The sequence below is a fragment of the Phenylobacterium sp. genome, from assembly GCF_037189685.1.
Classification (GTDB): Bacteria; Pseudomonadota; Alphaproteobacteria; order Caulobacterales; family Caulobacteraceae; genus Phenylobacterium.
Genome location: NZ_JBBCIT010000006.1, coordinates 1 through 85,955, shown reverse-complemented (window position 1 = coordinate 85,955; position 85,955 = coordinate 1). Strand labels below are relative to the sequence as shown.

84 protein-coding genes are annotated in these 85,955 nt (G+C 69.0%); 38 read left to right on the top strand and 46 right to left on the bottom strand.

What is annotated here, in order from left to right; all coding sequences use genetic code 11:
- Positions 1 to 93: 93 nt before the first annotated feature.
- From WG212_RS03480 to WG212_RS03465, 4 genes are all read right to left on the bottom strand, one after another.
- On the bottom strand, positions 94 to 1,299 hold the full coding sequence (locus tag WG212_RS03480; protein ID WP_337185675.1) for an acyl-CoA dehydrogenase family protein: 1,206 nt from the start codon (positions 1,297 to 1,299) through the stop codon (positions 94 to 96).
- Positions 1,300 to 1,431: 132 nt separating this feature from the next.
- Entirely contained in the window at positions 1,432 to 1,827 is a 396-nt protein-coding gene (locus tag WG212_RS03475; RefSeq protein ID WP_337185674.1) for a TonB family protein, read from the bottom strand.
- 79 nt (positions 1,828 to 1,906) lie between these two features.
- A complete protein-coding gene (locus WG212_RS03470; protein ID WP_337185673.1) occupies positions 1,907 to 2,593 on the bottom strand; it encodes a TonB family protein in 687 nt (228 codons plus the stop codon).
- Positions 2,594 to 2,718: 125 nt separating this feature from the next.
- Positions 2,719 to 3,369, bottom strand: a complete 651-nt coding sequence (locus WG212_RS03465; protein WP_337185672.1) for a hypothetical protein — start codon at positions 3,367 to 3,369, stop codon at positions 2,719 to 2,721.
- Positions 3,370 to 3,510: 141 nt separating this feature from the next.
- Between WG212_RS03465 and WG212_RS03460 the strand changes: the two genes are divergently transcribed.
- Positions 3,511 to 4,206: a hypothetical protein gene (locus WG212_RS03460; RefSeq protein ID WP_337185671.1), complete on the top strand. Its 696-nt coding sequence runs from the start codon at positions 3,511 to 3,513 to the stop codon at positions 4,204 to 4,206.
- A 211-nt stretch (positions 4,207 to 4,417) separates the two neighbouring features.
- Positions 4,418 to 5,149, top strand: coding sequence for an endonuclease/exonuclease/phosphatase family protein (locus WG212_RS03455; protein WP_337185670.1), 732 nt, complete (start codon positions 4,418 to 4,420; stop codon positions 5,147 to 5,149).
- Here WG212_RS03455 and WG212_RS03450 read toward each other — a convergent pair.
- Together WG212_RS03450 and WG212_RS03445 are read right to left on the bottom strand one after the other, a co-directional pair.
- A complete protein-coding gene (locus WG212_RS03450) occupies positions 5,113 to 6,591 on the bottom strand; it encodes a phospholipase D-like domain-containing protein (RefSeq protein WP_337185669.1) in 1,479 nt (492 codons plus the stop codon). The two genes, WG212_RS03455 and WG212_RS03450, sit on opposite strands and share 37 nt — an antisense overlap.
- A 147-nt stretch (positions 6,592 to 6,738) precedes the next feature.
- Entirely contained in the window at positions 6,739 to 7,086 is a 348-nt protein-coding gene (locus WG212_RS03445) for a hypothetical protein (protein WP_337185668.1), read from the bottom strand.
- Between the two features lie 171 nt (positions 7,087 to 7,257).
- Between WG212_RS03445 and WG212_RS03440 the strand changes: the two genes are divergently transcribed.
- From WG212_RS03440 to WG212_RS03430, 3 genes are all read left to right on the top strand, one after another.
- Positions 7,258 to 7,686, top strand: a complete 429-nt coding sequence (locus WG212_RS03440; RefSeq protein ID WP_337185667.1) for a PaaI family thioesterase — start codon at positions 7,258 to 7,260, stop codon at positions 7,684 to 7,686.
- Positions 7,683 to 7,889 carry a DUF1289 domain-containing protein gene (locus WG212_RS03435; RefSeq protein ID WP_337185666.1) on the top strand — a complete coding sequence of 69 codons (207 nt, stop codon included), beginning with the start codon at positions 7,683 to 7,685 and terminating at the stop codon, positions 7,887 to 7,889. The genes WG212_RS03440 and WG212_RS03435 overlap by 4 nt, the downstream gene beginning before the upstream one ends.
- Before the next feature lie 129 nt (positions 7,890 to 8,018).
- Positions 8,019 to 8,564, top strand: a complete 546-nt coding sequence (locus WG212_RS03430; protein WP_337185665.1) for a TIGR02281 family clan AA aspartic protease — start codon at positions 8,019 to 8,021, stop codon at positions 8,562 to 8,564.
- On the opposite strand, the gene dusA is transcribed toward WG212_RS03430, so the two are convergent.
- The 5 genes from dusA to WG212_RS03405 form a co-directional block, all read right to left on the bottom strand.
- A complete protein-coding gene (gene dusA / locus WG212_RS03425) occupies positions 8,508 to 9,542 on the bottom strand; it encodes a tRNA dihydrouridine(20/20a) synthase DusA (protein WP_337185664.1) in 1,035 nt (344 codons plus the stop codon). The genes WG212_RS03430 and dusA overlap by 57 nt on opposite strands.
- 426 nt (positions 9,543 to 9,968) lie before the next feature.
- On the bottom strand, positions 9,969 to 10,310 hold the full coding sequence (gene fdxA, locus WG212_RS03420; RefSeq protein ID WP_337185663.1) for a ferredoxin FdxA: 342 nt from the start codon (positions 10,308 to 10,310) through the stop codon (positions 9,969 to 9,971).
- 282 nt (positions 10,311 to 10,592) lie between these two features.
- A complete protein-coding gene (locus WG212_RS03415; protein WP_337185662.1) occupies positions 10,593 to 11,429 on the bottom strand; it encodes a ferredoxin--NADP reductase in 837 nt (278 codons plus the stop codon).
- A gap of 37 nt (positions 11,430 to 11,466) precedes the next feature.
- Entirely contained in the window at positions 11,467 to 11,958 is a 492-nt protein-coding gene (locus WG212_RS03410) for a nitrate reductase associated protein (RefSeq protein WP_337185661.1), read from the bottom strand.
- Positions 11,958 to 14,072, bottom strand: a complete 2,115-nt coding sequence (locus WG212_RS03405; RefSeq protein WP_337185660.1) for a molybdopterin-dependent oxidoreductase — start codon at positions 14,070 to 14,072, stop codon at positions 11,958 to 11,960. Before WG212_RS03405 ends, WG212_RS03410 begins: the two co-directional genes overlap by 1 nt.
- Before the next feature lie 163 nt (positions 14,073 to 14,235).
- On the opposite strand from WG212_RS03405, the gene WG212_RS03400 reads away from it, so the two are divergent.
- The gene (locus WG212_RS03400) at positions 14,236 to 15,327 is read left to right on the top strand and encodes a CaiB/BaiF CoA-transferase family protein (RefSeq protein ID WP_337185659.1); all 1,092 of its coding nucleotides are present in this window, start codon (positions 14,236 to 14,238) and stop codon (positions 15,325 to 15,327) included.
- Here the strand turns inward: WG212_RS03400 and WG212_RS03395 are convergent, their stop codons facing one another.
- The 3 genes from WG212_RS03395 to WG212_RS03385 all read right to left on the bottom strand — a co-directional run bounded on the left by WG212_RS03395 (position 15,328) and on the right by WG212_RS03385 (position 18,783).
- On the bottom strand, positions 15,328 to 16,698 hold the full coding sequence (locus tag WG212_RS03395; protein WP_337185658.1) for an alpha/beta fold hydrolase: 1,371 nt from the start codon (positions 16,696 to 16,698) through the stop codon (positions 15,328 to 15,330).
- A gap of 115 nt (positions 16,699 to 16,813) precedes the next feature.
- Positions 16,814 to 17,986: an acyl-CoA dehydrogenase family protein gene (locus WG212_RS03390; RefSeq protein WP_337185657.1), complete on the bottom strand. Its 1,173-nt coding sequence runs from the start codon at positions 17,984 to 17,986 to the stop codon at positions 16,814 to 16,816.
- Between the two features lie 5 nt (positions 17,987 to 17,991).
- On the bottom strand, positions 17,992 to 18,783 hold the full coding sequence (locus WG212_RS03385; RefSeq protein WP_337185656.1) for an enoyl-CoA hydratase-related protein: 792 nt from the start codon (positions 18,781 to 18,783) through the stop codon (positions 17,992 to 17,994).
- A gap of 139 nt (positions 18,784 to 18,922) precedes the next feature.
- On the opposite strand from WG212_RS03385, the gene WG212_RS03380 reads away from it, so the two are divergent.
- Together WG212_RS03380 and WG212_RS03375 are read left to right on the top strand one after the other, a co-directional pair.
- Positions 18,923 to 19,678, top strand: coding sequence for a nitroreductase (locus WG212_RS03380; protein WP_337185655.1), 756 nt, complete (start codon positions 18,923 to 18,925; stop codon positions 19,676 to 19,678).
- A gap of 32 nt (positions 19,679 to 19,710) precedes the next feature.
- Positions 19,711 to 20,811 (top strand): NADH:flavin oxidoreductase, encoded by a 1,101-nt coding sequence (locus WG212_RS03375; RefSeq protein WP_337185654.1) that lies wholly within the window; start codon positions 19,711 to 19,713, stop codon positions 20,809 to 20,811.
- Between the two features lie 342 nt (positions 20,812 to 21,153).
- Here the strand turns inward: WG212_RS03375 and WG212_RS03370 are convergent, their stop codons facing one another.
- Together WG212_RS03370 and WG212_RS03365 are read right to left on the bottom strand one after the other, a co-directional pair.
- Complete coding sequence (locus WG212_RS03370; protein ID WP_337185653.1) at positions 21,154 to 22,296, bottom strand: thiolase family protein; 1,143 nt, start codon at positions 22,294 to 22,296, stop codon at positions 21,154 to 21,156.
- Complete coding sequence (locus tag WG212_RS03365; protein WP_337185652.1) at positions 22,293 to 22,733, bottom strand: OB-fold domain-containing protein; 441 nt, start codon at positions 22,731 to 22,733, stop codon at positions 22,293 to 22,295. The genes WG212_RS03370 and WG212_RS03365 overlap by 4 nt, the downstream gene beginning before the upstream one ends.
- 178 nt (positions 22,734 to 22,911) lie before the next feature.
- Between WG212_RS03365 and WG212_RS03360 the strand changes: the two genes are divergently transcribed.
- The gene (locus tag WG212_RS03360) at positions 22,912 to 23,688 is read left to right on the top strand and encodes an enoyl-CoA hydratase/isomerase family protein (RefSeq protein WP_337185651.1); all 777 of its coding nucleotides are present in this window, start codon (positions 22,912 to 22,914) and stop codon (positions 23,686 to 23,688) included.
- 122 nt (positions 23,689 to 23,810) lie between these two features.
- On the opposite strand, the gene WG212_RS03355 is transcribed toward WG212_RS03360, so the two are convergent.
- From WG212_RS03355 to WG212_RS03325, 7 genes are all read right to left on the bottom strand, one after another.
- Complete coding sequence (locus tag WG212_RS03355) at positions 23,811 to 25,088, bottom strand: amidohydrolase family protein (RefSeq protein WP_337185650.1); 1,278 nt, start codon at positions 25,086 to 25,088, stop codon at positions 23,811 to 23,813.
- Between the two features lie 146 nt (positions 25,089 to 25,234).
- On the bottom strand, positions 25,235 to 25,855 hold the full coding sequence (locus WG212_RS03350) for a hypothetical protein (RefSeq protein WP_337185649.1): 621 nt from the start codon (positions 25,853 to 25,855) through the stop codon (positions 25,235 to 25,237).
- 90 nt (positions 25,856 to 25,945) lie between these two features.
- A complete protein-coding gene (locus WG212_RS03345) occupies positions 25,946 to 26,581 on the bottom strand; it encodes a TetR/AcrR family transcriptional regulator (protein ID WP_337185648.1) in 636 nt (211 codons plus the stop codon).
- 40 nt (positions 26,582 to 26,621) lie between these two features.
- Positions 26,622 to 28,127 carry an MFS transporter gene (locus WG212_RS03340; RefSeq protein WP_337185647.1) on the bottom strand — a complete coding sequence of 502 codons (1,506 nt, stop codon included), beginning with the start codon at positions 28,125 to 28,127 and terminating at the stop codon, positions 26,622 to 26,624.
- A complete protein-coding gene (locus tag WG212_RS03335) occupies positions 28,111 to 28,407 on the bottom strand; it encodes a putative quinol monooxygenase (RefSeq protein WP_337185646.1) in 297 nt (98 codons plus the stop codon). The genes WG212_RS03340 and WG212_RS03335 overlap by 17 nt, the downstream gene beginning before the upstream one ends.
- A gap of 35 nt (positions 28,408 to 28,442) precedes the next feature.
- Positions 28,443 to 29,990, bottom strand: a complete 1,548-nt coding sequence (locus tag WG212_RS03330; protein WP_337185645.1) for an AMP-binding protein — start codon at positions 29,988 to 29,990, stop codon at positions 28,443 to 28,445.
- 28 nt (positions 29,991 to 30,018) lie between these two features.
- Positions 30,019 to 30,852: an SDR family oxidoreductase gene (locus tag WG212_RS03325; protein WP_337185644.1), complete on the bottom strand. Its 834-nt coding sequence runs from the start codon at positions 30,850 to 30,852 to the stop codon at positions 30,019 to 30,021.
- Positions 30,853 to 31,200: 348 nt separating this feature from the next.
- On the opposite strand from WG212_RS03325, the gene WG212_RS03320 reads away from it, so the two are divergent.
- Complete coding sequence (locus WG212_RS03320; RefSeq protein ID WP_337185643.1) at positions 31,201 to 32,409, top strand: amidohydrolase family protein; 1,209 nt, start codon at positions 31,201 to 31,203, stop codon at positions 32,407 to 32,409.
- Between the two features lie 111 nt (positions 32,410 to 32,520).
- On the opposite strand, the gene WG212_RS03315 is transcribed toward WG212_RS03320, so the two are convergent.
- On the bottom strand, positions 32,521 to 34,185 hold the full coding sequence (locus WG212_RS03315; protein ID WP_337185642.1) for a choline dehydrogenase: 1,665 nt from the start codon (positions 34,183 to 34,185) through the stop codon (positions 32,521 to 32,523).
- Between the two features lie 428 nt (positions 34,186 to 34,613).
- Here WG212_RS03315 and WG212_RS03310 point away from each other — a divergent pair, with 428 nt between their 5' ends.
- On the top strand, positions 34,614 to 36,164 hold the full coding sequence (locus WG212_RS03310) for an AMP-binding protein (RefSeq protein ID WP_337185641.1): 1,551 nt from the start codon (positions 34,614 to 34,616) through the stop codon (positions 36,162 to 36,164).
- 46 nt (positions 36,165 to 36,210) lie between these two features.
- Here the strand turns inward: WG212_RS03310 and WG212_RS03305 are convergent, their stop codons facing one another.
- Positions 36,211 to 37,440, bottom strand: coding sequence for a cytochrome P450 (locus WG212_RS03305; RefSeq protein ID WP_337185640.1), 1,230 nt, complete (start codon positions 37,438 to 37,440; stop codon positions 36,211 to 36,213).
- A gap of 131 nt (positions 37,441 to 37,571) precedes the next feature.
- Between WG212_RS03305 and WG212_RS03300 the strand changes: the two genes are divergently transcribed.
- Complete coding sequence (locus tag WG212_RS03300; RefSeq protein ID WP_337185639.1) at positions 37,572 to 39,017, top strand: aldehyde dehydrogenase family protein; 1,446 nt, start codon at positions 37,572 to 37,574, stop codon at positions 39,015 to 39,017.
- Here WG212_RS03300 and WG212_RS03295 read toward each other — a convergent pair.
- Positions 38,993 to 40,228 (bottom strand): MFS transporter, encoded by a 1,236-nt coding sequence (locus tag WG212_RS03295; protein ID WP_337185638.1) that lies wholly within the window; start codon positions 40,226 to 40,228, stop codon positions 38,993 to 38,995. The genes WG212_RS03300 and WG212_RS03295 overlap by 25 nt on opposite strands.
- A gap of 210 nt (positions 40,229 to 40,438) precedes the next feature.
- Between WG212_RS03295 and WG212_RS03290 the strand changes: the two genes are divergently transcribed.
- Positions 40,439 to 42,793, top strand: coding sequence for a TonB-dependent receptor (locus WG212_RS03290; RefSeq protein WP_337185637.1), 2,355 nt, complete (start codon positions 40,439 to 40,441; stop codon positions 42,791 to 42,793).
- Positions 42,794 to 42,921: 128 nt separating this feature from the next.
- Positions 42,922 to 43,842, top strand: coding sequence for a DUF2889 domain-containing protein (locus WG212_RS03285; RefSeq protein ID WP_337185636.1), 921 nt, complete (start codon positions 42,922 to 42,924; stop codon positions 43,840 to 43,842).
- Here the strand turns inward: WG212_RS03285 and WG212_RS03280 are convergent.
- Positions 43,832 to 44,833, bottom strand: coding sequence for an NAD(P)-dependent alcohol dehydrogenase (locus WG212_RS03280; RefSeq protein WP_337185635.1), 1,002 nt, complete (start codon positions 44,831 to 44,833; stop codon positions 43,832 to 43,834). The two genes, WG212_RS03285 and WG212_RS03280, sit on opposite strands and share 11 nt — an antisense overlap.
- Before the next feature lie 44 nt (positions 44,834 to 44,877).
- The gene (locus WG212_RS03275) at positions 44,878 to 46,428 is read right to left on the bottom strand and encodes an AMP-binding protein (protein ID WP_337185634.1); all 1,551 of its coding nucleotides are present in this window, start codon (positions 46,426 to 46,428) and stop codon (positions 44,878 to 44,880) included.
- A gap of 264 nt (positions 46,429 to 46,692) precedes the next feature.
- On the opposite strand from WG212_RS03275, the gene WG212_RS03270 reads away from it, so the two are divergent.
- The 3 genes from WG212_RS03270 to WG212_RS03260 all read left to right on the top strand — a co-directional run bounded on the left by WG212_RS03270 (position 46,693) and on the right by WG212_RS03260 (position 50,461).
- Positions 46,693 to 49,059, top strand: a complete 2,367-nt coding sequence (locus tag WG212_RS03270) for a TonB-dependent receptor (RefSeq protein ID WP_337185633.1) — start codon at positions 46,693 to 46,695, stop codon at positions 49,057 to 49,059.
- A 75-nt stretch (positions 49,060 to 49,134) separates the two neighbouring features.
- Positions 49,135 to 49,908 carry an SDR family NAD(P)-dependent oxidoreductase gene (locus WG212_RS03265; RefSeq protein ID WP_337185632.1) on the top strand — a complete coding sequence of 258 codons (774 nt, stop codon included), beginning with the start codon at positions 49,135 to 49,137 and terminating at the stop codon, positions 49,906 to 49,908.
- 262 nt (positions 49,909 to 50,170) lie between these two features.
- Positions 50,171 to 50,461 (top strand): DUF2218 domain-containing protein, encoded by a 291-nt coding sequence (locus tag WG212_RS03260; RefSeq protein WP_337185631.1) that lies wholly within the window; start codon positions 50,171 to 50,173, stop codon positions 50,459 to 50,461.
- A 30-nt stretch (positions 50,462 to 50,491) separates the two neighbouring features.
- Here the strand turns inward: WG212_RS03260 and WG212_RS03255 are convergent, their stop codons facing one another.
- Complete coding sequence (locus WG212_RS03255) at positions 50,492 to 51,310, bottom strand: ABC transporter ATP-binding protein (protein ID WP_337185630.1); 819 nt, start codon at positions 51,308 to 51,310, stop codon at positions 50,492 to 50,494.
- Positions 51,307 to 52,383, bottom strand: coding sequence for an iron ABC transporter permease (locus tag WG212_RS03250; RefSeq protein WP_337185629.1), 1,077 nt, complete (start codon positions 52,381 to 52,383; stop codon positions 51,307 to 51,309). Before WG212_RS03250 ends, WG212_RS03255 begins: the two co-directional genes overlap by 4 nt.
- Positions 52,384 to 52,467: 84 nt before the next feature.
- Here WG212_RS03250 and WG212_RS03245 point away from each other — a divergent pair, with 84 nt between their 5' ends.
- The 8 genes from WG212_RS03245 to WG212_RS03210 all read left to right on the top strand — a co-directional run bounded on the left by WG212_RS03245 (position 52,468) and on the right by WG212_RS03210 (position 60,660).
- Positions 52,468 to 53,271 carry an alpha/beta hydrolase-fold protein gene (locus tag WG212_RS03245; protein WP_337185628.1) on the top strand — a complete coding sequence of 268 codons (804 nt, stop codon included), beginning with the start codon at positions 52,468 to 52,470 and terminating at the stop codon, positions 53,269 to 53,271.
- Positions 53,272 to 53,364: 93 nt separating this feature from the next.
- Complete coding sequence (locus tag WG212_RS03240) at positions 53,365 to 54,531, top strand: ABC transporter substrate-binding protein (protein ID WP_337185627.1); 1,167 nt, start codon at positions 53,365 to 53,367, stop codon at positions 54,529 to 54,531.
- A gap of 25 nt (positions 54,532 to 54,556) precedes the next feature.
- Positions 54,557 to 55,615: a YncE family protein gene (locus WG212_RS03235; protein ID WP_337185626.1), complete on the top strand. Its 1,059-nt coding sequence runs from the start codon at positions 54,557 to 54,559 to the stop codon at positions 55,613 to 55,615.
- A 287-nt stretch (positions 55,616 to 55,902) separates the two neighbouring features.
- Positions 55,903 to 58,071 carry a TonB-dependent siderophore receptor gene (locus tag WG212_RS03230; protein ID WP_337185625.1) on the top strand — a complete coding sequence of 723 codons (2,169 nt, stop codon included), beginning with the start codon at positions 55,903 to 55,905 and terminating at the stop codon, positions 58,069 to 58,071.
- A gap of 43 nt (positions 58,072 to 58,114) precedes the next feature.
- Positions 58,115 to 58,384 (top strand): hypothetical protein, encoded by a 270-nt coding sequence (locus WG212_RS03225; RefSeq protein WP_337185624.1) that lies wholly within the window; start codon positions 58,115 to 58,117, stop codon positions 58,382 to 58,384.
- Positions 58,381 to 58,674 (top strand): hypothetical protein, encoded by a 294-nt coding sequence (locus WG212_RS03220; RefSeq protein WP_337185623.1) that lies wholly within the window; start codon positions 58,381 to 58,383, stop codon positions 58,672 to 58,674. Before WG212_RS03225 ends, WG212_RS03220 begins: the two co-directional genes overlap by 4 nt.
- A complete protein-coding gene (locus WG212_RS03215) occupies positions 58,671 to 60,251 on the top strand; it encodes a PepSY-associated TM helix domain-containing protein (protein WP_337185622.1) in 1,581 nt (526 codons plus the stop codon). The genes WG212_RS03220 and WG212_RS03215 overlap by 4 nt, the downstream gene beginning before the upstream one ends.
- Positions 60,252 to 60,264: 13 nt before the next feature.
- The gene (locus WG212_RS03210; protein ID WP_337185621.1) at positions 60,265 to 60,660 is read left to right on the top strand and encodes a hypothetical protein; all 396 of its coding nucleotides are present in this window, start codon (positions 60,265 to 60,267) and stop codon (positions 60,658 to 60,660) included.
- Positions 60,661 to 60,671: 11 nt separating this feature from the next.
- Here WG212_RS03210 and WG212_RS03205 read toward each other — a convergent pair whose 3' ends face one another.
- Positions 60,672 to 62,006: an FAD-dependent oxidoreductase gene (locus WG212_RS03205; RefSeq protein ID WP_337185620.1), complete on the bottom strand. Its 1,335-nt coding sequence runs from the start codon at positions 62,004 to 62,006 to the stop codon at positions 60,672 to 60,674.
- A 102-nt stretch (positions 62,007 to 62,108) separates the two neighbouring features.
- Positions 62,109 to 62,474 carry a cupin domain-containing protein gene (locus WG212_RS03200; protein ID WP_337185619.1) on the bottom strand — a complete coding sequence of 122 codons (366 nt, stop codon included), beginning with the start codon at positions 62,472 to 62,474 and terminating at the stop codon, positions 62,109 to 62,111.
- Between the two features lie 100 nt (positions 62,475 to 62,574).
- Here WG212_RS03200 and WG212_RS03195 point away from each other — a divergent pair, with 100 nt between their 5' ends.
- The 8 genes from WG212_RS03195 (at position 62,575) to WG212_RS03160 (ending at position 68,934) form a co-directional block, all read left to right on the top strand.
- On the top strand, positions 62,575 to 63,261 hold the full coding sequence (locus WG212_RS03195; RefSeq protein WP_337185618.1) for a TetR/AcrR family transcriptional regulator C-terminal domain-containing protein: 687 nt from the start codon (positions 62,575 to 62,577) through the stop codon (positions 63,259 to 63,261).
- Between the two features lie 165 nt (positions 63,262 to 63,426).
- The gene (locus tag WG212_RS03190) at positions 63,427 to 64,080 is read left to right on the top strand and encodes a helix-turn-helix domain-containing protein (RefSeq protein ID WP_293373776.1); all 654 of its coding nucleotides are present in this window, start codon (positions 63,427 to 63,429) and stop codon (positions 64,078 to 64,080) included.
- A 68-nt stretch (positions 64,081 to 64,148) separates the two neighbouring features.
- Entirely contained in the window at positions 64,149 to 65,018 is an 870-nt protein-coding gene (locus tag WG212_RS03185; RefSeq protein ID WP_337185617.1) for a universal stress protein, read from the top strand.
- A 17-nt stretch (positions 65,019 to 65,035) separates the two neighbouring features.
- The gene (locus tag WG212_RS03180; protein ID WP_337185616.1) at positions 65,036 to 65,395 is read left to right on the top strand and encodes a c-type cytochrome; all 360 of its coding nucleotides are present in this window, start codon (positions 65,036 to 65,038) and stop codon (positions 65,393 to 65,395) included.
- A 21-nt stretch (positions 65,396 to 65,416) separates the two neighbouring features.
- The gene (locus WG212_RS03175; RefSeq protein ID WP_337185615.1) at positions 65,417 to 66,265 is read left to right on the top strand and encodes a universal stress protein; all 849 of its coding nucleotides are present in this window, start codon (positions 65,417 to 65,419) and stop codon (positions 66,263 to 66,265) included.
- Positions 66,266 to 66,393: 128 nt separating this feature from the next.
- Positions 66,394 to 67,839: a PAS domain S-box protein gene (locus WG212_RS03170; RefSeq protein WP_337185614.1), complete on the top strand. Its 1,446-nt coding sequence runs from the start codon at positions 66,394 to 66,396 to the stop codon at positions 67,837 to 67,839.
- Complete coding sequence (fixJ, locus tag WG212_RS03165) at positions 67,832 to 68,440, top strand: response regulator FixJ (protein ID WP_337185613.1); 609 nt, start codon at positions 67,832 to 67,834, stop codon at positions 68,438 to 68,440. The genes WG212_RS03170 and fixJ overlap by 8 nt, the downstream gene beginning before the upstream one ends.
- Positions 68,441 to 68,520: 80 nt before the next feature.
- Entirely contained in the window at positions 68,521 to 68,934 is a 414-nt protein-coding gene (locus WG212_RS03160; protein ID WP_337185612.1) for a response regulator, read from the top strand.
- A gap of 237 nt (positions 68,935 to 69,171) precedes the next feature.
- Here WG212_RS03160 and hemN read toward each other — a convergent pair whose 3' ends face one another.
- From hemN to ccoN, 9 genes are read right to left on the bottom strand one after another with little or no spacing between them, the layout of a single operon-like run.
- Positions 69,172 to 70,557 (bottom strand): oxygen-independent coproporphyrinogen III oxidase, encoded by a 1,386-nt coding sequence (hemN, locus tag WG212_RS03155; protein ID WP_337185611.1) that lies wholly within the window; start codon positions 70,555 to 70,557, stop codon positions 69,172 to 69,174.
- A 53-nt stretch (positions 70,558 to 70,610) separates the two neighbouring features.
- On the bottom strand, positions 70,611 to 70,769 hold the full coding sequence (gene ccoS, locus WG212_RS03150; protein ID WP_337185610.1) for a cbb3-type cytochrome oxidase assembly protein CcoS: 159 nt from the start codon (positions 70,767 to 70,769) through the stop codon (positions 70,611 to 70,613).
- Complete coding sequence (locus WG212_RS03145; protein ID WP_337185609.1) at positions 70,757 to 72,934, bottom strand: heavy metal translocating P-type ATPase; 2,178 nt, start codon at positions 72,932 to 72,934, stop codon at positions 70,757 to 70,759. Before WG212_RS03145 ends, ccoS begins: the two co-directional genes overlap by 13 nt.
- Positions 72,925 to 73,416, bottom strand: a complete 492-nt coding sequence (locus tag WG212_RS03140; protein ID WP_337185608.1) for a FixH family protein — start codon at positions 73,414 to 73,416, stop codon at positions 72,925 to 72,927. The genes WG212_RS03145 and WG212_RS03140 overlap by 10 nt, the downstream gene beginning before the upstream one ends.
- Positions 73,413 to 74,909 carry a cytochrome c oxidase accessory protein CcoG gene (gene ccoG, locus WG212_RS03135; protein WP_337185607.1) on the bottom strand — a complete coding sequence of 499 codons (1,497 nt, stop codon included), beginning with the start codon at positions 74,907 to 74,909 and terminating at the stop codon, positions 73,413 to 73,415. Before ccoG ends, WG212_RS03140 begins: the two co-directional genes overlap by 4 nt.
- Positions 74,906 to 75,838 carry a cytochrome-c oxidase, cbb3-type subunit III gene (gene ccoP, locus WG212_RS03130; protein WP_337185606.1) on the bottom strand — a complete coding sequence of 311 codons (933 nt, stop codon included), beginning with the start codon at positions 75,836 to 75,838 and terminating at the stop codon, positions 74,906 to 74,908. Before ccoP ends, ccoG begins: the two co-directional genes overlap by 4 nt.
- Positions 75,831 to 75,998, bottom strand: a complete 168-nt coding sequence (locus WG212_RS03125) for a cbb3-type cytochrome c oxidase subunit 3 (RefSeq protein WP_337185605.1) — start codon at positions 75,996 to 75,998, stop codon at positions 75,831 to 75,833. The genes ccoP and WG212_RS03125 overlap by 8 nt, the downstream gene beginning before the upstream one ends.
- Entirely contained in the window at positions 75,995 to 76,732 is a 738-nt protein-coding gene (gene ccoO / locus WG212_RS03120) for a cytochrome-c oxidase, cbb3-type subunit II (protein ID WP_337185604.1), read from the bottom strand. The genes WG212_RS03125 and ccoO overlap by 4 nt, the downstream gene beginning before the upstream one ends.
- A 10-nt stretch (positions 76,733 to 76,742) precedes the next feature.
- Positions 76,743 to 78,266 carry a cytochrome-c oxidase, cbb3-type subunit I gene (ccoN, locus tag WG212_RS03115; RefSeq protein WP_337185677.1) on the bottom strand — a complete coding sequence of 508 codons (1,524 nt, stop codon included), beginning with the start codon at positions 78,264 to 78,266 and terminating at the stop codon, positions 76,743 to 76,745.
- 267 nt (positions 78,267 to 78,533) lie between these two features.
- Here ccoN and WG212_RS03110 point away from each other — a divergent pair, with 267 nt between their 5' ends.
- Entirely contained in the window at positions 78,534 to 78,797 is a 264-nt protein-coding gene (locus WG212_RS03110) for a hypothetical protein (protein ID WP_337185603.1), read from the top strand.
- 64 nt (positions 78,798 to 78,861) lie between these two features.
- Complete coding sequence (locus WG212_RS03105) at positions 78,862 to 79,290, top strand: hypothetical protein (protein WP_337185602.1); 429 nt, start codon at positions 78,862 to 78,864, stop codon at positions 79,288 to 79,290.
- Here the strand turns inward: WG212_RS03105 and WG212_RS03100 are convergent.
- The 3 genes from WG212_RS03100 to WG212_RS03090 all read right to left on the bottom strand — a co-directional run bounded on the left by WG212_RS03100 (position 79,257) and on the right by WG212_RS03090 (position 81,065).
- Positions 79,257 to 79,820 carry an NTP transferase domain-containing protein gene (locus tag WG212_RS03100; protein ID WP_337185601.1) on the bottom strand — a complete coding sequence of 188 codons (564 nt, stop codon included), beginning with the start codon at positions 79,818 to 79,820 and terminating at the stop codon, positions 79,257 to 79,259. The genes WG212_RS03105 and WG212_RS03100 overlap by 34 nt on opposite strands.
- A 55-nt stretch (positions 79,821 to 79,875) precedes the next feature.
- A complete protein-coding gene (locus tag WG212_RS03095; RefSeq protein ID WP_337185600.1) occupies positions 79,876 to 80,049 on the bottom strand; it encodes a hypothetical protein in 174 nt (57 codons plus the stop codon).
- A 236-nt stretch (positions 80,050 to 80,285) separates the two neighbouring features.
- Positions 80,286 to 81,065, bottom strand: coding sequence for an ion channel (locus WG212_RS03090; protein WP_337185676.1), 780 nt, complete (start codon positions 81,063 to 81,065; stop codon positions 80,286 to 80,288).
- 118 nt (positions 81,066 to 81,183) lie between these two features.
- Between WG212_RS03090 and WG212_RS03085 the strand changes: the two genes are divergently transcribed.
- Both WG212_RS03085 and WG212_RS03080 read left to right on the top strand, forming a co-directional pair.
- Positions 81,184 to 81,366, top strand: coding sequence for a DUF3008 family protein (locus WG212_RS03085; RefSeq protein ID WP_337185599.1), 183 nt, complete (start codon positions 81,184 to 81,186; stop codon positions 81,364 to 81,366).
- A 77-nt stretch (positions 81,367 to 81,443) separates the two neighbouring features.
- Entirely contained in the window at positions 81,444 to 82,937 is a 1,494-nt protein-coding gene (locus tag WG212_RS03080) for an amidase (protein WP_337185598.1), read from the top strand.
- Here WG212_RS03080 and WG212_RS03075 read toward each other — a convergent pair.
- A complete protein-coding gene (locus WG212_RS03075) occupies positions 82,934 to 84,079 on the bottom strand; it encodes a serine hydrolase domain-containing protein (protein WP_337185597.1) in 1,146 nt (381 codons plus the stop codon). The two genes, WG212_RS03080 and WG212_RS03075, sit on opposite strands and share 4 nt — an antisense overlap.
- 120 nt (positions 84,080 to 84,199) lie before the next feature.
- Here WG212_RS03075 and WG212_RS03070 point away from each other — a divergent pair, with 120 nt between their 5' ends.
- A complete protein-coding gene (locus tag WG212_RS03070) occupies positions 84,200 to 85,549 on the top strand; it encodes a sorbosone dehydrogenase family protein (protein WP_337185596.1) in 1,350 nt (449 codons plus the stop codon).
- A gap of 123 nt (positions 85,550 to 85,672) precedes the next feature.
- Here the strand turns inward: WG212_RS03070 and WG212_RS03065 are convergent.
- Positions 85,673 to 85,955 (bottom strand): hypothetical protein (locus WG212_RS03065; RefSeq protein ID WP_337185595.1); only part of this gene is annotated, 283 nt, incomplete at its 5' end.

The window sequence follows — 85,955 nt, the reverse complement described above, 5'->3', positions numbered from 1 at the left end:
GCGGGACCCATCGATACGCTTGTGGGGCGTTCGGCATGGGTCCCGCGGACAAGCCGCGGGATGACGGCGTAGGATGCGCAGCCCAAATTTGCTCTAAAGCCCCAGCACGGCCTTGGCGATGATGTTGCGCTGGATTTCGTTCGATCCGCCGTAGATCGAGGTCTTGCGGCCGTTGAACATCTCCCCGGCCAGGCCCTCGGCGTAGTCCGGGCCCACGGTGACGTTCGAGCCCTTCAGGTCGCGCAGGAACGGCGCGCCGTAGTGGCTGACCGCCTCCAGCGCCAGCTCCTGGAGCCGCTGCTGGATCTCGGTGCCCTTGATCTTGAGGATCGAGCTTTCCGGCCCGGGCCCCTTGCCGCTCGACTCACCGGCCAGCGTCCGCAGCTCGGTGAACTCCAGCGCCGAAAGGTCAATCTCCAGCTCGGCCACCTTGCGGCGGAAGAACGCGTCCGCCAGGAGCGCCGATCCGGTGTCCGACCGCTCGGTGCCGGCGATCTCGCGCACCTTCTCAAGGTTGCGCTTGGAGCGCGCCACGCCGGCGATGCCGCTGCGCTCGTGCGCCAGCAGCGCCTTGGCGCAGGTCCAGCCCTGGTTCTCGTGGAAGATGCGGTTCTCGACCGGCACCTTGACGTTGTCGAGAAAGACGTCGTTGACCTCGTGCCCGCCCTCCAGGGTGATGATCGGGCGCACGGTGATGCCCGGCGTCTTCATGTCGATCAGCAGGAACGAGATGCCCGCCTGCGGCTTGGAATCGGGGTCGGTGCGGACGAGGAAGAAGCCCCAGTCGGCGTGCTGGCCCAGCGTCGTCCACGTCTTCTGGCCGTTGACGATGTAGTATTCCTTGCCGTCGTCGCCCTTCACCCGCTCGGCGCGGGTCTTCAGCGAGGCGAGGTCCGAACCGGCGCCCGGCTCGGAGTAGCCCTGGCACCACCAGACGTCGCCGTTGTAGATGCCGGGCAGGAACGTCTTCTTCTGCTCGTCCGTGCCGAAGGTGTAGATCACCGGCGCCAGCATCGACAGGCCGAACGGCAGCAGGCCCAGGCAGTCGGCCCGCGCCGTCTCTTCCGACCAGATGTACTTCTGCGTGGGCGTCCAGTCCGTGCCGCCCAGTTCCTTCGGCCAGCTCGGCGCCACCCAGCCCTTCTTGGCCAGCACCTTGTGCCACAGGAGGTATTCCTCCTTGGTCAGCGCCCGGCCCTCGTCCTGCGCCTTGCGCAGTTCGGCGGGGTAGTTGTCCTTGATGAACGTCCGGACCTCTTCGCGGAAGGCGTTCTCTTCGGGGGTGAAGTCGAGGTTCATCGGATCCTCCGGAAGCGTGGGCGGCTTACGCCGTATCGGTTTCGCCGACCCTATACGCACGGACGCGCAGGGAAGAAAAGATGACGCTGACGTCAGCGTCAACAAAATCGGAATCATGACTCCGATTTTTGATCACTTCGGCAGATCGAAGCGGATGGGCAGGGTGACGATCCCGCCCTCCGACGGCGCGCCCGAAGCGGTCAGCGGCTTTACCCGGAACATGACCGACATCCGGATCGCGGCCTCGCCGAATCCCTCGCCAGGGGGCGTCTCCTGGGCCACGACGCAATCTCGCAGGGCGCCCGTCGCCTCGACGATGCAACGGAGGATCGCCCGGCCCTCGACTCCGCGCTTCATGGCGGCCTTGGGATAGAAGCGCAGCGGATTCCCAGGCTTCACCAGAGGCCCCCAGACCGGGTCCGGAATCTCCCGGGCGCTCTCGGAGGTCGGTTGGACGGCGCCCGCCGAACCCGCATCGGCCGGGGACGCCCCGACCTGGAGCACCGCGCTGGCCAGGACTGCGATCATGCGAACCTCCTTCCTGGAGCTTGGGCGACGCGCCGCCGGCGCTCAGTTCGTGTTCACGCGATAGCGCGACGGAGCTTGCTCAGCGCACGGGGATCCTGCCCATGACGTCGAACACCGACCCGAGGCCAGCCGCAATGTTGGACGGCAGCATGCCCTCGCAGGCCGCGCGGGCGCCGGCCGTCGGCGGTTCGGCGCCGGACGACAGCGACCGGAGGCGGGCGTCGATCTGCGACGGCGAGAGCTTCTCGGATAGCAACCTCATTTCGAGGATCATGCGCCACACGAAGAACGGCGTTTGCAGGGCCTGTTCGGTGGGAGATCTCTCCAGATCTCCAGCGACGACGCGGTAGCATCGCGTTATGGCCTCGACATTCGGCGGCCCCCCCGCGGGTGGACCTTTCGGCAGCATGAACCGGATCGGGATAAGCACAGTCCCGCCGGCCACCGGCTGTCCATCTCGTGTCTGGGGACGCATCCGGAACATGGCGCTCAGGCCCATGGCGGCAGCCCCGAAGTCGTGACCGACGGGCTCCTCGGCGACGACGGTGCAACCGACCAGCGTCCCCTCCCCGGAGACACTGCAGGAAAGGGTCGCCCGCCCCTCCACCTCTTTCCGCGCGGCCCTTTCCGGGTACAAACGGGCCATGTCCTGGCCCGAGGGCCGCTGGAGCCAGTCCACGTTGGCGGTGGCGATGGGCTGAGACGCGGCGCTGGCGGCCGGCGCCGCCCCCGCCTGAAGAAGCGCGGCGGCCAGGACTGCGATCATGCTGGTTCTCCCCAAGCTGAAGCTTAGGGCTGAACGGCCCAGGTGCTCAATCTCCGAGGGTGATCGGATGGGGCCGGATCGGGAAAGGGGATGCGCCGTTCAGCCGGATTCGGGAACGCCCCGCCTCACGGCGGCGGAGCGCGGAACGAAAGGGTCATCCGCAGCGCCGTCCCGCCGCCGGCCGCGGGCGGCTTGACCAGGATACGCTTCTGAAGCGCCAGCGCCGCCGCGCCGAACCCGTGTCCCGCCGGCGTTTCGGCTTCGACCGAACAGTAGACGCGCCGTGCGCCCTTCTTCCCGTTGCAAGCCACGGTGGCCTCGCCCGAGACGCCCGCCGCCAGCGCGGCCTTGGGATACGCGTCGTCCCAGGCGTACGGGTCCTGCAAGATCTCCCAGCCGCCCTCGGCCCGCGCGAAGACGATCGGAGGGTGCATGCGCATGCGGAAGTGGAGGGGGCGGCCGGCGACCGGGCGACCGGACCGGTCCGCAGGCTTCAGGCGATAGAGGCGAAGGATCTGCAACAGCGCCTCGCCGCCGCCGAGCCCGGGGCGGCTGTCCTCCACGATGCGGCAGTCGTTCAGCGTCCCGTTCGGGCCGGCGACGCAGACGGCCTGGAGAATCGCGCCACCGCCCTCCTGGGCCAGCGCCTTGGGATAATAGCGGGACGCCACAGCCGGCGGCGGGCGCTTGTCCCAGTCGGGTTCGGTGATCCGGTTCGGGTCTTCGGGTGTCCAGGAGGGCGCAACCGCCTGCACCAGCATAGCCGCCAGCCACATCCGCTTCCGCCCCCTACCCGCAGCAAACCCGACCGCAGCTTACGGTTGGACGATGGCCCCCCTCAATCCCCGGCCATCCGCCGTGGCGGCCAGAGGGGCTGCGGCTTGACAGTCGCGGCAGATGTTCTATATTTGTTCCCGATGACCGTCATCGACGACATGCAGGGCCTGTCCGACCTCGGCGCGTGCGCCTACGCCCTCGGCATGGTGTTCGGCCGCGAGGCCAAGGCGGCGACGGACCAGGAGCGGATGCTCCGGTACTTCGACCTCTTCCAGCGCTGTTTCCACGGCTACCGCGTGTCGGTCGCGCTGAAGCTGCGGCTGTCCGCAGCCGCCCGGCGCGGGGCGACGGTCGCGGCCGACGGCGCGGAAGAGCTGCGCGGCCGGCCCGACCCCACCGAGTCCGACCCGACCGAGCGTGAGCCCATCGAGCGTGAACACCCCGAGCGCGAGCGGATCGATGGCGACCGCGACCGCGAGACCGCCAGCCTCCCGCTCCTGCTGAAGACCCTGAATGGCGTGGTCGCCGGGGCCGAGGCCCTGCCCGGCCCCCAGCCGGCCGAGCTCCCCACCCTGCGCGAACTCCTGGCCCGGATGGGCGCCCGATCCCCGACCGCGCGTCCGTCCGCCCCCTTGGCGACGCCGCCCCGACCGACGACGGGGCCAGCGATTGGACCCGCGGCGGGCGCAAAGCCGGCCGGCGTCGCCGTGCTCGCCCGGCCTCCCGTCGCCGCGCCCGGCGCGCGTACGCGATGGCTGCGGGGCGCAGGCCTCGCCAGCCTCGCCGGGCCCCGCGACACCCTGCGCCCGGCCACAGGCCCGCCCCGGAGCGGTTAGCGACCCTCCTGCCGGCTGGGCCTTCGTTTCCTCACACCCTCCCCTGCCCCTGCCCCCGCACTGTGGGGCCCAAGGGTCAGGGCCGCACGCCTGTCCGCGAAGATGCGCAGGGCGTCCCCGCCGGCAACCCGACGCGCGCCTTGGGTGTTGCCTGCCTTGCCACCGCGGCGGCGAGCCGCCAAACCTCCGGCCTCCGGAAGCCCAGGCCCGCATGCCCCGTATCGTCACCTACAACGTCCACCGCTGCGTCGGGACCGACCGGCGCCTCGACGTGGCCCGCATCGCCGAGGCGCTGGGTCGCCTCGCGCCCGATATCGTGGCGTTGCAGGAACTGGACGTCGGCCGGCGTCGCACGAACCACGTGGACCAGGCCCACGAGATCGCCGAGCGGCTGGAGATGGCTCACCACTTCCACCCCGCCTTCCGCGTCGAGGAGGAACTGTACGGCGACGCCATCCTGACGGCCTGCCCCGAGCGGCTGGTGAAGGCCGCCGCGCTCCCGGGCCTCCCGCGCATGCCGGGACTCGAGCCACGCGGCGCCGTCTGGGTCGAGGTGACGGTCGGGGGCCGCACGCTCCAGGTCATCAACACCCACCTGGGCCTCGTCCCGCGCGAGCAGCAGATCCAGGCGGTCGAGCTGGCAGGGCCGGCATGGCTCCAGCATCCGGACTGCCGCGCCCCGACGATCCTCCTGGGCGACTTCAACGCCACCGCCAGCTCGATCGTCTACCGTACCCTGACCCGCCGGCTTCAGCCCGCCCGCCGGCTGGCGCCCGTCCGCCAGCCCAGTTCGACCTTCCCCTCGGCCTTGCCGGTCCTGCGCATCGACCACCTGTTCGTGAGCGACGGCGTCGCCGTGCGCGACGTGTTCGCGCCCTATGATCCGATCTTCCGCGCCGCCTCGGATCACCTGCCGCTGGTGATGGACTTCGACCTGCTCTGAACCCGTGCGGGCAGCGCCGGCCGGTACAGGCATTCCCGACGCCGCCAGGGCCGCCAGGCGTCCTCGGGCGACGCGGGGTCGCCCAGGTGGTAGGCCGCCGTGAACGCGCCGAACGCCGAACGCCGCGTCAGTTCGATGGGCCGCAGGCGACCCTCGCGGTTCAGGGCGTCGATCGCCGGGATCAGGCCGCCGCGCTCGGCCCTCGCCTTGGCGACCGCATCGCCTGTGTACCCCAGGAAGTGCGCCACCAGCCGGTCGCGGAAGGCCGCCACCACGCGCCGCGCGCCCTCGCTCTCGGCCTCCAGCGCCACCTCGATCTCGGTGTCGAACCCGAACGAGCGGTTGTTGAGGTTCGCCGAGCCGATCCGCGCCAGCCGGTCGTCGAAGACGCTGACCTTCGAGTGGACGATGATCTTCGAGCCGGCCGACGTGACCGGATAGAAGGCCCGGAAGCGCCCGAAGACGTCGGCGGCGCGCAGGCGCCAGACGGTCGTGGCCCGGGCGTTGTCCATCGTCAGCTTGTCGAACCAGCTCGGCGAACGGCCGGTCGAGATCAGCACCACCTCGGGGCCCTCGGGTTCGCCCAGCCGGCTCGCCAGGGCTTCGGCGATCAGGGGCGAGGTGAAATACTGGTTCTCGAGGTAGATGGTCTCGCGCGCCGCCGCGATGCTGGCCAGCGCCAGGTCGCGGATCTCGTGGACGTCCGGCTGGTCCTGCCAGGGCGGCGCGGTGCGGGCGATGCCGACGCGGGTTCCGGTGACGTGCGGCGGCACGTGGTCGGGCCAGGGATCGCCCCCCGCCTCGGGCGGCGGCGGCAGGGTCTCGCCGGTGGCGCAGCGCCAGCGCTCGCGGAAATGGTCGCCGAAGGCGCGCGCCGCCGCGCCGTCCGCCATCACCATCACCTCGTGCCGCGGGTCGTGGCAGTCCTGGTCGGGCATGATCCTGCGCAGGTCGTGCTCCAGGTGGCCGGGGGTGTCCCAGCGGTCGACCCCGATGTCGCCGCCGCCGCAGAAGGCCAGCCGGTCGTCGATCACCACCGCCTTCTGGTGATGGCACGCGCCCAGGGGCACCTTGTCGTCCAGATGGAAGCGGACCCGGCTGTCGCGGAACCACGACCGGGCCTTGTGGGGGAAGAATTCCTGGGTGGCGGCGATGGGCAGCGCCGACTTCCAGATCAGCAGCCGGATGTCGAGGTCGGGCCGCTCCCGGGCCAGGTCCAGCAGGACGTGGCCCACCTCGTCCGGATCGTTCGGACCGTCGTGCCCGTCGGGAAACAGGCGGGTGCGGGGATCGAAGGCCCACCCCAGGATCAGGATCGAGCGGCGCGCCTTGCGGAACGCCTCGTAGAGCGCCGTGAAATAGGCCTCGTTGTCGATGAGGAACGCCACCCGGTCAGCGGGCGCGATGCGCCAGCAGGTGTCTCCCGGGACCAGCAAACTCATCGACGCCCTCGCTGCACCGCCGCCACTGGGTTCAAATCCTACGGCGAAGCCAGGGTTCCGGGCAAAAAAAGCGGGTTCCGGGCAAAAAGAAGGTGCGCCGGCTTTCGCCGCCGCACCTGGCTGGGAGGCCGGAGTTGGGCTTGGGATCTATTGCCGCGCGACGGCGGCCGGGCTGGCCAGGAACGCCTGGCATTCCCCGTTGAGTTCGGCGGTCAGGCGCGCCCGGCGATCCTCGCTGCGGGCTTCGCGCCGGGCCTTGTCGAACTCCTGCTCGCCGCGGTCGACGATGTACGCGGCGCGGGTCTTGCGCTCCGACTTCACGAACGCGTCGAGAGCGGCGGGATCGACCACGCCCGGGATGCTGGCGGCCAGGCCCTTGCAACGGTTGGCCTTCAGGAAGTCGATGTCGGTGACCCGGTCGGCCGCGCTGGCGGCGCCCGCGCCGAAGCTGGCGGCGAAACCGGCGGCGACGAGTGCGATGGTGGCGGACTTCATTGAGGCGTCTCCCTTGAACATGAGCAAATGCTGCAGACAGGAGCACCACAACTCAAATGAACAAGCCGCAATGTTGAGTATTGTCGGATTAATATTCAGTCATGATACATCGATGTTACGCTTCAAGATAAACGGCTTGTAATGTTACAGGTGTCCGGGCCAGAAGGGCGCATGGCCAAGCCTGAACCGAAGCTGGACGCCGAAGGCGTCAACGCCCTCCTCCGCCGCGCCTTCCCACAGGCGCCCGAGCAGGGTTTCCCCCGGGTGCTGGCCGTGGAGCCCGGCCGGGTGCGGCTGGCGTCGTCCTACCGGCCCGACATGCTGCGCCCCGGCGGCGTGATCGCCGGCCCGACACTCATGTCCCTCGCCGACACCGCAGCCTACGCCCTGGTCCTGGCCCATATCGGCGATCGGCTGATGACGGTGACGTCCCAGCTCAACATGAGCTTCCTGCGCGGCGCCCGGCCGGGCGAACTCCAGGCCGAGGCCGAGATGCTGCGCCTCGGCCGCCGCCTGGCCGTCTGCGACGTACGGATCTGGACCGAATCCCCCGAGCGGCTGGCGGCGCAGGCCAACGTCACCTACGCTCTGCCCGAATGAACGGCCCGCCGCCCCCTATCAAGACGCCTTGCATCAAGGTCTGCGTCGTCGATGGCGAGAGCGGCCTGTGCATGGGCTGCTACCGTCGACTGCACGAAGTGGCCGGCTGGTCGCGCCTCACCGACGCCGAGCGCGACGCGATCCTGGCCGAACTGCCGGATCGCCGCGCCCTGATCCGCCCCGAGAAGCTGGCGATGTTCTGACCGGGCGACCGCCTGGCCGCCATCGTGTTCAAGCCTCGTAAACCCTGGGCGTTCATCGGATCAAAAGGCTGTCTGCCCAGGATCGGCCCAACGAGACAGGCCAGAAGGCCGCAGTCCGGGGTGATACGGGTGTCTTCATTCGCCAAGCTGGCCGTCGTGGCGGCTGCCTCCGCGGCGCTCAGCGCCGGCGCGGTCCAGGCCTTCCAGGCCGAGCCGCTGCGGCTCGCGCGGCTCGACGCGCAGGGATTCGCCACCGGCCCGCTGAAGCCCGGGGGCGGCGCCGTGGCCAAGGCGGCCGATGGCCACTTCTGGGCCGAGGCCGAGGTCGCCGCCCAGGGCGCCCAGGGCGCCCCCAGCCCGCGGCCCGCCGACGCCAAGGTCCGCTTCCTGGTCGACACCGGCGCGACCGCCGTCGCCCTCACGCCCCAGGACGCCGCGCGCCTGGGCTTCCGCCCCCAGGACCTGAAGTACGCCCACAACGTCACCACCGCCGGCGGCTCGGCCCGCGCGGCCGCCGTGACCCTGGCCTCGGTGTCGATCGACGGCGCCCGGCTGGAGAACGTGCAGGCGCTGGTCGTGTCCGACGGCCTTGACGTCTCGCTGCTGGGGATGAGCTACCTAGGCCGCCTCACCCGCTTCGAGGCCACCCGCGAGACCTTGCGCCTCGAGCCCTGACCTCGCCGCCGGAGTCACCGCCTCCAGCGCCCGGTCGATCACCTCCAGGCCGGCGCCGGGCTTGACCCCCTCGACCGTCAGGATGCGCCGCCACGCCCGCGCGCCGGGCGCGCCGTGGAACAGGCCCAGCATGTGCCGCGTCATCGCCGCCAGATGCGTCCCCCGCGCGAGTTCCGACGCCACATAGTCCCGATAGGCGGCCACGGCCGCCGCCGGGCCTACGGACGCCGCCTCGCCGAACAGGCGCCGATCGACATCCCCGAGCAGGCCCGGCGTATGATAGGCGGCCCGCCCCAGCATCACGCCATCGACATGCGCCAGGTGCGCCTCGGCGTCGTCCAGCGAACCGATCCCGCCGTTGATGACGATGGTCAGCTCCGGCCGCTCGCGCTTCAACCGCCACACCAGCGGGTAGTCCAGCGGCGGAATGTCCCGGTTCTCCTTGGGCGAGAGCCCCTTCAGCCAGGCCTTGCGGGCATGGACGACGAAGTGCGACACGCCCGCCTTCGCGCAAAGGTCCACCAGGCCGAACAGGCTCGCTTCCGGGTCCTGGTCGTCGACGCCGATCCGGCACTTCACCGTCACCGGAACCGTCACGGCGGCGCCCATGGCCGCCATGCAGTCGGCCACCCGTTCGGGCTCGCGCATCAGACAGGCGCCGAAGCGGCCCGACTGCACCCGATCGGAGGGACAGCCGACGTTGAGGTTGATCTCGTCATAACCCAGGTCGGCGCCGATCCGCGCGGCGGCGGCCAGGTCCGCCGGTTCGGACCCGCCGAGTTGCAGCGCCACCGGATGCTCCACCGGGGAATAGGCCAGAAGCCGCGCCCGGTCCCCATGCAGCACCGCCCCCGTCGTCAGCATCTCGGTATAGAGAAGCGCCCGCGCAGACAGCATCCGATGCAGGACCCGGCAATGCCGGTCCGTCCAGTCCATCATGGGGGCGACGGACAATCTATGCGTTTGAAATTTTGTCACTTTTCAAGTACAAATTGAAGGATTTGGCGCTGACCCGCACCCGCCTTCCTACGCCATTTTTCGACCGTTTTCGCCCCGTTTCGATATCTCACTGCACCTGAATTGCAGCCCAAACGGCATCGACCCGAAGACAAGAAGCCGGAACCTGCCGGGTCCAGGTACGCCGCAAAGGCCGGTCCTTCAGCGAGACGTTCGTGCGCTACGACAACGCCAGAAAGTGGGGCGTCGACGCAGAGCGGCAGATCGACCGCGGCGAAACCCCGACTCTCCCCAAGGTCGGGAAGCGACAGAGTTCAGCACCCTGATCGATCTGCACATCGCTGACATGACGGACGCCGGCCAGCCGCCTGTGCCGCACGGCGGCAGCGGTCACGCCTCTGACGGGGACCGGGCTCGCCGGCCGCGAGCGACGCGGCCACCATCGGCTCAGGAGCCGCGGCCGGGCTTCTCGGAGAAGTGCTTCTCGAACTTGCCGGTCTCACGTTCGAAAGCTTCCGCCTCCGCGTTCGGGACGCCCTTGACCGTGATGTTGGGCCACACGCGCGAGTATTCGGTGTTCACCTTCAGCCATTTGCCGTCCGGATCGTCTTCGGTGTCGGGCTTGATGGCGTCCACGGGACACTCGGGCTCACAGACACCGCAGTCGATGCACTCGTCCGGATTGATCGCGAGGAAGTTCTCGCCTTCGTAGAAGCAGTCGACCGGGCACACCTCCACGCAATCCATGAACTTACATTTGATGCAGGGATCGGTGACGATGTAGGTCATCTGAAGGTGTCCAGTTCCATTTTGGGACTGAGGCGCGGTCCTTTGAGCCCGCACACACGTTTGGCGGTCTGCCCCGGCGGAGAACCCAAGCCTGGACAGCCTCAACTCACGCGGCATGCGTGGTCCGGAACGCCGATGCCCCCACTGCAAACGAGCCGTCAGACGAGGCCCACGCGCCCGTCCGCCGATTGAGGCAAGGGCTGGGCGAACCTGGGCCGAGGCGGCGAGCGCCCTCCTGTGCTGCGGCGCCCCAACCGGGCTCCGCATTGGCCGCAGCGGAGGCTAGCCGACGAACGCGCGCTCGAGCACATATTCGCCGGGTTCCGAATTGGAGCCCTCTCTAAGACCCTGGCGCGTGAGGACCTCAGCTACCTCCTTGATCATCGCCATTGACCCGCACAGCATCACCCGATCGCTGCCTGGATCGAACGCGTCTTGCGGACGATCAAGGCTGGCAAACAGTCGCCCGTCACGGATGAGATCCGTGATCCGCCCTTGTCGGGAGTATGGCTCGCGGGTCACCGTCGGGACGTAACGCAGCTTCTGCATCACGAGATCACCCAGGAATTCGTCGCTGGGAAGGCCCTGCTTGAAGAGTTCCCGGTAAGCGAGATCGCGTACAGCTCGAACGCAGTGACAAACCACCACTTGGTCGAAGCTGTCGTACACCGCCGGATCCCTCGCGATGGAGAGCCATGGCGCCAGGCCCGTGCCGGTTCCCAGAAGAAACAGTCGCTGTCCAGGCAGGAGCGCATCCAGCACGAGCGTCCCTGTCGGTTTGCGCGACATGAGCACCTCGTCGCCGGGTCGGATCGCCTGCAGACGTGAAGTCAAAGGTCCATTCGGAACCTTGATCGAAAAGAACTCCAGTTCCTCGGCATACGCGGGACTCGCGATCGAGTACGCTCTCAAGATCGGCTTGGCGACGCCCTCCGCCGGCAGGCCAATCATGACGAATTCTCCCGATCGAAACCGGAAGCTTCGCGGACGTTCCAAACCAAAGCTGAAGTACTGATCAGTCCAGTGCTTTACCCACAGGACTTGAGCGCTGTGGTGAGGCGAGTTCTGCTGACGAGGCGCAGCCTCCGCTCGCTGTTGGTCGATTGTTGGTTCATCCATACCCCATAGTCCTCATCGACGTCCCGAGACGGCGCACTCAGATCAGTCCCAACTCCCGCAAGGCGGGTTCGAAGTTGGCGTTTTCGTGCTTGTCCCGCGTCAGCTTGACCACCGCATAGCGCGACAGCCCATCGAGCGCCGCCCAGGCCTGGGGATCCGGCGCCCGCACCCCTCGCGCCGCGGCAAACTCGGCCACCGTGTCGGGCACCACTTGGGACGTCCAACTCGCTGGCGGCTGGGGCGGAAGGGTTGCTGCCGTGTCGCCCCCCCGGGCGACGAGCTCGACCACGTGAGCCCTATATGCGGTGATCTCGGCAGGCGCCTCACAGGGCGATCGCCGCAAGCGATCACGTTCCTCAAGCGTGAAGCGACTCCACTGGCGCAGCGAGAGCTTGATCTCGATGGTGTCGAGCTTGAAGCGCACACACATCGGGATGCAGCGCAGCGTCTGTACGAAATCGGCTTCGAACCGGAAGAGGCGCATGTGGTCGGCCTCAGCCGCACTGGCCGCCTGCCCCACCGTGGCCATCAGGCGTCCGCCGGGGTCAGCGGCGTCACGGTAACCTCTATGCCGTCGAGGAAACTTGATCCGGAGACCACCTCGGCGGCGGCGGGATCGGCGAGCACGTTCACATTGTGGCCACCGGTGGCGTTGGCGCGCTGCCATCCACCGTCGTGCTCCCAGCCGTGTGGATAGCAGACCGAGCCGGCGGTCACCGCGTCGGTGATCGAGACGTCCACCTCCATCGATCCCGCCTTGCTGCGGACGACCGCACGGCTCCCGTGGCCGATTCCGTGGCGCGCCGCATCGTCCGGATGCATCTGCAGCACAGGCGACTGCTGCCGCACCAGTCGATCGACGTTGTGCATCCACGAGTTCATCGAGCGCAATTCGCGCCGCCCGAACAGGCGCAGTCCCTCTGCGTCCGCGGGCGGACTGGACCACAGGCGATCGAATTCGCCGGCGATCAGGTCATCCCAGAGGCGGATCCGCCCGTCCTCATGCCGCATCTGCTTCTCCCAACCGGAAACGTCGATGTTGTCCGCCAGCGCGACGCCGTGCGGGGCGGCCTTCAGGCGCTCGATCGACAATCCGTCCTGACCCCAGCGCCCGGTGCGAAGCAAACCATCGAGGGCTGCGAGCGGATCGAACGGCGCGATGTCGAGCGGACGATCCGTGAGGGCGCCGAGGCGTGCGACAAGATCGCTGAGGATGATGTGCTCGGACCGCGCCTCGCCGACGGGTGGAATCACAGGCGCAGCGTACTGCGCGAACGGACGGACCATGTTCGGGAACCCCAGGACCGGCAGGTCCTCGCGCTCGAAGAAGGTGGTGGTCGGGAGGATGTAGTCGGCGAAGCGGTTCGTCTCGGTGAGATAGATGTCGAACGACACCATCAGCTCGAGGCTTTCGAAAGCGGCCTGCAGCCGCTCTGGACCGGGCGCCGAGAGGACCGGGTTGCCGGAGGTCACGAAGAACGCCCGCACCTGCCCGTCGCCGGACGTGAGGATCTCCTCCGCCAGGGCGTTGAACGGCGCATAGCCGATTACGATCGGCATGGGCCCAAGACGGGAGGGACGGAGGGTGTAGCCGCCTGGGCGGCCCTCCGCGTTGAGGGGGGAGTTGCCGAACACCCAGCCCCCCGGCACGGCGAATTTACCCGCGATGATGTTCACGCAATCGACGAGGACGTTGGCAAGGGTGGAGAACGGGCCCCTGCAGATACCGACCCGGCTGTACAAGGCGGCGCGCGGGGCGGCGGCGAAGTCGCGCGCCAGGGCCGCGATCGTCTCGGGCTCGACGCCGCACTCCTGGCGAACTCGCTCCGCCGTAACCTGGCCCAGCGCCGAACGCAGCTCCCGCGCTCCGACGGTATGCCGCTCCAGGAACGCCAGGTCCTCGAGGCCCTCATCGAACAGCGTCTTGACCATGTAGGCGAGCATCCAGACATCGCCCGCCGGCCGCACCGCGATGTGCTCGAACCGCTCGGCCGTCTCGGTGAGCCGCGGATCGACGACGACGACGCGTCCGCGCTGCGCGATCGCGTCGAGGTCCTCGCGGATCCGGGGCGCGGTAAGCACCGAGCCGTGCGAAACGAGCGGGTTGGCGCCGACGATGATCAGGAAATCGCAGCGCGGCAGGTCCGGCAGCGGACGGCGGATCGAGGAGCCGTAGAGGGCATAGCTGGCGACGGCGCGCGAGGTCGTGTCCTGCGACGCCGACGAGTACTGCTTCCATACGCCCAGCCGGTCGAGGAACGGCTTGAACGAGAACTGGCCGCTGATGTTGTAGGCGCCCGGATTGCCGTGGAAGCTGGCGATCGCTTCAGGTCCATGGTCATCATAGATCGTGGCGAGCCGGCTCGCGATATCGGTCAGCGCCTCATCCCAAGACACAGGTTCGAAATTTCCCGGCGCACCCACGCGGCGCAACGGCTGGGTGACGCGATCGGGATCATAGGTCACCGCCAGCATGGACGGGCCCTTGATGCAGATGTGTCCTTGCGAATGCGGATTGTCGCGGTCCGGTCCGACCTTGACGATCCGGCCGTCCTGCACGTCGGCGGTCAGCCCGCAGAAGGCGTCGCAGATCCGGCAGAACGTGACATGGCGTCCATCCTGCCCCGGTCGAAGACGCTCCATCGGCTTTTCCTCCGATCCGACAAACGCCGTGACGCTGACCCTACATACCCGTAGAGTCAACTATCTAGTTGTATGAATTTTCCTGTGGCGCTAGGCCTGCGTTTGAAAATTGCCATCCAATTGGTTGGCGCTCTGAGGCGATTTCTCCGACTGGGGGTGAGCAATGGGACAGGGGCCCCTGAAAGACCTGAAGGTCGTCGAGTTCGCAGGCATCGGGCCGGGTCCCTTCTGCGGCATGCTGTTGTCGGATCTGGGCGCCGATGTCCTGCGCATCACCCGCCCCGACCAGCCGCCGCCCACGCGGTTCGAACCGTCCCTGCGCGGCCGACGCTCGGTCGCCCTGGATCTGAAGAGCCCCCAGGGCGTCGAGACCGCGCTCCGCTTCGTGGACCAGGCCGAGGCGCTGTTCGAAGGCTTCCGGCCGGGGGTCATGGAGCGCCTGGGCCTGGGACCCGACGTCGTCACCGCCCGCAAGCCCCGCATAGTGTACGGGCGGATGACCGGCTGGGGCCAGTACGGCCCCCGCGCCCACACCGCCGGACACGACATCAACTACATCTCGCTGGGTGGCGCGCTGCATGCCATCGGTCCCGCGGAACGCCCGATTCCGCCGTTGAACCTGGTCGGCGACTACGGTGGGGGCGCGCTCTACCTGGCGTTCGGCATGGTCTCGGCGGTCCTCAGCGCTCGCGCAACCGGCGTGGGACAGGTTGTGGACTGCGCCATGAGCGACTGCGCCGCCAACCTGCTCGCACCCTTCTACGGGATGTTCGCCTCGGGCGCCTGGGTGAACGCCCGCGCCAGCAACCGGCTCGATGGCGGGGCGCCGTACTACGGCTGCTACGCGTGCGCCGATGGCAAGTGGATCAGCGTCGGCAGCCTGGAAAAGCCCTTCTACGAGCTGCTGCTCGCCCGTCTGGGCCTCTCTCCGACGGACTATCCGCATCCGCTTCCGCACGCGCGCTGGCCCGCGCTCAACACAGCGCTCGGAACTATCTTCGCCTCGCAGCCACGCGACCACTGGTGTGCGCTGCTCGACGAAACCGACGCCTGCTTTGCGCCGGTCCTCGACGTCACCGAGGCGCCGCAGCATCCCCACAATCTGGCCCGAAACACCTTCATCGAGCTGGACGGCGTGCTTCAGCCCGCGCCGGCGCCACGGTTCTCGGCCACCCCGGCCGCCGTCGCCTGGCCGTCGGCGGCCAGCGGGGAGGCCGAGGGCGTTTATCAGGACTGGGGCGTCACCCCCGCCTGATCAGTTGAAGTGCAGGCGGCGGTACTTGCCCCGGAAGAACAGCAGCGGATCCCGGCGCGGCTCGAACTTCGCCGCCTTCACGCGGCCGATCAGAACCACATGGTCGCCAGCCTCCTGCATTGAGAAGGTCTCACATTCGAAGCTGGCCAGCGAATCATCGAGAGTAGGGGCGCCGTGCCGCCCGACCCTCCAGGGGACCGAGGAGAACCGGCTCTCCTGGGGCCCGGCGAACGCCTTCGACGCGGGTTGCTGGCCGATATGCAGCATGTTGATCGCAAAGCCACCCGCCGTCTGGAAGGTCGGCAGGCTGCTCGATCTCGCCCCGAGGCACACCAGGATCAAAGGAGGGTCCAGCGAGACGGCAGTGAACGAGTTCGCCGTGACCCCGACGGGGCCGTCATCGCCCATGGCCGTCACCACGGTCACCCCGGTGGCGAAGCAGCCCAAGGCGTCGCGCAGCGTCCGCGAATCTGAACCCTCATGATATTCCGAGGGCGTCAGCGGCGCGCGCCGCTCCAGGAACGCCAGCAGGGCGGCGTCGAATTCGTCGGCGCGATCCGACGCCACCAGATGGCCCGCGCCAGGGATCTCCACCGCCTCGGCGTCATGAAACAGCGCCTGCAACCGTTCGACGGCTTCGGCCGTCACCATGTTGCTCTCGCCGCCGCGCATCAGCAGGACGGCGATCCGGATGTTGCGGGCGGCGGCCTCCAGCCGCTCCGCGACGGCGACGGCCTGGAAGCCCGACACCGACCGCTCGTCCCATTTCCAGCGCAGACGACCGCCATCGTCGCTGCGCAGTTGATGAGCCAGCCCGTCGGCCCCGCCGCCGCGGCTGCGATGGGGCGACAGGGCGCGAGCCGCCTCCAGCGCCTCGCCGACATCGCTGAAACCGGACGCATAGCGCTGGATAAGGGCCCGTACGCGGGTGGCCTCCTCGCCCTGGATGCCCGGCGCGGCGTCCACCAGCACCAGGCCGCTGGCCAGTTCGACCTCGCTCTCGCCCACCGCCGCCAGCGCGGCCATGCCCCCCAGTGAGGCGCCCACCACCACCGGTCGCGCCCCGACTTGGCGCAGGATCGCCACCACATCCTTGCTCAGCGCGTCCAGGTCGTATCGCGCATCCGTGGGCCAATCGCTTTCGCCATGCCCGCGGAGGTCCACGCAGATCGCACGTCGGCCTGCGTCGGCCAGGGCCCGGGCGGCATGGCGATAGGCGCTCTTCGACTGACCGCCGCCGGGCAGCAGCAGGACCGTCGGCGCATCCCGATCCCCCCAGCTCTCCCCGACCAACCGCACGCCGCCGAAGCCCTCGAAGCTGATGGCCTCGCCCGCCGCAGACGGACGCTCGATGAATGATGCTCCGTTCATGGTGCGCCTCTCCGCTGGGAGCCCGGCGAAACCGCCGGGCGCGTCACACCAGCCGTGACGTCATGAGAGCACCAAACCACCGCGGAGTTGTCAACCAACTAGTTGGTTGTATTAACTACGCCGCACGCGCCTTCGACACGAACTTGAAGATGTTGTTCTTCTGCACGGCCGACGATCCGCCGATGATCGGAAGCAGCAGGGCGTCCCGCACGTAGCGCTCCACGTCGAAGCCTTTGACATAGCCATAGGCGCCCAGGATCGTCTGGCATTCCAGCGCGACCGCCTTGGCGACTTCCGTGCAGAACAGCTTTGCCATCGAGGTCTCGCGTCCGCACGGAACGTGGGCGTCGGCCAACTCCGCCGCGTGGTACAGGACCAGCCGCGCCGCATGCACCTGGGTGGCCATCTCCGACAGCTTGTGACGGATCGACTGGTACTCCGCGATCGGCTTGCCGAACTGCACGCGCTGATCGGCGTATTCCAGGGCGTCGTCCAGCGCCGCCTGCGCCACACCCACCCCGATGGCGGCGACCTCCAGCTTCTCGACGTCGAGGCCCGAACCGGTGATGAAAGACCAGCCGCGGTTCCACCCCGCTTCACCGCCCAGCAATCCCTCCAGCGGGACCTCGACATTGTCGAAATGCACGTCGGTGGTGGCCGCGCCTTTCATGCCCAAGGCGTCGATCGGTGTGATCGACACACCAGTCGCGTCTGCAGGAACGAGCACCACCGACAGATTGCCATAGCGCTCCGAAGAGGGGCCGCTGCGGGCCAGAGTGAATATGTAGTCCGAGATCGCCGCCCCCGAGCAGAAGCGCTTCTGCCCGTTGACGATCATCCGATCGCCGGCGCGCTCGACCGTGGTCTTGACGCTGGCGAGGTCGGCGCCGACGTCCGGCTCGGTCCAGCCGTAGGCGAACAGAAGGCTGCCATCGACGACCTTGGGAAGCAGTTCCCGCTTCTGATCCTCCGACCCGCACTCCACGAGGTTCATGCCGGCGTAGCAGGCGGCCATGATGTAGGGCACCGACACCGCCAGGCTGCGGCGCGACAGTTCCTCGATCACCACCATCGTAGCCACGATGTCCCGCCCCATGCCGCCGTATGCCTCGGGCACCGTCAGGCCCAGCACGCCCAGTTCCGCCAGCCCCTGGTGCACCTCGCGCGGGAAGTGGTTGGCCTTGTCCCAGTCGGCCGCCTGGGCACGCGTCATATGGCGCTCGACGAAGCGTCGCAGCAGAGCGCGCAGTTCCTCGAGGTCGGTCCGCTCCGACCGTTCGGCGTTCATGGCGTTCACTGGCCGACGAACCGCGGCTGGCGCTTTTCGCGGAAGGCCGAGACCGCCTCCTGGTGATCCTTGGTCATGTTGGACAGCGCCTCGTAGGCCAAAGACGCGTTCATCATGCTCTCGGCCATCTGCCGCAGCGGGATGTTCACCGACATCTTGGTCCAGCGGATCGCCTTGATGGCGCCGCCCGCGAGCCGCTCGGCGAAGGCCTGCACCGTCTGGTCCAGCGCCTCGGCCGGCACCGCGTGATTGATCAGCCCGATCTGAGCGGCCTGGGTCGCCGTCATCAGATCGCCGGTCAGCAGGAACTCCTTCGCCCGGGCATAGCCGATCAGTTGCGGCCAGATCAGCGCGCCGCCGTCGCCAGCCACGAAGCCCACGCTGACGTGAGGGTCGCCGATCTTGGCGGTCTCGCTGGCGAAGATCACATCGCAGAGCAGCGCGATCGTCGCCCCCAGCCCCGTGGCGTGGCCGTTCAGCTTCGCGATCACCGGCTTCTCGCAGTCCAGCAAGGACAGCACCAGTTGCTTGCCTTCGCGCGCGGTCTTCTCGAAGGCCGAGGGGTCGTCGATCATCGACTGCATCCAGCCGATGTCACCGCCTGCGCTGAAGGCGCGCCCCGCCCCGGTCAGCACGACCACGTCGGAATCCGGATCGTTCGACACGTCGAAGAACAGTCGCGCGAGCTCCTCGTGCATCAGCGCATCCGTGGCGTTCAGCTTGTCGGGCCGGTTCAGCGTGACCTCCAGAATCCGGCCGGAACGCTGAAACGTGATGGTCTGGTAGCTCTCGAACATCTCCACCCCTGCGCAGAAATAATCTCAACTGGTTGGTTGATTTCATACGCAGACTGCCCTTTTAGGTCAACCATGTGGCGGACTTGACTCTCACTATCTCGCTGCAATTATCGACTAAGTAGTTGACGAGAACGCGCACATGTCGGCGACAGCCAGCCACCGGAGCCGCGAGACCGAAGAGCGCGCGACAACGCGGCGCCCCGGGGAGGTCGTCGGCGTCAGCGAAGCCATCCTCGGCCGGACATCGATACGCGCCTTCACCAGCCAGCCGCTGGAAGCCGGGCTGCTGCGTCAGATCCTGGACGTGGCGCGTTACGCCCCCTCGGGCAGCAATATGCAGCCTTGGCGGATGATCGCCGTCGCCGGCGAAGCCAGGGACCGGGTCGTCGACGCCGTGCGGGACCGCCAGGCCGGTGAAGATGCGGGAGACGAAGCCGGCGACCACCCCATCCGCCCCAGTCCGATCTGGGAGCCGTACCGGACCCGCCGCTTCAAGGTCGCCGAAGACATGTATGGGAAGCTCGGCATCCCGCGCTCGGATAAACCGGCCCGGCTGCGGTTCCTGGCAGGCAACGCCGAATTCTTCGGCGCGCCGGTCGGCCTGTTCTTCGTGATCGACCGCAACCTCGGCCACAGCCAGTGGGCCCACCTGGGCATGCTGATGCAGACCGTCGCCCTGGCCGCCTACGAACGTGGCGTCGCCTCTTGCATGCAGGAGTTCTGGGCCTCGACCCGCCAGACCCTCGCCCGGCACTTCGACCTGCCGCCGCACGAGATGATCTATTGCGGCATGGCGCTGGGGTTCGCCGATGAGACGGCCCCTGTGAACACCCTCCGCTCAGACCGGGCGTCGCTGGACGAGATCTGCGAGTTTCGCGGGTTCATCCCCGAATGACGTCCGCACCGCCGATGACATTGGAGACGGCCTTGCCGCTGGATGACCTCTACACTCCCCTACCTCTTTCCCGCGGCGCGCCGATGCGGAACCGGTTCGCGCTGGCGGCCCTCACCAACCTCCAGAGCCACGACGATGGAACCCTGTCTGATGACGAGTACCGGTGGCTGACGCTTCGCGCGAAGGGCGGCTATGGCCTCGTCCTCACCTGCGCCTCGCACGTGCAGCGCAGCGGCCAAGCCTACAATGGCCAGCTCGGCGTCTTCGCGGATCAACATATCGAGGGCCTGACTCGCCTCGCCGCGGGCCTGCGCGCCGGTGGCAGCCTGTCCGCCGTCCAGCTCTACCACGCCGGCCGGCGCGCCAGGACCGAACTGACGGGAGACCCCACAGTGACGGCTTCGGATGACCCCGAGACCGGCGCACGAGGCCTGACGATCGCCGAGGTCGAATCCCTGATCGAGTCCTTCGTCGAAGCGGCCGTACGCGCCGACAGGGCGGGCTTCGACGGTGTCGAGGTCCACGGCGCCCACGGTTTCATCCTGGCCCAGTTCCTCGACCCGGCCACCAACCGGCGCGACGACCGCTACGGCGGCACGCTGGAGAACCGGGCGCGGGTGACGTTCGAGGTGCTGCAAGGCATCCGCCGACGCTGCCGGCCCGACTTCCAACTCGGCTTGCGGCTGTCACCGGATCGCTTCGGCCTCGGTATCGCCGAAGCCCGCGACCTGGCCGCCCAGCTCATGTCGGACGGCGACATCGACTACCTCGACCTGTCCCTGTGGGATGTCCGGAAGGCGCCCGACGATCCGGCGTTCAAGGATCGGACGATGATGGATTGCTTCCTGGACCTTCCACGGGGCGGCGTCAGGGTCGGCCTCGCCGGGATGATCCGCACCGTAGCGGACGCCCTGCTCGTACGCGAGAGCGGGGCGGACTTCGTGCTGCTGGGCCGCGCGGGCATCCTGCACCACGACCTGCCCAGACGCCTCAGGGCCGAACCCGGCTTCGACGTCGCCGCCCTGCCGGTCTCCGAGGAGCATCTACGGGCGGAAGGCCTGGGCGAGCGCTTCGTCGACTACATGCGCACCTGGCCCGGCTTCGTCGCCGAGAAGACACCCCAGACGGCTTAGGCGCCGTTCCAGGGAAGACGGTTCACCTTTGCCATGCCAGCAGCAGAACCGCCGGCGTCGCAGTTGCTCGCTCTCAGCGACCGCGAGAGCGTCACTTTGCGCGTTGTGCTGAGCGCCAGAAGCCTCGGCCGCGGCTGTGCTGTCCACCCCTGCGACACACGCCCGCCAGCGACCCTTCACCCGCCGGCGTCAGCGGGGGTTCATGCCCGTTCATCCGAGGTCCCCGATTGGACGTCGGAGCTTCGCAACCCCACGCTCCCAACCTGTTCCCGGGCGAACAACTTTCATGGCTTCGCCGCCTGGGCCCAGGGACGGCCGCGCGAAACGGCCGCCCTTTCCCGGTCAGACCTTCTCGAGCACGTGAACGGCGCAGGCCGTGCCCAGGCCCACCACGTGCGAGAGACCGATCCGCGCGCCTTCCACCTGGCGCGCGCCGGCCTCGCCCCGCAGGTGCGTGGACAGTTCGTAGATGTTGGCGATGCCGGTCGCACCCAATGGATGGCCCTTGGACAGCAGCCCACCGGAAACGTTCACCGGGATGCGGCCGCCCAGTTCGGTCTCGCCGCTGTCAATCAGCCGGCCCGCCTCGCCGTCGGCGCAAAGCCCCAGGTTTTCGTAGTGGACGATCTCGGCCGTCGCAAAACAGTCGTGCAGCTCGACGAGATCCAGATCCTCGGCGCCCAGGCCCGCCTGCCGGAAGGCTTCGGCCGCCGCCAGACGAGTCGCCGCATTGAAGTCCGGCGTCGTCAAATTGCGCTCCGAGAACGGATCGCTGACCAGCGCCGAGGCGCGCACCCGAACGGCCCGCGACATCAGACCCAGCCGCTTGGCCGCCGACTCGGAGGCCAACACCGCCGCCGCCGCCCCGTCGACGTTCACCGAGCACATCAGCTTGGTGTTCGGATAGGAGATCATCTCGGCCGCCATCACCTGCTCGAGCGGAGTCTCTATGCGGTACATGGCTTTCGGATTCAGCGTCGAATGGTGGTGGTTCTTCACCGACACCTTCGCGAACTGTTCGAAGGTGGTGCCGTACTTGCGGCTGTGCTCCATCCCCACGTGAGCAAAGACGGAAGGCGTGGTGATCGACCCCAGGACGCCTTCGGGCGACAGACCATCCTCGACCTCGGCGCTACCCAGCAGCCCCTTCCCCATCTGCTCGACGCCGACGCAGAGCACCAGGTCGTACATGCCCGCCTTGATGGCCATCCAACCTTCGCGGAAGGCCGTGGCGCCCGTGGCGCAGGCGTTGGCGCAGTTGACCACCGGAATTCCGGTCTGGCCGATCTCACGCAGCACCTGCTGGCCGACCATGCGGTTCGCCAGGATGTTGTTGCCGCAATAGAGGGCCTGCATGTCCTTGATGGTAAGGCCGGCGTCATCCAGGGCCAGCAAGGCGGCCTCACCACCCAGGCTCCCAACGGTCCGGTCCGGGAACCGGCCGAATTTGATCATGTCGGTTCCGACGACATAGACGTCAGTCATGCCCGTTCCTCGGCGAGGGGTTGAAAGAAGTAGGTGAGGTAGCGGCGTCCCTGGCGGTCGGCGCGACCGGCGTCGCCGAAGGCGACCTCGACCGGCATGTCGAACGCCAGCTTGTCGGGATCGGGCTCGACGCCCAGCAGGTTGCCCTTCAGCGAACCGCCGCCCTCCAGGTCCACTATGGCCGACACGAACGGAGTCGCGATGCCGGGATAGCTCCGGTGCACGATCGTGAAATTGTAGAGCTTGCCGCGAGTAGACAACTCGACCGGGATCATCGCGCCCCGCGCCGCGCAGCGCGCACAGGTCGAACGCTCACCCGTGAACACCTCGCCGCACTCGCCACACTTCGACCCCATCAGCAGTGGCCGGCCATCCGCCGCACGCTTGAGAAAAGGCACCATCGGCCGCAGATCGGCCTCCGCCGCGTCGTCCGTCATATGATCCTCCCGAGACCGGCGCGACGCTAACCCATCGGCGCATCATCCTCAACTAACAAGTTGACCATTCTCGCAGCCAGAACATCTCGCAATGGACAACTCTTTCGCCTTCCAACCATAGACTGTATAACTAGTTGGTTGATTTTACTCTAGCGGCATGGACGACAGGAGGACGGCGATGGAGATGAAGCCCGTGGGAGAGGTCTTCGTAGGACGCGAAGGCATGGTGGCGCTGGTGGAGTTCCGGCGCGGGCCGGAGAACTTCTTCGACCTGGGGCTGATCTCATCCCTGGCCGAAGTGTACGACGACCTGGGCGCCGACCCCACGTGCCGCGCGATCGTGCTGGCCTCGGAAGGCAAGGCGTTCTGCGCGGGCGCCAGCTACGCAGCCCTCCAGGGCGAGGTGAATCCCCAGGATCTCTACGACCTCTACGGCGCGGCCGCCCGACTGTTCGCCTGCCCCAAGCCGGTCGTCGCGGCGATCCAGGGTTCGGCGGTGGGCGGCGGCCTCGGCCTGGCGCTGTCGGCCGACTTCCGGATCGCTTCGCCGGAAGCCCGCTTCTCGGCCAACTTCGTCAAGATCGGCATCCATCCCGGCTTTGGCGTGTCGCTTACGCTGCCCAGCCTGATCGGAATGCAGAAGGCCGCCCTGATGATCATGACCGGCCGGCGCGTGCGCGCCGAGGAAGCCCTGGCCTGGGGCATGGTCGAGGATGTCGTTCCCGCCGCCGAGCTTCGCCCCGCGGCCCTGGCGCTGGCGCAAGAGATCGCCGAATCGGCGCCCCTTGCGCTGACCGCCTCCCGCGGCACGCTGCGCGCCGGCCTGGCCGAGGCTGTCTCCAAAAGGGCCGAAGCCGAGGCCGCGGAACAGCTACGCCTCTACAAGACCAAGGACTTCCTGGAGGGCGTGAAGTCCGTCCAGGAGCGGCGCGTGGGCAACTTCGTCGGAGCCTGACGATCCGATATCGATGGCGCGCCCGCTCCGGGCGCCCCATCGACGAGGCCGCGAAGGAGGCAAAGCAAAAGCGCCGGCCCTTTCGGACCGACGCCTTGTTGTTCGGCAAGCCGCAGTCAACCTCAGAGCGCGCGGGCGACCTTCGGGTCGATGTTGAAGAACTTGATGGCGTTTTCGCCCAGCAGCTTGGCCCGCTGCCTGTCCGTCAGGTCGCCCATCATCCGCTCGATCGATTGCGACGAGAAGGGGAAAGACCCTTCATGGTGCGGATAGTCCGAAGACCACAGGATATTGTCCTCGAGGCCAAAGTTGATGGCGTGCTCCAGGCCCGCCGGCTCTTCCATGAGCGTCGAGGCGCAGTTCGAGCGATAGTAGGTGCTGGGCGTTTCGGGGATCACCGGGCGCACCCACATGTGGTGGGCCTTGTACGCGTGGTCCATCATCTCCAGCAGCCAGGGGATGATGCCGACGCCCGCTTCCACTGTGACGAAACGAAGCCGTGGATTGCGTTCGATGACGCCCGAGGTGATCACCTTCACCAGCGGATCCCACGGGGTCAGCATCGAGTGCGTGACGTAGTTGATGATGGCGCCGCCATGCCCGTCGGCCGTCCGCGGGTCTTCGCCGCTCGACACGTGGAACGTCGCCGTCAGGCCCGTATCGGCCAGCGCGCCCCATAGAGGTTCGAACACTGGATTGTTGTAGGCGAGCTCGCCCTTGATGGTCGGGCCGTAGACGGGCTTGTTCGGCAACTGCACCGCCTTGAAGCCATTCTTCGCCGCCCACTCCACTTCCTTCACCGCCTCGTCGACGAGTTGGGCCGTGATCAGCGCCACCGGATTCACACGCCCGAACTTCGAGCCGAAGTAGTCCAGGATGAAGCGGTTGTAGGCCTGGGTCATCGCCAGCGAGAACTCGGCGTCGCGCGTCGCAAAGCCCATGCCGCCCTTGCCGGGAAACACGATCTCGGCGTCGATGCCGTCCATCTTCGCATCTTTCAGGCGCTGCTCCAGACCGCGCCCCGACGCCGTCTTCATCTCCTCGAGCTGCTCCATCCGCTTGGTGTAGGGCACCATCACCTCCCAGCTCTCGTACTTCTCCTGAGGCTGGAGATGGTCGGTCTTGTTCTTCGCCGGCTTCACCAGGTTGGGCGAGCGGCCGTCCGTATGCAGCCACTCGTTGCCCTCCTCGTCCCTCACGATCCTCGGAAGACGATGATTGAACTTCTCGGGAATACGCCCCTCGAAGAAGTTGAAGGGCTCGTTCACGTGGTTGTCGCAGCTCACGATGAAGTACTTGTTCGGATCGGACGGCCGCGCCGTCCGCGTCCATCCCTCGACACCCGGAGTCTCCAGACGCCACTCGTTCTTCGGGCCGATCTTCAGGTCTGCAAAATCCATGTGCCGTTCCTTTCACCGCTACGGGCGCGCGCCGCGCCCAATAGCTTGCGAATATCCTTTCAACTAGTTGGTTGATCTATCTGACGCGAGAGCCCCTCTGTCAAGGCGCATCTCGCGGAACAGCTAGTGGGTTTGGACGATGGTGATCAGGCGGGCGAGCCGTTGTCGATGGGGGCCCAGGGCGCCGCAGGATCGTCCGGAAGGTTGGGCACGCCCATGGAGTTGATCATGCTCATGGTCATCAGATAGTAGCCAATGAGCATTACCAGATCGTACATCTGGGTTTCGTTCAGGCTTTCTTGAAGAATCGACCAGGTAGAGCTGGAAATACCACCTTGTTCCCACGACTCGTGAACCGCAGCCAGGAGCGCGGATTCATGTCTGCTCCAGGCGCCAATCGGAGATTCCCGCGCCAGAACCTCGATCTCTTCCTGCGACAGATGATCCTGAGGCTTCGTATGCAGATCCGGCAGATAGACTGACGGGTCCTTCTCGGCCTGGCGCTGGGTCCAGGCGTAGGCACACCTCATCACCCGCGCCAGTCGCATCACGACCAGCATCTTCTCGCGGTTCGAGAGCGCGTTGCGCAGCACGACCGTACCGGCCATGCGCGCCCAGCGTTCCAGAAAGTAGGGGTTGTGGATGAAGGTGGCGTAGTGGCGCTGCATGCGCCCATCCCGACCGACCTTGGTGATCTTCTCGGCGGCCTGCATCGCGCCGGTGAACTCCGACGGATCGAGCTGCGAAATCCTCTGAACGGCGACCATCGTCCCTGCCCTCCGATGTTGAAGCCTCAACGTCCGAGAACAGCGGCCATATGTCAACCGACTGGTTGTATAACTTAAGAATGATTATCGCTATGTTTTCAAGCCATCCATGAGCAGTTGCTTGATCTGGGTGGAGATCGCAGCCGGCCCCATCGTCGACAGCCGCCAACTCGCGGAATTGAACAGCATCGTCGAGATCGCGCGACCCACGACGCGGACATCGCAGTTCTTGAACACGCCACTGTCGACGCCCGCCTGGATCACCCCATACAGTTTGCGCATGTAGGCCCGGTGACCGCTGCGCGCGCTCTCGATCTTGTCTTCAGGCAGGGTGTCCTCGAAGTAGTCCTGCTCCTTGGACAAGATGATCGCGTGCTCCTTGTTCTGGCTGATCCAGTCCACCATGCCGTCTATGAAGCTGGAAAGCGCGACGGCGGGCGAACTGGCGCCCGCCACGGCGTCCAGACAGGCATGACTGGCTTCATGCGTCGCGCGCACGATCTCATAGAGGATGTCGGACTTCGCCGCGTAGTAGTAATACAGCGTTCCCTTGTTCAGACCGGTGCGATCCGACAGATCGTCCATCGTCGCAGCCGAGTATCCGACCCTCGAGAACAGCTCCGCAGCGTGCTTGATGATATATCGACGCTTGTCGGCTTGTTGCGGCGTCGCGCCGGCCTTGCGACGAACTTGGCCGCTCTTACGCCCCGGTGTCCCGCTCGACATAGCTAGTGACGCCCCGTTCCACCTATCAGCCAGAACCCACTCAGGACCCTTCTATCCGAGGATCCGCGTACTGGGTTGAATTGGCCGCTCTAGGTTCCTTGAATTTTCGCGTCGAGGAATCACTGATCGCAGCCGCCTGAATGCTAGGCGGCATGAACCACGCTATCAATACGATCAGCCCGCACGTCACGGCGACGTATGTAAACACGTAGCTGTACGCCATCTGGCTTGGCGCGCCGCCGGACTCCGCGGCTGAAGACGTCGCCAGAAGCACGGCGACGAACTGCGTGCCCACCGCGACCATCGCGGCGCGGAAGACGCTGCCCAATCCTGCCGCTTCGCCCACCCTGTCGTTCGGCGCGGCCTGGAGGATCGCCGACGACGCCGCGACGTAGATGACGATATGCGCGGTCCCTTCCAACATCATGCCGACCATGATCATCGGCAACGAATGCTGGAAGGCCGCGATGATCAGCCATCCGATCCCGGTCAGGCCCGCGCCCAGCATCAGTACGGTCCGGGCGCCGAGCTTCTGCACGAGGCTTCCGCCGAACGGACTGGCCACCGCCCCACCGATCCGCACCGGAACCAGAGCGTAACCCGCCAGCGTCGCCGACAGGCCCAGACCCGCGCCGGTCGCCAGCGGTTGCTGCAGAAACATCGACAGCACCAGAGTGTGCTGCATGGCGCCGAGGCCCAGCAGACATATGCAGAGATACGGCAGGGCCATGGAGCGCCGCCTCAACAGCCGCAGGTCGATCAGCGGGTGCTCCTCGCGCAACTGATGCCGCGCCCACAGGACGAAGATGAGGATCGCCCCCAAGCCGGGGGCCAGCACGCGCGGGTCGGCCAATCCCCATTCCCGCAGCTTTGTGATCGCGAACAACAACATCGCGATGGCGGGGGCGAAGAGAACGCCCCGCAGCATGGCGGTGTGCTGGGCGCCGACCGCGGCGTCACTGCGCACGCCGACGACGGTCGCCACCGCCAAGATCGCGGTCGCCGCGAACGACCCGCTGACGATGTAGATGCTGTGCCAGCCGATCGCATCGACGAGATATCCGCCAATCACGAGACCGGCGACGGCGCCGACCATCGAACCGCTCAGCAGTATGCCGACGAACAGCGGCACGCGTTCGGTGCTGAACCGCTCGCGCACGATGGCCAGCGCCAGCGGCAGGATCGCGCCGGCCGACCCCTGCAGCGCGGTGCCGACGATCAGTTGCGGCAGCCCCGTCGCCAGCGCGGCGATAAAGGAGCCCACGCAGGAGATTCCCATGACGATCAGCAGGATGCGCGACCGCCCATAGATGTCGCCCAATCGACCACACAACGCGCAGGCCGTGGCCGAGACCAACAGTCCCGCTGTCACCAGCCACACGACGTCCGACGCATGATCGAACGCGCGGCTGATCGTGGGCATGGCCGTGTAGACCATCGTGAGCTCAAACGTACTCAGGATGTCGGCCATCAGCAGCGCCGACAGCACCGCCAGATCGCGGACCGTCAGCCGGCGGGGGGCGGGGCGATCAGCGGCCGATCGCATCGAAGATCTCGAATTCCGTCGGCGCCGCGAGCAACGGCTTCACCTTTGGACGGCCGGCTTGATGGTGCACGCTCGACACGTGCGTCTGCAGCGCCGCTTCGTCGGCGTAGATCTCCATCACCACATAGGTGTCGGCCTCGCCGCGCGATCGGAACAGTCGATAGAGCTCGCACCCGGGCTCGGCCGCCGCAACCGCCGCCGCCTGGCCCGCGAAATAGGCCTCGAAGTCGTCGGTGCGGCCCGGCGCCACCCGAACCTTCGCTACGATCCCAATGCTCACTGCTTCCTCCGCCCCATGGACGCCGGCCGGTCTCTTCAGCCGACCTGCCGCGTCTCGCCGTCCCAGAACCGGCTGCGCAGCGCTTTCTTGTCGATCTTGTTGAGGGCGGTCATCGGAAGCTCGGCCACGAAGTTTACCGCCTTGGGCGCGTAGATCGGCCCCTTCTTCAGCTTCACGAGCGCCGTCAGTTCGGCGCCGCTGGCCGAGCGATCTTCGTGCAGTACGACGAACGCGGTGACCGCCTCGCCCCACTTGGGGTCGGGAACACCGATGACCGCACAGGCCGCTACCGCCTCATGCTGGCTCACGACATCTTCCACCTCGCGCGGATAGACGTTGAACCCGCCGGTTACGATCATGTCTTTGGCGCGGCCGACGATGTAGTAGTAGCCATCCTCGTCCTGGGTTGCGAGGTCGCCGGTATGGTGCCACCCCCCGCGGAACGCCTCGGCCGTATCCTCGGGCCGCTTCCAGTAGCCCTCCATCACGTTCGGGCCACGCACGCAGATCTCGCCGACCTCGCCGGGCGCGACTTCGACGCCGTCGGGGTCGAGCAGCACGACGTCCTGGCCGATGATCGGCAAGCCGCACGATTCGCGACGACGCGCGTTCGCCACATGATCGGCCTTCGACAGGTAGGTGATGCTGCCGCACTCGGTCTGGGCGTAGAGCTGGCAGAAGATCGGACCGAAGGCCTCGATCGCCTGGTCCAGCCGGCTGGGGGAGATCGGCGAGCCGCCGTACACCAGCATCTGCAGCGACGAGAGGTCGAACTCCTTCAGCCGCGGATGATCCAGCAGGTTGTACAGCGCGGTCGGGACCAGCAGCGTCGCGTTGATCCGCTCACGCTCGATCGCCGCCATGAACTCCACGGCGTTGAAACTCTTCTGCAGAACCAGCACGCCGCCGCGCAACTGGGTGGGCGCGATGTTGCCCGAACCGGCATGCGAAATGGGCGTCGAGACCAGGAAGCGCGGTGGATGCGGATACTCCCGCTCGGACAACAGCAGCTTCATGTTGTTGAGCCACTGCCCGTGCCGCTGGACCACGCCCTTGGGCCGGCCCGTGGTTCCGCCGGTGTACAGGATGTGCGCGATGTCCTCGGGGCGCGACTCGATCGTCAGCGGCTGCGGCTTGAATTTCGGCAAGAGGTCCTCGGCCCGCACGCCGAACGTAGCGTTGCCGAAGGTGATGACCGCCTGCAGCGACGGCACGGCGCGCTCACGCGCCGGATAGGCGTCGGCGTCGACAACCAGCGCCGAGATCTCGGCGTCTTCAAGAACGAACAGATGGTCCTCGATGGAACCCAGCGGGTGCAGCGGGGTGTAGCGGATGCCGATGAAATGGCAGGCCGCCATCACTGCGATCACTTCGGGCCGGTTGCCCGACAACATGGCCAGGCCCTGCCCCCGGCCCAGGCCGAAGGACTTGAAGAGCTGGATGAACTGGCTGACCTGCTCGCCGAACTCGCGATAGGTCAAACGGGTGTCGCCGAACACGATCGCCTCGCGATCCGCGAACCGCTTTATGGCGCGATCGTACAGGCTGGCGATCGTCGAGCCGAGATGGATCTGGTCAGTCATTAGGTCGTCTCGCCTGCGAACGATGGCGTCAGTCCAGCGCGCCCAGCACGGTTCCACCGTCGACCAGGAGCTCCGAGCCCACCATGAAGCTCGATGCGCCTGACGCCAGCAGCAGCGCCACGCCTTGCATCTCTTCGATCTCGCCCATCCGATGCAACGGCACCAGCTTGGCCGACAGCGCCTTGTTCTTGGGATCTCGGAAGTAGCCGTTTCCGCTGTTGGTCGCGAAGCCACCCGGCGCGATGGCGTTGACGTGGATGCCGTACTCGCACAGCTCCAGCGCCGCGGTGCGCACCAGGTGGGCCGCGGCGGCCTTGGCCACCATGTAGGCTTGGCCGCAGTGGGCGATGATGCGGCTGGAGGCCACCGACGTCGTCACGATGATCCGGCCGTAGCCCTGGGGCTTCATGTTGCGCGCAGCCGCCTTCAGGCCGGTGAACACCGAGGTCACCGCCATCGACATGATCCTGTCCCACTGCGCGTCGTCATAGTTCTCGAGCGCCCGCTCGACCGGCCGCTCCCGGGGCGCGCCCGTGCCGCCGCGGGTGATGAACCCCGCCCCGGAATTGATTCCCGCATTCAGGAAGGCGACGTCCAGCTTTCCATAGAAGGCCGTGGTTTCGTCGAAGGCCTTGTGGACCGCTGGCCGGTCCGACACGTCCACGACCACGCCCCGCACGTCGCCACCGTTGGCATTCAGGCGATCCACCGTCGCCTGCAGCCCTGCGGCGTCCAGATCCATGATCGTCACTCGCGCGCCGTTGTCAGCCAGCGCCTCGGCATAGGCCATCCCGATCCCGTGCGCGCCGCCGGTTACGATCACCGTCCGGCCGCGCACGTCGAAGATGTCAGCCGCCTTCATCAGATACCCTCCCATCGCCTCGTCTTGTGGAGGCGCGCCGCAATGGTTCGCACGCGCCTCGAACAACGTCAACCCGTTAGTTGATGCAAACCCAAACGCCTGTCGACGGGCGCGGGACTCCGTTCAAAATCAGCCCATACTAGTTGTTTATTATACACTTTTATCGCCCCTCCGGCATACCTCGACATAGCTTCTGACCCGACACGCCAACCCCATTGATCAACTAGGAGGTTGACTCAACTGACCAAGGCGCACACGATATCTACGCGGCAGAGAGGATCGCGCAGCGTCGCCCCGGGCGACGGTGCGATGGCTCATTTCCACCGCTAGGGAAGGAATAGGAAACTGATGCCGACCACCGTCCATGCCATTCCGGAAGTCACGCTTCCGTTCGCGGGCCAGATCCTCGACGTGGACTCCCACGAGCACACGCCCGCCAATCACTGGGTCGAACAATTCGGCTCGGTTGCCCAGTTGATGACAGACGTCATCCAGCAGTCGAGCTACGACGCCAACGAGGCGGCCGACGCCGACGACGCCGAGATCACGCCGGACAACGTCTGGAAGCTGAAGCGTTGCGAAGCGCCGAGTTCGTTCGACCTGAGCCGGCGGGCCGAGGTCCTGGACCTCGTCGGCGTGCACAAGCAGATGCTGTTCCCCGGCCCCTTCGGCATCAAGGCGGCGCGCCTGCTCGTGCAGGCCGACGAACCCCAGATCTGCATGCCGCAGATCACCGAGAACCGGCGCGGCTATGCCCGCCAGTGCCTGGCGGCTCACAATGACTGGGCGGTGCGCGTCCTGGACGAGAACGACAACTACCGGCCGGTGGCGTTCATCATCGGCGACACCGTCGAAGAACTCATGTCCGAGACGCGCGCGCTGCTGGATCGCGGCATCCGCGTTCTTTGGCTCCGCGCCTCGCAACTGCCCGGCGGCGTTTCGCCGGCCCACTCGTCGCTCGACCCGTTCTACAGCCTGCTGGAAGCCGAGAAGGCGACCCTGTCGATGCACGTCGGCGCCGACTGGGCGTTCCTGGCGTCGTCCGGCTGGCGCGACGCCGAGGCGTTCACGGGTTTCAAGAATGGTCTCGAGTTCTCGCTCGATCCCTGGTCGCTGGTGAACATGTCCCGCGCGCCCGAGTGCTTCCTGTCGACCATGGTCCTGGGCGGCGTCTTTGAACGGCATCCCGAGCTGCGCGTCCTGATGGCCGAACTCAGCGCGGAATGGATCGGCCCGATGATGCGCCGCATGGACATGTGGATCGACAACTCCGGCGCCTTCAACCGACGCAACGCCAACTGGCCGATGAATGGCCGGCCCTCGGACTACATCCGCCGCAACGTGCGGGTCTCGGCCTTCGATTTCGAGGACGTGGGCACATACATCGACCAGTACGGCCTCGAGGACGTACTCTGTTACGCCAGCGACTTCCCCCACATCGAGGGCGGCAAGGAGCCGATGGACCGTCTGGTCCAGAGCCTCACCGACGCCGGCCACGGCGAGGAGGTCATGCGGAAGTTCTTCGTCGACAACGCCAAGTGGGTGCTGCCCGACTGACGCTTCCCGCGACACCGAAACGCAAGAGGGCCGGGGCGCCGCCGCGGCCCTTTCCGTTTGAGGCTCCCCGGAGACGGCCGGCGGGCGACGACCGGCGGCGCCGCCTCCAGCCTAGGCCGCGCGCAGTTCCCTCCGGCCACGGCGCGCGCCATCCGCCGCTTCGTCGGGGGGCAGCGACTGGCCCAGGATCAAGTCCGCGCCCTTCTCTCCGATCATGATCGACGGCGCGTTGGTATTGCCGCCCACCAGGGTCGGCATGACCGAGGCATCGATCACGCGCAGGCCTGACAGGCCCTGGACCCGCAACTGCCCGTCGACCACCGCCGAGGGATCACCTGTCGGCCCCATCCGGCACGTGCCGACCGGGTGGAACTGCGACCCGCAGGTCGCACGGATCCAGGCGTCGATCTCGGCGTCCGACTGAACGGCCGGCCCGGGATGCAATTCGCCCGTGCAGATGGACTTGAGCGCCGGCTGAGCGGCGACCTCGCGGACCATCCGCACCGCGTCCAGCATCGTCTGGCGGTCTCGGGGCGCGGTCAGATAGTTCCCGCGAATGACCGGATCCTCGAACGGGTCGTTCGAGCGCAAGGTGATCTCGCCGCGGCTTTCCGGACGCAACGGGCACAGGCTGATCGTGAAACCGCCGCGGTCGTTGCTCTCGCCCACGGTCTGCACCACGGCGAGCGCGTTGTGGAGCTGCACGTCGGGCCGATCAAGTTCGGGCCGGGTGCGGATGAAGGCCCCGGTCTCCAGGAAGTTCTGCCGCCCCGGCCCCTGCTTGCGCAGCAGATAGTCCAGGCCGGTCATCAGCTTCGCCAGACCTTTGGAGTAGGTGTAGGCGGTCGGAATGCCGGGCACCTCCCAGTTGAGGCGCACAGCGATGTGGTCCTGCAGGTTCTTGCCCACGCCGGGCAGGTCGTGGACCACGGGCACGCCCGCCGCACGCACCTCTTCGGCCGGGCCAATGCCCGAGAGCAGCAGCAATTGCGGCGACTGCACTGCGCCGGTGCTGAGCACCACCTCGGCGTCCGCATAGGCGGTGCGGCGCTCGGTCGACCGGCCGACCACGTATTCGACGCCGACCGCCCTGCCCCCCTCGACAAGAATGCGCGTCGCTCGGGCTCGCGACTGGATGGTCAGGTTCGGGCGCACGCCGGCGATCGGCCGCAGATAGGCCCGCGAAGCGCTCCAGCGCTCGCCGTCCCGGATGGTCAGGTGATAGCGGCCAAAGCCTTCCTGATCGCTGCCGTTGAAGTCGGCGTTCACGGGGTGGCCAGCCTGCTCGCCTGCCTGGACGAACGACTCGTAGACCGTGTTGCGCGTCTTGGCCTGGGAGACGGAGAGCGGGCCCGACCGGCCGTGGAACAGGTCCTCCCCTGGCCCGATCAGGCCCTCGGCGCGCTTGAAGTACGGCAGGACGTCAGCATAGGACCAACCCGCGAGACCCATCTGGCGCCATTGGTCGTAGTCGCCCGCGTTGCCGCGTATGTAGATCATCCCGTTGATCAGCGACGAACCGCCCAGGCCCTTGCCGCGCGGGAAAAAGATCCTCCGCCCCCCGAGTTCGGGCTCGGGCTCGCTCCAGAAACCCCAGTTGTAGCGGCCCTTCGTCGCCAGGCTGAACGTGCCGGCCGGCATCTTCACGAAAATCGATCCGTCACGCCCGCCGGCCTCGAGCAGCAGGACCCGGCGCTGACCATCGGCCGACAACCGGTTGGCCAGCACACTGCCCGCCGACCCCGCACCGACGATGATGATGTCGTACCGATCCATGACGTCTCCTACCGAACACGCGCGCGGCGCGCGCCGGACAAGGGCCGCCGGAGGCCGGGCCTCCGGCGCAGTTGAACCTGGGCCACGGGGAGTTGGCGCGCCCTAGGGTCGGAGCCCTTCGAGATCGGGCTCCTCACAGCCTCGGCGCGACCAGCGTCAGGGAGGACGCGCGGCGCCGAGACTGTGGGCCGGAGGCTCGGCCGCTTGGGGAGAAGTCAGCCTGCAACCTACCAGTTGGTTGACTCTATGATCAGCCCCGTCGACGCGTCAAGAAGACTATGCCGTTCCCGCGAAAGCCGGCTCTCGACCGCCGCCAATCGAGGACGATCCCTTCCGATTTCGACTAACAAGTTGACACGCCTATCCCCCATAATCACCATCGCCGCTCGCCGCGTCCGCGCGGCTGCAGAAAAGGCAAGGGGAGGACCATGACCGAGGCGGCGCTTTACCAGGGTGCGACGGTCGCAACGCTCTACGACCGCGCCATACGACGCTACGCCGACCACGAGGCGATCGTGCAGGGCGACGTGCGCATCACCTATCGCCAGTTCGGCGAACAGGTCAGCCGCTTCATCCAGCTCTTCAAGTCCTACGGCCTGGGTCGAGGCCAGGGACTTGCCGTACTGTCTGGCAACCGGCCTGAGGTGATCGCGGTCATGGCCGCCTGCCAGTATCTGGGCATGCGCTATACGCCCCTGCATCCGATGGGGTCGATCGACGATCACCGGTTCGTGCTGGAGGACTCGGAGGCGGCGGCGCTGGTCGTCGATGCCGACCGCTATCCCGAGACGGAACGACTGCTGCCTTCGCTTCAGCTGGTGCTCACGTTCGGCGTCGCCGACTTCGGGGTCAGCGCCGCAGAGCTCCTGCCCAAGTTCGCGCCGGCCCCGCTGATCATCGAGGCGCGCAGCGAAGACGTCTCTCAGGTGCTCTACACCGGAGGCACCACAGGGCGGCCGAAGGGCGTCGTGGTCTCGCACCGCATGTGGATCAACAACATGAAGCAGATCGCCGCCGAGCGGGAGTATCCGCTCCACCCCCGCGTGCTGGCGGCCACGCCGATCTCCCACGCCAGCGGCGGCAACATCGCGCCGGTTCAGCTCAAGGGCGGCGTCATCTTCCTGCAGGACGGATTCACGCCCGTCAGCTTCATGGAGATCGTCCAGAAGGAACGGATCAATTCCGTCACCCTGGTGCCCACCGCCATCTACGCCCTGCTCGACCATCCCCGGCTTCGGGATTACGACCTCTCCTCACTCGAGCTGATCGCCTACACGGGCGCGCCGATTTCACCCACGCGGATCCAGCAGGCCCTGGACCATTTCGGCCCGATCTTCTGCCAGGGCTATGGTCAGACCGAGTGCCAGAACATCACCTATCTCTCGAAGAGCGACCACCTGGGCGACCCGCGCAAGCTGGAGTCGTGCGGCCTGCCCATCATGGGCTTTGACGTGGCGGTGCTGAACGAAGCCCTGGAGGAAGTCGGCCCCGGCGAGGTCGGCGAGGTCTGCGTGCGTGGCCCCAATGTGATGGACGGCTACTGGAAGCGGCCGGAAGAGACGGCCGAGGTCTTCCGCGGCGACTGGCTCCACACCGGCGACCTGGCGACCCGCGACGCCGACGGCTATCTCTTTCTCGTCGGACGGGCCAAGGACATGATCATATCGGGCGGCTTCAACGTCTATCCGCGCGAAGTGGAGGACGTGCTCGAGGCCCATCCCGCCGTCGCCATGTGCGCCGTGATCGGCGTGCCGGACGAGAAGTGGGGCGAGGCGGTGACCGCCTTCGTCGTCTCCAAGGATGGCGCCGCGGTGGACGTCTCCGAACTGAAGGCGCTGGTGAGGAGCAGGAAGGGACCGGTCTACGCCCCAAAGACCGTGCATAAGGTCAGCGCCCTGCCGATGACGGCCTACAACAAGATCGACAAGAAGGCGCTGCGCGACCGCTTCTGGGACCGGGACGCGCGCCAGATCGGATGATGGGCTCGCCGCGGCGCCACCGGCAGCGCCGCGGCGACAGCTCCCTCTACTCGTAGCGGATACGCACCGGCATGGTCTCGAAGCCGTGGCCGGCCAGGGTCGCCGGCCGGACCGGGTCCCCGACGATCTCCACCACCATGTTCCGCTTGATCATCTCCTCCAGCAGGATGCGGACCTGCAACTCGGCCAGCCGCGCGCCCAGGCAGCGATGGATCCCGAAGCCGAACGAGCGATGGTCCCGCGCGTTCGGCCGGTCCACGATGTAGCGATCGGCCTCGGGGAAGACGGTCTCGTCCCGGTTCGCCGAGATGTACCACATGACCACCTTGTCGCCCTTGCGGATCTGCTGCCCGCCGAGTTCGGTGTCGGCCACGCACGTCCGACGCATGGCCAGGATCGGCGTCTGCCAGCGGATGATCTCGACCACGGCGTTGTCGATCAGTTCGGGATCCGCCCGCAGCTTGGCCCACTGGTCGGGGAATTCGTTGAACGCCAGGATCATGCCGCTCATCGAATTCCGCGTGGTGTCGTTCCCGCCGACGATCAGCAGCGCCAACGTACCCAGTTTCTCGTCCCAGGTCAGGTCGCCCATCACGTCCGAGTGCGCCATGCGCGAGATCAGGTCGGAGCCCGGATCGAGCTGACGCTTGCGGCTCCATTCACCGCTGAAATAGGCCGTCATCTCGGCCAGCTTGGCGTCGCGGATCGGCGCCAGTTCCGGGTCGGACACCGCTTCGACGTGACGCGACCAATGCGACCATTCGGTGAGCTGACGCCGGTTCTCCCACGGGAAGTCGAACAGGATCGCCAGCATCTGGGTCGTCAGTTCGATCGAGACACGATCCACCCAGTCGAAGGTCTCGCCCACCGGCAGGCTGTCGATCACCGTGGTCGAGCGCTGGCGGATCGCCTCACCCATGCGCGCCAACTCGCCGGGCGCGAACATCGGCTGGATCACCTTGCGGTGCTCGGTATGCCGCGGACGGTCCATGGCGATGAAGTTCTGGAACGGCAGGTCGACGATCGAGATGCCGCCGTACTTTGAATCCGACGAGAACAGTTCGGGGTGTGTCTCCACATACGTGCACAGATCGTGGGTCGTCACGGCCCAGAAGGGTGAGTATGGGCTGACGGTAACCTTGTGGACCGGCGCCTCCTCGCGGAAGCGGGCGAAGACCGGCCGCCAGGTATCTTGGGCATAGAGCTGGATGTCGCTGGGATCGAGGCTCTCCAGGGGCGCCTTGCCCACCGCCACAAGGTCGACCATCGTGGACATCTTACGCTCCCTATGGCGGCCTGGCGCCGCGCACGGGCGCCGCTCGCGATTTTTCGTAGTTGCTCATCCCACGCCCTGACGATTAATGTCAACTATCTAGTTGGTTGTCAATTTCGCGGGATCTGAGCCTGATGCGTGAACTCTCGAATTTCTACGTCGACGGCGCATGGATCAGCCCTTCCGGCCAGGCGATCTTCGACATCGTCAATCCGGCCACGGAGGCCACGTCCGGTCACCTCGTCCTGGGCGACGTGCGCGATGTGGAGACCGCCGTCGACGCCGCGAGGCGCGCCTTCCGCACATACCGCCGGACCACACGCGAAGACCGCATCGCTCTCCTCGAACGGCTGGTGGCCGCCCTGGCGCGCCGAACCGATGAAATGGCCGCGGCCGTGACCGAGGAGATGGGCTCGCCCGCATGGTTCAGTCGCGACGTTCAGGCGCCTGCGGGCCAACTGCATACCCAGATCGCGCTCGACACGCTGCGGACGTATCCGTTCGAGCAGGTCGTGGGGCGTACGCTCGTCTGCCAGGAGCCGATCGGCGTCTGCGCCCTGGTGACGCCGTGGAACTTCCCGGCCGGCACGATCATGACCAAGCTCGCACCGGCCCTGGCGACGGGTTGCACCGTGGTCCTCAAACCCTCTGAGTATGCGCCCTACTCTGCGCGCCTGATCGCCGAGGCCGTCGACGAAGCCGGCTTCCCGCCCGGCGTGTTCAACATGATCTTCGGCGACGGCCCCACCGTCGGCGCGGCGCTGAGCTCGCATCCCGACGTGGCGATGGTCTCGATCACCGGCTCTACGCGCGCCGGCGTCGACGTGGGCCGCCGCGCCGCCGAGACCGTGAAGCGCGTCCACCAGGAACTGGGCGGCAAAAGCCCCAACATCGTGCTGGAAAGCGCCGATTTCGCCACTTCGATTCCGCATGCGGTGCAGTCGGCGATGATGAACTCGGGCCAGGGCTGCGTCGCACCGACCCGCCTGCTGGTTCCGGCCAGCCGGCGCGCTGAGGCCGAGCGACTCGCCGCGGAAGCCGCCGCCGCCATCACAGTGGGACCACCAGCATCCGGCGCGTTGCTGGGCCCGCTGGTGAACGCAGCCCAGTGGCGGCGAGTTCAGGACATGATCCAGTCGGGACTGGATGACGGCGCGCGCCTGGTGGCCGGCGGCCCCGGTCTGCCCGAGGGGCTCGATCGCGGTTACTTCGCCAGGCCGACGATCTTCACCGATACCCGTCCCGACATGACCGTCGTGCGCGAGGAAATCTTCGGCCCGGTCCTGGTGATCCAGGAGTTCACCGACGTCGAAGACGCCATCGAGAAGGCGAACGACACGCCCTATGGCCTGGCGGCTTACCTCCACGGCGCCGACCTTGAAGAGCTCCGCGATATCGCAAGCCAGTTGTTCGCCGGACAGGTGCATCTGAACGGCGCCGGCCGTCAGATCGCGGACCCGGCGGCGCCCTTCGGCGGCGTGAAGCAGTCGGGCAACGGCCGGGAGCGTGGCCCCGCCGCCTTCGAGGCCTATACCGAGATGAAGTCCTACCTGGGCTATCCCACCACGGCGGTCGCGTGAGCGCGCGGCCCGCGAAGCGTGAGTGAAAGGAACGCGAGCGCGCCCAGCACGCACAGGCCGGCGGCGGTCATCAGGCCCACGTCGTAGTCACCGAACGCCTCGTAGACCCAGCCGGCCATGATCGGTCCAAGCGCGAAGCCGAACGTCGCGAACGAATAAAGCCAGCCATAGGCCTCGCTGTAGGCCTTGAGGCCGAAGTAGCGGCTGACGATGTAGGCCATCATGTCGCTCTCGGCGCTCAGGCCGATACCCAACGCCACGCCGACCACCACGGCGAACTCGGGCCCCGACCGGCCGGCCAGGGCCAGGGTGATGGCCGGCGCCATGAGGGCCGTAGCGGCGACCAGCGGCGCGGGGAAGCGGTCCAGCGCCAAGCCGATCAGCGGCCGTGCGATCATCATCGAAATGCCGAAGGCCGACACCGCGGCCTGAATCTGAAGCGGCGTCGCCCCCATGTCGGTATAGGCCGGCGCGAGATGGATGGTGACGCCGGCGAACACGGGCGAGATGCAGAGAATGGCGAACGCCAGTGTCCAGAAGGCCGGCGTGCGACGGATCTCGCGCATCGTCATGCCCTCGGCAGGCCGTACGTCCTGGGTGGCGACGGTCCGCTCACGCAGCAGAGGCACAACCGCGACGAGCGCGACCAAGACCGCCAGCGCCAGCAGAAGGTATCCAGATCGCCAGCCGTAGGCGGCGATGATCGGCGGCAGCAGGAACGGCATCACGGCCGTCGAGATCCCCGTGCCCGCGATCATGATCCCCAGCGCCAGGCCCCTGGAGCGCACGAACCAGGAGTTCACCGCGCGCGAGTAGACGACGAAGCTGGTTCCTGCGCCCCCGACCGCCAGCGCGGCATAGGCGGCGTAGAGGCTCCACAGCGAGGTGATGGCCTGCGACGCCGCCGCAAGGGTCAGCGCGGCGATCACGATCGACCCCAACGCCACGCGGCGCGCACCCCAGCGATCCGCAAACCGGCCCGCGAGGGGCATGAGCACCAGTAACCCCATGAGGAACGCGCTGGCGGCCGCGCCGATGGCGCTCCGATCCCAGCCATACTCGGCCTGCAGCCGAGGCATGAAGAAGCCCAGCGTGAACGAGGCGAACGAAGAGGCGCTCAAAGCCGCCCCCACCGTGGCGGCCAGCAGCACGGTCCAGCCCTGTCGGAACTCGTTCCACCATGCGCCGGAAACGCTGTCCCCTGCGTGCATGCCCGCCTCCTTGAAAACCAGGTCGCACAACGCGCCCCTTCGGCGCCCTGACCAGTTGGTTGACAATGCCTGGGCGACGAGAACGCCGTCAACCTGGCCCGGCATTCCCCCTGTTTCTCCGCGCTTGACGACGCCCTCATTCTCGCCCACTAGTCAACCAACTAGTCAGCATAAAAATGCTGGCAGACTCATTGGAGGGGGAGGACTCACTTGCGCAGCCACTACAGGACGATGCTCTTCGCGGGCGCCGCGATCACTGTCGGACTGACCCCTGCCGCCCACGCCGCTGAAGCGGCGTCCAGCGCAGAGGCCGTCGGGATCGAAGAGGTCATCGTCACCGCCCGCAAGCGCTCCGAAACCGATATCTCGGTCCCAGCCGTCGTGACCGCCCTGTCCGGCGAGATGCTGGCGGCGAAGGGGGTCTCCGACGTCTACGGCATCGCCCAGCTGACGCCCCAGCTTTCGATCAACAACAACGTGGGCCCGATCGGGGGCCAGATCGCTTTGCGCGGGGTCGCCAGCGGCAACACCGTGGGCGTCGACCAGACGGTTTCGCTCAACATCGACGGCGTCGCCGTCTCCAACGCGGGAGCCACCCGCATCGGCCAGTTCGACCTGCGCCAGGTCGAGATCCTGAAAGGGCCGCAGACCCTGTTCTTCGGCAAGAACAGCCCGGGCGGCGTGATCTCGTTCCTCTCCCAGGACCCGACCGCCACCTGGAACGGCTACGGCCGCGCCAGCTACGAATTCGAAGCCCGGGAGTGGCGGGCCGAGGCCGCGATCTCCGGACCGCTCACCGATGCCCTGTCGATGCGACTGGCGGGCTATGTGAACTCGATCGACGGCTATCTGCGCAACCCGCTGCCAACCAACTTCGCGCCGGGCGTGGTTGGCCCCAGCGAGACGAGATCGCCGCACCAGGATGAGATCGGCGGACGCCTAACCGTACTCTTCGAGCCGAGCGACAAGCTGAGGGCCACGTTCAAGACCGCCTACGTGAAAGCCAAGGGCGCCAGCAGCTTCCTGGCGAGCCAGTTGGTCTATTGCCCGACCGGCGCGCCCCAGGCGCCGCAGGCCATCTTCGGCCCGCCCGCCGACAACTGCCGGCTGGACAAGTACGGCGCCGCCATCAGCGACGCGCCGGCTTCGATCACCGCACTCATCCCCGAATTCGGCGACGGCACACCCCGCGAGTCGAATTCGCAGCTCATCAGCAGCCTGAACCTGTCCTACGACCTGACACCCGAACTGAACCTGACCTCCGTCACGGGCTATCATCGCTACAAGCTGGACGGCTTCTCCACCCAGGTCGGTCCACGCGTCGGCATCGGACTGTCGCAGGACCAGCTCAAGGAGGACTACTCCCAGGAACTGCGCCTCGCCTCCGACTTCGGCGGCGCATTCGATTTCATGGTGGGCGCCTACTACCAGCGCTCGGGCTTCGACGAGGAACCCCGGCTCTACCTCCTCACGGCGCCTTACAATGTGGCGAATACCTATCAGCGTGGGCGCGCAGGGTCGGTGTTCGGTCAGCTCACGTGGCGGTTCGCGGAGAACTGGGAACTGGCCGGCGGCGGCCGGTACACCGAGGAAACCAAGCGCGTCGTCATCACCCGGCAACTCCAGGGCGACGTGACCGGCAACCTCGCCAAGGACAAGGTGAAGGCCAGCGACTTGTCTCCGGAAGTCACGCTCACCTATCGCCCCTCCACGCGGCTCACCGTCTTCGCGGCCTACAAGGAAGGCTTCAAGTCGGGCGGGTTCAATCCCTCGGTCACCGCCACCGTCCCGGTCGGCTACGACCCTTCCTTCGGCCCCGAGCGCGTCGCAGGCATGGAAGCTGGCGTGAAGGCGCTGCTCCTCGACCGCTCACTGCGCGTGAACGGCGCGATCTACAACTACAAATACTCAGACCTGCAGGTCAGCATCTACGACGGCCAACAGCTCTCGACCCAGGTCCGCAACGCCGCCTCGGCGCGGGTCCAGGGCGCCGAGATCGACTTCCGCTACCAGCCGCCGGCGGTCTCCGGCCTCTCGATCGACGGCGCGGTCGCCTACAACCGCGCGCGCTACAAGGACTTCATCGGCACCTGCTACGTGGGCCAGACCGTGGCGCAGGGCTGCAACCTCGTCCCGGCAGGCGGGCGATTCACGTCCCAGGACTATTCGGGCGAACAACTGCCCAACGCTCCGATCTGGTCGGCCAACCTCGGCGCCGCCTACGTCTTCCCGATAAACGGCGACCTCAGTTTCGAGCTGAACGGGGGCGTCCGCTACAAGAGCAGCTACAATCCCGCGGGCGACCTGGCGCCGGGCGGCCGGCAGAAGGAGGTCGCCTTCGTCGACCTCGGAGCGCGCGTGTTCGCCGAGGACGGCAGTTGGGATCTGGCTCTCATCGGCCGAAACATCACGGACAAGCTGCGCGCCCACAGCATTACCAACCAGTCGGTGTCGGGCACCACAGCCGGCCTCGCGGCCGGAACGCCGGCGGACCTCCTGGGCTTCGTCAACCGGCCCCTCGAGGTGCGCCTCCAGCTCACGATCCGCCCAGAACTCTGGCGCTGAGCGGATCGTTGGACGGGCCCGCGGCGACACCTCCCGAAGCCCCCAGGCGGTCCGCAGGGCCGCCGCCGGACCGGCGTCGCCGCTCGGTCCGGCGCACATCTTCCGTCCAGACGTCGTGGCCGGACGGCATGACCGGTTCGGCCCTGATGCGAGGCGCCGCGCGCGATCTCTATACCGGTGACGATCCGGCCAGCCCTGAAGTCATCGCGGAAGACCGGCTCGAAGTCCTGATGTCGCCCCGCCGCGTGATCGAACGGATCGAGGGGGCGCGACGGAGCGCCGAGCTCGCCACTCTCGTCGGCGCTGGTCCGCCAGGGCCGATGCGCAAGGCGGTTCTCCAAGCTATGCCCGATGAGGTCGCCGACGCCACCCTGCTACATCGCCTTCTCGACGACACCGCCAGCGCCGCGTTCGTGTCGACGCATGGCTGGGCGGCCTGGACGTCCGACTGGCGCGAACGCCATCGGGCCGCCGGCCTCGCCGACCGCATCGACCGTGACGTGACGGGTGTCTGCATGGCGTTCCGACCTGGTTCCGCCGCGGTCCGGCCGGACGGTCGCTCGAACGTCGAGCGTCAGAGCCACGCCATCGCGCCGCTCCCGCTTCGGGCCGACGATCCCTACGCTTGGCATCGCTTCGAGGATGCCGACGGGCCGAACCAGAGGCGCTCGCGGCGGATCGACCTGTGGGCCGAGGATGGACTTCTGCGCCTCGACGCCGAATTCCAGGACAGCGCGGCGTTGCCCGGCGTCCGCGAACTTCGGAACATCTTCCATGAGTACCGCGTCCAGGCGACCGTCGAACCCGACAGCCTCATCCTGCGTTCGATCGCGGTGACCCCCGCCGTTCTGCCCTATGGCGAGTGCATAGGGGCGGCCCTGAGCGCGCAGCGGATGGTCGGCTCCTCCATCGAAGGCTTCGGGCGGGGGGTGGCCGCGGCCCTGCCCGGCACGTTGGGCTGCACTCACCTGAACAGCCTTCTGGCGGCCCTGCGCGATGTCGTTGCGCTGAGCCGCCATCTGGAACACCGGGCCGCCCTCAACGCGTGAAGTCGATCACCACCTTGCCGAACCGGTCTCCGCCCGTCATGGCGTCGTAGGCGGCGCGCACCTCCGACAGGGGGAACACCCGGTCCACGACAGGCTCGAGCCTGTTGGCGATCAGCATCCGACACATGTCCTCGAACATCTCACGCGAGCCGACTGTCACACCCTGCATCCGGATCAGGTTGCCCATCAGCGTGGGGATCGGGACGGCCTCCTGCGGACCCGTCAGCACGCCGATCACGGCGACCGTCCCGCCGATGGCGGTGGCCTTGAGGCTCTCTTGCAGCGTGCCGGCGCCGCCCACCTCCAGCACGGCCTGGGCGCCCCTGCCGTCAGTCAGCCGCCGCACCTCCTTCGACCACTCGGCGTGATGGCGGTAGTTGATCGTGTGCGTCGCGCCGAGCGCGCGGGCGCGGGTCAGCTTCTCGTCGGACGAGGACGTGATGATGGTGTCGAAGCCCGCAGCGGCGGCGAACTGCAGCGCGAAGATCGAGACGCCGCCTGTGCCTTGCAGCACGACGGTGTCGCCCGGCAGCGGACGCGCAGCCACCATGAGCCCGTGCCACGCCGTCAGCGCCGCGCAGGCCAGGGTCGCCACCTGGTGATCGGACAGATACTCAGGCGCCTTGATCACCGCAGTCTCGGGCAGCACCACACGCTCGGCGTTGGCTCCCTTCGCGCCCCCAAGGGCGAAGGTCCGCTTCTCCGGCGTGAGCCGTCCCGACAGCCAGTTCGGAAAGAACAGGGTCGAAACCCGGTCTCCCGGCGCCACCTGCGTGACGTCCGGCCCGACCGCCTCCACGACCGCGCAGGCGTCCGACAACGGCGCCACCGTCGTCGCAGCGGGCCTCCGCGCCATGCCCAGGTCGCGCGCGTTCAGCGACGCCGCCAGCAACCTCAGCAGCACCTCCCCGCGTCCCGGCGTCGGCTCCGGCAGGTCGACAAGACGGAGATTCTCCAATCCCCCGGGCGCGCCGATTTCAATACCTCTCAAGGCCAGTCTCCCTGCCAATTGTCATTGTCGATGCGGCGCCGCGACTAGCCCACCTGCCGGTCCTGCTCGGCCCAGAACGGCGTCCGCAGCGCGACCTTGTCGACCTTCTTGTAGCCGGTGAGCGGCAGCTCCTCGACGAAGTGGACCGCCTTCGGAGTCTGCACGGCGCCGCAGGTCTTACGCACGCGCACCATGAGCTCTTCGGCGCTGGCGGCCTGCCCCGGACGGAGCACGACGAACGCCGTGACGGCCTCGCCCCACTTGGGGTGCGGCACGCCGATGACGGCGCTCAGGGCCACGGCCGGATGCCGGTCCAGGGCATCCTCGATTTCCTTCGGATAGACGTTGAATCCGCCGGTGATGATCATGTCCTTGGCGCGGCCGACGATGTAGAGGAACCCCTCCTCGTCCCGCCGCGCCAGGTCACCCGTGTGCAGCCAGCCGCCGGCAAAGGCCTTCGCCGTCTCCTCGGGCCGCTTCCAATAGCCGTCGGTCACGCCAGGACCCCGGGCGCAGATTTCGCCCACCTCGCCGACCCCCACCTCGTTCATGTCGGCATCCAGCACGCGGATGTCCTTGCCGGCGACCGGCAGCCCGCACGACTGCAGGCGCTGCGGCTTGGAAAGGTCATGGTCGGCCACGGCCAGGTACGAAATGGTCCCGCACTCGGACTGGCCGAGGAACTGCGAGAAGATCGGTCCGAACCGCCGCATCGCCTCCTCGAGCCGCTGCGGCGAGATCGGCGAGCCGCCGATCGTGATGAGCTTCAGCGACGAGAGGTCGAACTCGTCCAGCCTGGGATGGTCCAGGATCGCGTACAGCATCGTGGGCACCAAGAGCGCCACCGATATGCGCTCGCGTTCGACCACGTCGAAGAAACCCAGTACGTCGAAGCGCGGGACGATCACCACCGTCCCGCCCTTCATCATCACCGGGCCCGAGTTGAACGCGCCCATGTGCGAGATCGGCGACGCCATGAGCAGCCGCGGCTGGTCCGGCCACTCGCGGACCGCGGCGATGGTCATCATGTTGGTGACGGCCATCCGATGGCTCATCAGCACGCCTTTCGGACGTCCCGTCGTTCCGCCGGTGTAGTAGATCCACGGCAGTTCGCCGCCGTCGGCCTCGATCGCCAGGGGCTGGGGCGAAGCGGGCAGGCCGGACAGGATGTCCTCGCAGGCGGCGTGCGGGTCCAGGCTGAAGATCCGCAGGCCGGGTTCGACGATCCGGGCCTGCTCCGGATAGTGGTCTGCGTCCACGACCAGAACGTCGCTCTCGGCGTCGTCGAGGATGAACCGATGCTCCTCGATCCCGACCAGGGGGTGCAGCGCGGTGTAGCGGACGCCCATGAATTGACAGGCCAGCGTGACGAACATCGCCTCCACGCGGTTCTGCGACAGAAGCGACAACCCCTGACCGCGCGTCACGCCGCGAGACTTGAAGAACTGGACGTATCGGCTGACCTCTTCGCCGACCTGACGGTAGGTGTAGCGGCGATCGCCATCGACCATACATTCCCGCTCAGGGTAGCGGCGGATCGCGGTATCGAAGAGCCCGGCGATGGGACCAACACTATGCAGCGGATCGTGCGACATGGCTCGCGACTCGCCCCTCCCAGATCAAATCAACTAACCAACCGGTTGTATTTTTGCCCCACCCCCGCAAAGGCAGTGGAAGCGCGGAATCTCAGTTCGATCCTTTGTATTTTCGTTTGAATCGAACCTCCGCCCCCGCCGACCCAATCAGCGAGGCCTCCTGCAAACGCATTGACAACATACCTCCCTCAGCTAAATGTCAACTAACTGGTCAGCACAAAGCATGCGCTTTGAGACACGACCGATAAACCCTAGGGGGGAAGCATGAATTCGCGTCACCGGATCCTGCTGGCGAGCGCCAGCGCCCTGAGCCTCGCCTGCATGGGAGCATGGTCCCCAGCGGTGGCGGCCGAAGCGGGGGCCGACGCCGGCGGCCAAGCCGTCGAAGAGGTCATCGTCACGGCCCGGAAACGCGCCGAAAGCGACATCGCCGTCCCCGCGGTCATCACCGCCTACAGCCCCGAGAAGCTGACCCGGGCCGGCGCCAACGACATGTACTCCTTGGCGCGGATGACTCCCCAGCTCATCATCGCGAACAATGCGGCGACCTTCGGCGGCAGCATCTCCCTGCGCGGCGTGGGAAGCAGCGCCGTGAACGGCATTGACCAGACCGTGGCCGTCAACATCGACGGCGTCGCCGTCTCGAACGCAGCCGCAGCGCGGATCGGCTACTTCGATCTGCGCCAGGTGGAGATCCTGAAGGGTCCGCAGGCCCTTTTCTTCGGGAAGAACGCGACAGGCGGGATCATTTCCTTCCGCTCCGAGGACCCCGGCTCGACACGGTCAGGCTACTTGCGCGGATCCTATGAACTGAACGCGGACGAGTATCGCCTTGAAGGCGCCGTGGGCGGACCCGTCACGGATTGGCTGAAGGCCCGCGTGGCGGCCTACGTCGGCCAGACGAAGGGCTACTTCAAGAATCCGCTGCCCAAGGACTTTCCGGACCCGCTCGTCGTGCCCACCAGCTACGACCGCGTGCCCTACAGGAACGAGTTCGGCTATCGCGCGACTCTGCTTGCGACACCGACCGACAAGCTGACCGCAAACTTCAAGGCCACGTTCATCCACTCCAGCGGATCGTCGGCCCATGCTGAAGCCCAGTTGGGGTCGTGTCCGCTGGGGACGTCGCAAGCGTCCGTCGCACTCTACGGCGTTTATGCGGGCGATTGCACCTTCGACAAAACCACCCAGCCGCTCGGCGACGCCTCTGCGGCCGGGGCAGCCGGCCTGCGCCTGCCGCAGAAGCCAGCAGAGCACAACCAGCAGTTCGTCAGCTCTCTGAACATCGACTATGAGCTTACGCCGGAACTCACCCTGACGTCCGTAACCGGATACTATAATTATCTGTTGCGCGGCATGGTCATACAGGTAGGCCCGCGAGGTGACGTCTTGCTGGCGTCGAACTCAGAGCAACGCGACGCCTCGCAGGAACTTCGACTGACGTCAGACTTCGGCGGGCGCTTCGACTTCATGGTCGGCGGCTTCTTCCAGCGATCCGTATACCATACCGACAGCGACCGCTACGTGGCGGGTCCGATCCTCGTGGGGAACTACAAGGTCCCCGGCTTCACATATTCGGCTTTCGCTCAGGGCACTTTTCGCGTCAGCGACACCCTCGAGCTGGCCGGCGGCGCCCGCTACACCGAACTCAAGAAACGCATTACGGCGATCGAGCGGCGCGTCCTGGTCGTGAACGACGTGACCTCGCGGATCCCGGTAACAGAATTCACGACCACGGACGTCTCGCCCGAAGTGACTCTGACCTACAGGCCGACGTCGGATCTCACGCTCTTCGCCGCCTACAAGGAAGGCTTCAAGGGCGGCGGCTTCAATCCCTCCGTCGTCGGGGTGACCCCGGGCGCCCGGGTGGACTACGGGCCGGAGTATGCGCGCGGCTTCGAAGGCGGTGTGAAGGCCCGTCTCTTCGACCGGCAGATGCGCGTGGACATCTCGATCTACAACTACACCTATGACGACCTGCAGGTGAGCGCCTTCGACGCCACATTGTCCCGGACGCTCGTGCAGAATGCGGCCTCGGCCAAGGTCAAGGGCGTCGACTTCAACATGAACTACCAGCCCGCAGCCGTACGCGGGCTGAGCTTCGAAGTCGGCGTCGGCTACAATCACGCCCGCTTCGACGAGTTCAAGGGCGCCTGCTACACCGGCCAGACCATCGCGCTCGGCTGTAATCTCGACAGCCTGAACGGGCGGTTCCAATCGCAGGACCTGAGCGGCCGGCCGCTGCCGAGCGCCCCCGACTGGAGCGGGAACGTCGCCGTCTCCTATGACTTCGAGGTCGCCAAGAACATCCGCCTCGATCTGGGCGTCGGGCTCAGGTTCGTGGACTCGTATAACCCCGCCGGGGATTTCACCCCGTTCGCGGCGCAGAAGGCCGCCCACTATTGGGACGCCCGCGCCCGCCTCTACAGCGAAGACGACCGCTGGGATCTGGCGCTGATCGGCCGGAACCTGACCGACGAAATGCGCGCGGTCTCGGTCTTTGCGGCCACAGGTGGCGGCACGGCGGCCGGTCTTCCGACCGGCACCCGGGCCGACCTGCTCTTCATAAGCAACCGCCCCTGGGAAGTGCGCATGCAGCTCACCCTGCGGCCGGCCTTCCTCAATCCCTAATCCAAGGCGACGCGCACCCCGGCGGAGTGATCCGCCGGGGTGTGGTCGTTTGGCCCCTCGGCAGGATCAAGACAGATGCGGTTCGATGGAAAGGTTGCGGTGATCACCGGCGGCGGCTCGGGCATCGGCCTGGCGACGGCGTTGGGGTATGCCGAGCGAGGCGGCTTCGTCGCCATACTGGACTTCAACGGTGAAGCCGCCGAGACCGCCGCGGCTAAGGTCCGCGACTTCGGCGGGCGCGGCCTCGCCATCCGCGTCGACGTCGGCGACCAGGCTGCGCTGGAGGCGGCCATAGGCCGGGCAGCGACCGAACTCGGCCGGATCGACTTCCTGCACAACAACGCCTACGCCCACCCGGCCGGCTTCGCCCGGGTCCCGACCGCCGAAATCCCGCTGGAACATTGGCAGCACGCGGTGACGGTCGGCCTGAATGCCGTCTTCTGGGGCACGCGCGCCGCCCTGCCTGTCATGGCGGCTCAAGGCGGCGGCGCGATCGTCAACACCTCGTCCATCGGTGGCGTCGGGGCCGCGCCGAACGGCGCCGCCTACGGCACGATGAAGGCCGGCCTGATCAATTTCACGCGCATCGTCGCGATCGAGTACGCCCAGGCCAACATCCGTTGCAACGTCATCGCTCCCGGCCTGGTCGAGACGCCACTCACCGCCAGCGGCGACGAGGCGCGACGGCGCGAGATGCTGCGCGCCGTGCCGCTGGGCCGCGCGGCGCGGCCCGAAGAGCTGGCCAATGCAATCCTCTTCCTGGCGTCCGATCTGGCGTCCTTCATCACCGGCGCCGTGCTGCTGGCCGACGGCGGGCAAACCGTTCAACTCCGCACGCCATCGGCCTAGCCCGCCGCGACGCGGCGGGCCTCCTGCCCTTCCTCGAGCGTTGTTGGGCGCCGCGCTGCCGGCGCCGCCTGTCCCATCCGGCGTCCGCGACGCCTTCGCCCATCCTCGCGCCGTCGGTTGGGGCGGGGCAGTTGACCTGCATCCACGTGCGGGCGAACCTCGGCCCCGTCCCATAGGCCGCAGAGCGGGGGCGCGTACGATGGTCCGACGTCGCCGGGCATGGCGACGCCGCTCCCAGCCCCTTCGCAGGATCCGTTCCGCCATGACGTCCACGGTTCGCGTCCCGACCGCCTCGGGCCGGCGCTACCTCCAACAGCTCTGCAAGCATTGGAGCCACAAGTTCGAGACCCGTTTCACGCCAGAGCACGGAGAGATCGCGCTCCCGTTCGGCGCATGCGTCCTGGACGCCGACGACGAGGGACTGAACGTGCGGCTCGTCCCGGCGGACGGCGCGGATGTCAGCCGGTTCGAGCAGGTGGTGGCCGACCACCTGGCGCGCTTCGCCTTTCGCGAGACCCTCGAGTTCCCCTGGCGGCGGGAGGCCGCCGACTGAGGCCCCCGACTGAGGCCCCCCGGGCCAGCCTCAGTCGGACAGGTCGGATGCGGACACGCGCCCTGGAAGGACGTCGTCGACCATCACCTGCATCTGGCCGCGCGAGCAGGATTCGACGCGGGCCTCCACCTCATAGACCTCGGCCAGAGTCGCCGGCGTGATCGCCTCGGCGGGGGCGCCGTGGGCGGCGAGCCGGCCGTTCGCCAGGACGAGAACCTGATCCGACACCCGCGCGGCCGCCTGCAGGTCGTGCAGCACCAGGACGACGACCGCCGACCGTTCGGCGGCGTATCGGCGCGACAACCGCAGGACCGTCAACTGGTGGCGCAGGTCGAGGGCGCTGGTGGGCTCGTCCAGCAGCAGCACCGCCGGGTCGCGCGCGATCGCCTGGGCCAGTCCGACGAGCTGGCGCTGCCCGCCGGAGAGGCGGTCAATCCGCTGAAGCGCGAGGCCGCTGGCGCCGACGCCTTCGAGCGCGGCCAGCGCCCGCGCCGGCGTGGACAAGCCCAAGGACGCCACGCCGGAAGGCGCAGCCTCCAGCGCGGCGATCACCGTCTCGAGGGCGTTGAGGGCGACCCCCGCCGGAAGGGACTGGGGAACATACGCCACATGCCGCGCGCGCTCGCGCGGGCCGAGCCGGCCGAGATCGACATCGCCCAGGCGGACCTCGCCTGTCGCCGGGAGAAGCCCGGCCATCGCACGCATCAGGGTGCTCTTGCCCGCGCCGTTCGGTCCCACCAGCGCGGTGACGGTTCCCGGCCGGAACGGCGGCAGGTCGAGATCCTGGAGGATCCGCCGGGCGCCATACCCCGCCGTCAGGCCTCTTATGGTCAGCGCGCCGGGGCTCATCCGCGCGCTCCGTTGCGGAAGATCAGGAGCAGGAACACGGGCACGCCGATGACGGCGGTGACGATGCCGACCGGGAGAAGGGCGCCGGGAACCAGGGTCTTGGACGCCGCAGACGCCAGCGACATCAGGAGCATGCCGCCCAGAAGGCTGGCGGGCAGGAAGACGCGATGGTCCTCTCCCACCAGCAGGCGGGCGATATGGGGGCCGACCAGGCCGATGAACCCGACGACGCCGACCACCGACACCGCGGCGGCCGCCAGGAGGCTGGCGCGCAGGAGCGCCCAGAAACGCAGCCGCCCGGCGTCGACCCCGAAGCCGGTCGCGCGGTCCTCGCCGAGCCTGAGCGCCGTCAGGGCCTGTGCGGCCCCGAGCGAGAAGGGCGCCGCCACGGCCAGGGCCAGCCCCATGACCGCGACCGAACCCCAGGTCGCCCGCGCCAGGGACCCCATCGTCCAGAAGACGAGTTGCTGCAACGCCTCGGCCGAGGCCACGAACTGCACCAGCGCGGTCAAGGCGTTGAAGGCGAAGACCAGGGCGATCCCGAAGAGGACGATCCCCTGCACGCCCCCGCGCTGGCTCCGAGCGAGGGCCTGGAGCAGCAGCACCGAGCCGAACGCGAAGAGGAACGCGTTGGTGGTGGTCAACATATGCTGGGAGAGCATGGGCGCGCCCAGGCCGAGGACGATGGCCAGCGATGCCCCGAAAGACGCCGCCGACGATACGCCGAGGGTGAAGGGGCTGGCGAGCGGATTGTCGAGCACAGTCTGCATCTCGGCCCCGGCGAGAGCGAGCGCGCCCCCGACCATCATCGCCAGAAGCGCCGAGGGGAGCCGGATCTGCCAGACGATCGCCGATTCCGCGGGCGTGAGGACGGCCGGGTCGGCGAGACCCTGGAGGATACGCAGCGGCGCCATGCCCGACGGGCCCGTACCCAGGTCGAGGCCGAGACTCACGGCGCAGGCGATCGCCAGGCCGACGAGCACCAGGCCCCGCCGCGCCCGTGTCCGCCGGTACGCCTCCAAGACGTCGTCGCCGGGTGGAAGCGGCGGGCCGGGAATATCGGTAGAGGTCATTTCACCGTGGCTTTATGCGAATGCTTCGCAATATAGGCTGACAGGGCCCGCCGCCAGGGGCGGCTTCGACGCTGGAGTTCGGCAATGGATGAAGCCGCCGGCTGGTCGCGCGCCACGGCGCCGCCAGGACAGATGATGCGTCGCCTCACCGGCGCCGACGGCCAGGGCTATCGCTTGTTGCTCGCGACGCCACCGCAGGCGTCCCCCGCGTCGGGACATCCCGCCGTCCTCGTGCTCGACGCGGACCTGCACTTCCAGATCGTGGCCGGCGCGGCCGCCGCCCTGTCCCGGCGGACGGAGAAGACCCGCGTTCCGCCTCTGGCGGTGATCGGCCTCGCGCCCGACGACGACGGAGCACGGCGCATCCGCGACTTCACCGATGGCCCGCCCGATCCGCCGGCCGCGACGCCGCATCCCGCCGGGGGCGCCGAAACCCTGCTGGCGCTGATCGAAGACCAGATCCTGCCAGCAGTCGCCGCCGTCGCCGCGATGGACCGCGCGCGTCTCGGCCTGTTCGGCCATTCCCTCGGGGCGCTGTTCGGGTTGTACGCCATGACCCGCCGGCCCGGCCTCTTCGCCGCCTACGCCCTGGTCAGCCCCTCGCTCTGGTGGCGCCCCGCGCTTGCGGACCAGGCCGTCGACGCGGCGCGCGGGCGCGTGCGCGCGCTCCATCTGGCCTGGGGCGAGCTTGAGGCCGGGGGCGAGGCCGGGGACGCCGCGGGCCGCGCGATGGGGCCGCGCGCAGCCCGCGCCCTCGCGTCGTTCGCCGTAGCGCTGGGACCGGACGCCGTCTCCGGCGGCGCCATCCAGGACGAGGATCACGGTTCGGCCCCGGTCGCCGCGTGCCCTGCGGCGCTCCGGGCGCTCAGCCGGGGCTTCGCGGCCTGATGGCGAGGTTGGCCTCAAGTCTCTTGCTTTTGCGAGTCATTCGCAATACGAGCCTCCCGTCGCGGTTCCGCGACGCCGTTTCGGGGGCCCGTCATGTCAGCGTCATACGTCCGCTCCGCGCGGCCCGAGGCGGCCGGCCTGGACCGCCGCAGGCTGCTGAGCGCAGGCGCCGCCCTGTTCGGCCTGGGGATGGCCGGCTGCAATCCCGCCAGGGAGACGTCCGACGAAGCGCCCCTGACGGATCTCCGCGACCGGCCCCTGAAGATCGCGCTGCCGGCCGGGAAACTGTCGATCGACGACGGGCGCTACCTGATCGCCCTCGCGCTGATCCATCCGGACCCCGTCAGCCTGCTGGCGGCATGGTCGGGGGACGTCAACCGGATCAGCCCCGAGATGTACGCCGCCTTCGTCGAGAAATCCCCCCAGTTCACGACCCTGCCGAAGACGCCCAGTTCGGCGGCCGACTTCAACGTCGAGACGGTTCTGGCCGCCCAGCCGAAGGTGGCGGTCGTCTCCCTGGGATCGGGCCCGACGGACGCGCAGGTCGCGCAGCTGGAAGCCGCCGGCGTGACCGTGGCCTTCATCGACTTCTTCACCCATCCGTTTGAAAATCAGGCCCGCAGCCTGAACCTTCTGGGCAGGTTGACGGGCCGGGAGGCTCAGGCCGACGCCTACAACGCCTTCCGCGCCGGCAAGCTCAAGGTCATCGCCGATCGCGTCGCGGCCATTCCCGAGGACCAGCGGCCCACCGTGTTCCTCGAGGCGCACGCGGGCAACGGCCCCGACTGCTGCAACTCCCCGGGACAGGGCAACGTCGGCGACTACATCGCCTTCGTGGGCGGTCGGAACATCGGCGCCGAAGTGCTCAAGACCGCCTTCGGCAAGATCAGCCTGGAATACGTCATTCAGAAGGACCCGGCGGTCTACATCGCCACCGGCGGGCCCCATCTGGCCAAGGCCGGCGGCTATGTGGTCGGGCCACAGTTCAGCGCGGCGCAGTCACAGGCGTCCCTGGCCCGGGTGACCGCGCGGCGCGGGATCGCCAGCCTGGGCGCGGTGCGCGGCGGACGGGTCCACGGCCTGTCCCACCAGCTCATCAACTCGCCAATCGACATCGTGGCCGTCGAGGCCCTCGCACGCTGGATCCATCCCGAGTTGTTCAGCGACCTCGACCCCCGCGCCACCCTGGACACCATCAACAGCCGCTTCCTCGCCGTGCCCTATCGCGGCGACTACTGGACCGACCTGCCCAAGCGCTGACGGTCCGAACAGAAGGGACGATCCCATGATGCTCCGCCCTGCCGGCCTAGCCGTCGCCGCCGCGCTTTTCGCCCTCCCCGCCCTGGCGGCGCCGACGGTGGAGAAATCCGTCAAGCTCGCGCCGGGGAATCTCTACGAGATCGTCTTCAATTCCGCCGACGGCGATCTCTATGTCGCCGCCGTCGGCCCGCGCAGCGCAGGCGCGCCGAAGATCGTGCGCGTGGACAGTGCGAACCTGGCGTCCGAGGCCGAATTCGAGCTGGACGGCGTCGGCCTCTTCGGCCTGGGCCTGAACAGCAGGACCCAGACGCTCTGGGGCACCGCCACGCTGGCGGGCTCCGTATCGGCCATCGACCTCAAGACCGGCAAGGTGGTGGCGAGCGTCAAGGCGGGCGAGAAGGCCCACGTGCGCGAGGCGATCGTCGACGAACAGCGCGATCGCATCTACGTGACCGTCGTCGGGGGGCTGGCCGACAAGGCCGCGGAGAATCCCAATCAGGTCTGGGTCATCGACGGGGCGACCCGCAAGCTCGACCGCATCATCACCGTCCCCACCGGCCAGCTCACGGGCGCGGCGCTGGACGCGACGGGCGAACGCCTCTTCGTGACAGGCATGGGCGCCCATGAGGTCCTGGCGATCGACCTCGCCACCGACAAGGTCGTCGGCCGTTGGCCCGCGGGTGGGCAGCGGCCGACCAACATCGTCTACGATCCGTCGACACGCCGCCTGTTCACGGCGAACCAGGGGACCGGCGACATGTCGGTGCTCGATGCGGCCACCGGCGATGTGGTGAAGGTGGTCAAGACCGGCGCGGGCGCACTCAGCGTCGCATTGAACCCCGCCAACGGCCAAGTGTACGTGGCCAACCGCCAGGCCGGCACCGTCACCGTGATCGACAGCCGGACACTCGAGGTGCTTGCCGACCTGAAGACCGGCACCTTTCCGCAGACAATCGCCATCGATCGCAAGACAGGCCGCGTCTTCGTGACCAACAAGGCCCGCGGCCTGCCGCGAAACGCGCCGGCCGGGACGCCCGTGCCCGACGATCCGGACGGCGACACGATCACGCTCATCCGCCCCTGAGGCGCCGGCGGCGGGAAGATAGCGCCACACCTCCGCCCCGGCGAAGGCGTCGCACATCCCCGCTTGATGTCGAGCTTCAGCAACATTATGAAATGCGAACGATTCTCATTATTATTCGCAACTCCCGTTCCTCAGGTCGCCCGAACGCCATGCTGAATCCTTCCCGCCGCCTTGCTTCCCCACCTGATCTCCGCGTCGGAGCCTCTGCCTGCGCCCTGCTGAGCGGTCTCGTCATCGCCAGCGGCGCCGCGGCGCAGGCTCAGCAAGCCACGGTCTCGGAGGTGGTCGTGACGGCGACGGGCCGGTCGGCGGCCTCGTCGACCACGAAGACCGACACGCCGATCATCGAGTCGCCTCAGACCGTCTCGGTGATCAGCCGCGAAGAGATCGAGCTTCGCGCCTCTCCCACCATCGCCGACGCCCTCGCCTACACCGCGGGCGTCCAGTCCGAGCCTTCGGGCATCGACAGCCGGGTCGACGAAGTGAGCGTGCGGGGCTTCGGGGCCGGCGGCTTCTCCTCGAACAACAACTTCGTGGACGGCCTGCGCCTGCCGTCCGGCGGTCAGTGGACCCGGCCGGGCTTCGACCCGATCGCGCTCCAGCAGATCGAAGTGCTCAAGGGGCCTTCCGGCGCGCTCTACGGGCAGACGGCGCCCGGCGGCGTGGTGAACATCGTCACAAAGCGGCCAAGCTTCACGGTCCAGCGCGAGATCCAGGTCCAGGCCGCTGGCTTCACCGATCTCGACCACTGGAACTTCCAGGCCGCCGGCGACATCACCGGACCGATCGCCGGCAGCTCGACGGTGGCCGGACGCCTGGTGGCGCTGATCCGCGACGGCGACACCCAGGTCGATCAGACCGACATCAGCCGCTACTACGTCTCGCCCAGCGTCACCTGGGCGCCGAGCGAGTCCACCACCTGGACCTTCCTGGGCCAGTACCAGCGCGACCGCGGCGGCTCGACGTTCCAGTTCCTGCCCTATACCGGAACCTATGTTCCCGGCGCCGGCGGACAGCGCCTGACGCTCGAAGGCTATATCGGCGAGCCGGACTGGAACACATTCGATCGCGACCAATACCTCATCGCGTCCTTCCTGGAGCATCGCCTCAGCGAGAACGTGAAGCTGCGGAACAACATCCGCTACACGCACCTCGACACGCTCTACCGCGTGACGGTGCTTTCCGGCGACACGGCGACGAACTGCGCAGCCCTGGTCGCCCTGAGCCCCATGTACGCAGGCTGCCAGAACGGGGCGACGATCGGTCGGCGCGCCGTGCAGGGCAAGGGCGAGTCGGACGGCTGGGCCACCGACACCCAGGCCGAGGTGCGGTTCGCGACCGGCGCGGTCGAGCATACCCTGCTGGCCGGCGTGGACTATTTCCACACCGACTGGGAGCACTACCGTGATCTGGTGACGCTGCCCGGCCTGCCGGCGCAGCTCCGCGGCCAGGTCGAGCCGCTGCTCGACATGTTCAATCCGAGTCCCCGCGGTTCGTCGCACTATCCCGCTCTGCTGCAACCGCAGATCTATACCGAGACGGTGAGCCGCCAGGCCGGCCTCTATGTGCAGGATCAGCTCCGGGTCGGCCGGCTGCGCGTGACGCTGGGCGGCCGGCAGGACTGGTCACGCGACAGCACGCGCAACCCGGTCAACGGGACCCGGTTCGTCAACAAGTACGACGCCTTCACCTGGCGCGCCGGGGCGGTCTACCTCTTCGACAACGGGTTCGCGCCCTATGTGAGCTACGCGGAGTCGTTCCAGCCGCAGGTGTCGGATCCCTCCACCAGCCTGAACGGCCAGTCCTTTGTCCCCACCACCGGCCAGCAGTACGAGGCCGGCGTCCGGTATCAGGGCGGTGCGGGAATCTACGTCACCCTGGGCGCGTACCAGATCACCCAGCAGAACATCATCTCCAACGCACTGCCGATCCCTCCCTCCACCGTGGCGCCGATATGCGGCACGGCGACCTGCCAGATCCAGGTGGGCGAGGGTCGGGTTCGGGGCGTGGAGTTGGAGGGCCGCGCCAATCTGCCCTGGGGCATGACGGCGATCGCGGCCGTGACCCGGAGCGACGCCGAGGTGACCAAATCGGCCACGGCCGGACTGGTGGGCAAGAAGCTGCCGCAGGCTGCGGACTGGCTGGCCTCCGCCTTCGTCAACCAGCATATCGAGTCCGGCCCGCTTGCCGGCCTCGGCCTCGGAGGCGGCATCCGCCACAATGGCCGGACCTATGGCGATGCGCTGAACCAGTTCCGCATGCCGAGCTTCACGCTGTTCGATGTCTTCGCGCGCTACGACTTCGGCGTCGCCAACCCGCAACTGGCCGGTCTCACGGGCTCGATCAATGTGCGCAACCTCGCCAACAAGCGCTACCTCGCGACGTGCAGCGGCGTATCGTCCTGCTTCTACGGACAGGGGCGCAGCCTGACCGCGCGGCTGCAGTACCGGTGGTGAAGCGCCTTCCACGGCGCTTGGGGCCGGGCTGCGGGCGGTCGGCATGACCGGCCTGGTCGCCGCGGCGCTGATCTTCGCGGGCTCGCTGACACTGTACCTCGCGACCCCCGCCCAGAAGGCCGTCGCGCGCCCGCTCGGCCGGCCCTGGATGGTGTCGGGCTGGGTGGAACTGGCCCTCGGCCTCGGTGTTCTGCTGACGATCCTCGGCCCGGCGACCGCGGTGTTCACCTGGATGACCGGCGCGATGCTGGTCTGGTCGGTCGTCCCGCTCGGCGTGGCCTGGTGGCGCGGCCCGCCCAAGGGAAAACGATGAAACGCGCGCTCACCAGCCGCGACTGGTTCGGCAAGTCCAGTGCGGGTCTCCTGCTGGGCTTCTTCCTGGCCCTGGGCGCCGGGGGGCTGTTCAAGGCCTTGGCCGGGGTCGGCGACACCTTCTTCTCCACCAAGGGCCAGCTGGCCATGTGGATGATGGCGCCTGTGTGGGCGCTGGTGCTCTCCTTCTGCTTCATGTTCCGGTCGACGGCCCGCGCCTGGGGCTGGCTCGCCGCCGCCAACGTCGTCCTGTGGGGCGCCATCTGGGCGCTGGGAGGGATCGCCCCATGAAGCTGCCGACCGACCTTGTGCGGATGTACAAGGAGATTCACGGCTGGGTCGGGATCATCTCCGGGCTGGCGCTCTTCATCGCGTTCTACGCGGGCGCGATCACCATGTTCGAGGAGCCGCTGCAGCGCTGGGCCTCGCCGCCCAGCCGGCTGGCCCCGCCGCCATCGCTCGAGCGCACCCCCGAACTGATCGAGAAGGTGCTCGCGGCGCATCCGGGCGCGAAGAAGGGCTACGACGTCAACCTGGCCATCGACTCGGCGCGCCCGGCGCGGGTGAGCTGGGTCGAAGCCACCCCGGAGGAGGCCGAGCACGGCGGAGGCGTGACCTACTACGCCAGCCTGCGCCCCGATGGCGCGCTGCAGGTCGAGACCCGCGGCCCCTCCCCCGTCGCCCAGTTCATCGACGTCCTGCACCAGCAGGTGGGCCTCGCCTTCCTCGACCATGAGGTCGCGATGCCGATCATGGGCGCGGTCTCGCTGCTCTACATGATCGCCATCGTCTCGGGACTGGTCGTGCTGTTGCCGAGCCTGGTCTCGGACCTCTTCGCCCTGCGCATCGGCAGGAACGTCAAGCGCATGTGGCTCGATGTGCACAACCTGCTGGGCCTGTTCAGCGTGCCTTTCCACGTGATCATGGCGCTGACGGCGGTCGTGTTCGCCTTCCACGACCAGTTCTACGACGCCCAGGCCGTGGCGTTCGGCCGCCCGGAGCGCCCCGAACGATCGGCGCCCGCCGGCCCCCCGCCCCCATTGCTGACGCCCGCCGCAATCGTTGCGAAACTCCAGGACCAGGCGCCCGGCTTCACGCCCATCGTGCTCGACTACAGCGGCCGGCCGGACGGCTCGGTCTTCCTGCGCGTCGCCGGGACCGATCCGCGCTTCGGAACCCGGGGTCCGACCTACGGCTTCGCGAGCGTCGACCCCGCGAGCGGAGAGATCGTCTCGAGCGACTACATGCCGGGCCGCCAGGACGGCTGGTCGGCGACGATCACCAGCTTCTTCGCGCTCCATTTCGGCAGCTTCGGGGGCGCGCCGATCCGCTGGGCCTATTTCCTCCTGGGCCTGGCGGGGGCCTTCGTCTTCTATACGGGCAACCTGCTCTGGATCGAATCCCGTCGGAAGCGCGAACGGAAGGCCGGAGCCGTGGAGCAGACACGCTCCACCCGGGTCCTGGGCGCCCTGACCGTGGGCGTTCCGCTGGGCTGCATGGCCGGAATCTCGGTGACCCTCGCGGCGGCCAAGATTCTCGGCTTCGCGGCCACGCCCGGCCTCCACAGCGTCATCTACCACGCGGTGTTCCTCGCCTTCGTCGTGGCGGCTCTGGTTCGGGGCGCGGCGCGCGCCGGTCCCGAACTGTCGATCGCCGCGGCGGTCGCCATGCTCACGATCCCGGCGGCGAGCCTCGTCGCCGGGCCGGACTGGTTCGGATCGCCGGCTCTGATCGCGGTCGACGCCGTGGCCGTGGGGCTGGCCCTGACCCTGGCGGCGTCGGCCCGCTCCGCCCGGCGGCGCAGGTTCGCCGCCCCACGCGACAGCGTCTGGGCCGACCCTGGCCTGAACGCACCGCATCCGGGGTGAGCAGCGAAAGCGGATGGCGACCTGGCCTGTCCATCGCCGCCCCCGGGTGGAGCGGATCGCGATCCGCCTGCTCCGGGGCGAGGACAGCGCCGAAGTCCTCGGGCGAGCCGACCAGGGCCTGGACTCGGCCTTTGCGGGATTGCGGCGCGCCGCCCGCACGGAGCATCTGACCGTCGAGGCGCCCGGCGCGATGTTCCTGGGCGGCGACGAACGCTGGCTGCTGGGCTGGCTCGCCGTGCGACAGCGTTCGTCCCCCGGCCGCGTCGCCCAGATCCGCTCGCCGACGCTCGACGCCGCCATCATCGACTGCGCCCGGCGCCTGTCGGCGCAGGGGATCGGCCTTCCGCCGCCTCCGCCCCCCGTCGTCCGTTCGCCGCGCCCCGAGGGCGCTTCGCCGCCGGACGCATAGCTGAGCGCGCCCTAGCGCGCGCGGGCGCGACCGCGGCGCAGTTCTTCGCGCAACGCCTGACCGTAGAGGGCGGGACTCCACGCGTTGCAGCCGAGGATCGGGCGGGCGCGTCTCGCACGCGCCTTGCGCGACGGCGCGCGGTATTCGCCGGTGAGCATCGCGGCCACGAACTGCGCCTGCGCCTCGGCGATCGGCCAGAACGCTCCGGTCGGCCGGCTCACGCCCACGAAGAACAGGTCCTCGCGCTCCGGCGCGACCGTCCCCATGAAGAGCGTGAGGTCGTCGCCCCGGGTGTTGGCGACGTCCGCGTCGAGGTACGGATAGGTCAGGCGATAGCCGGTGGCGCACAGCACCAGGTCCGCCCGCAGGCGTGAGCCGTCTGCGAACACCACCTCGGCGCCGTCCAGCCGCGCGATCGCCGGCTTGGCTTTCACCGCACCGCGCTCCAGGGCGCCGGCGATCTCGTCGGACGTCGTCGGGCGCTTCGACAAGGGATGCGCGGGGGGCGCGGGCAAGCCCAGCGCCTGCAACCGCGCCATACGATCCTTGAACGCCCCCACCATGCGGCGCTTGGCGATGCGCTGGAACAAGGCCTGGCCGACCCCTGCGGGCAGCAGGTCGAAGGGTCGGATCACGGCGTCCGTCGGATGGGTCATCGGCGCAGAATCGGACGCCGGCGCGCCGTTCACCGTCTTGGGCATGATCCAGGTCCCGCCTCGCGCCGAGATATGCACGGAGGCGGCGCCGGCCGCTGCGATCTCGCAGGCGATTTCGCATCCCGTGTTGCCGATCCCGACCACGATCACGTTCTTGCCCCGGGTGTCGAACGGCGTCGCCGGATCGCGATAGTCCTGGGCGTGCAGGACCGCGCCGTCGAACGCCCCGTCCCATTTCGGAAGACGCGCGTCCCAGTAGCTTCCGCTGGCCGCCACCAGCGCGTCGAAGGTCTCGGTGCGTGGCTCCCCGTCCGCCGGGGCCAGCGACACCGCCCACCCGCCGTCGCCGCGGGGCGTCGCGCGGGTCACCGTGGTCCGGGTGTGGATGGCGTCGCGGAAGCCGAAGGCGTCCACATAGGACTCGAACCAGGCGCGCACCTGGTCATGGCGGGGATAGGCCGGCCATTCGGCGGGCATCTCGAAATCGCTGAAGCGGCTCATCCGCTTGGTGGTGTTGGTCCGCAGCGAGCGATAGGCGGCGGCACGGCCATTGGGATTGTCGATCACCCAGTTCCCACCCACGACCGGGGACATCTCGAAACACGAGACGTCGCACCCGGCCTGCCGCAGGGTCTTGACGGCCGTGAGGCCCGAAGGCCCGGCGCCGACGACGCAGACGCGCTTGGCCATCAGCCGCTCCACACGTTCCCGAGCATGCCGCCCCCCGCTGAACAATCACCCTGCTTCATGCCGAACCTGACTCAGTTGCGAATGACTTGCAATTTTTGGCGCTCAGCCGGCAGGCCGATGCTCGTTCCCCTGGGAGGACGTGACGTAGACCAGGGTGACGCCGCACGTCCGCTGGCGATGCCACGCACCGCCCGGGACGACACAGAGGTCGCCCGCTCGCAGCGTCGTGGTGGCCGGCCCCGCATCGCCCTCGATGGTCACCTCGACGGCGCCGTCCAGGACGTGGAGAAGCTCGTCGTCGGGATGGCGCTCCCACGGCGTCTCGCCGCGGAACCGAACCAGTCCCACCATGCACTGGTTGAAGATCCCCAGCACGCGCATGCCGTCCGGCGACGTCGCGCCGGAGCCGTCCGGCCGAACCTCGAGCGGTGTCAGCGCCGCTCCCAACGCTGCGACATCCCGGAACATCTCGCCACCTCCCACGCCAGACCGACTTCGAGATCGGGCGACCGCGGCGCCCCGTCGTCAGAAGGCTTGCCGACGCCGCGACATGCAATTATTTTTGAGCATGCTAGAAAATTCGACGGCGACGACGACCGCCGGGACTCGGCGACGGGGCCGTCCCGCCCAGCTGAGCCGCGACCTCGTTCTCCAGGAGGCCGCCCGCCACGACCTTCGACACCTGAGCATTCGCGGCCTGGCCGCCCGCCTGAGGTGCTCGGACGCCGCGATCCACTATCATTTCCGCGGTCGGGACGACCTGCTGCGCGCGCTTGTGGAACGGTTCACGGCCGAGTTCGAGGCCCCTGCGGACACGCTTGCCTGGCCCGACTGGCTGCACGCCTTCGCGCTCGCCCTGCGCGCGGCGCTGGCGCGGCATCCCGGCGCCGCCGACTACATGGTGGTCTCCGGTCCCAGCGGCGCGGGACAGTTCGCCGTGATGGCGCGAGGGCTGGCCGTGCTCGAAGCCGGCGGCTTCACGCCGGACGAGGCGTGGCTGGCCTACGCCACCCTCGTCAACTTCGTCCTGCGTCACGTCCAGGCCGAGGAGCGCGCCCTCGCGGCGGGCGATCACGCCCCGGCGCGGCGCATGCTGGACGCCAGAGCGGACCGCCTCGTGGCGCTCACGGCGCGCGGCGTCGTCTCCGACACCGACCGGCTGTTCGCCTTCGGTCTCGACGCCTTGCTGCGCGGGTTCCCCAGGCCCGCCGGGCGGGGGAATGCGCCTTGCGCCGGAGCCCCGGCGGGACCCTGATCGACCGGCGCGGGTCGGGGTGCGGCGGGGGGCGGTCCGCCAGACACTCTGCACGACGCGCGGACACCTTTCGCAGCGCCTCCGTACCGCTACTTAGGGGGCGCTCCCAAATTTCCGCGCGACCGCCTGGGCCGTACCTCTTCGCCATCGACCCTGGAGCTGGCGATGACCCTGGCATACCCGATGAGCGACCCCCGTACGGCCCGTCCCGCGACGGCGCTGACCCAGGCCTTCGAGCGGCACGGCGGCCGGCAGGCCTTCGCCCGCGACGAGGAGATCTACGCCCAGGACCAGGAGGCCGAGCTTCTGTACCGCGTGGTCCGTGGCGTGGTCCGCACCAGCCGCCTCACCGTCGACGGGCGCCGTCAGGTGGGCGACTTCTACTATCCCGGCGACCTGTTCGGGCTGGAGCCCGGCCCCGACCACCGCTTCGCCGCCGAGGCCCTGACCGACTGCGAAGTCCAGCTCGTGCGCCGCAGCGCGGTGCGCGCCTTCGCGGGCGACGCCGAACTCGACCGCGCGATCCTCGAAGCCACGCGCCAGGAGATGGAACGCCTTCAGGACCATGTCGTCATGCTGGGCCGCAAGAGCGCCCGCGAGCGGGTGGCCTGCTTCCTCATGGCGATGGCCGAACGTCAGGCGGACGGCCAGGTGGAGCTGCCCATGAGCCGCCAGGACATGGCCGACTACCTGGGCCTCACGATCGAGACCGTGTCGCGGATGCTGACCCAGCTCCAGGGCGAGTCGATCGTGGAGTTCCCCTCGACCCGCCGCTTCCAGATCCGCAAGTGGACCGCGCTCGAAGCGCTGGCCGCCTGAATCTCGATCCAGCCTGAGCGGCCGCAGGCATGAGCGCCGGCCGCCCCCTCGAGACGTGGAGCCTTCCCATGCAGAAGACCGAGGATCGACCCGCCGGCCAGGTCGCCGCCTGCACGCCCGGATATGCGACGATCATGGTCCACGCCGAGCCCGAAGCCGGCGCATCCGCCCGCGTGGCGGCCGCCGCCCAGCTCGCCCGCGACCTCGGCGCCCGCCTCATCGGCCTGGGCGCGGAGACGTTCGACCCCTTCCCGACGCCCGACCCGTTCTCGGGTTACGCGGCCGGCGAGTGGGTGGCCCTCATCCAGGAACAGATCGCCAAGGACCTGAAGGCCGCCGAAGCCGCCTTCCGCCGCGATGCGGCCGGAGCCGATGTCGAATGGCGCACCGAGCAGGCCTATCCGCACGAGGCGCTGGCGCACCATGCCCGCGCGGCCGACCTCATCGTCGCCAGCGGCCGCCAGGCCGGAGGCCGGGCCCGCTCGGCCGATCCGGCCGACGTGGTGATGACGGCGGGGCGTCCCGTCCTGATCGTCCCTGAAGGCCGCCGCCGACTGCGGGCCGATGTGATCGTCGTGGCCTGGAAGAACACCCGCGAGTGCCGCCGCGCCCTGGACGACGCGCTTCCCTTCCTGTCGGCCGCGACCGACGTGATCGTCCTGGCCGTCTGCAAGCCGGACGCTGCCGACGCGGCCGAGGCCGAGGTCGCGGACGTCGCCACGAGCCTGCGCCGCCACGGCGTTCCCGCCCGTGGCCAGGTCTCGCCCCTGGACAGCGCCGCGGTCAGCGAGGAGATCCAGCGGGTCGCCGACGCCGCCGGGGCCGACCTCCTCGTCTGCGGCGCCTTCGGTCACAGCCGGCTGCGAGAATGGGTCTTCGGCGGCGTCACCGACGACTTCATTCATCGGCCCGGCCGGTTCATCCTGATGAGCCACTGAACCGACGGCGAGGTCCCATGCGAAGACCGGCGATCATCCTGGGCCTGTTCGCCCTCGGCCTTCCCCTTCTCGGCGTGGGGGCCTGCGCCACCACGCCGGCGGCGCCGGCCGTGGCGGGACTGGACCCCGCCGCCGAACGGGGGGCCGCCTTCGCGGCGCGCCGCTGCGCCGGGTGTCACACCGTCGGCCTCGACGACGGCGGGGCGCAGGACGGGCCGTCCTTCCGGGACCTGGCGCGCCGCTATAACGCAATCTCCCTCCAGAAACGCTTCACCGAGGTCGCCGAGCACGGCTTCGACCGCATGCCCCCGGTCAGCTTCACGGCCTCCGAGGCCGAGGATCTGATCGCCTATCTTCAGACCTTGCGCCGGGAGTGAGCCGGCGCGGAGATCCTCGACATGCCGTTCCGCGACATCCTTCTGACCGCCCTCACCTATCCCGACGCCACCCCCGACCGGGCGCTGCGCAGCGGCGTGGCGCTGGCGCGCCGGCTCGGCGGCGACCTGACCCTGCTGGTCCCGAGGATCGACATCCCCCAGGTGGGCAATCCCCTGGCCCGCGCGCTGATGGACTTCGATCGCATCGCAAGCCTGGAGGAGGCGCGCAGCGCGGCCACGGCCCACCTGGAGGCGACCTGCGCCGCGATCGCGGCCGAGGAGTCGGGCGTGGCCTTTCGCACCGAGGCGCTTTCCGTGACGCTGTACGAGGAGGCCGACGCCATCTGCCGCGTCGCCCGCACCCATGACCTGGCGCTCACGCCGATCGGCCCCGAGGTCGCCGCCGACCGGAGCCTGGCCGAGGCGCTTCTGTTCGGCTCGGGACGGCCGGTGCTGGTCTACCCCGAGACGGCGGAGGTCGCGCCGGCCGACGGCTTCCGGCACGTCGCCATCGCCTGGGACGGAAGCGCCCGGGCCGCTCGGGCGACCGCCGACGCCCTCCCCGCGCTGGCGCGCGCGGCCCGCGTCACGATCTTCGCCGCCCTGGGCGAGAAGGCCGAGGTGGCCGCCGGCGCCGCTGCGCCGCTGGTCCGCCACCTGGCGCGTCACGGGATCGACGCCGTCGTCGACGAGCGTGGCGGAGAGGGCCGGCCGATCGGCCGGCGCCTGGGCGATTTCGTCGCGGACGCCGCGCCGGACCTGCTCGTGATGGGGGGCTTCGGCCATGCGCGGCTGCGCCAGTTCGTCCTCGGCGGCGCCACGGCGGCCATACTGGAAGCCCCGCCTTGCCCGGTCCTGATGTCCCACTGAGCGGCGCGGAACGCCGCACGACGGCGGAGATCGCCGCCGGCTTGTCACCGGCGCCCGTCGGCCGTAGGGGTGACGGTGTGGGTGCGGAGTCGACACTTCGCGGGGGGCGCGCGTTTCCGGGCCGGGCCGTGGGCTACGGTGTCGCCATTGCGGCCGGCGGCGCCTGCGCGGCCGTCCGGATGTTCCTCGACGGCGCCTACGACGGCCGGCCCGACTTCCTGCTCTTCATCCCGGCGGTCCTGGCCGCCGGCGCGTTCGGCGGGGTCGGCCCCGCCCTGCTGGCCACGGCCCTCGCCCTCTTCTTCTATCTCCTGACCCTGGGCTCCGCCATCGCCGGCGATCCCCAGAGCGTGATCTCGATGGTGCTGTTCATCGCCATCGGCGGGGCCTGCGGCTTCGCGGGCCAGGCCATGAACCGGTACGCGCGCGCTGCGGCCGCGGCCGTCGAGGACCTCGCCGCGCGCGAGGCGCATCTCCAGTCGATCCTCGACACCGTGCCCGACGCCATGATCGTCATCGACGAACACGGGATCATGCAGTCGTTCAGCAGCGCCGCCGAGCGCCAGTTCGGCTGGGTCGCCGACGAGGCTATCGGGCGGAACGTCAGCCTGCTGATGCCCGAACCCTATCGTTCGGCGCACGACGCCTATCTGGGCCGCTACCTCCAGACCGGCGAGCGGCGGATCATCGGCATCGGCCGCGTGGTGGTGGGCGAGCGCAAGGACGGCACCACCTTCCCGATGGAGCTGGCGGTCGGCGAGATGCACTCGGGCGAGCGGCGATACTTCACCGGCTTCGTCCGGGATCTCAGCGAACGCCAGGCGGCCGAGCGTCGGCTGCAGGACCTCCAGGGCGAACTGGTCCACGTCTCGCGCCTGACCGCCCTGGGCGAGATGGCCTCGGCGCTGGCGCACGAGCTCAACCAGCCGCTGACCGCGGCCACCAACTTCATGAAGGGCTGCCTGGTCCTTCTGAAACGCCAGCCCACCGACGTGGCGCGGCTGGAGGACATGATCTCCCAGGGCGCCGACCAGGCCCTGCGCGCCGGCCACATCATTCGCCGCCTGCGCGACTTCGTGGCCAAGGGCGAGGCCGAGCGGCGCATCGAGAACCTGCCCACCCTGCTCGAGGAGGCCGGGGCCCTGGCGATGGTGGGCGCCCGCGAGCGCAACGTGCGCCTGCGCTTCGAGATGGACCCGGGCGTGAACCTCGTCCTGGCCGACAAGGTGCAGATCCAGCAAGTGGCGCTCAACCTCATCCGCAACGCCGTGGAGGCCATGGACGGCGCCCAGCGCAAGGACCTGGTCGTCGGAGCGAGGCCAGTGGCCGACGACATGGTGGAGGTCTGGGTCTCCGACACCGGCCACGGAATCAGCGACGAGGCGGCGAAGCAGCTCTTCCAGCCTTTCATGACCACCAAGGCGCATGGCATGGGGATCGGGCTGTCCATCTCCCGGACCATCATCGAGGCGCACGGGGGACGGATCTGGGCCGAACCCAATCCCGCGGGCGGGGCGGTCTTCCGCTTCACGCTCCGGGGCGTGCGCGAGGAGGAGCTGACGGACGATGAGTAGTGAGCCGGTCGTGCATCTGATCGACGACGACGAGGCCGTGCGGGTGTCGCTGAGCTTCGTCCTCGAGATGAACGACCTGCCCGCCAGGGCCTATGGCTCGGCGCCCGAGTTCCTGGAGGTGTCGGGGTCCCTGACCCACGGCTGCATCGTCACGGACGTCCGCATGCCCGAGATGAGCGGCCTGGAGCTCGTGCGTCGGCTGAAGGAGCGCGGCGTCACCCTGCCCGTCATCGTCATCACCGGCCACGGCGACGTGCCGCTGGCGGTCGAGGCCATGCGCGCGGGTGTGGTCGACTTCATCGAGAAGCCGTTCGAGGACGAGACCCTGATCCGCTCGATCCGCACCGCAATCGCCGAGCAGCAGAAGACGGGCGTGCAGGATCAGGAGCGGCAGCGCTTCGAGCAGATGCTGGCCACCCTCTCGCCCCGGGAGAAGGACGTGCTGCGCGGCGTCATCGCCGGCAAGATGAACAAGGTGATCGCCCATGAGCTGGGCATCAGTCCCCGCACCGTCGAGGTCTACCGGGCGAACGTCATGAGCAAGACCCACGCGAACGGCCTCTCGGAACTGGTCCGCATCGCCCTCCTGGCCGGGTTCTAGGGCGCAGGCGTCAGGGCTGCGGCCCGGAAATGTTGCGGCATATCAAGGCGCGCGCCGGACCGCCGCCGCATCCTGGCTCCATGCTCGCGCCCGTTCCGGACCCGCCCATCGTCTTCGTCGTCGACGACGACGACGCCGTGCGGCGCGCGCTGGCCTTCACCCTCGACCTCGAAGGCTTCCGGGTCGAGACCTTCGAGTCCGGCGAGGCCCTGCTGCTGACGGCGCCGGACGCCCCGGTCGACTGCCTGGTCATCGACGAGCGCCTGCCGGGCGCCTCGGGCCTCGAGACCCTGCGCCTCTTCCGCGGTCGGCGCGCGGGCGTGCCTGCCATCCTCATCACCAGCCATCCCAAGCCGGCCTTCCGCGCCGCCGCCGCCGAGGCGGCCGTCCCGATCCTGGAGAAGCCGCTGACGGGCGACCTGCTGGCGCCGGCCATACGCGACGCCATCGCCACACGCGCGACCATAGAAAGAGCGCCGCCCAGCCGGAGCTGAACGGCGCTTACAGGGGGGGTACGGCGGAGACCATCCCCTCGCCGGACGCGAGCCTGCGGCTGCTAAGGTCGGAAGTCGCCCAGCCTCTCCTTGACCCACACGTACAGCACCACGCCGATGAAGGCGGCATAGCCGGCGAGGACCATGCTCAGGAACGGGGTGATCATGGATCGGTCTCCTTTCGCCTTGGAGAATGGTCCCGGCGCGGGGCGCCCACCTTGATCCCGATCAAAGGCCCTACAGCGCACGCGAGTGCCGACCGGCCTCGGGCGCGAAATAGGCGTCGAAGGCGGCGCAGATCGAGCGGACGACCAGCCGGCCGTCGCCCGACACATGGAGCCGGGCGCCTTCCAGGCGCACCAGGCCGTCGGCCAGGAACGGGGCCAGGGCCTCGACGCTCCCGGCCAGGTCGGCCAGCACGCGCCGATGTTTCCGGCAGACCGCCTCCAGGTCGACGGACAGGTCGCACATCAGCCGCTCGATGATCTCGCCCCGGAACCGGTCGTCCGCCGTCAGCTCCGCGCCGCGCGCCACGGGCAGCCGCCCGGCGGCCACCGCGGCCCGCCAGGCCACCTCCTGCGCCGCGTTCTGGACGAAGCCCTGCGGCAGCCGCCCGATCGCCGAAGCGCCCAGGCCCAGCAGAACCTCGGCGTCGTCGGTGGTGTAGCCCTGGAAGTTGCGGCGCAGCCCCCCGGTCTCCAGCGCGCGGGCCATCGGGTCGTCGGCGCGGGCGAAGTGGTCCAGGCCCACGCGGACGTAGCCGGCGTCGGCCAGTCGGGCGGCGGCCTGCTCGGCCTGGTCCAGCCGCGCCGCAGGCCCCGGCAGGGCGGCCTCGTCGATGAGCTGCTGGTGCGCCTTCATCCAGGGCACGTGGGCGTAGCCGAACAGGGCGATGCGCTCGGGCGAGAGGCCGAGGATCGCCTCCAGGGTCGAGAGCGTGTTGCCCACGGTCTGGTGGGGCAGCCCATACATGAGGTCCACGTTCACCGAGCCGACGCCGGCCTCGCGCAGCCAGCCGACGGCGTCGGCCACCTGCTCGAAGGTCTCCTGGCGGTTGATGGCCTGCTGGACCGCCGGGTCCAGGTTCTGCACGCCCAGGCTGGCGCGGTTCAGGCCGTGGAAGGCGGCGGCCTCGACCCAGTCGCGGGTGAGGTGCGCCGGGTCCAGCTCGGCGGCCAGTTCGACGCCGGCCGGGATGTCGAACGCGCGCGCGAGACCGGCGAAGAGGCTGTCCAGATCCTCGGGCGTCAGCATGTTCGGCGAGCCGCCGCCCAGGTGGACGTGACTCACCGCCAGCCGCCTCGGCAGCGCCTCGCGCAGCAGGGTCGCCTCGCGGAGAAGGAGGTTCAGGTAGTCCGCCACCGGCTCGTGCCGGTTCACCGCGCGCGTGTTGCAGCCGCAGTACCAGCACAGCCGGGCGCAGAACGGCACGTGGACATAGAGCGAGACCGGCTTGTCCGTCGCGAGACCGGCCAGCCAACCGCGATAGGCGGCCTCGTCCACATGCGGGCCGAACTGTACGGCCGTGGGATAGCTGGTGTAGCGCGGCGCGCGACCATCGTAGCGCGCGACGAGGTCGGCCTGGCGGCGGGCGCGGGCGGTGATGATCGGATCGATGCTCATGCCGACCCATCGCCCGGCCCGCGGCGCTTCGCCCTGATCCAGATCAACGGCCGTCAGGCGGCCGGACGGTCTTCGGGATCCTCGGCCAGGATGCGCGCGGCGTCGCCGGCGGGATCGTCGTACTGGTTCGCCTTCATGGTCCACCAGAAGGCGCCCACGGCCATCAGGCCCAAGCCGAGGGAGAAGGGGGCGAGGAACATCAGGATGTCCATCTGCGGGCTCCCGTGCGCAGGGCGTTCAGCGTCACCACCAGTGACGACACCGACATGGCGATGGCGGCCACGAACGGATTGACGAACCCCAGCATCGCCGCCGGCGCGGCCAGCAGGTTGTAGATCGTGGCGAGGCCGAAGTTCTCGAGGGCGCGCGTCCGGGCGCTGCGGGCGATGTCGAGGGCCTCGACCACCGCGCCCAGCCGATCGCCCGAAAAGACCAGGTCGGCGGCGTTCTGACTGGCCTCCAGCGCGGTTCCGGGCGCCATGGCGGCGTGCGCCTTGGCCAGCGCGCCCGCATCGTTCAGGCCGTCGCCCACCATCAGCACCTTGCAACCCCGGGCGGTAAGCGCGTCGACGGCGGCCGCCTTGTCCTGCGGCGTGCAGGCCGCCCGCCACTCCGCGACGCCGACGGCTCCGGCGATCCGCGCCACGGGCCCCTCCAGATCGCCCGACAGCACCTGCACGGCCAGCCCACGGGCCTTGAGCGCCGCCACGGCCTCGGCGGCGTCGGGGCGCAGGCTGTCGGCGAAGCGGAAGCGGACGCGGGTGTCGCCGTCGAAGCCGAACCACAGCTCGGTCTCCTCGCCGTGGCTCTCGACGCTCAGGAAGCGGGCGCGGCCGAGGCGGGCGCGGCGGCCGTCGATCACGCCCCCGACGCCCTGGCCGGCGACCTCGGCGACGTCGCTCGCCATCGGACCGTCGCCCGCCGCCTCGGCCAGCGCGCGGGCCAGCGGATGGCGCGAGGCCCGCGCCAGCGGCGCGGCCATCCGCACCACCTGGGGCGCGGCGTCGATCAGGCGGGGGCGGCCCAGGGTGAGCACGCCGGTCTTGTCGAAGACCACGGTGTCGGCCTCGGCCAGCCGCTCCAGCGCCGCGCCCGACTTCACCAGCACGCCGCGACGGAACAGGCGCGCCGAGGCGGTGATCTGCACGGCCGGCACGGCCAGGCCCAGGGCGCAGGGACAGGTGACGATCAGCAGCGCGGCGGCCCGGATCAGCGCCTCGCGGGGGCCCAGGCCCACCATCCAGCCGCCCGCGAAGGTGAGCAGCGCCAGGCTGTGGACCACCGGCACATAGACGGCGGCGGCCTTGTCGGCGAGCCGCACGTAGCGCGACTTGGACTGCGCCCCCGCCTCGACCAGGCGCGCGATCGCGGCGACGGCCGAATCCTCCGAGCGCGCCATCGCCACCAGGGTCAGCGCCCCCGACAGGTTCAGCGCGCCGGCCCGGCATTCGCCGCCGATGGCGACGGCGGCGGGCCTCGTCTCGCCGGTCAGCAGGCTGTTGTCGAGCTCGGAGGCGCCGGCGACGATCCGGCTGTCGACGGGAATCCGTTCGCCGGGGCGCACCAGCAGCCGGTCGCCGGGCTGCACGTCGGCCAGCGGACGGGCCGTCAGGCTCTCGTCGCCCAGGATCACCGTGGCGGTGGGCGACTGGAGCGCCAGGAGGTCGGCGGCGGCGCTGGACGCGCGGGCGCGCAGGCGATGCTCCAGCCAGCGGCCGATGAGCAGCAGGAACAGGAGCGAGACGGCGGCGTCGAAATAGGCGTCGCGGCCTTGAAGCACCGTCTCGGAGAAGCTGACGCCCAGGGTCAGCAGCACGCCGATCGAGATCGGCACGTCCATGTTCGCCCGCCGCGCCTTCAGCGAGCGCCAGGCCGAGCGGAAGAAGGGCATGCCGGCATAGAGGGCGCAGGGCGCGCCCACCAGGCCCGAGAACCACATCATCAGGGTGCGCGAGGCGGGCCCCAGCTCCTGGCCGAACAGCCCGGCCCACACCGGCACCGAGAACATCATGGTGTTCATGACGCCGAAGGCGGCCACGGCCATGGCCAGGATCAGCTCGCGGCCCTCGCGGTCATGGGCGTCGCGCGCCTGGCCGGGATCGTAGGGCGTCGCCGGATAGCCCAGCCGGCCCAGCGTCCGCACCACCGCCGCCGGATCGCCGCGCGGCCCGGCGAACTCCACCGCCAGCCGCTTCTGCGTCAGGTTCAGGCGCGCCGAGGCCACGCCCGGAACGGCGGCGACCTCGCGCTCGATCTTCGACAGGCAGCCGACGCAGCGGGCGTCGGGCACGAGCAGGTCGAGGCCCGCCCGCCCGTCGGCCCGCCGGCGCAGGAAGGCCGAAAGGTCGGGAGTGTCGCGCTCCCAGGTCACGGCCATGTCAGCCTCCGCTCGGCCGAGAACCGGCCGCCCGAGGGCCCCTGGGCGGCGGCGGTCAGATCCCACGCGCCGCTCAGCCGGCCGACCGGGGCGACGTAGCGGCCCGGCTGGGCCTCGACGAAGACGAGATCGACCGCCCCCGCCGCGGTGGCCGGGCGTTGGAGCCGGCCGGCCACCGTCAGGCCCGACAATGGACGTCCGTCACGATCCACGACGGTGAGGGCCACTTCGCCCGGCGCGGCTTCGGCCGCCGCACGCCAGCCCAGACGCTCCTGCGCCTCGAGGTCGGCGATCCGGCGATTGTAGAGCAGCCCGTCCTCGTAGGGCGTCACCGACACCTGCCCCGGGAAGGTCCGGTAGGCCAGGATCAGGAACGCGACGTCCACGGCGATGATCACGCCGAAGAACGCCGTCACCGACGCCAGCACGTGCCAGCCGCGGATCTCGAACGGCCGCCGGGCGGCCCGGTTCTGCAAGCTCATGGGGACGCCTCCGCGCCGGTCAGGAACGTTGTCTTGGCGACTGCCGCCTCGCCCGCGCCACGGACGATGAAGCGCGCGGCGGGCTGGTCGGCCTGACCCGGCGCGCCGGTGACGAACACGCGGACAGCCCGCACCTCGTTGGGGGGCGCGACGGCGTGCAGCACCTGGCCGGTCTCGCCCCCGGGGATGCGCAGGCTGGCGCCGGGCACGCCCTCCAGCGAGATCACCACCGCCTGCGGCTCGAAGGTGCGGTTGGCGATCTTCAGCGTGTAGCCGTTGCGAACCGAGCCGTCGTGGAGGCGGATGAAGGTGGGGTTCCTGTCGCGGAGCGCATGCACCTCCAGCGCCTGGCGCGTGGCCAGGCCATAGACCACCAGCGCCGACACGACGACCAGGGCCAGGCCATAGTAGAGGGTGCGGCTGCGGATCAGCTTGTAGACCGGCCGCTGGCCCTGGCTGCGCGCAGCGACGGCGGCGTCGGTGTCGTAGGCGATGAGCGAACGGGGCCGACCGACGCGGTCCATGATCTCGTCGCAGGCGTCGATGCACAGCGCGCAGTTGATGCACTCCATCTGCGCGCCGTCGCGGATGTCGATGCCCATGGGACACGCGACCACGCAGGCCTGGCAGTCGATGCAGTCGCCGCGCCCCTCCCAGCCCTGGTTCTTCTTGTGCGCCCCGCGGGGCTCGCCGCGATCGAACCGGTAGGTCACCTGGAGCGAATGCTCGTCCAGCATGGCGCCCTGGATGCGCGGCCAGGGGCACATGTAGGTGCAGACCTGCTCGCGCATGTGGCCCGCGAAGACATAGGTGGTGGCGGTCAGGAGGGCGCACGAGATATAGGACTGGATGGGCGCGCGGCCGGTCCAGAACTCCACGAAGAGCGTGGGCGCGTCGCGGAAGTAGAAGATCCAGGCGCCGCCGGTCCCGAAGGCCACGCCCAGCCAGACCGCGTGCTTGCCGGCCTTGCGCCACAGCTTGTCGAACGACCACGGCGCGGCGGCCAGGCGCATGCGCGCGTTGCGGTCGCCCTCGAAGAAGCGCTCGATGTAGATGTAGAGGTCGGTCCACACCGTCTGCGGGCAGGCGTAGCCGCACCACAGCCGCCCGAAGAGGGCGGTGACCAGGAACAGCGCCAGCGCCCCGATCACCAGCAGGCCGGTGATGAAGTGCACCTCCTGGGGCCAGAGCTGGATGCCGAAGACGTAGAAGCGGCGGCCGAAGAAATCGACCAGCACCGCCTGGTCGGGCAGCGCGCCGGGCCGGTCCCAGCGAATCCACGGCGTCACATAGTAGACGGCGAGCATCAGGATCAGGAGGATCCACTTGATCCGCCGCCAGTGGCCGTGGACCAGCTTGGGATAGATCGGGACGCGGGGCTTGTAGAGGCTGCCCTTGTCGCGGGCCTTCTCGCGCACGCGGCCCGCGGCCGAGACCGGGCCTTCCGCGCGACGGGCGGCGTCGCGCTTCACGGTGTTGATGACGGTGGTCACCTCCCGGCGGCGCGGGCGTCCGCGCCCTCCCCGGCCGGGGCAGGCGGCGCCACCGGCTCGGGCTCACCGCCCGCGTTGGCGTGGACGTAGACCGCCAGCGCCTTGATGGTCTCGGGCGAGAAGCGGGCTTCCCATGACGGCATCACGCCGTTGCGGCCGTTCCAGATCTGGTCGTGGATGTCCTCGCGGGTCGAGCCGTACAGCCACTCGGCGTCGGTCAGGTCCGGGATGCCGCGGGCGGCGTCACCACCGCCTTCGGGCCCGTGGCAGGCGCCGCACTGATCGATGTAGGTCTGGCGCGCGCGCGTCACCGCGGCGGAGTCGGCCTTCCGGCCGGACAGGGCCATGACATATTCGGTCAGGTCCGAGACCTGGGCGCCGGTCAGCATCTGGTCCCGGCCGAAGGCGGGCATCACCGCCTCGCCCAGCGCCCCGGCGTGGTCCGAGCGCACGCCCACGCGGATGGTGTGGGCGATGGCGTCCAGCTTGCCGCCCCACAGCCACACGTCGTCCCGCAGGTTGGGATAGCCCTTGGCTCCCGCCCCGCCGGCCCCGTGACAGGTGGCGCAGTTGTCGCCGAACACGGACTGGCCGACCTGCATCGCATAGGCCTGAAGCTCCGGATCGGCCTCGATCTGCTGGAGCGACGCGGTCTTCAGCCGGCTCTCTCCCGCCCGCCGCAGATCCGCCAGGCCGTCCAGTTCCCGCGCCACCTGGGCGCGGTCGGAATGTCCCAGGAAGCCCTTGGTGTATCCGGTGATCCCCGGCCAGGCGGGCATCAGGACCCAGTAGACGACCGCCCAGGCGATAGACCCGTACCAGACCCACAGCCACCAGCGCGGCAGCGGGGTGTCCAGTTCCTTGATGCCGTCCCACTCGTGGCCGGTCGTCTCCGTGCCGGAATGCTCGTCGCGTTCGCGCTCAGACATGGTCGTCGTCCTCGAGGGGAAGCTTGGCGAGGCGGTCGAAGTCCGCCTTGTGGCGCGGCCAGAGCGCGTAGATCAGGCCGCCCAGGAAGATCAGGCCGAAGTAGAGGGTGCCGCCCTGCTGGGCGAAGGCCGCCACGGCCTCGTAGCTGAAGCCGCTCATCGCAGGTTCTCCGGGTCTTCCGCCTTGTAGGTGCGGAAATCGACCATGGTCCCCAGCACCTGGAGGTAGGCCACCAGGGCGTCCATCTCGGTGATCTTGGAGGGATCGCCGTCGAAGTCGCGCTGGGCGACCTTGGCGCCGTAGCGCTGCTTGAGCCCCGACCTCTCGCCCGCGAAGGGATCGACCTGGGTCTCCAGGTCGGCCCTGGCGTTGTCGATCTGGTCCTGGGTGTAGGGGACGCCGACGGCCCTGAGCGCCTTCAGGTGCTTGTCGATCGCGCGATAGTCCAGCTCGGTCTTCGCCAGGAAGGCGTAGGGCGGCATGTTGGATTCCGGCACCACCGCCCGCGGGTTCCTGAGGTGATCGACGTGCCAGTTGTCGGAGTACTTGCCGCCGACGCGGGCCAGGTCCGGGCCGGTGCGCTTCGACCCCCATTGGAACGGGTGATCGTACATGCTCTCGGCCGCCAGGCTGTAGTGGCCGTAGCGCTCGACCTCGTCGCGCAGCGGGCGGACCATCTGCGAGTGGCAGACGTAGCAGCCCTCGCGGACGTAGATGTCGCGGCCGGCCTGCTCCAGCGGGGTGTAGGGGCGCACGCCCTTCACCCGCTCGATCGTGCTCTCCAGGTAGAAGAGCGGGGTGATCTCGACGAGGCCGCCGATCGAGACCGTGATGATGATCCCGATGACCAGCCACAGCGAGTGGCGCTCGAACTTCTCGTGACGCTTCCACATGGGAGGGCCCCTACTCGGCCGCCGCGAGGGCGGGGGTGGGCGTGGCGACCGGCGTGGCCAGCGGCGCGGGCGCGGCGCCCGGCATGCGGATCGTCCGCCACAGGTTGAAGGACATGATCACCGCGCCGGCGAGGTACATCAGGCCCCCGACCGTCCGGATGACGTTCTCGACGTGCTTGGCCGCGACGGTCTCGACGAAGGCGTTCGCGAGGTAGCCCTGCGGCGTGTACTCCCGCCACATCAGGCCCTCCATGATGCCGGAGACCCACATCGCGGCGATGTAGAGGAGGATGCCGGTGGTCGCGATCCAGAAGTGCCACTCGACCAGGGCGTTCGAGTACAGGCGGTCCTTCTTCCACAGCCAGGGGACCAGGCAGTAGATCGCACCGAAGCTGATGAAGCCCACCCAGCCCAGGGCGCCGGAATGGACGTGGCCGATGCCCCAGTCGGTGTAGTGGCTGAGCGAGTTGACCGCCCGGATCGACATCAGCGGGCCTTCGAAGGTGGCCATGCCGTAGAAGGCGATGGCCACCACCATCATCCGCACCACCGGGTCGGTGCGCAGCTTGTCCCACGCGCCCGAGAGCGTCATCAGGCCGTTGATCATGCCGCCCCAGCTCGGCATCCACAGCATGATCGAGAAGGTCATGCCCAGCGTCTGCGCCCACTGCGGCAAGGCCGTGTAGTGGAGGTGGTGCGGGCCGGCCCAGATGTAGATGAAGATCAGCGACCAGAAGTGGACGATCGACAGCCGGTACGAATAGATCGGCCGCTCCACCCGCTTGGGCACGAAGTAGTACATCATCGCCAGGAAGCCGGCGGTGAGGAAGAAGCCCACGGCGTTGTGGCCGTACCACCACTGGATCAGGGCGTCCTGCACGCCGGCGTAGGCCGAGTAGCTGCGGGCGTGGAGCAGGCCCACCGGCACGGCGGCGTTGTTCACCAGGTGCAGGATGGCGATGGTGACGATGAAGGCCAGGTAGAACCAGTTGGCCACGTAGATGTGCGGCTCTTTCCGCTTCCAGATCGTGCCCAGGAACACCAGCAGGTAGGCGACCCACACGATCGTCAGCCACAGGTCCACGTACCACTCGGGCTCGGCGTACTCCTTCGACTGGGTGATCCCGGCCAGGTAGCCGGTGGCCGCCAGCACGATGAAGAGCTGGTAGCCCCAGAAGACGAACCAGGGCCAGGCGCCGCCCGCCAGCCGCGCCTTGCAGGTGCGCTGGACGACATAGAAGGACGTGGCGATCAGGGCGTTGCCGCCGAAGGCGAAGATCACCGCCGAGGTATGGAGGGGACGCAGGCGACCGAAGTTCAGCCACGGCGCCTCGGGCCAGTAGAAGACGTCGGGCCAGCTCAGCTGGGCGGCGATGACCACCCCGGCGGCGAGGCCGGCGACGGCCCAGAACATGGTGGCGATCACGCCGGCGCGGATGACGCCGTCGGCGTAGCGCGTCGGATCGGCGCGCATCCGGCCGCTGGCGATGGCGACCGACATGACGACGAACGCGCCGACGAAGCCGGCGATCATCACCCAGCCGTGGAACCGGAAACTGGGATCGGGGCTGAAGGCCGTGGCCAGGATGGCGGCCAGGGCAGCGAGCCCCGTGAAGACGTAGAGGACGACGGCGTCGAACGGCGTGTCGTCGCGTAGGGAAAGAGCCTGGGTCATGGAGTCCACGGGCGTGAGCTGAGAGACGCCGGCCTCATCCCGCACCGCAACAGGAGTCGCCTTGATCCAGGTCAAGGTCGCCCGGCGCGCCCTGCGGCATTCTCGCTTCGCTATCGGAGACCGACGATGCGCCGCACGACGCGCTTCCGCGCCACCTTCACCGAAGACCGCCTGTTCCGGACCGCCGCCGCTCTCACGGGCGCGACGCTGACGGCCAGCGCGGTCCTCGCGGCGGATCTGGCCCGGATGCACATGGCGTCGATCGGCACCGTCTGTGGCGCCGGCCCCCACCCCCATTGTGGTTGGTGCCTCGGCGCGGCGAGCCTCGTCCTGGCGGGGCTCGCCGCGTTCCGCCTGGCGTTCGCCCCGCTCCGGGCGCGGGCGGCTTGACGCCGATCAAGGCGGGCGCGGGCCGCCCGCCTTCCGATGGCCCCGGATCATCCCGGAGGCTCAGATGAGCGTGATCGACAACAGACTGGAATCCGGTGCGGCGCACGCGGCGCTGGAAGCTGCGGCCCGAACCTTCGCCGAGGGGCCACACCGGGTCGACGTCACATGCGACCCGGGGCTCGACCTGCCGGCCGGCGACGTCGCGGCGCTGGCCGAGATCGCGGCCGTCGCCGTGGCGTTGACGGCCGCCCGCGCCTTTCCCGACGGCCGCGCGGGTCACGTCTGGATCCGCCTCACCCGCGACGGCGGACGCATCAAGCTCAGCGTCAGCAACGACGGCATGGGCGCGCCCGAGGAAGCCCCCGAGGGCTTCGAGCGGATCGAGGCGTTGGCCGCCCGCCTCGGCGGATTCGCCCGCGTGGGCGCGCGCCTGTTCGGCGGCAGCGAGATCGCGGTGGTCTACCGCGCCGGCCAGGACCTCCCGCGGGCCTGAAGCTCGGCCTCCAGGGCGGCGCGCTCTTCGGGCGTGTTCGCCCCACGCAGGCGCAACGCCGCGGCCTCGGGCGCCGGAAGCCGCCTGAGACCCGCCCGATCCAGCAACCGGCCCAGCGCGCCACCCGCCTCCCCGCCCGACGGCAGGGCGCCCAGGTCGGCGACGAACGGGAGGTGCAGACCCTCATAGGCCGCTCCGGGTGGCGGCGCCGACACCAGGGGCGCCAGGTCGGTCGCGCTCAACGTGGGCGCGTCCACCGCCAGCACGAGCATCCGCGCCACGCCCCGCGCCGCCAGCGCCCGCGCCCCGGCGGCGACGCCGGCCGCCGGCCCCAGTCCGGGCGCGGGATCGGGCGTGCTGGGCAGGCCGTGATCGCCGCCGCCGACCGTCAGGACGACGGTGGCCCCCGCCTCGCGCGCAGCCTCGGCCAGGCGCTCCACGGCCGGTCGGCCGCCCCAGACCAGGTTCGCCTTGTCCACACCCATCCGCGTGGAGCGGCCCCCGGTGAGGATGATGGCGCCAAGGCTCATGCCCCTACTTGCCCCAGCCGCCGGTCTTCGGGCAATCGCGACGCCGCGACACACCTCATCCCCGCCGCCGGAAGCGCCGGAGAATGGCCCGGAAGATGGCGAGATTCAGCGCCATGGCGGCGGCGCTCATGACCAGGCGCCCGACAGGCCCGGCGCCGGCCACCTGATGCGCCAACAGGCTCCACGGCGCACTGAGGCCGAACACGGCCACGTTGGCGGCTCGTCTCAACCCAGGCTCCATCCACCCGGCCGCCGCGACCGCACCCGCCATGAGAGCCGCCGCGCAGGCTGCGACGTAGACGATGCATGCCAACCGGCCGGTCAAGCCAGGGGCCCGCAGCAGCGGCGGTGGATCATTCCTTCCTTCCCGAACAGCGTTTGGGAAGTTGCACCCGCCTTACAGAGCCCGCCAGCATTTGTTGCATGAGACGCGCAAAAGTTGTGGGCGGATGGGGCGCCTGCCCGCTACTCGTCGTTCGGGATGTTGAGCTGCTCGCCGCACGCCTTGCAGTGCACGGCGTCCGGGTCGTGGCGCAGGAGACCGCAGGTCGGGCACGGGAACCGCACCTTGTCGGGCCGCATCAGCGTCTGGGCCAGCCGGACGAACAGGGTGATCCCCGAGACCATGATGACGATGGTGAGCAACTTGCCCCATGCGCCGGGGAGCACGATGTCGCCGAAGCCCGTCGTCGTGATGGTGGCCATGGTGAAGTAGAGCGCGTCCACATAGGTCTGAATGCCGGGATGCTCGCGGGCGAAGCCGGCGTAGACGAAGCCCGTCACCACGAAGACATAGGTGACCAGCGTCGCCAGGGTCTTGGTCACATCCTCCACGCGGGTGTCGTCGTAGCGGCGCCCGACCGTCTCCCAGAACAGGTTGCTGTGGAACAGCGACCACAGCCGCAGCACCCGCAGGAAGGCGAGGTTGAACAGCCATAGCGGGAACAGCAGGGTCAGCAGGACGAACAGGTCCACCCAGAGCACGGGCCGCCGGACCAGCGTCTTCACGCTGGTGTCGGCCAGCACCCGCGCGCCCAGGTCCACCGCCAGGATCAGCGCCACGGCGTAGTCCACGACGAGATACGCGGGCGATCCGCGCAGGAACGGCGCGGCGATGAAGAAGGCGATCAGCAGGAAGTCCAGCGCGATCACCGATAGCCGGAAGCGCACCGCGCCGGGGGTCTTGCCATGGTACAGCTCGCGCAGCTTCACGCGCAGGCGCGGAAGCCGGCGCCGCTTCGCCATGTCGGCCGCGTGTTCCGTCACGCCGCGACTCCGTCCGCAACAATGAACTCCAGGCGAGTGTGGGGGTTGATCCTGCGTCGGCGCAATCCGGCGCCGGCGGAAAGTCCAGGAGGCTCCCATGCCCGCCAAGTCCGCCGCCCAGCAGAAGGCCGCCGGCGCGGCCCTCTCCGCCAAGCGCGGCGACACCCCCAAAGGCAAGCTGAAAGGCGCGTCGAAGTCGATGCTCTCGATGTCCGAGGCCGAGTTGGAGCGGATGGCCTCCACCCCCCGAAAGGGCAAGCCCGAGCACGTCCGCAACTGAGGCCTTGCCGTTCGCCGCCCGAACCGGCCAACCTGCCGCGATCAGGCCCGCCATGAGAGCGGGCCACGGGAGGGAAGATGGATCGGATCACGCGGCGGGCGTTCGGCCTTTCGGCCGGAGCCCTTTCGTTCGGGACGCTGGCGGCGCAGGCTCACGCCAAGGCGCCGGCCGTGCGCAGCGCATGGCCCGACGCGGTGGAGACCGCCCAGGCCATCCGGTCGGGGCGGACCAGCAGCGCCGAGGCGGTCAAGGCGGCCATCGACGCCACGGTTCGCCTGCAGCCGCGGCTGGACTTCCTGGTGGCCTCCGACTTCGACCGCGCGATCGCCAAGGCCGAGGCGCGCCCCACGTCGGGACCGTTCGCGGGCGTGCCCTTCCTCATCAAGGACCTGGACGACTATGCGGGACTGCCGACCCGATCGGGATCGCGCATCCAGCTCGGCCAGGCGCCGGCCACCGCCAGCACGCCCTTCGGCGAGGCCTATGACCGCGCCGGATTCGTCGTCATCGGGAAGTCCTCGACCCCGGAGTTCGGCTTCCTTCCCACCACCGAGCCGGTCGCCTTCGGCGCCACGCGCAACCCCTGGGACACCGCCCGCTCCAGCGGCGGGTCGTCGGGCGGCGCAGCCGTGGCGGTGGCCGCCGGCGTCGTGCCCATCGCCCACGCCAGCGACGGCGGCGGCTCGATCCGCATCCCGGCGTCATGCTGCGGCCTGTTCGGGCTGAAGCCGTCGCGCGGCCGCATGGTGGGGACCCGCGGCGAGCAGCAGGTCTCGGACATCAGCGTCGAGCACGTGGTCAGCCGAAGCGTCCGCGATTCGGCCACCGCCTTCGCCGCCACCGAGGACGCCGGGCCCGGCGCCCGGTTCGCGCCCGTGGGGCTGGTCACCCGGCCGCTGCGGCGGCGCCTGCGCGTGGGCCTGATCCTCGACGGCGGCGCCGGAGATGCGCCCGATCCCGAGGTGCGCGCCGCGACCGAGAGCGCCGCCAGGCTGATGGAGAGCCTGGGCCACCGGGTCACGCCGACGAGGTGGCCGATCGCCACCACCTTCATCCAGGACTTCCTGCTGCTGTGGGCCTCGGGCGCGAAACAGATCGCCGACGCCTACGCCCAGGCCGCGGGACGTCCCGCGGACGACACCGTACTGGAGCCGTTCAGCCTGGGGATGGCCGGGATGGCGGCCAGGGCGGCGCCCGACGCCCTGCCCGCGGCCATCGGGCGGCTGGCCGAGGCGGTGCGCGCCTATGACGCCTGGTTCGCTGACGGCGGCTTCGACGTCGTCCTGTCGCCCGTGCTGGCCGCGCCACCGCCCCCGCTGGGCTACGTCGGGCCCGACGTGGCCTTCGACACCCTGATCGAGCGCCTGATCCGCTACGTGGGCTACACCACCCTGCACAACGTGGCGGGCGCGCCGTCGATGAGCGTGCCGCTGCACTGGACCGACGCGGGCCTGCCGGTCGGGACCCAGATCGCGGCGCGGGCCGGCCAGGAGGGCCTGCTGCTGCAACTCGCCTATCAGCTCGAGGCCGCGCGGCCCTGGGCGTATCGCAAGCCCCCGGTCAGCGCCTAGCTGATCCCGAGCGCCGCCCACATGGCCATCGCCAGCCCGAAGGCGCGGGTGTCGCCCTGGGTCGTGCCGACCATGCGGTTCATGGCGTAGGCGAAGGTGGTCCGGGCGTCCATGTCGATGATGATGAGCGAACCGCCGTAGCCGCCCCAGTACATCGAGTTGGGGTTCGGCAGCGGGACCGCGCCGCCCGCCAGGCCGAAGCCCAGCCCGAAGCGCGCGGGGCCGGCCAGGCAGAGGTCCTCGCCCTCGATCTGCAGCTCCAGCGCCTTGCGGCAGCCCGCCTCGCTGAGGAAGCGCCGGCCCTGGGCCACGCCGCCGTTGGCCAGGATGGCGTGAATCTCGGCGACCGAGCGGGCGTTGCCCGTGCCGCCCGCCGCCGGGATCTCGGCGCCGCGCCAGGCGCGGGTCTTCGTCTCGTCGACGTGGATGCCGGGGTTGTTGGCCATGTTGCGCTGGATCTCGGTCTGGCCGCGCACCTCGGCCTGGGTCGTGCCGGGCGCGGGCGGGACCAGCTCGGCCACGCGGCCGTCCTCGGACGCCGGAAGCCCGATCCAGAAGTCGGCGCCCAGGGGCTCGGCGATCTCCTCGCGGAAGACCGTTCCCAGCGACTTGCCGGTGATCCGCCGGATCACCTCGCCCACCAGATAGCCCTGGGTCAGGGCGTGGTAGCCGGGCGCGGTCCCGGGCGGCCAGAAGGGCGTCTGGGCGGCCAGCAGGCGGGTCATCTTCTCCCAGTCGTAGAGGTCCTCCCTGGCGATCGGCTCCTTCCAGCCCGAGAGGCCGGCGGAATGGCTCATCAGGTGGCTGACCTTGACGTCCGCCTTCCCGGCCGCGGCGAACTCGGGCCAGTAGCGGGCCACGGGCGCGTCGAAGTCCAGTTCGCCCCGGTCGGCGACCAGCAGCGCGGTCAGCGCCGTCATGGTCTTGGTGGTGGAGTAGACGTTGACGATGGTGTCGCGCGTCCACGGCCGGGTCCTGGCCGGGTCGGCCCAGCCGCCCCACAGGTCGACCACCGTCTCGCCCTCGACCGTGGCGCAGAACGCGGCGCCGAGGTCGGCGCCCGACGCCAGGTTGGCCTCGAACACGTCGCGCACCGCCGCATACCGATCGTGGGTCACGCCCTCGACGACACCGTCCGCCATAGCCCCTCCCCTCGGCCGCGCGGGCGGCCTGTTGCCTTGCCGTGGAGCACACCGCCTTTCCGAGGTGGACGCAATGGCCGACGCGCGGCAGCGTCGCGCGGACGACGACCGGAGACGCCGATGAGCCCCTCTCGAACGACGAAGATCGCGCTGGGAGCCGCCGCGGCGGCCGCCTGCGCCCTGCTGCTGGCCGGCTGTTCGTCGCCGGGCTCCAGCGACCCGTTCGCCGGCTTCGGCCCCGACCCCACGATCCCGCCGCCGCACAAGGGCCTGCTGCCGCAGATCGGCGTGCCCGAGGTGGTGGGCTGGTCGGGGACGGCCAAGCCCGTGGCGCCCGACGGCTTCACCGTCACCCGCTTCGCCGACGGCCTGGACCACCCGCGCTGGCTGCTGGCCCTGCCCAACGGCGACGTGCTGGTGGCGGAGGCGGCCGCCCCGCCCAAGGCGATCAAGGAGGGCGGCTTCCGCGCCTGGGCCGCGAAGCTGCTGATGTCGCGGGTGGGGGCGACGACGCCCAGCGCCGACCGCATCACGCTGCTGCGCGACGCCGACGGCGACGGCGTGGCCGAGACCAAGGCCACGTTCGCCCAGGGCGCCGCCCACGGCCTGAAGTCGCCCTTCGGCATGACCCTGGTGGGCGAGACCCTGTACGTGGCCAACGCCGACGGCGTCGTCAGCTTCCCCTACCGGCCGGGGCAGACGTCGGTGACGGGCGCCGGGACGCCGGTGTTCAGCCTTCCGGGCGGCCCGCGCAACCACCACTGGACCAAGAACGTCATGGCCAGTCCGGACGGCGCGAAGCTGTACGCGACGGTCGGCTCGGACTCGAACATCGGCGAGAACGGCCTGGAGACCGAGACCGGCCGGGCGGCCGTCTGGGAATACGACCTGGCGACGAAGCAGGCGCGGGTGTTCGCCAGCGGCCTGCGCAACCCCAACGGCCTCGACTTCGAGCCGGCGACCGGGGCGCTCTGGACCGTGGTCAACGAGCGCGACGAGATCGGCCCCGACCTGCCGCCCGACTACCTCACCAGCGTCAAGGACGGCGGATTCTACGGATGGCCCTACAGCTACTGGGGCACGATCGTGGACAAGCGGGTGACGCCCGAGCGGCCAGACCGGGTGGCCACGGCGCTGAAGCCCGACTACGGCCTGGGCGCGCACACCGCCTCGCTGGGCCTCGTCTTCTATCGCGGCGAGGCGTTCCCCGCCGCCTATCGGGGCGGGGCGTTCATCGGCCAGCACGGCTCGTGGAACCGCAAGCCGCTGGCCGGCTACCGGGTGGTCTTCGTACCCTTTGCGGGCGGTCGGCCGCAGACCCCCGCCCAGGAATTCCTGACCGGCTTCCTGGACGCGGACGGCAAGATCCAGGGCCGGCCGGTGGGCGTGGCCGTCGATGGCCGCGGCGGCCTGCTGGTGGCCGACGACGTGGGCGACGTCATCTGGCGCGTGGCCGCGACCGGCGGCTGAGCGGGGACGCCGCCTTTCGGATCGCCGCGAGGGGTGTTCGGGCTGGCGTGCCTGGGCGAGGTCTCCCCTCCACCATGCGGCGCATGGTTCCCCTCCCCGAGTGGGGAGGAGGCGGCTGGGGCTTCAGCTCGAGTTGAAGGGGTGGTCCGGGACGATGCGCCTGGGCCAGTGGGCGAAGGGGTCGGGGCTGGGGGGTGAGGCCGGCTCGTGCTTCGCACGGTCCACGGATGCACACGGAGACACACGGATAGGGGCGTCGGCGTCATCCGTGGGGATCGGTGTGCATCCGTGGACCGACTGAGGGGGATGTTCGGGCGCCTGCGGCGGCTGGGGTTCGGACGGCGAAACCTCGCGGGCCTCGCCTTCGATGAGGTCGCCGTTGCCTTCGGGGCCGCCTTTCGGGTCG

What these genes read in the sequence shown, in the direction of transcription:
- WG212_RS03235 (WP_337185626.1), top strand. Translation starts at nt 54,557, where the DNA reads ATGATGCTCCGCCCTGCCGGCCTAGCCGTCGCCGCCGCGCTTTTCGCC.
- WG212_RS03480 (WP_337185675.1), bottom strand. Translation starts at nt 1,299, where the DNA reads ATGAACCTCGACTTCACCCCCGAAGAGAACGCCTTCCGCGAAGAGGTC.
- WG212_RS03370 (WP_337185653.1), bottom strand. Translation starts at nt 22,296, where the DNA reads ATGACTGACGTCTATGTCGTCGGAACCGACATGATCAAATTCGGCCGG.
- WG212_RS03380 (WP_337185655.1), top strand. Translation starts at nt 18,923, where the DNA reads ATGTCGGCGACAGCCAGCCACCGGAGCCGCGAGACCGAAGAGCGCGCG.
- WG212_RS03255 (WP_337185630.1), bottom strand. Translation starts at nt 51,310, where the DNA reads ATGAGCCCCGGCGCGCTGACCATAAGAGGCCTGACGGCGGGGTATGGC.
- WG212_RS03400 (WP_337185659.1), top strand. Translation starts at nt 14,236, where the DNA reads ATGGGACAGGGGCCCCTGAAAGACCTGAAGGTCGTCGAGTTCGCAGGC.
- WG212_RS03245 (WP_337185628.1), top strand. Translation starts at nt 52,468, where the DNA reads ATGGATGAAGCCGCCGGCTGGTCGCGCGCCACGGCGCCGCCAGGACAG.
- WG212_RS03260 (WP_337185631.1), top strand. Translation starts at nt 50,171, where the DNA reads ATGACGTCCACGGTTCGCGTCCCGACCGCCTCGGGCCGGCGCTACCTC.
- WG212_RS03250 (WP_337185629.1), bottom strand. Translation starts at nt 52,383, where the DNA reads ATGACCTCTACCGATATTCCCGGCCCGCCGCTTCCACCCGGCGACGAC.
- WG212_RS03225 (WP_337185624.1), top strand. Translation starts at nt 58,115, where the DNA reads ATGACCGGCCTGGTCGCCGCGGCGCTGATCTTCGCGGGCTCGCTGACA.
- WG212_RS03215 (WP_337185622.1), top strand. Translation starts at nt 58,671, where the DNA reads ATGAAGCTGCCGACCGACCTTGTGCGGATGTACAAGGAGATTCACGGC.
- WG212_RS03315 (WP_337185642.1), bottom strand. Translation starts at nt 34,185, where the DNA reads ATGGATCGGTACGACATCATCATCGTCGGTGCGGGGTCGGCGGGCAGT.
- WG212_RS03405 (WP_337185660.1), bottom strand. Translation starts at nt 14,072, where the DNA reads ATGGAGCGTCTTCGACCGGGGCAGGATGGACGCCATGTCACGTTCTGC.
- WG212_RS03390 (WP_337185657.1), bottom strand. Translation starts at nt 17,986, where the DNA reads ATGAACGCCGAACGGTCGGAGCGGACCGACCTCGAGGAACTGCGCGCT.
- ccoP (WP_337185606.1), bottom strand. Translation starts at nt 75,838, where the DNA reads ATGTCTGAGCGCGAACGCGACGAGCATTCCGGCACGGAGACGACCGGC.
- WG212_RS03355 (WP_337185650.1), bottom strand. Translation starts at nt 25,088, where the DNA reads ATGGATTTTGCAGACCTGAAGATCGGCCCGAAGAACGAGTGGCGTCTG.
- WG212_RS03350 (WP_337185649.1), bottom strand. Translation starts at nt 25,855, where the DNA reads ATGGTCGCCGTTCAGAGGATTTCGCAGCTCGATCCGTCGGAGTTCACC.
- WG212_RS03330 (WP_337185645.1), bottom strand. Translation starts at nt 29,990, where the DNA reads ATGACTGACCAGATCCATCTCGGCTCGACGATCGCCAGCCTGTACGAT.
- WG212_RS03080 (WP_337185598.1), top strand. Translation starts at nt 81,444, where the DNA reads ATGGATCGGATCACGCGGCGGGCGTTCGGCCTTTCGGCCGGAGCCCTT.
- WG212_RS03270 (WP_337185633.1), top strand. Translation starts at nt 46,693, where the DNA reads ATGAATTCGCGTCACCGGATCCTGCTGGCGAGCGCCAGCGCCCTGAGC.
- WG212_RS03175 (WP_337185615.1), top strand. Translation starts at nt 65,417, where the DNA reads ATGCCGTTCCGCGACATCCTTCTGACCGCCCTCACCTATCCCGACGCC.
- WG212_RS03195 (WP_337185618.1), top strand. Translation starts at nt 62,575, where the DNA reads ATGCTAGAAAATTCGACGGCGACGACGACCGCCGGGACTCGGCGACGG.
- WG212_RS03240 (WP_337185627.1), top strand. Translation starts at nt 53,365, where the DNA reads ATGTCAGCGTCATACGTCCGCTCCGCGCGGCCCGAGGCGGCCGGCCTG.
- WG212_RS03360 (WP_337185651.1), top strand. Translation starts at nt 22,912, where the DNA reads ATGGAGATGAAGCCCGTGGGAGAGGTCTTCGTAGGACGCGAAGGCATG.
- WG212_RS03200 (WP_337185619.1), bottom strand. Translation starts at nt 62,474, where the DNA reads ATGTTCCGGGATGTCGCAGCGTTGGGAGCGGCGCTGACACCGCTCGAG.
- WG212_RS03090 (WP_337185676.1), bottom strand. Translation starts at nt 81,065, where the DNA reads ATGGCGAAGCGGCGCCGGCTTCCGCGCCTGCGCGTGAAGCTGCGCGAG.
- WG212_RS03455 (WP_337185670.1), top strand. Translation starts at nt 4,418, where the DNA reads ATGCCCCGTATCGTCACCTACAACGTCCACCGCTGCGTCGGGACCGAC.
- WG212_RS03185 (WP_337185617.1), top strand. Translation starts at nt 64,149, where the DNA reads ATGCAGAAGACCGAGGATCGACCCGCCGGCCAGGTCGCCGCCTGCACG.
- WG212_RS03325 (WP_337185644.1), bottom strand. Translation starts at nt 30,852, where the DNA reads ATGAAGGCGGCTGACATCTTCGACGTGCGCGGCCGGACGGTGATCGTA.
- WG212_RS03300 (WP_337185639.1), top strand. Translation starts at nt 37,572, where the DNA reads ATGCGTGAACTCTCGAATTTCTACGTCGACGGCGCATGGATCAGCCCT.
- WG212_RS03275 (WP_337185634.1), bottom strand. Translation starts at nt 46,428, where the DNA reads ATGTCGCACGATCCGCTGCATAGTGTTGGTCCCATCGCCGGGCTCTTC.
- WG212_RS03070 (WP_337185596.1), top strand. Translation starts at nt 84,200, where the DNA reads ATGAGCCCCTCTCGAACGACGAAGATCGCGCTGGGAGCCGCCGCGGCG.
- WG212_RS03110 (WP_337185603.1), top strand. Translation starts at nt 78,534, where the DNA reads ATGCGCCGCACGACGCGCTTCCGCGCCACCTTCACCGAAGACCGCCTG.
- ccoS (WP_337185610.1), bottom strand. Translation starts at nt 70,769, where the DNA reads ATGGACATCCTGATGTTCCTCGCCCCCTTCTCCCTCGGCTTGGGCCTG.
- WG212_RS03295 (WP_337185638.1), bottom strand. Translation starts at nt 40,228, where the DNA reads ATGCACGCAGGGGACAGCGTTTCCGGCGCATGGTGGAACGAGTTCCGA.
- WG212_RS03140 (WP_337185608.1), bottom strand. Translation starts at nt 73,416, where the DNA reads ATGAGCTTGCAGAACCGGGCCGCCCGGCGGCCGTTCGAGATCCGCGGC.
- WG212_RS03285 (WP_337185636.1), top strand. Translation starts at nt 42,922, where the DNA reads ATGACCGGTTCGGCCCTGATGCGAGGCGCCGCGCGCGATCTCTATACC.
- WG212_RS03220 (WP_337185623.1), top strand. Translation starts at nt 58,381, where the DNA reads ATGAAACGCGCGCTCACCAGCCGCGACTGGTTCGGCAAGTCCAGTGCG.
- hemN (WP_337185611.1), bottom strand. Translation starts at nt 70,557, where the DNA reads ATGAGCATCGATCCGATCATCACCGCCCGCGCCCGCCGCCAGGCCGAC.
- WG212_RS03365 (WP_337185652.1), bottom strand. Translation starts at nt 22,733, where the DNA reads ATGACGGACGACGCGGCGGAGGCCGATCTGCGGCCGATGGTGCCTTTT.
- fixJ (WP_337185613.1), top strand. Translation starts at nt 67,832, where the DNA reads ATGAGTAGTGAGCCGGTCGTGCATCTGATCGACGACGACGAGGCCGTG.
- fdxA (WP_337185663.1), bottom strand. Translation starts at nt 10,310, where the DNA reads ATGACCTACATCGTCACCGATCCCTGCATCAAATGTAAGTTCATGGAT.
- WG212_RS03440 (WP_337185667.1), top strand. Translation starts at nt 7,258, where the DNA reads ATGGCCAAGCCTGAACCGAAGCTGGACGCCGAAGGCGTCAACGCCCTC.
- WG212_RS03340 (WP_337185647.1), bottom strand. Translation starts at nt 28,127, where the DNA reads ATGCGATCGGCCGCTGATCGCCCCGCCCCCCGCCGGCTGACGGTCCGC.
- WG212_RS03310 (WP_337185641.1), top strand. Translation starts at nt 34,614, where the DNA reads ATGACCGAGGCGGCGCTTTACCAGGGTGCGACGGTCGCAACGCTCTAC.
- ccoO (WP_337185604.1), bottom strand. Translation starts at nt 76,732, where the DNA reads ATGTGGAAGCGTCACGAGAAGTTCGAGCGCCACTCGCTGTGGCTGGTC.
- WG212_RS03320 (WP_337185643.1), top strand. Translation starts at nt 31,201, where the DNA reads ATGCCGACCACCGTCCATGCCATTCCGGAAGTCACGCTTCCGTTCGCG.
- WG212_RS03385 (WP_337185656.1), bottom strand. Translation starts at nt 18,783, where the DNA reads ATGTTCGAGAGCTACCAGACCATCACGTTTCAGCGTTCCGGCCGGATT.
- WG212_RS03180 (WP_337185616.1), top strand. Translation starts at nt 65,036, where the DNA reads ATGCGAAGACCGGCGATCATCCTGGGCCTGTTCGCCCTCGGCCTTCCC.
- WG212_RS03210 (WP_337185621.1), top strand. Translation starts at nt 60,265, where the DNA reads ATGGCGACCTGGCCTGTCCATCGCCGCCCCCGGGTGGAGCGGATCGCG.
- WG212_RS03475 (WP_337185674.1), bottom strand. Translation starts at nt 1,827, where the DNA reads ATGATCGCAGTCCTGGCCAGCGCGGTGCTCCAGGTCGGGGCGTCCCCG.
- WG212_RS03460 (WP_337185671.1), top strand. Translation starts at nt 3,511, where the DNA reads ATGACCGTCATCGACGACATGCAGGGCCTGTCCGACCTCGGCGCGTGC.
- WG212_RS03305 (WP_337185640.1), bottom strand. Translation starts at nt 37,440, where the DNA reads ATGTCCACGATGGTCGACCTTGTGGCGGTGGGCAAGGCGCCCCTGGAG.
- WG212_RS03205 (WP_337185620.1), bottom strand. Translation starts at nt 62,006, where the DNA reads ATGGCCAAGCGCGTCTGCGTCGTCGGCGCCGGGCCTTCGGGCCTCACG.
- WG212_RS03190 (WP_293373776.1), top strand. Translation starts at nt 63,427, where the DNA reads ATGACCCTGGCATACCCGATGAGCGACCCCCGTACGGCCCGTCCCGCG.
- WG212_RS03445 (WP_337185668.1), bottom strand. Translation starts at nt 7,086, where the DNA reads ATGAAGTCCGCCACCATCGCACTCGTCGCCGCCGGTTTCGCCGCCAGC.
- WG212_RS03075 (WP_337185597.1), bottom strand. Translation starts at nt 84,079, where the DNA reads ATGGCGGACGGTGTCGTCGAGGGCGTGACCCACGATCGGTATGCGGCG.
- WG212_RS03265 (WP_337185632.1), top strand. Translation starts at nt 49,135, where the DNA reads ATGCGGTTCGATGGAAAGGTTGCGGTGATCACCGGCGGCGGCTCGGGC.
- WG212_RS03465 (WP_337185672.1), bottom strand. Translation starts at nt 3,369, where the DNA reads ATGTGGCTGGCGGCTATGCTGGTGCAGGCGGTTGCGCCCTCCTGGACA.
- WG212_RS03160 (WP_337185612.1), top strand. Translation starts at nt 68,521, where the DNA reads ATGCTCGCGCCCGTTCCGGACCCGCCCATCGTCTTCGTCGTCGACGAC.
- WG212_RS03125 (WP_337185605.1), bottom strand. Translation starts at nt 75,998, where the DNA reads ATGAGCGGCTTCAGCTACGAGGCCGTGGCGGCCTTCGCCCAGCAGGGC.
- WG212_RS03435 (WP_337185666.1), top strand. Translation starts at nt 7,683, where the DNA reads ATGAACGGCCCGCCGCCCCCTATCAAGACGCCTTGCATCAAGGTCTGC.
- WG212_RS03395 (WP_337185658.1), bottom strand. Translation starts at nt 16,698, where the DNA reads ATGAACGGAGCATCATTCATCGAGCGTCCGTCTGCGGCGGGCGAGGCC.
- WG212_RS03415 (WP_337185662.1), bottom strand. Translation starts at nt 11,429, where the DNA reads ATGGATGAACCAACAATCGACCAACAGCGAGCGGAGGCTGCGCCTCGT.
- WG212_RS03145 (WP_337185609.1), bottom strand. Translation starts at nt 72,934, where the DNA reads ATGGCCGTGACCTGGGAGCGCGACACTCCCGACCTTTCGGCCTTCCTG.
- WG212_RS03085 (WP_337185599.1), top strand. Translation starts at nt 81,184, where the DNA reads ATGCCCGCCAAGTCCGCCGCCCAGCAGAAGGCCGCCGGCGCGGCCCTC.
- WG212_RS03470 (WP_337185673.1), bottom strand. Translation starts at nt 2,593, where the DNA reads ATGATCGCAGTCCTGGCCGCCGCGCTTCTTCAGGCGGGGGCGGCGCCG.
- ccoN (WP_337185677.1), bottom strand. Translation starts at nt 78,266, where the DNA reads ATGATCGCCGGCTTCGTCGGCGCGTTCGTCGTCATGTCGGTCGCCATC.
- WG212_RS03410 (WP_337185661.1), bottom strand. Translation starts at nt 11,958, where the DNA reads ATGGCCACGGTGGGGCAGGCGGCCAGTGCGGCTGAGGCCGACCACATG.
- WG212_RS03450 (WP_337185669.1), bottom strand. Translation starts at nt 6,591, where the DNA reads ATGAGTTTGCTGGTCCCGGGAGACACCTGCTGGCGCATCGCGCCCGCT.
- WG212_RS03100 (WP_337185601.1), bottom strand. Translation starts at nt 79,820, where the DNA reads ATGAGCCTTGGCGCCATCATCCTCACCGGGGGCCGCTCCACGCGGATG.
- WG212_RS03345 (WP_337185648.1), bottom strand. Translation starts at nt 26,581, where the DNA reads ATGTCGAGCGGGACACCGGGGCGTAAGAGCGGCCAAGTTCGTCGCAAG.
- WG212_RS03105 (WP_337185602.1), top strand. Translation starts at nt 78,862, where the DNA reads ATGAGCGTGATCGACAACAGACTGGAATCCGGTGCGGCGCACGCGGCG.